This window comes from Methylocystis sp. MJC1 (genome assembly GCF_026427715.1).
In the GTDB taxonomy this organism is placed as follows: domain Bacteria; phylum Pseudomonadota; class Alphaproteobacteria; order Rhizobiales; family Beijerinckiaceae; genus Methylocystis.
Genome location: NZ_CP107558.1, coordinates 1,581,911 through 1,693,431 on the forward strand (window position 1 = coordinate 1,581,911; position 111,521 = coordinate 1,693,431).

Genomic DNA, 111,521 nt, shown 5'->3' on the forward strand with positions numbered 1-111,521 from the left:
CGCCCGGCGGATGGTAATAGGCGATGCGGCCCGGCGAGGGGCGGAAGGTGGTCGGGTGCTCGGCGTTCACGCGGCACTCGATCGCATGGCCGTAGAACTGCACGTCTTCTTGTTTCATCGAGAGCGGCGAGCCCGCCGCGACCCTGATCTGCTCGCAGACAAGATCGACGCCCGTGATCGATTCGGTCACAGGATGCTCGACCTGAATGCGCGTGTTCATTTCGATGAAATAGAACTCGCCGTTCTCGTAGAGGAACTCGACCGTGCCCGCGCCGGCATATTGCAATTCGCGCATGGCCTTGGCGCAAACCTCGCCGATCTCGCGACGCTGCGTGTCGTTGAGCGCGGGGGAGGGGCTTTCCTCGAACACTTTCTGATGGCGGCGCTGCAGAGAGCAGTCGCGCTCGCCCAGATGAAGGGCTTCGCCCTTGCCGTCGCCGAACACCTGGATTTCGATATGGCGCGGCTTTTCGAGATATTTCTCGATGTAGACCGTGTCGTCGCCGAAAGCGGCCTTGGCCTCCGTGCGCGCCGTCGCCATGGCGACGCCGAGATCATGCGCGTCGCGCGCGACCTTCATGCCGCGTCCGCCGCCGCCCGAGGCCGCTTTCACCAGCACGGGGAAGCCGATCTTCTGCGCGACCTTCAGCGCCTCCTTCTCGGAGAGCACGGGACCGTCGGAGCCCGGCACACAGGGAATGCCGAGGCGCCTGGCGGTGGCCTTCGCCTCGATCTTGTCGCCCATCAGCCGGATATGCTCGGACTTCGGACCGATGAAGGTGATGTTGTGCTCTTCGAGGATTTCCGCGAAGCGGGCGTTCTCAGAGAGGAAGCCATAGCCCGGATGCACCGCGTCGGCGCCGGTGATCTCGCAGGCCGAGAGCAGCGCAGGGATGTTGAGATAGGAATCGCGCGCGGCCGGCGGGCCGATGCAGACGGACTCGTCGGCGAGCTTCACATGCATGGCGTCGGCGTCGGCGGTCGAATGCACCGCCACGGTGGCGACGCCGAGCTCCTTTGCGGCGCGTAAGACGCGCAGCGCGATTTCGCCGCGATTGGCGATGAGGATTTTGTCGAACATCCCGCGCGCCTTATTCGATCACGAGGAGAGGTTCGCCATATTCGACCGGCTGGCCGTCCTCGACGATGATGGCGGTGACGACGCCGGATTTCGGGGCGACGATGTCGTTGAAGGTCTTCATCGCTTCGATCAGAAGCAGCTTGTCGCCGGCCGAAACGCGCGCGCCGATCTCGACGAAGGGCTTGGCGTCGGGATTGGGGCGCAGGTAGGCGGTGCCGACCATCGGCGACTTTACCGCGCCCGGATGTTCGGCGAGCGATTCCTCTGTCGGCGGCGCGGCGGGCGCTGGCGCGGCGGCAGGGGCGAGCGCAGCGAAAGGCGCCGGCGCGTAAGCCGCCTGGGCCGGCGCGGCGATGGTGACGGTCGCGGGCGCGGCGAGCGGGGCCGGCGTGCGGGCGGCGCGAATGCGCAGATCGCCCTTCTCGACCTCGAATTCGGTGAGGTCGCTCTGCGCGACGAGCTCTGCGACGGTGCGCAGCAGCGCGGGGTCGATCAAAGGGGCGGGCGCGACGACGGCGCGGGGTGTGGCCGCACGGGTCGCGGCGGGAGCGGGGGCGGCGGCCGAAGAGCGGCGGCCGCGCGTGGTCTTGGTCGGTTGTGCTTTGCGCGCCATGGTTTTTCCCAGGTCTATCTCAGATGTTTTGGAGAATGGCCTCGAGGGCCAGCAAATATGAAAGCGGGCCGAAGCCCGCGATGACTCCCCGCGCCGCCGGGGAAATATACGAGTGATGGCGGAAGCTCTCCCGCGCATGCACGTTGGAAAGATGCACTTCGATGACGGACGCCTGCGCGCCTTTGATCGCGTCGTAAAGCGCGATCGAGGTATGGGTCAGCGCGCCGGCGTTGAGGATGACCGGCGCGCCCGCGGCGCCCGCCTCCTGAATCCAGGTGACGAGATCGCCCTCAAAATTCGATTGCTTGAAGACGAGCGAGACGCCCTTCGCGCTACAGCGTTCGTCGAGCTGGGCGCGGATGTCGTCCAGGGTCGCGGATCCGTAGATCCCGGGTTCGCGCTTGCCGAGAAGGTTGAGATTTGGACCGTTGAGCACGTGTACGGCTGACATTGCCTTCCCGAACGATCGATTTCTTCAAAGGGCGAAGCGCGTCTCTCTTAGCCGCATTGGCCCCGCAAAGGAAGCCCGGCGGCAGGGGGCAGGGCGCCTGGCAGGAAAGGGCCCGCCGGACCGCGCGCCTTCAGGCGCGCTTTTTAAGGCGAGCCTGAAAGCTTGCGGTCCCGGCGCCTCAGCAGGTGGCCTTGCCGCATTTGTGCATATTGTCGATCTTCGCCTTGAGCTGCGCAAAGGGCAGGCCGCCCACGACGGCTTCCTTGCCGATGACCCACGACGGCGTGCCGTCGAATTTGAGCTGTTCGGCGAGAGCGGCGACTTCCTTCAGCGCGGCCTGCGTTTCGGCGCCGTCGGCGTCCTTCTCGAGCCGGGCAATATCGGCGCCGACCTCCTTCGCCGCCGCGATGGCCTGCTGCTTGCCGATGTGGCCGCGCGTGGAAAGCAGCTTCTTGTGGAACTCCCAGAATTTCGCGGGCGAAAGCTGCATGCGGGCGGCGGTCGCGACATGCGCCGCATCGACCGAATCGGCGCCCAGAATCGGGAAATCCTTGAGAACGACGCGCAGCTTGGGGTCGGTTTCGATGAGCTTCGCGACGGAGGCGAGCGATTGCTTGCAGTAGCCGCAGTTGTAGTCGAAGAATTCGACCAGCGTGACGTCGCCGTCCGGGTTGCCGACGACCGCCTGGTTTGCCGAATGGACGATCTTTTCGCCCTGTTCCACAACGGCTTTCTCACGCGACGCCAGCTCGGCCGCTTCCTCGCGCTTCTTGAGCGCCTCGATCGCCTCGCGGATCACTTCTGGATTCGAAACGAGATAGTCGTGGACGATTTTCTGAATGCCGGCCTTTTGCTGGTCCGAAAAGGCGTCGTCCGCCCGCGACGGCGCTACGCCGGCAAGAATGATCCCTGCGACAGCGCCGGCGGCGGCAAGAGCGCGCCAAGAGGCGGCGAGGGACGGGAAAAGGCGCATCGATTTCTCCTTCATGCGCGGGGCGATGAGCGCCTTCCGCAATTCGGGCGTGTTCTGGAGCGAGGCGCTTTTAACAGACGGCCTCGGTCCTGTCATTCAAGGTCCGAGGCCGTTGATCAACGCACGTAGCTTCCGCCGTAGCCGCTCGAATAGGAGCTGCCCGCAGTGGCGTTGTGCACGCCGTCGTTCACGAGCACGGAGCCGAGGCCGTAATTGAAGCGCGCCTCGCCCAGCGTGCGGAACTGCAGGGACACCATGACGGCCTGGTTGCGCGCCGGCAGGCCCGTGTTCGCCTGAGGCTGGTAGATCTGCGAGTAGTTGATCGACAGCGTCGTGCAATCGTCATGATAGCCGATGCCCGCGCCCAGCGCCGCGACCGAGAAGAGCGGCGCCGTGCCGTTGAGATTGGCGCCCGTATAGGCGGTGTAAAGATACGGGTTCTGAGTCAGATTATTGTAGAGATAACGGCTCATATCGAAAGTGACGGTGCCGTTCAGGAAGTAGTTCTTCGTGATGTCATAGCGGCCGGTCGCCGAAAGACCCTGCCGGCGGACGTCGAAGCCGATGGCGCGTTGGGCGGCGTAATTGGCGTATTGCAGCTGAATGGAGAGCGGATCGAAGTTGAAGGTCGCGAACAGATCGATGCGCTTCGCAACCAGGCTGTCCTTGTCGAAGCGGCCTTTCGCGACAAAGCTCATGAAGGAGGCTGGCGCAAAGGCGAAGCGGCCGACGATGTCGGAGGTGCGCCTGTTGAGGCCCGAGTTCAACCCGACATTGGCGGCGTCCGCCGTGGCGTAGCCATTGGCGCCGGCGAGCTGCGTCGACTGGCCGACCATGGCGTTGACGAAGCCGCCATTGCCGAGCGTGAGAGTGGCCTGCCCGCCGTAGTTCAGGCGCGTGCCGGTCTCGAAGCGGTCGTAGCCCGAGAATTTGCTCCATTCGAACAAGGTCGAGTCGTCGAAGACGAGGCTCTGCGCGTCCATGTTGACGAGCGAGGGAATCGACGTCTGGTTCGGGCGCGCGACAACCTGTGCGATAGGCTCGACGACAATATTGCCGATGGGGCTGCGCGCGAGGATGGGATAGCGCCATTCGGCGCCGAAGCCCGGCGTCGCCTGGCCGCGGAAACGCTGATCCTGGCCGCTAAGAAATAGCCCCTGATTGGCGTTGGGGATCGGTTGCCAGAAACTATTGTAGATCGGGTAGAGGCCCTGCTTGTCGTAATCGAGATAGCTGCCGGTGAAGCGCGCGAAGGCGAAGGCTGTCCAGACCCCGCCGACGGGATCGATCACCTTGCGCTTCCAATCGCCCATAATGGTGGCGTGCTCGTAGTTGCCGCCTATGCCGCGCAACAGGCACGTGCTGCGTTGCGGAACGATGTCGCGATTGTAGAACTGACAGACGTTGTAGAGGCCGTAGACGCTGTCGAGCGTGCGCGGGTTGATCGACTCGTAATTGGCGACGTCAGCCGAGGTGCTCGTGAAATTGGCGTCGATTTCGATCTGTCCGCCGACGCCGGCGGTCTTGGCCGGATCGACGTCGAAGACGCGATTATAGTCGATCACCGGATGCACGAGAGGCTGCTGCGCCTGCACGTCGCTGGGCGAGAGGCCCTGGAAGTAATAGCCGCGCATGTCGAAATAGCTGCGCGGCCCCTGGCCGGTCAGATAGATCGTCGAGGACGACTCGCGGAAATAGTAGTTCTGCAGGAGATAGTTGAACTGCTTGTAGTCCTGCAGGAAGTAGCGGTCGGAGAGCGCCGTTATATCCCAGCCGGCGCGCCAGCGGTCGTTGAGCCAGAAGTCGCCCTGAGTCTGGAGCGCGCCGCGCCATGCCCGGTCGCGGGCGCCGTAGGGGGCGATAGCGAAGGCGCTCGGATCGCCGACATGAGTGCCTTCGGCGCGGATCGAAAATCCGCCATTCTCGAAGCGCTTGCGGAATTCGCCCGTCAGGAAGGGTCCTTGGCGGGAGAAGATGGTGGGTGTGACGGTGAGGTCGGAGTCAGGCGAAATCGCCCAGAAATAGGGAACCCCGAATCCCGCGCCGAGCTGTGAGCGATAGGTGAAGACGGGTGTCAGGAAGCCCGACTTGCGCTTCACGGTCGGATCGGCCGAGGACCAGAAGGGCACATAGGCGATCGGCGTTCCGAGGAACTCGAATGTCGCGTCCTCGTAATAGATCGTCTTCTCCACGTTGTCGTGGATGATCCGCTTGGCCTTCAGCTGCCAGGTGCGCGGCTTGGACGGGTCGTCCTTGCAGGCCTCGCAGGCCGTATAGGCGCCCATGTCGAAGGTCGTGACGCCATCCGTGCGCTCGGCGCGCGGCGCGCTGAAATGGGTGTTGTCGGCGGTGTCGACCTGAAGGCTGTCGATAAAGCCGGCCTTGAAATCGTCGGTAAGGTCGAAGCGCTCCGCGCGGGCGATCGTGCCGTTCGCCTCGGTGAGCTTTGCGTGGCCTTCCGCATAGACCCGGGACGTGTTGCGGTCATAGACCACGCGGTCCGCCTCGAGCAGACGGCCCTTGTAGAGAAGCTGCACCTGGCCACGCGCGGTGACGGTGTTGGTCTTCTCGTTATAGATCATCTCCCTTGCCTCGACGACCATGCGCTCGCCTGCGCCCTGCGGCGCGGCGGAGGCGGACGAGGCAAAGACCATCGCGCCGCCCGACAGGGCGGCGACGCTGGAGAGGAGAGCCGAGAGGCGGCGGAGCCGGCGAGACATCAACCGTCCTCCGAATAGAGCAAAGTAAGCGTGCCCAACATGCTCCCGACAAGCGCAGGCGACCAGGCGGCGACGAGCGGAGAAATCATCCCTGCGCCGCCGAGGTCGGAGAGGACCTTAGTGGCGATGTAAAGCACGAAGCCTGCCACGACGCCACCGGAAAGCGTCTTGGCCACTCCGCCGAACCGGAAGAACCTTAACGAAAAGCTCGCGGCGACCAGGACCATAGCGACGAGAAGCAGCGGTCGCGCTAGAAGGGTTTGAAATTGCAGCTTATATTCTGTCGCGTCGAGGCCTGCCTCGGTAGTGCGGGCGGTCATCGCCGGCAGGTCCCAGAAGGGCGTGCCCTGCGCCGGCGTGGTGGCGGCGGCGGCCTGTTCGGGGGTGAGATCGGTTGCGAGCATGTAGGAATCGACTTGGCGCGCGGGTTCGCCGGGCGCGCTGACCGTCGCCCCTTCGAGGACCCAAACGCCCGGTTCGAGATGCGCTTTACCGGCCTCGACGCGCTCTACGAAGCCGCCGTCGGCGGAATAGATGTTGACGCTGACGCCCTGGAGGTCGACGCCGCTGTTGGCCGTCAGATTTGCGTGAATGACGGCAAGGCCGTCGACGCCATGCTGACGTAGCCAGACGCCGCGATCGATGCGGACGCTGCCCTCCCGCCCGAAGAGCTCGAGCTCCATCTGATCCGAGCGTTGCTTCATCTTGGCCGAGAGCGGGTTGTAGACGGTCACCGAAACGATCCCGATGAGGAGCGCGGCGAGCGCCGGCGCGGCGACGAATTGCCAAACCGACATGCCGGCGGCGCGCGCCACGATCAGCTCCAGCTTGCGCGTCAGGTCGACGAAGGTCGCCATGGACCCAAAGAGGACGGCGAAGGGGAGAATCATCTCGGCCGCGGCCGGCACCTTCATAACCGTCATCAGCGCGACCGCTCCCGCGCCGGCTGCCGGGTTGTCGCTCGCGCGGCGCAGCGTCTCGACGAAGACCACGACGAACATCAGGCAGAAAATCGCAAAGAAGATCGCCAGGATGGCGCGTGTGAAGCGCATGCCGAAATAGCGGGTGATCGTTACGCCGATCATGACGCCGCTCCCGGGCGGCGACCCAAAAAACAGGCCGGGGCGCGGCTCCGCATCATCGTCGCCATCGCCTCGGCTCGCTCCTTCTCCAGTGACTCAGAAACACGACGTTAAGCGCTCTTTAACGATGGCTAGACGCTCGCGCGCGTCCAGGCAAGCGGCGCTCGCGACAGGACCGCGGTTCATATTAATCTAATTCTCGAGCGTTGCCTTTCCGCAACGTCGCCATTTTCTGGCCCGATCGCGGCGTTTTGGGGGCGCGATTTGGCGGCACCATTTGACCGGGGCCCTTGGCCGGGATATTGCGCGCCCAATGTCCCTTCAGCGCGGCCAATACCGGCGCCGCGCGACCCTCCAGCGAGGCGGCGATGTTTCTCAATGCGAAATTCGAGGTCCTTTCCTTCGACGAGGCGGAGGCCGCCCTGCGCGCGCCCGAGGACGCCGCCCGCCCGCGAACCCTCGTCGTCTTCGCTGGAAACGAGCTTGCCATGTCCGACCGCGCCAAGGCGCTGTTGAAGGAGGCGCAGGCGCAGATCGAGCGCGCCGCGGGCGCAACGAAGTTCAAGGGCAAATCCGGCTCTGCGCTGGAGATCCTCGCGCCTGTTGGCGTGGCGGCCAGCCGCCTCCTTGTAATTGGCGTTGGCGCCGGCAATTCGGACGACTCCGACAAGCCCGCCAAATTCGAGGACTATCTTTCGCTTGGCGGCCAGACACTCGGAAAGCTGGGGGCGAGCGCCGCAGTCGTGGTCCTGTTCGATCTGCCGGAAGCACCGTCAGAACCTGCCGCGGCGGCGGCGCAGTTCACGCTCGGCGGCTGGCTGCGCGCCTATAAATTCGACCAATACAAGACGAAGAAAAAGGACGAGGACAAGGACGGCTCGATCGAGGTTCAGCTCGGCGTCGCCGATGCGGAGAGCGCGAAAGTTCTTGTCGCGGACGCGACCCACACCGCCGAGGCGGTGGTTCTGGCCCGCACGCTGGTCAACGAACCGGCGAATGTGCTGTCGCCGGACGAATTCGCGCGTCGCGCCTCCGAGCTGATGAAGCTCGGCGTCGAGGTCGAAATCCTCGACGAGAAGGCCATGGCCGAGCTCGGCATGCGGGCGCTGCTCGGCGTGGGGCAGGGCTCGGAGAATGAAAGCCGCCTTGTCGTGCTGCGCTGGAACGGCGGCGCGGCCGGCGCCGCGCCCGTCGCCTTCGTCGGAAAAGGCGTTGTCTTCGATACTGGCGGCATTTCGATCAAGCCCGCCGCCTCCATGGAGGATATGAAGGGCGACATGGCCGGCGCGGCGGCCGTCACCGGCGCGCTCTACGCCATCGCCGCGCGCAAGGCCAAGGCCAATGTCGTCGGCGTGCTGGGCCTCGTCGAGAACATGCCCGACGGCAAGGCGCAGCGGCCCGGCGATATCGTCAAATCCATGTCGGGGCAGACCATCGAGGTCATCAACACCGATGCGGAAGGCCGCCTGGTGCTCGCCGACGCGCTCACTTATGTGATCGAGAAGCACAAGCCCGCCGCGGTCGTCGATCTTGCGACGCTGACCGGCGCGATTCTCGTGGCGCTTGGCCAGGAATATGCCGGGCTCTTTTCCAATAATGACGAGCTGTCCGAGCGCCTCACGAAGGCGGGGACCGCGACCGGGGAAAAGCTGTGGCGCTTTCCGATGGGGCCGTCCTACGACAAGCTCATCGACTCCAAGTTCGCCGATATGAAGAACACCGGCGGGCGCCACGGCGGCTCCATCACCGCCGCACAATTCCTGCAGCGTTTCGTCGGCAAGACGCCCTGGGCGCATCTGGACATCGCCGGCACGGGCATGGGCTCGCCGGCGAGCGACGTCAATCAGAGCTGGGCCTCCGGCTTCGGCGTGCGGCTGCTCGATCGGCTGGTGAAGGATAATTACGAGGGGTAATTCGCGCCCGCCGTCATTGCGAGGAGCGTAAGCGACGAAGCAAATCAGGGCAGCCATCGCGGCCCTGGATTGCTTCGCTTCGCTCGCAATGACGATTTCCGGCTTTTGCGCAAGGCCGGCCGCCGAAGGGGCTGTAACGCCCAAGCATCTGATTTTTATTTGAAAACCTTTCGCTCCGACCCACCTATCGGGCCTGAGGGAATGCGCGCATTCCCGATCGATCGGCGCGTCCCTTGGATGCGGCAGAGCGAAAGGAACATAAAATGCAACGCAGCATTGCCGGCCAGAACGTGAACGCCGACACGCTGGCCAAGATCCTGGGCGGCATCTTCCTCGTCGTGGGCATCCTGGGATTCTTTCCCAATCCCCTCGTATCCTGGCGCGGCGTCTTCGACGTCAACACCGTCCACAATATCGTCCATCTGGTGAGCGGCGGCATTCTGCTGGCGGCGCCCAATTACAACTCCTCCGGAATGGCGCTACGCGTCATTGGCATCGTCTACGGCATCATCACGGTCATCGGCTTCATCTCCACCAGCGCGCTGAGCTGGCTGGCGATCAACGGGCCGGATAATTGGCTGCATCTCGCGCTCGCGGCGCTGATGATCTGGGGCGGCTACATGCTGCCTTCGGAGGGAACCGACCGCGTGACGACGGCGCATATGTGAGCCTTTTGGCGCCACTACTTCGCGTCGCGGCTCGGCCGCGGCGCGTTATTTGGTCCTGGAGAGCGAAATGACGGCTGCCCTGCCGGACGACGTGAAGACGGCGATATTGGAGGAGATGCGGGAGAGCGCGGTCGATATCTCGCGCATCCTCGTTGACGTTCACGGCGACGAGGTCGTGGTGAAAGGCGTCGTGAACACGCAAGGGGAAAAGGAGGCCGCCGAGGACGTGATCGAGCGCCTCTCGCGCCGCGCCAAGATGCGGTGCGAGCTCGAGGTCGCATTGATCTATGAGGGGGCGGAAGACGTCGTCTACGAGGCCGGCGTGGAGTCCTTCCCCGCGAGTGACCCGCCCTGCTGGACGCCCGGCTTCGGCCGGTAGCAGCCTCAGAGGCGTCTCAGGACGACAACCTCGCCCGCCACCGGGGCGTTGGCTTCGAGCCTGATCGTCGTCGCGACCCGGGCGAGCGTGTCGAAGTGGCGTGCAGCGGTTGCGGCGACATAGTCGGGGGCGTGCGTAAACCGGCCGCAGGGGCGCAGGCGGTAGTCCGCTCCTTCGCCAGTTTCGACGCTCAGAGCGAACAGCCCCCCAGGCGTCAGACGCCGCGCGGTTTGTTCGAACAGGTCCGAAAGATCGCCGAAATAGACGAGAACGTCGAGCGCCGTGACAAGGTCGAAACGCTCCTCGCCCGCGGCGAGAAAGGCGCCGGCCTCACTCTCGAGAAGCCGGTGATAGAGGCCCCGTTCCCGGGCCTTCTCCAACATGCCAGGCGAGATATCGACGCCCGTGAGTTCCTCGCCAAGCCGCGCCAGGAAGGGCGCCGCAAGCCCGGTTCCGCAGCCGAGGTCGAGGATTTTGTCGAAGCTGCGGCCGGTTTCTGAAAGAAGGTTTTCGCAGGTGGAGGGGACGCTATAGCCCAGCACGTCGATGAGCTGAGTCTCGAAATTCGGCGCGAATTTATCGAAGCAGGCGGTCAGATAGGCGTTGGGCGCGCGCCTATGGGCCGTCCCTTGGAGGGCGTCGAGATGATAGCGGACGACCGGATCATTCGGCGCGAGATCGAGCAGCGCTTTGGCGACCCGGATAGCGCCCGCCGCGTGCCCGAAGCCGCAGAGCGCTTGAAGGGCGTCGCGCAGGACCGTTTCAACGTCTTCCGCGTAGCAGCCGGCGGCCTTTTCATAGACCTGCAACGCCGCCTCGACCGGCTCCTCGATCGCTGCGTCGATGAGCCCGACTCTCGCGTATTTGCGCTGGATCGCGGCCTCGAGCGGGAATCCGGCGGCCGCTTTTTGGAATGCTTCGCGGGCCTGTGAGAACTGACCAAGCATGCGGCGCGCGTCGCCGAGACAGGCATAGATCGCGGGCCCTGCGGCGTGCTGGTCCGACACGACGATGGAGAGCAGGCGTTCGGCGCTCTCGAAGCGTCGCAATTCGAAATGGAGCAGACCCAGGCCCATCAAGGCGCCCGGCGCATTCGGCGCGATGTCGAGCGCGGCGAGAAAGGCCTGCTCTGCTATGTCCATATCGCCGAAAGTATGAGCGGCGTTGGCGAGCACCAGCCATGTCTGCGGATGGGAGGGGTCGATCTTCAAAGACTTGGAGAGGTAGTGGACGGCTTCCGCCGGCCGGCCGGTCGCGTAGAGAAGACTGCCAAGGTCGCTCATAATTCGCGGGTTGGCCGGCGCGAGTCGCTCCGCGCCCTGGAGGCATTCGGTCGCCTCGACGAGCGCGCCCGCCGCCCATAGGGACAGACCCTGCCGTCTGAGGCTCGCGGCCTCCCATGCGTCGAGATCGATCTGGGTTGCGGTCGAGAGACCAGCGTTCTGGCCGCTCGCTCCGGGCGCGGCGGGGCGTTCGAAAGTCATCTGGACCAATTCCCCTTCAAAGCAAAAGTCGCAAGAAAGATTGCGCGTCTGTCTGGCCCGGGGCTGGCCATCCGCTCCGTGACGCGCGCCGGCTCTTGCGCGCCGCCGCCGAATTGGCCATCAAAGGCCCCGCCGCCGGTCGCGAGGGGCCAATGGTCGATATCTCCTTCTACCACCACCAGACCCGCAAGATCGAAGACACGCTGTCCACTCTGCTGGAGCGCTCGCTGGCGCGCGGCTGGCGGGTCGTGGTGCAGGCGACGAGCGACGCGCGGATGAACGCGCTGGATCAGCGGCTTTGGTCCTATCGGCCCGAGAGTTTTCTGCCGCATGGGACCAAGCGGGACGTCTCGCCCGAGACGCAGCCGATCTACCTCACCTGCGGTGATGATAATCCCAACAACGCCGATGTGCGCTTCTTCGTCGAAGGCGCGCATATCGCGCCGATTCTCGCGGGCGACGCGGCGCCTGCCGAGCGCGCCGTGCTGCTCTTCGACGGCGAAAACCCCGAAGAGCTCGCCAATGCGCGCGCGCAATGGAAAGAGCTGCGCGACGCCGGGCAGACGCTCGTCTATCAGCAACAGGACGAGAGTGGCCGTTGGGTGGAGAAGGCGCGCGAACCAAAGGCAAAAGCATGAGAGACGCTGAATTCGGCGACAGGCGCGCGCGCGCCAGAGAGCGGCTCGACGCCATCGATCCCCACATGCGCGAAGGCGGCGCCGAGGCCGATCCGCAGCGCAAGGGTTGGTTCGAGGCGGTCTATGAGCTTGCCGATGACGATCCGGCGGGCGTGCCCTGGGCCAATCTCGTCCCGCATCCCTTGCTCGCGCAATGGCTGGAGGGGCGGTCGCTCAAGGGGCTGCGCGCGCTCGACGTCGGCTGCGGGCTCGGCGACAATGCCGAGGCGCTCGCGGCAGCGGGGGCGGACGTCACGGCCTTCGATCTTGTGCCGCGCGCGGTGGAATGGGCGCAGCGCCGCTTTCCGCAAAGCGCGGTTCACTATCGCGCCGCCGATCTCTTCCAGGCGCCGGCGGAATGGCGTGGCGCTTTCGATCTGGTCCACGAACTCTACACATTGCAAGCGCTGCCGGCGGCGTTGCTGCCGCAAGCCGCGCGGGCGTTGGCGTCCTTCGTCGCGCCGGGCGGCAAGTTGCTCGTGATCGCCCGGGCGCGCGACGAGGGGCAGCAGGCTGTGCGCCCGCCGTGGCCGCTGACGCAAGCGCAGATCGAGGCGCTGGCGGTCGACGGGCTGCGTCTCGTCTCGTTGGAGGATATTCCCGCCGATGACAGGCTCATGCGGCATTGGCGCGCGGAATTCGCCAAGGAGGAGCCCGCCAAGTGAGCGCGCGGCTTCTCTCGGTCGAGGGCGTGTCGAAGAGATACGGCGCCGTGGTCGCGCTCGACGAGATCACGCTCGACGTCGGCGCCGGCGAATTCTTCGCGCTGCTCGGCCCGTCGGGATGCGGCAAGACCACGTTGATGCGCAGCATCGCCGGCTTCGAGACGCCGGACGCCGGCCGTCTGACGCTAAGCGGCGAGGATCTCGCGGGCGTGCCGCCCTATCGGCGGCCCGTGAATATGATGTTCCAATCCTATGCGCTGTTTCCGCATCTCGACGTATTCGAGAACATCGCCTTCGGCCTGCGTCGGAAGGGCGAGCGCGAGGAGGCGATCCGCGCGCGGGTCGGCGAGCTTTTAGAAATGACGCAGCTCGCGCCCTTCGGCGCGCGGCGGATCAATGAACTTTCAGGTGGCCAACGTCAGCGCGTTGCGCTTGCCCGCGCGCTGGCGCCGCGGCCGGCGCTGCTGCTCCTCGACGAACCGCTCGGCGCGCTCGATCGCAAGCTGCGCGAGGAGACGCAGTTTCAGCTCAAGGAAATCCAGCGCAAGACGCAGACGAGCTTCGTCATTGTGACGCATGATCAGGACGAGGCGCTGGCGATCGCCGACCGCATCGCCGTGATGCGCGCCGGCAGGCTGGAGCAGATCGCGTCGCCGATCGACATCTATGAAAAACCGGCGACGCGTTTCGTCGCGGGCTTTGTCGGCGAGACCAATTTCATCGAGGGCGTGGTGGCGCGGGACAGCGGCGCAACCTTCGTGACGTCCTTCGCGCGGCTGCCGCGCGCCGAATGCGCGCTTCCCGAAGGCGCGCGCGCGACGCTCTCCATCAGGCCAGAGCGCATCGAGATCTCGCGGGAAGGGCAGGGCATAGCGGGCCGCGTGGAAGATTACGTCTTTCGCGGCGAATATACGCTCTTGCGCGTGCGGGTGGCGCCCGACGCCGTGCTGCGCGTCGGCGCCTATGACGGGCGCTTCACTATTGGCGACGAGGTGAGACTGACGATCGTGCCGGAAGCGGGCGTTCTGTTCGCGGAGGCGGCATGAGCGCTTTCATTCGACGCGCGTGTCATTCCCGGCGGGCTGAAAGCCCGACCGGGAATCCAGGGCAGCTCTCTCGAATGCTGCTCTGGATTCCCGATCGCGCTTCGCGCGTCGGGAATGACAGCCGTGACCCGCCTCCAAAGTGGCACCATCATTGCGTGGAGCGTAAGCGACGAAGCAATCCAGAGCCACATCATGGCTCTGGATTGCTTCGCTTCGCTCGCAATGACGGCGAGACATACGGGCGGAGTTCATGAAATCGCGCCGCCTCTCCCTCGGCCAGCGGCTCACGCTCGCGATTCCCTATCTCTGGATCGCCGCCTTCTTCCTCGCGCCGATGCTGCTCATTGCGAAAATCTCGCTCTCGAACTCGGTGCTGGCGCGCCCGCCCTATGAGCCGCGCTTTCTGCCGTCCGATACGCTCGGCGACATCTGGGCAAAAATCCAGACGCTCACCTTCGCCAATTATCGCGCGCTCGTCGGCGACAGCCTTTATTTCGACGCCTATGTCTCGTCGCTTTTCATCGCGGGCGTCTCGACGCTTGCGACGCTGCTCGTCGCTTATCCTTTCGCGCTCGCCATGGCGCGCAGCCCGCGCAAGTGGCGGCCGTTCCTCATCGGCATGGCGGCGGCGCCGTTCTGGACGAGCTTTCTGATCCGGGTCTACGCCTGGATCGCGCTCTTGCGCGACGAGGGCCTCATCAACAATGCGCTGATGGCGCTTGGCCTCATTCGCGCGCCGCTCGAAATGTTCGCGACGACAGGCGCGGTCGTGGTCGGCATCGTCTATTCCTATCTGCCTTTCATGCTGCTGCCCATCTACGCCGCGCTCGAAGGGCAGGACGCGAGCCTGCGCGAGGCGGCGGAAGATCTCGGCGCCTCGCCTTGGCAGGTTTTCCTGCGCATCACTTTGCCGCTCTCGCGCGACGGCGTGATCGCCGGCGCTTTGCTGGTCTTCATCCCGGCGGTCGGCGAATTCGTGATCCCCGAGCTGCTCGGCGGCTCCGATACGCTGATGATCGGCCGCACGCTCTGGAACGACTTCTTCGCCAATCATGATTGGCCCGCAGCCTCCGCGGCGGCAATCGCGCTGGTGAGCATTCTCCTCGCGCCCTTGCTTTTATGGGAGCGTGCGCGGTTGCGCGAAGAGGAGCGGCGCGGATGAGCAACATCTTCCGCATCGGCGTTCTGATTGCCGGCTTCGTCTTTCTCTACGCGCCCATCGCCATTCTCGCAGCGATGAGCTTCAACGCGTCGCGCCTCGTCTCCGTTTGGGGCGGCTTCTCGACCAAATGGTATGCGGCGCTCCTTGAAAACGAGCCGCTCATCGAATCGACGAAGATCAGCCTCGCCGCCGCGGTTCTCTCCGCGGTTATAGCGACGTTCCTCGGCCTGCTGGCGGCGGTGGCGCTGGCGCGTTTCGGCGCCTTCCGCTCGCGCATGCTGTTCTTCGGCGCGGTGCATGCGCCGCTCGTTCTGCCCGAGGTGGTGCTGGGGCTTGCCTTGCTGTCGTGCTTCGTGGCGCTCGGAATCGGACGCGGCTTCGCGACGCTCGTCATCGGCCATGTCACGCTGACCATGTGCTTCACCACCGTGGCGCTGCTCTCGGCGCTGCGCAGCTGCGACCTCGCCTTGGAGGAGGCGGCGATGGACCTCGGCGCGACGCCGCTTCAGGCCTTCGCGCTCGTTGCGCTCCCGCAAATCGCGCCGGCCATGGCGAGCGCCTTTCTGCTCGCCTTCACCTTGTCGCTGGATGACCTCGTCATCGCGAGCTTCGCGACAGGGCCCGGCGCGACGACGCTGCCGATGCGCATTTTCTCGCAGGTCAGGCTCGGCGTCTCGCCGCAGATCAACGCCATCTCGACCTTGCTTCTCGGCTTGGTCGCGCTTGCGCTGGGCGGCTCCGCGCTCGTCATGCAGGCGGGCAAGCGCCGGGGATTGTGAAAGCCCTATCACGCGCCACATAGGGCCCATGGCCTCCCGTTGGTTTGCATCCCTGCCCAATCTCATCACTATTGGCAGGCTGGTCCTCACGCCGGCCATCATCGGCTTGGTCATCGACGAAAAATGGGGCGCGGCCTTTGCGGTCTTCGTGGTCGCGGGCATATCCGACGCGCTCGACGGCTGGCTGGCGAAGACCTACCATCTCCAGTCCGATCTCGGCGCGGTGCTCGATCCGCTGGCCGACAAGACGCTCATCATTTCGATCTATGTATCGCTCGCCGCCGGCGGCAATCTGCCGGTCTGGCTCGCCATTCTCATCGTCTCGCGCGACGCGCTTATTCTGGGCGGCGTGCTCGTCGCCTGGTTCCTCGCCCGCCCGCTCAAGATCAGGCCGCATTTTTCCTCGAAAATCACAACTGCGGTCCAAATCGTGCTTGCTGCGGTCATACTCGCCGGGCAAGCCTTTGGCCTCAGGATAGAGGCGCTGGAGGGGGCGCTCGTGGCAAGCGTCGCTGCATTGACCATTGCTTCCGCGAGCGTCTATCTGTGGCTCTGGGTCCAGCATATGAGGCCTTGAGAATGGCGAAGCAGACGCGGCCGGCCGGCCCGCGCGCGCAAGGGGCGCGCGCCCCCAGGAACTTGTCTTCGGCGGCGGCGGTCAGCGCCCCGGAGCCGGAGCCCGTCCAGCTTGTTGCCGTCAAATGGGCGGGCTTGAGCCTGGAGCGCCAGCTCGGCCTGTGGGCGGCGACGCTTCTCGTCCTGGCGGGCGTTCTCTATGTGCTCAGTCCCGTGCTCGCGCCCTTCATGGCGGGCACGGCGCTCGGCTACCTGCTCGATCCGATCGCCGACCGCCTGCAGCGGCTCGGGTGCTCGCGCCTGGGCGCCGCGCTGTTGCTGCTCGCCATTTTCATCGCCCTCGTCGTGACGGCGCTCATTGTGGTGCTGCCGGTTTTCACCCATCAGTTGACGGGCTTGATTGCGGCGCTGCCGGGCTATCTGCAAACGCTGCACGGCCTCGCCACCGATTGGAGCGGGCGTTTCTCCAACGAGCATCTGAAGGATTTTCTGGAGAAATACGGATTCGCGGGCGCAAGCGCCAATCTCGACGTCGAGAAGTATTTCAACGATCTCGCGGGCCAGGGCGCCGCCTACGCCGCAGAATTTCTCAAATCATTGCTCTGGCGCGGCTATGCGCTGATCAATGTGATTTCGCTCGTGGTCATCACGCCGGTCGTCGCCTTCTATATGCTGCTCGACTGGGACAATATGGTGAAGATCATCGACGATCTCGTCCCGCCGCGGCATCGCGAGGATGTGCGGATGCTCGCGGGCGATATCGACCGCGCGCTGGCAGGCTTTGTGCGCGGGCAATCGCTCGTCTGCCTGTTTCTGGGCCTGTGGTATGCGCTGGGCCTCTCCCTCATCGGGTTGAACTTCGGCTTCCTGATCGGTGTCATCGCGGGCTTTTTGAGCTTCATTCCCTATGTCGGCACGCTGACGGCGCTCGTTTTCTCCATCATCATCGGCGTCGTGCAGGCTTGGCCGCAGGTTGATCTGCCCTTGGAGGCCGTCATCATCGTTTCGATTGGCCTGGTTCTCGACGGCTATGTGCTGTCGCCGCGACTTGTCGGCGCCTCGGTGGGGCTGCATCCGGTGTGGATCATGTTCGCGCTGCTGGCTTTCGGCGCGCTCTTTGGTTTTACGGGCCTCATCGTCGCGGTGCCGGCGGCGGCGGCGATCGGCGCGCTGATGCGCTTCCTCGCGCGCCGCTATCGCGCCAGCGCGCTCTATCGCGATTCCGCCTACGCGCAGGACCGGGCGTAAGGGCCGGTGGGCGATGGAAAACCGGAGCAGCTCCCATTGGAGCTGCCGCTCGAGCCGAGTCTGCGGCGCGAAGACTTCCTTGCGGCGCCGTCGAATGAGGCGGCGCTCGCCATGATCGAGCGCTGGCCCGATTGGCCCGACCGCATTTTGACGCTCATCGGCCCGCCCGGCAGCGGCAAGAGCCACCTGCTTGCGATTTGGGCCGAGCGGGCGTCGGCGCTGCGCGCGCAAGGGGCGGCCCTACCCACTCTGGAGGCGCTGGTCGCCGCCGCGCCGCAGGCGATCGCCGTCGACGAGGTCGATTGCATAACCGATGAGACAGCCCTCTTTCACCTGCTGAACTTCGCCGTCGAGCACCGCGTCTTCGTGCTGATGGCCGCGCGGCGCGCGCCGACGGCCGCAGAGGTGCGGCTGCCCGATCTCTTGTCGCGGCTGCGCCGCGCGCCCACGGTGGAGATCGGCGCGCCCGACGACGATCTGATGCGCGCGGTGCTCGAAAAGCTGTTTCGGGATCGACAGCTTCTCGTCGAGCCGCCGGCGCTGGCCTACGCCGCGCTTCGTCTCGAACGCTCGCTCGATTCGGCGCGCGCCTTCGTCGCCGCGCTCGATCGCGAGGCGCTGGCCCAGCGCCGGCCTGTCACACGCGCGCTTACTGCACAGGTTATGGAGGCTTTCGCTGCGTCCGCGGCCGATGGGGATAATTGAGTAGACAGGCTCTTTGGTAGCGAGCCTTTAGGCTCGCTCGGAGGCGTTCCCGCGGCTTCAGCGCGCAGCCACCCGGCGATGCGGCGCTTTCGCCCTGCCGCCGGCGGCGCGATTGTGGCATAAGAATAGAAACGATCAGGAAAGCGGCATGACAGCCAATATGCGAGAGACGAGCGAGCGGGCCGCCACGGCCATCGAGGCCGCGACGATCGAGGTGATGGACAGGGCCGACGAGATTCTGGAACGCCCGGAAGAACTCGTCCTCTCGCCGCGACGCTTTATCAATCGCGAGCTTTCATGGCTCGAATTCAACCGCCGCGTTCTGGAGGAGGCCTCCAACAAGAGCCATCCTCTGCTCGAGCAAGTGCGCTTCCTCTCCATCTCCGCGAATAACCTCGACGAATTCTTCATGGTCCGCGTCGCTGGCCTGCGCAGCCAGATTCGCTCGGGTCTCACCGCCGTCTCGCAGGACGGGCTGAGCCCTTCCGAGCAGCTCGCCAAGATCAACGAGCGCGTGGTGCTGCTGACCAACGAGCAGTTGCGCCGCTGGCGCGAGCTGCGCCGCGAGATCGAGGAAGTCGGCATCGCCATCGTCGAGCCCGGCGACGTCTCCAAGGCCGATCGCGAATGGCTGGAGGAGTATTTCCTCAGTCGCATCTTTCCCGTGCTGACGCCGCTCGCCGTCGATCCGGCGCATCCTTTCCCCTTCATCCCGAATCTCGGCTTCACTCTGGCGCTGGAGCTGGTGCGGCCCGGCGACCGCAAGACGCTGCAGGCGCTGGTGCGACTGCCGCCCAAGATCGAGCGATTCGTGCGCCTGCCCAATCACGGCGGCGCGCGCGAGCGCTTCATGCAGCTCGAAGCGCTGATCGGGATGAACGCCCAGCGGCTCTTTCCAGGTTATCTGCCGCGCGGGCAGGGGCTCTTTCGCGTCATTCGCGACAGTGATCTCGAAGTCGAGGAAGAGGCGGAAGATTTGGTCCTCTTCTTCGAGACGGCGCTGAAGCGCCGGCGCCGCGGCTCGGTCATTCGTCTCGAAGTCGCGACCGACATGCCGGAATCGCTGCGCGCCCTCGTCGCCGACGAGCTCGATGTGCAGCAGAGCGAGATTTTCGAGATCGACGGCATGCTCGCCTTGAACGATCTCTCCGAGCTTGTCGCGCTCGATCGGCCCGATCTCAAATTCAAGCCCTATAATCCGCGCTTTCCGGAGCGGGTGCGCGACAATGGCGGGGATTGTTTCCTTGCCATCAAGCAGAAGGACCTTGCGGTCCATCACCCTTACGAGTCCTTCGACGTCGTCATCCAATTCCTGCAGCAGGCGGCGCGCGATCCCAACGTCATCGCCATCAAGCAGACGCTCTACCGCACCTCCAACAATAGCCCGATCGTGCGTGCGCTCGCCGAGGCGGCCGAGGCTGGAAAATCCGTCACTGCGCTCGTGGAATTAAAGGCGCGCTTCGACGAGGAAGCCAATATTCGCTGGGCGCGCGACTTGGAGCGCGCCGGCGCGCAAGTGGTCTTCGGCTTCATCGAGCTCAAGACCCACGGCAAGCTTTCGATGGTCGTGCGCCGCGAAGGTTCGGGGCTTACCACCTACTGCCATATCGGCACGGGCAATTATCATCCGGTCACGGCGCGCATTTATACGGACATCTCGGTGTTCACCGCCGATCCAGTGATCGGCCGCGACGTCTCGCGCATCTTCAACTACATCACCGGCTATGCGGAGCCTGCAGGGCTCGAGCGCATGGCCGTCTCGCCGATCTCGCTTAAAAAGCGCCTGCTCGAACATATCGAGCAGGAAATCGAGTTCGTGAAAGCGGGCAAGTCGGGGGCGATCTGGGTGAAATGCAACGCCCTCGTCGATCCTGAAATCATCGACGCCTTCTATATGGCGTCCAAGGCCGGCGTCTCGATCGATTGCGTGGTGCGCGGCATCTGCTGCCTGCGGCCGGGCGTTCCGGGGCTCTCCGAGAACATCCGCGTGAAATCAATCGTCGGGCGCTTTCTCGAACATGCGCGCGTTTATGCTTTCGGCGGCGGCAATCCGCTGCCGCATCCGCGCGCGCATGTCTATATCTCCTCGGCCGATCTCATGCCGCGCAATCTCGACCGCCGCGTCGAGGTTCTCCTGCCCATCACCAATCCCACGGTGCATCAGCAATTGCTCGATCAGATCATGCTCGCCAATCTTATGGACAATGAGCAAAGCTACCGCGTGCTCCCCGATGGCTCGTCGCAGCGCATCTGCCCGGGGGCAGGCGAGGAGCACTTCAACGCGCATCAATATTTCATGACCCATCCGAGCCTGTCGGGGCGCGGCAAATCGCTCAAAGATTGGCGCCCGCGTTCGCTTCTGAAGCGCAAGCAAGATGTTTAAAGGCCTTCTTCGGCCGCAGCGCGTCGCGCAGCCGGCCCCGAGCTCGACGCGGCCTGTCGCCATCGTCGACATCGGCTCCAATTCGGTGCGTCTCGTCGCCTATCAGGGCCTCGCGCGCGCGCCGACGCCGATCTTCAACGAAAAGGCCATGTGCGGCCTGGGCAAGGGCGTCGTCACCACCGGACGGCTGCCGGAGGAGGGCGTCGAGAAGGCGCTGAAGGCGCTGCGCCGCTATCGCGCCCTCTGCGAGACCATGGGCGTGCTCGACATCGAGGTCATCGCCACGGCGGCAGCCCGCGACGCCGAGAACGGACCGGCCTTCATCGCCGCGGCGCGCGACGTTATCGGCCGCGAGATTTCGCTGCTGTCGGGCAAGCGCGAAGCCGAGCTTTCGGCGCTCGGCGTCGTGTCTTCGGTGCACGAGCCGGACGGCGTCGTCGGTGATCTCGGCGGCGGCTCGCTGGAGCTGATCGACGTGACGGGCGACCAGCTCGGCAAGGGCGTCACCTTGCCGCTCGGCGGCCTCGCCTTGATGGACGCTTCCCGTCGTAACCCCCGCGAAGCAACGCGGATCGCCCGCAAGGCGATCACAGAGGCGAAGCCTCTGGAACATCTCAAGGGCCGCGCCTTCTATGCGGTCGGCGGCACGTGGCGCTCGCTCGCCAAGCTCCATATGCGCCAGCGCAATTATCCGCTGGGCGTCATGCACAATTATCGCATCCAGACCAGCGAGGCCTCGGATTTCGCGGCGCTGGTCGAGCATATCGACAGCACGGCGATCGAGGACATCAATATCGTCTCGGCCGCGCGCCGGCCGCTTCTCGCCTATGGCGCAATCGTGCTCGATGAGATCATTCGCCGCGCCAAGCCGCGCGAGATCATCATCTCTGCGGCGGGCGTGCGCGAGGGCATGCTGTTCGAGCGGCTCTCCGAGGCCGAGCGCAAGATCGATCCGCTGATTTCCGCCTCGCGCGAGCTGGAGGAGCTATTCGCGCGCGCGCCTGGCTATGGCGACGAGCTGATCTCCTGGACAGACGCGCTGATGGCGTCGAGCGACATAGACGAAACGCCGGAGGAGAAGCGCCTGCGCCACGCCGCCTGCCTTCTCTCCGACATCGCCTGGCGCGCCCATCCCGAGTATCGCGCGCAGCGCGCCATGAACATCGTCACGCACGGCCCCTTCGTGTCGGTCGACCATCCGGGCCGCGCCTATCTCTCGCTCGCCATTGTGATGCGTCACGAGGGAACGGAGGCGGGGGAGGGCATCGGCGCCGTGCGCAGCCTGCTGACGACCCGCCTCTTCGTGCGCGCCCGCGTGCTCGGCGCGGCGATGCGGGCCGCCTATCTGCTCTCGGCTTCGATGCCGGGCGTCCTGCCGCGCACCAAGCTTCTCATTCGCAAGGATGCGCTCGTTCTGATGCTTCCGCGCGACTTCGCAGATCTCGCAAGCGACCGCGTGCTCAGCCGGCTGAAAACGCTTGGCCGGCTCGCGGGAGTCGATGCGCAGATCGAGATAGAGGCTTAGACGCCACACCTCCGAGGCGGCCTCGTCCTTCGAGACGCGAGCTTCGCTCGCTCCTCAGGATGAGGCCTCAGTGTTTAGCATAAAATGCAGAAGCCCCTCTTGCTGAGGAGGCTGCGCAGCAGCCGTCTCGAAGCGCGAGGGGCGACGACGCTACCTTGTCAGCTACGCTTCGTTACGCGCCGCGCATCGCTCTCGGCGGAACCAACGCTCGCCCCAGCCGTTCCGGAAGCTGTGTACGCCCGCACCAGGCTGCGCCGCTGAAATGGGGAGAGCGCCATATGAGAGCCCTCGTTTGGCACGGCAAGGAAGACATTCGCTGCGACAGCGTTTCCGACCCCGAGATCGAGGACCCGCGCGACGCGATCGTGAAGGTCACGAGTTGCGCCATATGCGGCTCGGATCTTCACCTCTTTCACAATTTCATCCCGGCGATGCTCCCAGGCGACATCATGGGGCACGAGATGATGGGCGAGGTGGTCGAGGTTGGCTCGGGCGTGAACGGCAGCCTCAAGAAAGGCGACCGCATCGTCGTGCCTTTCACCATCATTTGCGGCGAATGCGAGCAGTGCAAGCGGGGCAACTACTCGGTCTGCGAGACGACGAACCGCAACAAGCAGCTCGCCGATAAGGTCTACGGACACGCCACGGCGGGCCTGTTCGGCTACACGCATCTTACGGGCGGCTATCCGGGCGGACAGGCGGAATATGTGCGTGTGCCCTATGCCGATAAGACGCACATCAAAGTGCCGGAAGGGCTCACCGACGAGCAGGTCCTCTTCCTCGGCGACATTCTCCCCACCGGCTGGCAGGCCGTGGTTCAATGCGACATCGAGCCGACCGATACGGTCGCGATCTGGGGCTGCGGTCCGGTCGGGCAGATGGCGATCCGCAGCGCGATACTACTGGGCGCGAAGCAGGTCATCGCCATCGACTATCTGCCGGAGCGTCTGGAGATGGCGGAGGCCGGCGGCGCAATTACCATCAACTTCGAGGATGAAAGCGTCATCGAGCGCTTGCAGGAGCTTACCGACGGCAAGGGCCCTGAAAAATGCATCGACGCCGTCGGGCTCGAAAGCCATGTCGGCTGGTCGCAGCCCGACACGCTGCTTGATCGCGCCAAGCAGATGGTCGGGCTCGAAAACGATCGCCCGCATGTGCTCCGCGAGATGATCTATGTCTGCCGCCCCGCCGGCGTGATCTCCATTCCCGGAGTCTATAGCGGGCTGATCGACAAGATTCCGATGGGCCTCGCGATGAACAAGGGCCTCACCATCCGCACCGGCCAGACCCATGTGAACCGCTGGACCGACGATCTCTTGCGCCGCATCGAGGAAGGTCAGATCGATCCGTCCTTCGTCGTCACCCACACCGCCTCGCTCGACGAGGGGCCCGATATGTACAAGCTGTTCCGCAACAAGCAGGACAGCTGCATCAAAGTCGTTTTGACGCCCTGAGCGGGGAGGCGGTCATGACCTTAGTCGCAAATCTCTCGAACATCGTGCGATCCAAGGGCGATCCCAGGGTTCTCAGCACCGGCCCAAGTTCCTTCTGGGGGTCGGACCGTCTTGCGCGCGCGCTCGGTTGGTTCAGCATCGGTCTCGGACTGACAGAGCTTTTCGCGCCCCGAATCTTGACGCGGATGATGGGCGTTCGGGGGAAGGAGACGCTGTTGCGCGCCTACGGCCTTCGCGAGATCGGCGCGGGGATGATGTCCTTGTCCGCAGACAAGGGCGCCGGCCTGCAGAGCCGGGTCGCGGGAGACGCGCTCGACATTGCGACCTTGATGGCGCTCAAGCCGCGGAGCACGAAGCAGGATAATCTGGGTCTCGCCATGGCCGCGGTTCTGGGCGTGACTTTCTTGGATATTGTTGGGGCAATGTGGGTGAAGCGCAACGAGAGCCGAAGCGGCGGCGCACGGCGCTCATACAGCGACCGCAGCGGCTACCCGCAAGGCGTCGCGAAATCCCGGGGCGCCGCGCGTGACTTCCTGAAACCGCCGGAGGCGCGCGCCGCGCAGACCGCCAACGCAGCGCCTCGCGCGAGCGCTCGCCCGTGGTGAGGGCGTCTAACCCGCTGGCGTGAAGGCGTCCGACCGTATCGCTTTCATGCTCGCCCCCGCCATAAACAGGTCTCGCTTGAGCCGCTTCACGAGGTTCTCGCCGCCGCATAAGAAGAAAGCCGTGTGCGCCGCGCGCGGGGCTTCGGCCGCGAGCGCCAGCGCCGCCACGTCGCCGCCTGTGTCCAAGGTCGCGGGGAGGTAAGTGAAATCACGGGCGTGCGCGAGCGCCTGGAGCTCGTCCGTCAGATAGAGCCCTTTGCTGTCTCGAGCGCCGTGGTAAAGCCGGATCGGCCCGCGATGGCCTTGGCGCAACGCGTCGCGAAGCACGCCATAAAGCGGCGCGAGACCGGTGCCCGCGCCAATGAGCGTCAGCGGCTGATCCGCGGCGACGCCCTCGTAAAAGCACGTCCCGCGCGGGCCGGCGATGTGGAGCTTATCGCCCGAGCGAAGATCCGCCATCAGACGCCGGCTCATGCGGCCGTTCGGATGCAGGCGGATATGCATTTCGAGAAAGGCGTCTTCCTCTGGGCAACTCGCCAGCGAATAATGCCGGCTGAGGCCAGGTTCGGCGATCAACTCCAGAAACTGGCCGGGCCGGTAGGAAAAATTTTCGGTTTCGATGCGCAGCCGCACGACATCCTCGGAAAGCGGCTCGATCGCGCGGATCGTCGCCTCCTGCGGCGCCCCGGCGTCGTCTGGCGCGACGACCTTTAAAGGAGCGGTGGGGTGGCAGATGCAGGGCAGGAAGAAGCCCAGCGCCTTCTGCGCATCTGTAAGGCCCCGCTGCGATTCTTCCGGCGGCGCGCCGTCGATCGCGCGCAGCATGCAGCACTGGCATTGGCCGGCGCGGCAAGAATGCGGCGTCTCGACGCCGGCCCGCAGCAGCGCCTCGAGGACAGTCTCGCCCGGCGACAAAGTCACCGGGCGATCCTGGAATGAAAGGGTTGGGGCGCCCGTCACCGGCCGAGCACGTCGTCGCGCACGGAGTTGGCGAGGGTGGCGACCTCTCTAACTTCCTTTTCGGGAACGCCGAGCGTGCGCAGCGTGCTGTCCAAATTCTCGATCACGGCGTCGACATGGGAGTCGTTGAGGCCCTTTGCGACGAGGCGCTTGTGGGCGTTGCGCATGTCGAGGCCGGTGTAGCTATTGGGGCCGCCAAAGGCCATTGTCAGAAAGGACTTCTGCTTGGCGATCTGATCTTCCATATCCACGCCGTCGAAAAAGCGCGCGATGCGCCCATCGGCGAGAACCTTGCGATAGAAGAGTTCGACAGCGGCGTTGACGGCTTTCTCGCCGCCGAGACGTTCATAGAGGCTGGACATCGGCTTTCCTCCCTAAAGAAGTATTTTTGATACTTCTTTTGTAGCCGGGATCCTCGAACCTTGCAATGGGACCACAGATGCGGCTGACCACACATAGTGATCTTTCATTCAAGACCCTGATTTTCCTAGCTGTTGCGGGAGATGATGGCGCCACGATCGCGCAAATAGCATCCGCTTTCAGCGCCTCCGAACATCATCTTCGCAAGGTGGCGCTGGAACTCGTTCGCTTAAATCTCGTGTCGGCGAGTCGCGGCCGAAGCGGTGGGCTGCGCCTCGCAGTTGCGCCGGCGCAAGTCACGATCGGAGGGCTGTTGCGCCAGTTCGAGACAGAGTTCGCCGAGTCGGAATGTCTCGGCGCGGCGCAGAATGGGTGCGTGATCTTCGGTCTTTGCGGCCTGCAGCGCGTCTTCAATGAATCTTTGGACGCGCTCTTTTCCGTTCTCGACCGCTATACTCTGGAGGATGTCGTGAAATCCTCCCCGGGCGTCGCGGCCAAGCTCGGAATCGAGGCCGCGCCGCCGCCAGTGTGAGTGTGGCGGATCAGCGCTCAGGCGAGAGCGCGACCCGATCGACACGGATGACGTTCATCGCTTCCGCGCCATAGAGGCAGGTGAAGCGCGAGGATTTGCCGTCGGCGTCGTCCACATAGGCCGCGCGACCCGGCTCCACGGTGAGCTGCACGCGGGTCGGCGCGCCGCCCTTCGTCTCCATATCCCTGTCTGCGATCATCATGGTCAAACGGCAGGCCCCATTGGCCGGCTGGAAATAGCTCACGACATGAGCGCCGCCGGCGTCCAGACTGGCCGCCATCAGCGGCTTCATCTTGGTCTCCGACCAGGCGTCCGCCGCCGACACGGCCGTCGCAGCCGCCAGGGCCAAAACGCCGCCGAGCGTCAATGCGATATTCCGTGTTTTCATGATCTATTCCTTTCTTCTATCGATCAGTGCAGCGAAGGGATGGGCTCGACCTCTCCAAAACGCGGACAACAATGTGTCAGACCTGGGTGTCCTTCGCTGAGGCAAAGGTATCACTGCGCCGCAGCATTTCAATACCGCAATGCAATAAAAATCGCATATTGCTTTGATCTATAATGTGATCGTAAAGTGGCGACAATGGTGCAGCTGGCAGGTTTGGCGCCTTCGACAGAGGCAGCCGAGCCTTATGCTCAAAAAATGCAAAAGCCCCGTAGAGACAAGGGTGTGTGGGCTTTTATGATAGAAATATTCTATTGATCTGCCTAAAGATCGCCCAGCCAAGATCGTCTCGCTTCACCTGCTCGGTCCCAGAATGGCCCTCATTTTTCGACAGGCGCACGCGCTGCGCCCCATTGTCGCAGGAAAGGAAAAAGGGGAGTTGCGGACCGGCGTCGCGCCGTGACGCCCTCGCGGCCGTCGCCGCCCTCAGCTTGGAAGCTTTCTGGGCCATGGATTCCCGCATAGGCCCTCCATTACTGGCGACAGAGCAAATGGCCCAGGCGCGATCATACGCGGCGCGCGCCCTTGGAGCGCGCGGCCGAATTCGTTCAGGCGCCGAGGGGTTTTGCCCCCGGCGCGCAATGGTCAGTTAGGGCGAGAGGCGGGGATGTCAGCCCGAGGCGGAAGCTTCTTCCCGAGATTCGACCGGCGCTTCCGATTGCGCAGGGGCTTGGGCGCCTTCGGCGTCCTGCCAGTCGAAAGTGACGACCCGGCCGTTCTCGATGGCCAGGGCGAGGCGGCCGCTTTTCAGCTCCAGAGCCTTCTCGCCGAAAATGGCCCGCCGCCAGCCCTTCAGCGCCGGCACGTCGGCGCGGTCATCAGCGGCGATCGCCTCCAAATCCTCGACCGTGGCGATCATTTTGGCGGCGACGCCAGTCTGCTCGGTCACCTGACGCAACAGAACCTTCAGCAGCTCGACCGTCGCGCCGTTCGAGCCGCGCCGCTCGCGCTCGATGCGCGGCACACTCGCAGGATCGCGGGCAAGGCCGCGTTCGACGGCGGCGACGATGTCCGCGCCGGAGCGCGAGCGCTCCATGCCCTTGGGGAAGGAGCGCAGATTGGCGAGCGCTTCGGGACTACGCGGGGCCGATTGGGCGATCTCGATCAGCATATCGTCCTTGAGGACGCGCGAGCGCGGCACGTCGCGGCTCTGCGCCTCGGCCTCGCGCCAGGCGGCGAGCTCCATCAGCACGGCGAGATCGCGCGGCTTGCGGGCGCGGTGACGCAGACGCTCCCAGGCGTTCTCGGGATGCTGCTCATAGGTCGCGGGCGAGGTGAGCGTCTGCATCTCGTCGGCGAGCCAATCGAGCCTGTTCGAGCGTTCGAGCCGGGCCTGCAGCGAGATGTAGATGTCCCGCAGATGGGTGACGTCGGCAATGGCGTATTCGATCTGCGCCGCGGAGAGCGGACGGCGCGACCAGTCGGTGAACCGCGAGGATTTGTCGAGGCTGGCGCGGGTGATCGCCTTGACGAGCTCAAGGTAGGACGCCTGCTCGCCGAAGCCGCAAACCATGGCGGCCACCTGGGTGTCGAAGAGCGGCGCCGGAATGAGACGGGCGAGCCGCCAGATGATCTCGAGGTCCTGCCGCGCGGCATGGAAGACTTTGACGACCTCGGGGTTCGCCATCAATTCGAAGAAGGGCGAGAGGTCGATGCTGTCGGCAAGCGTGTCGATCGCTACGGCCTCCTCGGGCGAAGCGATCTGGATAACGCAGACTTTCGGCCAGAAGGTCGTCTCCCGCAAAAACTCCGTGTCGACGGTCACGAAGGGGTGACGCGAAAAGCGGGTGCAGACGGCTGCGAGTTCGTCGGTTGTGGTCAGAAGGCTCATCGAGCGCCAGTTTACTCAGTTTCTCTCGAAGGAAGAAGCATTTTCGCCGTTTATGCGCGTTCGACGATCACTGCCGTGCCATAGGCGAGGACCTCGGTCACGCCGTCCATGATTTCATTGGCGTCATAGCGCATTCCGACGATGGCGTTGGCGCCCGCGTCGGCCGCGTGCGCGCACATGTGGTCGAAAGCTTCCTGCCGGGTCGCTTCCGCCAGATTCACATAGACGGAAAGCTTACCGCCGAAAATGGTCTGGATGCCCCCGAAGAAATTGCCGACCACCGAGCGCGAGCGGACCGTGATGCCGCGCACCAGCCCCAGATGTCGGACGATCCGGTAGCCCGCGACGTCATTGGTGGTCGAAACGATCATCACTTCCCCCAAAAAGGCAATCCGATTCGTAATCCGTCTCTAGCCTAGCCGCCTGCGCGGTTCGCGCAAACAGGAGAGATTTGCAGCAGAGATTTGCGACTTGCAGAAGGCGACTAGTCGGGTAGGATTAAGCGCCACTCGAGAACGACGGAGCCAATCCGGGACATGATTTTTCATTCTTTCAACGCCGCGCGGGCCGCGGCGGCATTCGCGTTTGCCGCCGGCTTCCTGACAGGCTCCCATGCGCTCGCGGCTCCGGCCGCGTTAAATCCAGGCTGGAAACAGTGCAAATCGGCGAATCCCGACGAGCGCATCGCAGGCTGCACGCAGGTTATCGGCCAGATCGCCAAAGAGCCAAAGAAGAATCAGCTGGCGGCCTATGTGAACCGCGCCGGCGCCTATCAGGCCAAGGGCGACTACCTCCACGCGATCGAAGATTACAGCAAGGCGCTGGAGGTTGAGGGCTCCTCGGTCGTCCTGCTCGCGCGCGGCGCGGCGGAGCACGCCAAGGGCGACCTCGACGCGGCGATCGCGGACTATGGCAAAGCCATCGAGAACGACAGGAAAAACGCCGCCGCCTTCATGGCCCGCGCGTCCGCTTGGCGCGTGAAAGGGGAGGCGGAAAAGGCGCTTGCCGATATCGAGGAAGCCTTCAAGCTCGACAAGAAATCGCCCGCGCCGCTGGCGGCTCGCGCCAATTACTATCACGCCAAGGGCGACCACGACCGCGCGATTGCGGACTACTCGGAGGCGCTGAAGCGCGACCCCAAGCTGGTCGCCGCCCTCATCGGGCGCGGCGGCTGCTATTACGCAAAAGCCGATTTCGATAAGGCGCTGGCCGACTTCGACGCGGCCGTGAAAGCCGACGCCAAGAACGCCGTCGCGCTCCTCGACCGCGCCAACGCATGGCGCGCCAAGAAGGATTTCGAACGCGCCAAGGCGGATTACGAGGCGGCGCTGGCGATAAAGCCCGATCTCGCCGCGGCTAAGAAGGGCGCGGACGACATGGCCAAAATCATCGCCAAGAAAGCGGCGAGCGGGTCCGCCCCGGCCGACGCGGCGCCGCCGAGCGCGGAGCATGAGCATAACTGACGATCGCATTTGTGCGTCATTCAGGGAGGGGGCCCTTAGAGCAGGGCCCGAACGATGTAAGTCGCTTTGGGATTCCCGAATCGGCTGACTCGGATACATCCTTTCCGCCGCGGAAGGGAGGCGGCGGGCATGGGGCTTTCCGACGATCTTCGCAAACGCGTGGTAGAAACTGTCGTCGCTGGAGGGCTGTCGCGTAACGCGGCCGCGAAGAGCCCTTCACGCGCGAACTACGTCGCTGCGTGCGGATATGAGCCACCTTGATCGGAGCCTTCTCTAGAGCTAGCGAGCAGCTTGGCGAGCAGACGATCGAGTGTCTTCTGTTCGTCTTCGGTCAGCGCCGCCAGTATCGCCCGCTCGGTCTGGACATGAATCGGTAGGGCTTTGTCGATCAGCGACTTCCCTTGGTCGGTCAGCGCCACCAGCGTGCCGCGCCGGTCGGTCGGGTGTTTGACGCGCCGGACATGGCCGGCTTTTTCCAGCCGGTCGATGCGCGCGGTCATGCCGCCCGACGAAATCATCGTCGCTTCATAGAGCGCTGTGGGGGTCAAAGCGTAAGGCCGGCCCGATCGGCACAGCGTCGCCAGAACATCGAACTCGCCAGTCTGCAGTCCGAAACGGGCGAAGACAGGGTTGAGCCGGTCGCGCGCAATGAGCTGCGCCAGCTCGAGCAGCCGGCCCAGTGCCTCCATCGGAAATGAATCCAGATCCGGCCGTTCGCGCCGCCATTGGCGGGCGGCAATGGCGGCGCGGTCCTCTGGCGCATCGGGGTTCGACATGATATATCTCGACGTTAAGATACTCTCTGGGAAGATAGTAGCGACCGGGCGATTGAAGGGCAACCGCCTTCGACCTCGGGCTTTCGAGGGTGAAATATCATGACCGCACAAAACGATAGAGCGAGAGACGCATCGGCTTGGCCGTGCCCTAAGGCACGCGCGGCCGGCAATGGCCTGATCCTGACCGCGATCATATTGCTCGCCCTCAATCTCCGCCCGGTCATGGCGGGGCTGGGGCCACTGCTCGATCTCATCGAGAGCTCCACCGGACTGAGCTCCGCCGAAGCGGGGCTTCTCACCACGCTGCCGGTTTTTCTCCTGGGGCTCGGCGCCTTCGCCGGAGGGCGCCTACGGCGGCGCTTCGGAACGAAACGCGTCATTGCTCTGGGAATAGCGACGATCGCGCTGGCCTGCGCGAGCCGAGCGGTTTGGAACGACGCATTTGGAATGTTGGCGACGGCCGCCGGCGCAGGATTGGGCATCGCCGTCATCCAGGCGCTGCTGCCGGGAGTCATCAAGGAGCGCTTCGGCGCCGGCGTCGGGCGCGCCATGGGACTCTACACCACCGCCATAATGGGCGGCGCCGCATTCGCCGCCGCGACGGCCTCCGGACTTGCCCGCGCGCTCGATTGGCCCGGCGCTCTTGCGGTGTGGGCGCTGCCGGCCGCTGTCGCGACGATCGGCTGGTTGGCGCTGCCGCTTGCGTCACAAACGACCGCGGCGACGCTGAACGCAATGAGCGATCCGCTCTTGCGCAAGGGTCGCGCCTGGACATTGATGCTGTTCTTCGGGATCGGCACCGGCGCTTACACGCTGGTTCTCGCCTGGCTGCCGCCCTATTACATGAGCCTCGGCCAGAGCCGCGACATGAGCGGCTATCTGCTCGCCGGCCTGACCGTCGCGGAGGTATTGGCGGGGCTCGGCGTTTCCGCCGTCATCGGCCGCTTTCCCGATCGCCGCGGGCCGCTCGTCGCCGTGCTGCTCTGCATATTCGCAGGCCTCGTCTGTCTCGTCGCCTCGCCGCTATCCCTGGCCCTGCCAGCCGTGCTGTTGCTCGGGCTCGGCATTGGCGCGTTATTTCCGCTGTCGTTGATCGTCACCCTGGATCATGTCGACGATCCGGTCCGCGCCGGCGAGTTGGCGGCCTTTGTTCAAGGCGGCGGCTATATTGTCGCGAGCCTCGCGCCGTTTTTCGCCGGCGCCGTACGCGATCGCTTCGCCGATCTCTCCGGAGCCTGGGAGGCGATGGCGGTCGCAATCCTTCTCTCCATCGCAATCGCCAGCAGACTTTCTTCGAGCAGCTACCGACTTCTGTCCCGAGATTAGAGCGCGCGTTCCTCTCGAACGGAATCGTTCGCTCTAGACAAAAGCGAGACCAGTTTCCGATCCCAAAAGGATCAGAAACTGGTCTAGGTCATCCCCGTCAGGCCGGAGGCCTGACAGGAAAAATCCAAGGTAACGTTCGCGCCCGTGCGGGGCTACAGCCCCTCCGCCGCCATCAGCACTTCGTCGGCGTGACCCGGCACTTTCACCTTGCGCCAGATCCTCGCGATCTTGCCGTTGGCGTCGATAAGGAAGGTCGAGCGTTCGACGCCCATATATTTGCGGCCATACATGCTCTTCTCGACCCAGACGCCATAGGCCGAAAGCGTCTCCTTGGTTTCGTCCGCGGCGAGCGGGAAGGCGAGCTCGTATTTGGTGCGGAACTTGTCGTGGCTTTTGGCCGAATCTGGCGACATGCCGACAATTGTCGCGCCAGCTTTGGCGAATTTGTCGCGCAGCGCGTTGAACTCGATCGCTTCCTTGGTGCAGCCGGAGGTGTCGTCCTTGGGATAGAAGTAGAGAACGACCTTCTTGCCCGAGAGCGCCGCAATCGACAGCGTCTCGCCGCCTGCGCCGGGCAAAGTGAAGGCCGGCGCCGAATCGCCTTCTTTCAGTTGGATAATAGAAGTTGTCGGCGCAGGCGCCTCCGTGGCGGGCTTTGCGGCCGTGGCTTTGGCGGTTGCAGCCTTCTCCGCGGGCTTTTTCTCTGTGGATTTGGCCGCCGCGGGTTTCTTAGTCGACGCTTTCGTCGCCATTGCGCCTTCCTTTCGTCGTAACCGCATTTAGGATCTGGCTGGACAATGCAGAGACGGCGCCGGGCGGGCAAGTGCGCAACTCCAGGGGATGCGCCTTTTTTCGGCGCGCCGGAATGACAGGGCGAAGCGAGGGTATTTGAGCGACCAGGTAGGGCGCGAGCATTGCGGCGATCGGCTGGCAGTCCCACGACGGCCGCCGAAACGGCGCCGACGCGTCCGCGTCCCGAGGGCGGTCCGGGCTGGCGCCTCCTTTGGGCTGGCCGGATTGGCGCTCGTCTGTCTTGCGATCGGCGCCTTCTTCCTGGCTCTCTCGCGCGGGCCGATCGACTTCAGCTGGCTCGCGCCGCCGATCGTCGCCGCGCTGGACGAACGGTTCGACGGGCAATTCGCCTTCCAGCTCGCTGGCGTTTCCGTGGCCAATTCGGACCATGGTCCGACGCTGACGATCGACGGCCTCGTCGTAAAATCCGGCAACAAGGCGATTCTCGCTGCGCCGCGCGCTGAGCTCTCGCTCGATTGGCCGTCGATCTTTCTTGGCCGCCTCCGACCGCGCCGGCTGGAGGCGCTCGACCTCGAGGTGCGTCTTCTCGTCCAGGCCGACGGCACCATCGCGATCTCGGCGGGCGGGGACCCGCTCGCCACCGCCAAGGTCCCTCAATCGCCACCCGCTCAACCAACCCCGAGCGCGCCGTCCGCTCCGAGCCCGCCAATCGAGCGCGTCGCCCTGCTGAAGACGGCGGCCGGCGCCCTGCGCTCGCTGATGGATCTGGCGGTCAGTCCAAACAGCCCCGTGGGCGGTTTAGATAAGCTCGGCCTGCAGCATGGCCGGCTGACCATCGACGACCGCACCGTCGACCGCACCATTCAATATAAGGACGTTTCGCTGAGCCTGGCGAAGGCCCAGGGCAGCATGCGGTTCAGCCTGGCCGCGACGGGACCGTCACGGCGCTGGAGCATGACGGCCGCGGCGAAGGGCGCGCCGGGCGAAAACCGCGCCCTCTCGGCAAAGCTGCGGAATGTGACGATCGACGAAATCTCGCTTGTCGCGGGCGCCCGCAATCTTCACTTCGACACGGACGCGCCGCTCGGCGTCGATCTGAGCTTCTCGCTCTCGCCAGACGGGATCGTGCTCGGGGCGTCCGGCGGCCTGGAGATCGGCAAGGGCTTTTTCCGACTCGAGGAGCCCGACTATGAACCGGTCATGGTCCAGCGCATCGCGGCCCAGGCCCGCTGGAGCCGGCGTGAGCGCAAGCTTGTCGTCGCGCCCGTCGAATTCAAGGCGGGCGGGTTCGATTTGGCGCTTGCGGGATCGGCCCAGGCGCCGGCGGAGCTTCCTCCCGGCGCCGATCCGGGGGCCGACGCCTGGTTGATCAGCGCCAGACTTGTGAAGCCAACCCAAATCGCGCCGGATCACGCCGGGGAGAAGAGCGTCGCCATAGAGGAGGCCACGCTCGAGGCGCGGCTGATGCATGGTCAGGGTCGCCTGCTGCTCGACCGCTTCGCCGTCTCCGGACCTGACCTGCGCGCGTCCGGAAGCGTTGCGGCAAGCTATCGCGGAGCGCCGCGCGTGGCCTATACGCTCGACGTCGACGATGTCCAGGCGCGCGCGCTCATGCGGCTTTGGCCCACGCATGTCGCGGCGCCCGTGCGCGCATGGTTTCTCGATCACATTCCCGTCGGCGTCGTGAAGCATGCGCATGCTGCTGGCGACTTCGACGGTGACGCGCTCACCGCCATGCGCTATGAGCGCCCGCCGCCGGACAAGTCCCTCGAGATCGTGGGGGAGGTCGCGAATTGCACACTGGTCGACGTCTTGCCGGGCCTGGCGCCGATGACGGGCGTCTCAGGGAGGCTCCGCGTCACCGGCCGCACCTCCGTCTTTGACGCGACCTCCGGCATGATAGAGACCGGCCCGGGACGTCGCCTCACCCTCTCCGAAGGGCGTTTCTCCGTCGCCGATAATGCGTTGATCCCGACCCCCGCCGCGCTCGATCTCAAGGTCGCGGGCAACATCGAGGCGGCCGCCGATATTCTCTCGATGCCCGTCGTTGCGGCGCATGCGACCGTTCCCGTCGACGGCGCAACGCTCAAAGGTCAGATCGACGGCCGCGTCAGGGTCGATTTCGAGCTGGGCGACAACGCGAGGGGCGATCACACAACCTTCGCAGTCGACGCGAACACGACGAATCTTGTCGTCGAGAGACTCATCGGCAAAGAGCGGCTCGAGGGCGCGGCTTTACATGTGCTCTCCGACCGCAGTGGCCTGCGCGTCAATGGGACCGGGCGACTCTATGGCGCGCCGGCGACGCTCGACCTCCGGCGCGGCTTTGGCGAAAAGGGGCCGGCGCAGGCGCAGTTGACCCTGACGTTCGACGAAGCGGCGCGGCAGCGGGCGGGCTATGCCGTCGCGGGCGTGAGCGGGCCGGTTTCGGCGATCGTGAAAACGCAGCTCCCCGTCGCCGACGACCTCAACGCCCGTGTCGAGCTCGACTTGACGCGCGCCGGTTTCGACAACCCAATTCCGGGCGTCGCGAAGCCGGTCGGCAAAGCCGCCAAAGCGTCCTTCGTCGCGGTGAAGCGCGGCGAAGCGATCGCGCTCGATCAGTTCAACTTCGACGCCAGCCCCATCCAGGCGCAGGGCGTGATCGAACTCGCCAAAGAGGGGGGCTTCCGCAGCGCCCGGCTCGCGCCGGTGCGGCTTTCGACGGGCGATGACATGAAAGTCGAAGTCTCGCGCGGCGGCGACGCGACGAAGATTGTCGTGCGGGGGGCCAATTTCGACGCGCGGCCGATGCTCGCTTCGCTCATCCGCTCGGGGAGCGGCGGCGCCGACAAGCCTTCAGGGGCTCAGAAGAGCGCCGGCGACGACGTCAGCGTGGATTTCAAGCTGCCGATCGTCACCGGTCACGGGAAACAAATTCTCTCCAATGTCGTCTTCGAATATGAAGCGCGCGGCGGGCGACCGCGCACCGTGGCGCTCACCGGCAATTTCGGCCGAGAGGACCTCGCCGTCGCGATGACGCGCGGTCAAAACGGCGCGCAGCAGCTCGACATATCGACGAATGACGCCGGCTCTTTCCTGGCCTTCCTCGATCTCTACCGGAAGATGGAGAACGGCGTCCTGAACGCCAATGTCGCGCTCGGCCAGAACCGCGCCGACGGCGCCATTCGTATCCGCGATTTCTTCGTCAAAGGCGAACCGACGATGCGTCAGCTCATGGCGCAGGGCGGAGCGTCACGCGCCGACGATCGCGGCAATGTCCGTTTCGACCCCGATGTCGTGCGCGTCGGCCGGCTGCAATCCAATTTCACGTGGAGCGGCGGGCGCCTGTCGGTGCGCGAGGGGGTGATGTCCGGCCCCGAAATCGGACTCACCTTCGACGGCTTTATCGACTTCCCGCGTGACCGGCTCGACCTCTCCGGCTCTTATGTGCCGGCCTATGCGCTGAACAGCCTTCTCTCCAATATTCCGGTGCTCAATCTCGTCATCACCGGCGGCCAGAACGAGGGTATTTTTGCGCTGAACTACCGCGTGGCGGGGGCGCTATCCGCGCCTGTCGTCAGCGTCAATCCGCTGTCGGCGATCGCGCCCGGCCTGATGCGCAAGATCATGGGCGTGCTGGACGGGACGGCGCGGATGCCGGAGACGCGGTAGGGAATTTACCGCACTTCCAGCAGCACGTGCTTCTTCTTGCCAAGCGAAAGTTTGGCGACGCCGCCAGTCTCGAAGTCTTTGTCCGAGAGCGTCCCGCGCTCGTCCGTCACAATGACGTCGTTGACGCGCAGGCCGCCGCCCTTGATCTGCCGGCGCGCTTCGCCAGTCGAGGCGACGAGGCCGGCCTTCACGAAGGCGGAGAGCACGCCGAGCCCGGCGGCGATCTCGTCGGCGGAGACGGGAACCTTCGGGAGCGACAAAGCCAGCGCGCCCTCTTCAAAGGTCGCGCGCGCGGTCTCGGCCGCCTGTTCGGCGGCTTCGCGCCCATGAACCAGCGCGGTCGCCTCCGTCGCGAGGGTTTTCTTGGCCTCGTTGATCTCAGCGCCCCCGAGCGCCGCTAGCCGGGCGACCTCGTCCATCGGCAGGAAGGTGAAGAGCTTCAGAAAGCGGGCGACGTCGGCGTCCTCGGTATTGCGCCAGAATTGCCAGTAATCGTAGGGCGACAGCATGTCGGCGTTGAGCCACACGGCGCCCGCCGCCGTCTTGCCCATTTTGGCGCCGGAGGCCGTCGTCAGCAGCGGCGAGGTCAGCGCGTAAAGCTGCGGCGTTCCCATGCGGCGGCCGAGATCGAGGCCCGTGACGATATTGCCCCATTGGTCCGAGCCGCCCATCTGCAGCAGCGCGCCATAGCGGCGGTTGATCTCGACGAAATCATAGGCCTGCAAACACATGTAGTTGAATTCTATGAAGGAGAGCTCGTGCTCGCGCTCGAGCCGCAGCTTCACCGAATCCATCGTGAGCATGCGATTGACGGAGAAATGCCGGCCGACGTCGCGCAGGAAGTCGATGTAATTGAGCCCGGCGAGCCAGTCGGCGTTATCGAGCATCGAGGCGTCGGTCGGTCCATCGCCAAAGGTCAGGAAGCGCTCGAAAACGCGTCTGATCGAGGCCTTGTTGGCGTCGATCTGCTCAACCGTCAAAAGCTTGCGGCTTTCATCCTTGCCCGAAGGATCGCCGACGCGGGTCGTGCCGCCGCCCATGAGCGGCAAGGGCTTGCCGCCGGTGCGCTGGAGCCAGGCCAGCAGCATGATCGGCAGAAGAGAGCCGACATGGAGTGAAGAGGCCGTGCAGTCGAAGCCGATATAGGCAACAAGTCCTCCGGCAGTCGCCTTTTCGTCCAGCCCCTCGAAATCGGAGCACTGATGCACGAACCCGCGCTCCAAAAGAACGCGCAGAAATTCGGATTTGGGGGAGAATGCGTCGGCCATAGGGCAGGGTGATAGGGGCTGGGGCGCATACGCGCAAGACGGGTCCTGTGGGTGGGCGGCAAATAGGCTCAAGCAGAGACTTCCGCCTCGGTCGGCGAGTGTGTAAAAATGGAAGAAGAGCTTAGCCTTAAGAGGAGAAAAATTATTTGAGACTCGAGCCCCGACTTTCAAACTTTCTTGATGGCGGCCGCTGGCTATTCGCCTTTATCGTCTTGATCGGGCATGAAACGCCGCTCTTCAATCGCTTTGGCGGCATGATGATTACCCCTCAGAGCACGACTAATTACATTTGGTGGTTTTTTAGCCACTTCCAGTTCGCCCATTTTGCGGTGATTGGTTTTTTTGTCATTTCGGGTTTTCTTGTCGGCGGCAATGCTCTGACCGCTATCTTGCAAGATAAAGCCTTTTTGAAAAGCTATCTCATCAATCGAGTGACACGTATTTACGTCGTCTTGATTCCTGCTCTACTGGTAACGTTCACGTTCGACACGCTCGGTCGCGCGCTTTTTCGTAAGTCCTTCTACGAACACAGCCTCTTCGACGGACATTTCGGCCTGAATCTAATCCCTCCTAATCTATTGAACTTGCAGGAGATCTATTCGCCCTTTTATGGCACGAGCGCCCCTCTGTGGTCGCTGGCCTGCGAATTCTGGAGCTATATCGTTTTCCCGCTGCTGCTTTTGCCCCTGCATCGCGGGCTGAGCTGGCGGGCGAAAGCTGCGGCTTTCACGGCGGGAGTCGCCTTATTTGCGGCGCTTTGCGCGCCTCAGACGCTCTTCGCTTTTTATTTCCTCATCTGGGTCATGGGCGCTATCGCCCGCATTGTGACGCGCCCGCTTCTCAAGAGCCCCAACTTGGCGCTGGCGCTTCTGATTGTGTCGGTCGTGGTCACGCGTCTGACCGTGAGGGGGCCGGCGCTGGCGGCGGTGCCGCAGCTGCAGCAGTTCGCCGATGTGCTCAACGCCTTCCTCTTCGCCAATGTGATCGTCGCTCTGCGTTTCAACTCGTCTCCGTTCCGAGACGGCGGCGTAGCGGAGATCAACCGCAAGCTCGCGGATTTTTCCTATTCTCTCTATGCAGTTCACAATGCGGTCGTCTTTTTCGGCGCATGCGCGATCCGTTATTTCGCTGGCGAGGAATGGATGCCCGATGACAGCGCCGGGCCGCTGCATATCTTCGCCTTTGCCTGCCTGACCGGGCTCGTCATGGCCTTTGCATATGGTTTTTCGCGGCTCACGGAGGCGCGGACGGAGGATGCGCGTCGAGCCTTGCGTTCGCTGGTCGACAGGGTGACTGCGACGCACGGGAGAAGGATCGCGGACAAGATGGCGGCTCGGGAAACCGTGCTCTAGGCTTTGGAAATCTAGGCGTTGAGCGGCGCGTCCCAATAGCCTTCTTCGCGGGCGATGCGGGCATATTGGGCGCGCACCAGCGCCGGATTATAAATACGCTCCAGTCGGCGGACCGCGAAATGGCCGCGCGCCAGCGTCTGGAAATGCTCGGTGAAGGCGAGATTGATCGCCGCGCCACTGACCGCGCCGATAATCGGCACCGCTTGCGCCGCAACTTTCTGTGAGACGACGACCCCGAAGCGCGCAGAGAATTGGCTGACCAGTCGCACAAGCGCGGGCGCAGCCTCCTGCGAGACGCCGCGCGTCGCAACATATCGAGCTGCGTCGCTCACGGATTTGGCGAGGAGGCCCCTGGCCGCCAGATAGCCGCCTTCGAGCACATTGTCATCCGTATGGCCGCCGAGCGCGAAAACCTCGAGGCAGGCAAGCGCCGTCTCCGGATTGCGTAGGTTCTCACCCTGGTTGCGCGCAATGTCGGCGATCGACCGCAGCATGATGGTCGTCGAGACCGGCAGTTCCACGGGGAGGCTCGCAAGGCCGACGGCGCCGCCGACGCCGCCCGTGAGCGCGGCGAGGCGGCGGTGAAAGCGCGTGGTGTCGCGTTGCGGCGCGCCTTCGAGGCTCGAAAGCGCCACCTTCAGCGCCGTTGTGAGCGCCTTGCGCGCCGCGATTCCCGCCATTTCCTGAAGCTGAGGGGGCAGGGGGCGGCTGATGAGCCCCATGCGCCGGCCGGCAAGGCGCGCGACGCGACCGGCAAAGCTCTGGCGCTCCAACGCAGCGACGGCCGCACGCAAGGCCTCGAGGTCGGAGCCCGAAAGCTGGGACTCATATAAAACAGGAAGTTGCGCGCTCATCGCTCCGTCTCCGCCGCCGCGTCCAAGCGTCGAATTAAGGCCGCGTTAGCTTACCTCAAGATCGCCCGACTGCTCGCCCTTTGCAAGGGTCTGCAGTTAAAGGGAATCGGTTTGCGATCCTTGCCGCGTGCGGCGCCGCACGCGTCGAATGGCGCCGTTCCCGTTGCTACTGTGGCGATCTCGCCAGTTGTCCTATAGTCGTCTTATGCGTAGCATTCTGGGGAAGTTTGCGATCGCGGTAAGAGCTGCAACGGCTCGAAAGAAAAAAAAGAGGAGGAGTTTCTATGTCTTTCCGTTTCAAACTCAGCCACGCTCTCGGCGGCGCCGCCATTTTGGCGCTTCTGGCTCCGGCCGCGGCTCTCGCGGACGGCCGCATTGGCACGCTTCAATGCAGACTGCTCGGCAACGATCTGAGCGTCATCGTCGAGAACCAGCAGATCGACTGCGCCTATAGCGATGACGAGGAAGGCGCCGCCCCGGTCCATTACGTCGGCACGCTGACCAAGGTCGGCCCGAATATCACCGTGAACGGCCAGGGCGAGCTTGCCTGGGGCGTGATCGCGGCCACCGGCAAGGTGGGCCCCGGCGCGCTCGCCGGCAACTACGTCGGCCCAGGCGTTTCGGCCAAGATCGGCGTCGGCGGCGGCGGCGCGGTCCTCGTCGGCGGCTCGGACAACACCTTCTCGCTGCAGCCCTTCCAGATCGAAGCGGGCGCGGGCCTTGGCTGGAACGCGGGCGTCGAGAGCCTCACGCTCGCCTATGCCCCGGAGCCGGCTCCGGTGTTTCATAGGCGCCACCATGACCATCACCATCACCACCACCACCATCATCACCATCACTGATGGCGAAGCGCGGGGGTGACCCCGCGCTTTTCACGCCGGCGGGCGGAAGTCCATCAGCCGGTCCGTGGGAAAGTCATAGAGCCTCCCGGTCTCGCGCCACTCGGGCGCTAGCAGCGGGAGGCATTTTTTTGCAAAATCCTCCGGCGCCGGCAGCGTCATCGGGTCTTCGCCCGGCATGGCCTGGGCGCGCATGCGGGTGCGTAACGGCCCGGGATTGGCGATCATAACCGTGACGCCATTGTCCTTGACCTCGGCCGCATAGGTGCGCGCCATCGCGTCCAGCGCAGCTTTGGAGATGGCATAGGGCCCCCAGAAGGGCTTCGCCTTATGCGCCGCGCCCGAGGTGACGAAAAGGACACGCCCGGCGCCAGACGCCCGCAGCAGTGGGTCGAGCGAGCGGATGAGCCGCCAATTGGCGGTGACATTCACCGCCAACACCCGGTTCCAGTCCTTGACGTCGACATGGGCGAGCGGCGACAGCGGGCCGAGCACGCCGGCGTTGCCGACGAAAATGTCGAGCCTGCCCCAGCGCTCGAAAAGCGCCCCGCCGAGACGATCGAGCGCGTCGAAATCGGTGACGTCGCAGGGAACGAGCGTCGTTTGCCCGCCCAGCGCGCGGATGTCGTCGTCGAGCTCTTCGAGCGCGCCCTGGGTGCGGGCGAGCGCTACGATATGCGCGCCCTTACGCGCGAGTTCGAGAGCAAAGGCGCGGCCGACTCCGCGCGAGGCGCCGGTGACGAGAGCGATGGGGGGAGTGGAGGCCATTGTGGGATTGTCCTAACGCCAATCGATGTTGGCGACATCGACGCTCGATCTATTCGCGCGACGATGGATGACCAGATGGATGCGAAGTTCAGCTTCGTCGAAGTCATAAAGGAGAACGAAAGGCGTGCCCGAGACCGCGTGGAAATGGATGCCATGCGACTCGTCGAAGCCGCCGATCGTCGGATAGACCGCTAAGACGTTGCGGATCACATCGGATATGCGCTTGCGCTTTTCGTCGACGACAGCACGGCCAAAGCGCGTATGGCCGAACGCCAGAAGATCATGGAGAGCCGCAAGATAGGTTCGTGAAACCCGTATCGACCTCATGCGCCGGGACGAAGGCCGCGCAGGAATCCGTCTGTCTCCATTTCGGCTTCATCGAAAGAGATAGCCCGTCCGGCAGAGAAATCCTCTTTCGACCGGGCGAGCGCGGCGGCTTCTTCTCGCGTCAGATACAGGCTGTCTCGCAAAGCCGCTGCTTCGACGATGTCTATCAGAGCTACGCGCTGCTTCTCGGTCAGGGACGGCCATAACTCGACAATTCGCGCAGGACCCGTCATCAGCTCGCCTCCGCCAGCAGCGAAAGCTGCGCGCGGTTCTCCTCCACGAGGTCCGTCAGACACGTCGGATAGTCGCCCGTGAAGCAGTGGTCCGTAAATTGGGGATGCGCATTGTCGCGGCCGTCATAGCCCATTGCGCGATAGATGCCGTCGACCGAAAGGAAGGAAAGCGAATCGCAGCCGATATAGGCGCGCATCTCGTCGAGCGAATGGGTCGCGGCGAGGAGCTTTTCCTTCTGCGGCGTGTCGATGCCGTAATAGTCCGGATGGGTGATCGGCGGCGAGGAGATGAGGAAATGCACCTCGGTCGCGCCGGCGTCGCGCATCATCTGCACGATTTTGACCGAGGTCGTCCCGCGCACGATGGAGTCGTCGATCAGGATGACGCGCTTGCCCTCGACCACGCAGCGATTGGCGCTGTGCTTCATGCGCACGCCGACCTCGCGCACCGATTGCGTCGGCTGAATGAAGGTGCGGCCGACGTAATGGTTGCGGATGATGCCGAGCTCGAAGGGAATCCCCGACTCGCGCGAATAACCGATCGCCGCCGGGACGCCCGAATCCGGCACCGGCACCACGACATCGGCCGCGATCGTCTGCTCGCGCGCCAGCTCGCGGCCCATCGCCTTGCGGACCTCATACACAGGACGACCCTGAACGAGAGAGTCAGGCCGCGCGAAATAAATGAACTCAAAAATGCAGGGCCGCGCCACCCGAGAGGGGAAGGGTTCGATGCTCTCGATCCCTGATTCCGAGATGATGACAATCTCGCCGTTCTTGACGTCGCGCACGAAGCGGGCGCCGATGATGTCGAGCGCACAGGTTTCGGACGCCAGGATATATTTGCCGTCCAGCTCGCCGATGACGAGCGGGCGAATGCCGAGCGGATCGCGCGCGCCGATGAGCTTTTTATTTGTGAGCACAACGAGCGAATAGGCGCCTTCAATGGCGCGCAGCGCCTCGATGAAGCGGTCGACAAGCTGCGGCTTGCGACTGCGCGCGACAAGGTGAAGGATGACCTCGGTGTCTGAGGTCGACTGAAAGATCGCGCCTTCCTTGATGAGGTCGCGCCGCAGCGCCTGCGCGTTTGTGAGATTGCCGTTATGCGCGACGGCGAAGCCGCCCGTGTTGAGCTCGGCGAAAAGCGGCTGCACGTTGCGCAGCATCGTTTCACCGGTCGTCGCGTAGCGGACATGGCCGATCGCCGCGGAGCCGGGCAGGCGCTTGATGGTGCTTTCCTTGGAGAAATGATCGCCGACAAGCCCAAGCCGGCGCTCGCCGTGGAAACGGCCGCCTGCGTCATAGGTGACGATGCCGGCGGCCTCCTGGCCGCGATGCTGCAGGGCGTGAAGACCCAGCGCCGTAATGGCGGCCGCATCCTGGAAATCAAAGACCCCGAAGACGCCGCAATATTCGCGCAGACGATCGCCGTCGAGATCGTCCGTCATTTCGATCGGGCCGGCAATGGATTGGTTATCGGTCATTGCGCAGTCTCCCATATCGAAAGCGCGTCGCTGCGCTGTAGCATCAACTTTGCCAACCGGCGCGGACGCCGGCGAGTTTTCTCGGCCTTGTCGCACGTCATTCGCCCTTAAGGCTTCTCCTCCGGAGCCACGGTCTTCTCGGGCTCAGATTCGGCAGGCGGGGTCTCTTCGACGGGCGCGCCGGACTTCTTGGCCTTGATCTTGGCGACGATGCTGTCCAGATCGTCAGGGAGCCATTCGCGCAGCTTGTCGCCGCCCGCCTGGAGCAGAGGCTTGGCGCGGGCGCTGCGAATCCATTCCGGCTGATTGGCGTCGGGCACAAGCCAGCCGTAGAAAACGAAGGCGACGACGGCCAGCAGCATGCCCCGAACCGCTCCGAAGACGAACCCCAGCGAACGGTCGAGCGCCCCGATCTTGGAGTCCAGAATCACGTCGGAAAGCTTCACGGTGACGATCGACACCAGAATCAGCGCGACGAAGAAGACCACCGCGACCGCCGCCGCGAGCGCGAGCTCGTCCTTGGAGATGTAGGGCTTTACGTAGGGCAGCGCCATGGGATGCAGATAGTAAGCGGCGAAGGCGGCCGCCACCCATGAGAGGATCGCCAGCACTTCGCGGGTGAATCCGCGCAGCAGAGCGAGCATGCCAGAGACCAGAACGATGATAATAACTGCCAGATCAAGGTACGACGGCATCGAAGTCCTCTTCGTTTCGCCCTGACGCTCGGAAATCCCAACGCTTCGCCGGCGCGCGCCTTGCGCGCCAATCACGTCATTCGCTTTCGCAAGCGCGCTCTGCTGATCGAAGGCGGCTGGGTCGACGGCCGCGGGAACGTACGACCGCTTGCTTCTAGCGCAACTCAACCGCCGGCGGGAAGTAGAAAGGCTAAATTTCAGCCCGTCGCGCCCGCGGCGCAGTCTGCGCAATCGCCGCAACGAGCTGGGCGACGTCGGCGCAGGGCCGCAAGGTCAGGCCGGCGCGACGGTCGTCGTCGTTGATCTGCTGGCCTTGCGCGAGAACCGCCTGGTGAAAGCCGAGCTTGGCGGCCTCGCGCAGCCGCATCCCGGCGTGGATGACGGGTCGGATCGCGCCGGAAAGGCCGATCTCTCCGAAAAACGCCTGATCGGCGGGGAGCACGGCCCCCGTGAGCGAGGAGACGAGCGCCGCTGCGGCGGCGAGATCGCCCGCTGGCTCGTCGGCGCGCAAGCCGCCCGCGACGTTGAGATAGACGTCGTGCATCCCAAGTTTCAATCCGGCATGCGCCTCCAGTACGGCCAGGATCATCGACAGGCGATTCTGGTCGAAGCCGACGACGGCGCGTCGGGGCGTGCCGAGCGAGGTCGGCGCGACCAGCGCCTGAATCTCGATCAGCATGGGGCGCTGGCCCTCCATGCCGGCGAAGACCGCCGCGCCCGGCGCCGAGGCGTCGCGCCCGGCCAGAAAGATCGCCGAGGGGTTGGCGACTTCGGCCAGTCCGAGCCCTGTCATTTCGAAGACGCCGATCTCGCCGGTCGCGCCGAAACGGTTTTTCGAGGCGCGCAGCATGCGGAAGTGATGCGCCGCGTCGCCCTCGAAGGACAGCACCGCGTCGACCATATGCTCGACGACGCGCGGGCCCGCGACCTGCCCGTCCTTTGTGACATGCCCCACGAGAATGATGGTCGAGCCGCTGGTCTTCGCGTGGCGCAGCAGCGCCTGGGCGCTCGCCCGCACCTGTGTGACCGTGCCCGGCGCCGATGGCGCGACCTCCGTGTGCATGGTCTGGATCGAGTCGATGATGATCAGCGCGGCGCGCTTGCCGGTCGCGCAGGTCGCGAGAATATCCTCGACCTGCGTGGCGGAGGCGAGTTCGACCGACGCGTCGGCGAGGTCGAGGCGGGTGGCGCGCAGCCGCACCTGCGCCACGGCCTCCTCGCCGGAAATGTAGATGACCCGCGCGCCGCGCCGTGCGAGCGCCGCGCAGGCTTGTATCAGCAGGGTCGATTTGCCGATGCCTGGCTCGCCCCCGAGCAGCAGAACGGAGCCCGGCACGAATCCGCCGCCGGTGACGCGGTCGAATTCGTCGATCCCCGTGACAATGCGCTCCGCGGCGCGATCCGATCCGGCGAGCCCCTCCAACTCGAAGGCGCGCCCGCGTGTTGCGCGCGCCGCCGTCGGGCCGGAGTCGCTCTCTTCTACGATCGCATTCCATTCGCCGCAGGACTCGCAGCGCCCCTGCCAGCGGGCAGCGACGGCGCCGCAGTTTTGACAGACGAAGAAAGAACGGGATTTGGCCATGAGCGCTTGGCGCATGCGCCGGGAAGCCTTGTCAAGAGGCGCTCGCGCATGCGGGTCCGCGAGGCGTCAACTCGCCTTCCCGTTCGGGCGCCTTTTCCCGTCCGGCTTTGGGCCTCCGTCGCCGTCTGGCAACGTCCCCGTCACCGGATCGAAACCACCGTTCACGCGCGCGCGCAACACGTTGGAGGGCTTGAAGGTCACGACTAGCCGCGCGGTGATTTTCGCAGACTCTCCGGTCTTCGGATTTCGTCCGTCTCGCGCCCGCTTGGCGCGGACGAGAAAGGCGCCGAAGGACGACAGTTTGACGTCTTCCCGCGACACGATGCTTTCGAAAATCTCGTCGAGCACCAATTCGACATATTTAGAGGCTTCAGTGCGGCCGAGGCCAGTTCGCTGGTGAACCGCCTCTGCCAGATCCGCGCGTGTGGTCGTCTTTAGCGCATGGTCGCCGTAGGTAAGAGCGCCATCGCCATCGGGCGAGAGGATTTGCTCCTGGGACATTTGGAACCTTGTAAATTTGATCGAAGAAAAGTTGGAGGCGAAGATAGTTTGTGCGGATAGCTGCTTTTACTGCAATCGGTCCGAGCGCAATCAGCAATTACCGCCAAAGAACCACTAGCCGTCGCCGAAGCCCGGCTCGCTCATCCGTTGTTGGAATTATTCAGAATCGCAGCGAAAAATCAAGCGGAAGTTGCAACGCTTAAGCGATGGCCGGCGCATATTGGGTTGAATACAATTGCCTATTCATTTCGCCCACTTACCAGCGGATCAAAGCCGATCCCCAGGTGAATCCGCCGCCCACAGCCTCCAACATCACCAGATCGCCTTGCTTGATGCGACCATCAGTCGCCGCAACGGACAGGGCGAGCGGGATGCTGGCGGCCGAGGTGTTGCCATGCAGATGGACGGTCGCCACGATCTTTTCCGGCGCGATGCCGAGCTTTTGCGCCGACATGTCGATGATCCGCCGATTGGCCTGATGCGGCACGAACCAGTCGATCTGCGCCGGCGTGACGCCCGTCGCCGCGAAAGCGTCGATGACGACGTCCGTCACCTTGCCAACCGCGAATTTGAAGACTTCCTGACCGGACATGCGGAGATGGCCGACCGTCTGCGTGGCGGAGGGACCGCCGTCGACATGGAGCTTTGCCCGATGCCGGCCGTCCGAGCGCAAATGCGTCGTCAAAACCCCGCGCTCGCTCATGGCGCCGCTGGAGGGCTGCGCCTCCAGCACCATCGCGCCGGCGCCATCGCCAAAGAGCACGCAGGTCGTGCGGTCTTCCCAGTCGATGATGCGGGAGAAGGTTTCCGCGCCGATGACGAGGGCGCGCTTGTGCGAGCCGGAGCGCAGGAATTTATCGGCGGTCGTGAGCGCGAAAACGAAGCCCGAGCAGACCGCCTGAAGATCGAAGGCGACGCCATGGGCGATGCCAAGCGCCGCCTGGATCTGCGTGGCGGTCGAGGGGAAGGTCCAGTCGGGCGTCGACGTGCCGACGATGATCAGGTCGATGTCGTCAGGGGTGAGGCCGGCGTTTGCGAGGGCCGCGCGCGCCGCCTTCTCGCCGAGCATCGAGGTTGTTTCGCCCTCGGCGGCGATGTGGCGCTCCTTGATGCCCGTGCGCTGGAAAATCCATTCGTCGCTGGTGTCGACGACCTTCGCAAGGTCGTCGTTGGTCAGCGTCTTGGCGGGCAGATAGGAGCCCACGCCGAGAACGACGGAGCGAAGCAGGGGATTTGGCGTCACTGAGCGGTTTCCTGCGGCGGACTGGCCGGGTCGGCGGCGCCGCTTTCGAATTGATGGGCGAGCGCGACCGTGTCGCGAATGCGGTTCATGAGATCGTTCTTGGCCATTTCGTAGCCGATCTCGACTGCGCGGGCGAAGCCCACTGAGTCCGTTCCGCCATGGCTCTTGATGACGATGCCTTCCAGGCCCAGAAACACCCCGCCGTTGACGGCGCGCGTATCCATCTTGCCTTTGAGTTCGGCGAAGGCGCCGCGCGCGAAGAGATAGCCAATTTTGGCGAAGAGCGAGCCGCTCATGGCGGCCTTCAGATAGGCGGCGATCTGCTTCGCCGTGCCTTCCGCCGTCTTGAGCGTGATATTGCCAGTGAAGCCTTCCGTCACGACGACGTCCACGGCGCCCATGCCGATCCCGTCGCCCTCGACAAAGCCCGCATATTCGAGGCCGGGAAGGTCGGTTTCGCGCAAGATGGCGGCGGCAGCCTTGACCTCCTCGACGCCCTTGATTTCCTCGGTGCCCACATTGAGCAGGCCGACAGTCGGCCGCTCCAGCCCGAGAATGATGCGCGCCATGGCTGAGCCCATGATGGCGAGATCGACAAGGTGGCTGGCGTTGGCGCCGATCGAGGCGCCGACGTCGAGGACGATGGACTGGCCGCGCAGCGTCGGCCACAGGCAGGCGAGCGCCGGCCGGTCGACGCGGGCCATGGTGCGCAGACAGATTTTCGACATGGCCATCAGCGCGCCGGTGTTGCCGGCGGAGATCGCGGCGTCGGCCTCGCCTTTCTTTACCGCCTCGACAGCCATCCACATGGAGGAGACGCGCCGTCCGTAGCGCAAAGCTTGGCTCGGCTTGTCGTCCATGCGGACGGTGACGCTGGAATGGCGGATTTCGGCGCGCTCGGCGAGGCGCGGATGGTTTGCAAGTTCGGCGCGGATCGCCGTCTCGTCGCCAAAGAGCAGAAACTGGCTCTCGGGCATGCGTTCGAGGGCGAGGGCGCAGCCGGGGACCGTCACCGACGGGCCGAAATCGCCGCCCATCGCGTCGACCGCGATCCGAACTTTCTCCGCCATTGCTTCCTGTTTCCCTCGAATGCCGGGGCGCGCCTGCTGTCGGCAGGCGTATGATCATCTCGCGGGCGCGAGGCTTCCCACTTGCGACGCTGTGCCGAACCAACGATGGCTCAGCGTTCTGCGCGGGTGATTGCCATTTGCGGCGCGGCTGCGCAAGTGCCACGTCGCGTAGCCTGCTTGACCGGAGCCGAGACATGGACGGCCCCGGTCACTCGGGTGTGATGCGCGCCTGGAGCCGCGCGGGGCCTTCAGGCCCACATATGGCCAGATGCTACTTTCCCGAGGGCTCGGCCGGGCGCAATTTGGTGAAAGGCGAGACCACGCCGTTCTCCTCTTTCTCCTCGGGCGCGAGCTCCACGAATTCCGCGCCGGGTTTGCGTGGATAGGGATCGAGCGCCAAAGTGAGGAACTCCGAGACCACCGCCCCGAGATCGACCGCGCCATTGATCAGCGGGTCGGGCGGATCGTCCTCGAGCATGTTTGGCTCGATCATCTCCGGCTCGGGCTCGTGACGGCGCGAGCGGGGTTTGGGGGCTTGCTTCGGAGGCGCGAAGCGCAGCTCGATCGGCTCGGCGACGTCCGAGTCGAACGCGTCGAGCGTGACCACGCAGGTCTGGCGCACGCGGGCGCGCAGCTCGCCGGTCACCTCCAGCCCGTCGCCGCGCCAACGCCGCGCGCGCAGCGCCGCTTCGAGCGAGAGAACGGCAGGGAGGTCGTTCATCTGCGCGAGCGCGGCGCGCTCGGCTTCCGAGGCGACGATCTTTATCTCGAGACCTTCCGGAGGAACCTCGATCACGGAGAGCGGGCGCGAGAGCGCCGGCTTCTCGTCGAGGGCCATATTGTTTTCGTCAACCATTTTGCCCTCTCTTCTCTACTTCAGACGCATCCATGGCTTTTAGATACGTTGGCCGCCTCATTGGCGCCAGTTCTCTGATCTATCCGGCCATGACCGGCTTGCTTTCGCGCCAATCGAAGGCTAGGCAAGCCGCATTGCGATATGGAATACCGGCGCGCGCTGCGCCGCCGGCGGGATGGAGATCGATATGGCGGGGCAGGGCTTGGGTTTTTCGAGGGACTGTCTCGGTTCGTCGGCCGCGAGAATCATGGCGGCCTTCGGCGTCGCAGCCTCGCTCTCGGGTTGCCTGGGCTATGAAGGCGTCATCAATCGCGGCGCGGTGGTCGACACGCGCAAGGTCATGCAGGTGAAGCCCGGCATGGCGGCGCCTCAGGTCATGCAGTTGCTCGGCACACCCTCGACGACGTCCACCATCGGCGGCGACGCCTGGTATTACGTCAGCCAGCGAGTCGAGCGCTCTTTGGCGTTTATGCCGCAAAGCATCACCGACCAACATGTGCTGGCGGTCTATTTCGACAAATCGAGGAAAGTGACCCGCGTCGCTGATTATGGGATGGAAGACGGCAAGCCGGTCGATTTCCTGAGCCGCACAACCCCGGTCGCCGGGCCGGAATATCACCTGATCCAGGCGTTGCTCTCCAAGGTGCCCTTCTGACCAAGAAGCGCTTGCTGGGTTGATGGCGCAAATAAGGCCCGATGCGCCGCCATCTCAGCTAAATCCTCCAGAATGCACAGGTTTTTTTGAGTTTTCCCGTAGCTCCCTCCTGCGCCGAATATGGCGAGGGGGTGGCGCGGGTCGTCGCTCTTTCGCCGTTCCCGCCGCTTAACTTCCTGTTAGGGTCCGCCGTTGCGGTGCAGGGAGTCGACGAAAAAGAATGACGGATTATCCACAGCCCACGTTGGAGTCCGCGCCTGGCATGAGTTTGGGCGACCGCTGGGCGTTGATCCGCGAAGGCCGCTCTTTTCCCATCGTTCTCCGCACCCTTTGCGTCGGCGCGCTCCTCTCGACGCTTGCGGCGCTGAGCTTTTCCGTCAAGCGTGTGGAGGCCCCCCGCTATGAGCGGCTCGCCCGCGCCGGCAAACCTCATGCGCCGGCGACGCCTTTCATGCAGTTGACGCGGGGCGATGACGAAATCGCGCTCGACAGCGACTTCTCGCTCGAGCAGGCGGCGCTCACCTGGGCGCATCGCCTCGGTAAGGACGGCGAGGCCGCACCCGACGCGCCGGGCGTCCTGCGCTTCGGTTCGGTGAAGGTGCACAAATCGATCGTTGAGCGCGTCGTGCAGGCCGCGAACCAGACGGAAATGGACCCGGCGCTGCTCATGGCGATCGCCGACAAGGAATCCAACTTCTCGACCACTGCCAAGGCGCGCACCTCTTCGGCCAGCGGGCTCTTCCAATTCGTCGAGAAAACCTGGCTCAAGGCGGTGAAGGATTTCGGTCATCTGTATGGCCGCGAGGAAGAGGCGAACGCCATCGCCGACGGCGCGGACGCCATCGGGCGCGTCGCGCCGCAGCAGCGCGCCAAAATCCTCAGCCTGCGCAACGACCCCTATCTGTCGGCGGCCCTCGCAGCTGAGATGCTGAAGAAGGACGGCTCGAAGATCGCCGAGAAGATCGGCCGGCCACTCACGCCGGGCGAGACCTATCTCATTCACTTCCTCGGGCCGGACGACACCGAGCGCTTTATGAGGGCGCTGGGCGAGAAGCCGAACATGTCGGCAGCCGCCCTGCTGCCCAAGCCCGCCCGCGCCAATAGGCCGATCTTCTTTGCCCAGCAGGGCCGCAAGCTCAAAGCCAAATCATTGAGCGAGGTGCATGAGGCCTTCGAGTCCATGATGGGCACGCGCACGAGCCGCTATGAGGATGTGGCGCAGAAGCTGCCGGCGGGCGTGACGGCCTATACGGAATGAGCCCCATGCGGCGCGCGACGCGCGGTCCGGACCGCGGGCCTTCAGGCCCGCTTGCCGTCGCCGATCATCAGATCGAGATTCTGAACGGCTGAACCCGACGCGCCCTTGCCGAGATTGTCGAGACGCGCGACCAGCACGGCGTGACGCCGCGCCTCATTGGCGAAGACAAAAACCTCCATGTCATCCGTGCCGTTGAGCGCGAGCGCGTCGAGGCGTCCAGCGACCGGCGCCGGCATGACGCGCACATGCGGCGCGCCCTCGTAATGGCGCCGATAGGCGGCCTCGAATTCCGCCGCCTTGGGCTTGCCGGGCAAAGCGTCCAGTGCGAGCGGAATCGACACCAGCATGCCCTGGCGGAAATTGCCGACCGACGGCACGAAGAGCGGGCGCGCCGAGAGTTTCGCATAGGCCATGATCTCGGGCAGGTGCTTGTGCTCGAGGGAGAGCCCATAAAGTTCGAAGGCCGGCGCCTCGCCCCTCTCGTAAGAACCGATCATTTGCCGCCCGCCGCCCGAATAGCCGGAGACCGCGTTGATCGTCAGCGGCAGGTCAGGCTGAATAAGGCCGGCGTCGACGAGCGGGCGCAGCAGCGCGATGGAGCCGGTCGCGTAGCAGCCGACATTGGCGACGCGCGCCGCTTTGGCGATCGCCTCCGGCTGGCCGGCGCAGAGCTCGGGAAAGCCATAGACCCAGCTCGGCGCGACGCGATGCGCCGTCGAGGCGTCGAGCAGGCGCGGGGCCTCATCGCCCAGCGTATCGCAAAGCGCGACCGTCTCCTTGGCGGCATCGTCGGGTAGGCAGAGAATGGCGATGTCGACAGCGGCGAGAATCGCGCCCTTGGTCTCGACATCCTTGCGCTTCTCAGTGGAAATCGCGACGATTTCGATGTCAGCGCGGTCGGCGAGGCGCTCGCGGATTTCGAGGCCCGTCGTGCCGGCGTCGCCGTCGATGAAGATCTTGGTGGTCATTGGCCGTGTCATCCCGCGGAAAGCGCGCGTTTATGAGCGGGTTGGATGATGGCTGCGTGACGCCTTGTCAACATATTCAGGCGGGCTGCCTTCAGGAGTGTGTTCAGGTGAGGAAGCAGCTCCTTCTCATTGCGCATGCCCCTTCCGCAAATCTGCAACGGATGCGCGACGCGCTTGTCGAGGGCGCGCGAGCGCCCGAGATCGAGGACGTCGCGACGCGCGTATCAAGCCCCTTCGAGGCGCAGCCCGAAGACGTGCTGGCGGCCCAGGCCGTCGTTCTTCTGACGCCTGAAAATCTGGGATATATGAGCGGCGCGCTGAAGGATTTTTTCGACCGCTGCTACTATCCCTGCCTCGAACACTCACAGGGGCTTCCCTACGCCTTGTGCATCCGCGCCGGCAGCGACGGGACCGGCGCGCGGCGGGGCGTCGAGACGATCGTCACGGGGCTGAGATGGCGGGCGATTCAGCCGCCTCTGATCTGCCGTGGCGACTGGCGCGAGGACTTTGTCCAGCAATGTCGAGAGCTGGGGACGCTGGCCGCAGCGGGATTGGACGCCGGGGTGTTTTGAGCCCCCGAAGAAGCGGATCGGCGCCCCCAAGACGGCAAAACCCCCGGCTTCCGCTTGCGCGAAACGCCGAGGGCTGCGTTCAAAGAGAACCCGGCCGGGAGGCCGGGTTCCTGTCGGCCGGAAAGCCGTATCAGTATTTCGCGAGGACGGGAGCCGCCCCGCCGCCGAAAAAGTTGAAGTGGTAGTTCACGCCCGCGCGAACCGTGTGGAAGCGGGTGTGATTGTTGACGTTGTTCAGCCCGAAGCCCGGGTTGAAGAAGAAGTTCTGTCGGCTTCCGCTGATATCCGTGTAGAGATATTCGGCCTTGGCCGACCAGTTCGGCAGGAACATCCACTCGACGCCGCCGCCGGCGGTCCAGCCGGTCTGCACGACGCTGTTCTGGTTCCACCAGGAGTTGCGCTGCACGTCGCCATAAGCGAAACCGCCCGTGCCGTAAACGAGCAGGGTGGGCGTGAAGAGCCAGCCCAGACGGCCGCGAACCGTGCCGAACCAGTTGACGCGAGCCGTGGCGTTGAGGCCGCCCCAGCCGCCCCAGGGACCGAAGCCGCCCCAAAGCCAGGGGTTGTTGTTGTTGCCGCCCGAGCCGATGCTCGTGCCCTGGAAGTCGGTCTCGATGCCGACGAGGAAGCTCTGGCCGAATTGATAATTATATCCAATCTGGCCGCCGCCGACGACGCCGCCGGTGTTGTTGCCGCCATTATTCCAGCCCCAACCCACGACATTGGAGGAGGAGCGATCCATCCAGCCGCCGCCAAGGTTCAAACCGGCGTAGAAACCGGTCCACAACGGCGGCGGGGGCGGCGGAGGGGCAAAGACGGGAGCTTCTTTGCGCGAAGGAAGATCGGCAGCGAACGCCGAGCCGAGCGCGGCAAGCGACGCCGCCGTGATCAGAAATATTCTTTTCATTTTACTGCCCTTTCGCTGAATCAAGGAGGCGTCCGCTTGGGGATCGAACTCTCTGCATCGGTTTTTTAGCTCGAAATCCGCCTAAAAGGTGTTTCGAACCGTGAGACTCGATCAGTTATTGTATAGATGTGGCATATTTGGCACATATAGCCTGTGGCTTTGCAGTTAATTTTAGAACATTGCTAAGTAATAATCCCTAGCAACATCTTTGGCTTAAGTTTAGACAACCGGAAGCGTTGCTGGAACGAGCCGTTTGAAATGCGCAGAATCACGCCGCATCGTGATGCCTCTCGGAGAATATGCCAAGCTCACGCTATCCTCTGCCATCCGCGCGGGCTCGCTTACCTTTTCGCGTCGGAAATGTGGGAGCGATTCTCCTATTACGGGATGCGCGCGCTCCTCGTCCTTTACATGGTCGATTATCTCCTTGCGCCAGAGCGCGCCAGAGAGGCTCTCGGCCTTGCGGAGCTGCGGCGCGGACTCGAGCTGCTTTCCGGGCCGCTGGCGCCACAGCCTTTCGCCTCGCAGGTCTACGGGCTCTACACCGGGCTTGTCTATTTGACGCCGATCCTCGGCGGGCTGATCGCCGACCGGCTGCTGGGGCGCACGAGAACCATCGCGCTCGGCGCCGGCATGATGCTCATGGGCCATTTCATGATGGCCTATGAGCCTTTCTTTCTCATCGCGCTTTTGCTCATCGCTTTCGGCTGCGGCGCTTTCAAGCCAAATATTTCAACGCAGGTGGGAGAGCTCTATGCTGAAAACGACTTGCGCCGCGACCGCACCTATTCGGTCTTCTATGTCGGGATCAATATTGGGGCTTTCTTCGCGCCGCTCGTGTGCGGAACGCTGGGGGAAAAAATCGGTTGGCATTATGGCTTTGCTTGCGCGGGCGTCGGCATGGGCGTCGGTCTTGCGACCTATCTGCTCGGACTTTCCCATTTGCCGCCTGATCCGCCGCTGGGGAGTTGGCGCGCCGTAGCGGAAGATCGCGAAAATCTCCGGCTTCGCCAAGCGCTTCTACTGGTTCTGCTTTTCTTTATTCCGTCGTCTCTGTTCTGGGCGGCCTTCGAACAGCAGGGCAACACGATCGCGCTCTGGGTCGAGCGCTCCACCGACCGCCACATCGATCTCCTGGTCTGGCGCGGGGATATTCCGGTGACCTGGTTTCAGGCGCTCAATCCGTTGATGATCTTTCTCTTCACCCCGCCGCTCGTCGCCTTGTGGGGACGCCTCGCGCGTCGCGGGCGTGAGCCCTCGACGCTGCGGAAATTATCGATCGGCTGTCTCGGCGTCGCGGTCAGCTATGGGGTGATGGCGCTCGCGGCCTGGAGCGGAGGCGGTGAAAAGACGAGCTGGCTTTGGCTGCTCGCTTATTTCGCCATCATCACGATCTTCGAGCTGCATTTCTCGCCGATTACCCTGTCGCTCGCGTCGCGTCTCGCGCCCGTTGGCGTGCGCTCGGCGCTGATGGGCCTTTGGCTCGCGTCGATGTTTCTCGGCAATCTCCTGGCCGGGTGGCTGGGAGGGTTTTGATCGAGCTTCTCGAGCGTCGAATTCTTCGTGATGATGGCTGGTCTCGGCGTCGTCGGCGCAGTCTTCATCCAAGCAGTGCGACGGCCGCTCGCGTCTTTTATTCCGACTGCAAGCTGAAGTCCGAAGCCCCGATTGGAGCGCAGCGAACAGAAAGGCGCCCGGTGTTTTTTGCTCTATTTTTTCGGCAGGAGAATCACATGCTCCTGCTCCTCGCCGTCGTTGCGCGCCACGATGGCGATGGCGGGTTCGGTCTTGCTCAGATTGGTCGGCTGATGCGGCACGTCGCCCGGGATATAAATGAAATCGCCCGCGACATTGACGACGCTCTTTTCGAGATGCTCACCATATTTGGTTTCGACCGTGCCTTGCAGCAGATAGATCGCCGACTCATAGCCCTTGTGAACATGCGCCTGCGCCGAGGCGCCCGGCGGAATGACTACCTTGAGCAAAGACAGCCCCTTGGCGCCGGCGTTTTTGCCCGAGATCCCCGGAAAGAAGGGCAGGGCCTGTTTCGACGTCGAGGCCTCGCCCACGCGGACGGTGACGACATCCTTGCCGTCCTTGGCGCCGATGATTTGAGGATCGCCAGCGAGGGCGGATGCTCCGAAGAGCGAAAAGGCGATCAACAAGGCTAGCTTACGCATCGGGTCTTCCTTTGTCCCGGCGACCGAAGTGAGCGGGGCTCTCGACTCACCGGCCGCGTGCATTGTCGCACGGCGGCGCGAACCTCGTCCTTCCAATTTGGCCGTCCGGGTGAAATGCCGCGACAACCGCGCTGTTGCCGCAAATTGCGAAGGGAGTATTCTGATTGCGCACCCACGCCGAGAAGCGGCCCGCGATTGGTTGGGAGGGGCGAGATGTCCGAGGGAAGGCCCGGCGCAGTCGCACTTGCAATACGCCCGTCGGTGGCGCGAATAGCGTGCTTGCGCGCGTATGTCGCCGGACTCGTCGTGGTCGGAGGCGCGAGCGCCGTTTCCGCCCAGGCGCTCCCGCCCGCCGCTCTCGTGCAGGCTTATCCCGAACAGCTACTTGGCGAGGACGGCGCCTTGCTAGTCTGGCGAGACGGAACCAGGCAGCCGCTTTCGGATGGCGCGCCCGACAAGAGCTTCGATGAAAAGCTGAAGAACGCCTCGCTGCTCGATCAACTCAGCCTGCCCTATCCAAAGGGGCCGCTTTCAAGGCCGCCGCAGGCGCAAGATGATCCCGGACGGTTTCGCAACGCGTCATTTTTCGACAAGATGTACGGAGACTGCGACAAGGGCGAGACGCAAAAGCGTCTCGTCGCCGTCACATGGGTCGGTGGACAAAAGATAAAGGCTACCACCGTCAATGGCGTCGCGCAGAAGATGCGCGCCATCGCCGAAGAGCTGGAGCGGCTGCCCGCGACGCTGAGGGGCTTCGCCTATCCGAGCGCCGGCGCGTTCAGTTGTCGCGCCGTGAAGGATACGGGAAAGCGCAGCATGCACGCTTATGGCGCGGCGATCGACATCAATGTGAAAAACTCGGACTACTGGCTGTGGCGCAAAGGCTCCTACCGCAGCCGGATCCCTTATGAGATCGTCGCCATCTTCGAGCGCCACGGATTTATCTGGGGCGGAAAATGGGGGCATTTCGACACGATGCATTTTGAATACCGCCCGGAGTTCTTTCAAGCGGCGGCAAAGGAGACGTTGGATAAAGCGACACATTAACGGAAAACGGCCGACTTCTCTTTCTTTCGCCTGCATCGCCGCGGTCGCGGCGGTCTTCACTATCTTCGGGACGTTCGTCGCGCCGTCGCCGGCGCGCGCGCACAACCCGGCTCACATGTCGTGCTACGATTTATGGTATGCCCGAAACGCGATTTATGCGCGCAACGGATATTGCTTCAAGACGGCGCGCGCCCGCGCCGAATTCGGCCACGGCTGCTTTCCGCCCTATGGAGAATTGCGCGGCTGGGAACGTCGGCGGGTGAATGAACTTCAGATGTGGGAAGCCCAGAAGGGCTGCTCGTTCTAGGCGCGACAGCCGGGCGCAGCGGCAAGCCATACGGAACCAAGCGGAAACGGTATCGTCTGCGCGCCGGCATAACGAAAAAACGCCGCGTTGCAGGTTGCAGCGCGGCGCTTCGATAACTGAGAGAGAGGAGGCGCGCCGTTGCGCGCCCCTGTTAGCGCTTCGAGAACTGGAAGCTGCGGCGAGCCTTGCGCTTGCCGTATTTCTTGCGCTCGACCACGCGGGAGTCGCGGGTGAGGAAGCCTTCCTTCTTGAGCGACGAACGCAGCTCGGGCTCGTAATGGGTCAGCGCCTTGGCGAGGCCGTGGCGCACCGCGCCGGCCTGGCCGGAGAGGCCGCCGCCGGCGACCGACACCATGACGTCGTACTGGTCGACGCGCTTGGCGACGCCGAGCGGCTGCTGCAGGATCATGCGCAGCACCGGGCGGGCGAAATAGACCTCGATGTCGCGGCCATTGACCGTGATCTTGCCGGAGCCCGGCTTGATCCAGACGCGGGCGACGGCGTTCTTGCGCTTGCCGGTGGCGTAGGCGCGGCCATATTTGTCGAGCTTCTGCTCGTATTTCGGCGCTTCGATCGCGGCGGCGACGGCCGCCTGATTGAGGTCGGCGAGCGAGGAAAGGGTGGTCTCGGCCATAATCAGGCGCTCCGGCTATTCTTGGCGTTCAGGGCGGCGACGTCGAGCGTCACGGGCGTCTGCGCCTCGTGCGGATGCGTGGCGCCCTTGTAGACGCGCAGGTTTCCGAGCTGCTGGCGGCCGAGCGGCCCGCGCGGCAGCATGCGCTGCACGGCCTTCTCCAGGACGCGCTCCGGGAAGCGGCCTTCGAGAAGGAACTTGGCCGAGCGCTCCTTGATGCCGCCCGGGAAGCCCGTGTGATAGTGATAGACCTTCTGGTCGCGCTTGCGGCCGGTCAGCACCACCTTGTCGGCGTTGATGACGATGATGTTGTCGCCATCGTCCATATGGGGGGTGAAGGTGGCCTTGTGCTTGCCGCGCAGGCGCAGCGCGATGAGCGAAGCGAGGCGGCCGACGACGAGCCCGGAGGCGTCGATCAGCACCCATTTCTTTTCGATGTCGGCGGGCTTCGCCGAATAGGTCTTGCCAAACATGGGATGCGAGTTCCGTCTGAACGAACTGTTCGGATGCGGGTGGATAGGGGATGCGGGGGCGGGGGTCAAGCAAATTATGCGGGTTGTTCGATCTGTATGGCCCGGAAAACAAGGCGCGGCCCGATGGTGGTATTATATTACCGAGCAATTGAATCCGACCGAAGTCAATCCGCCTGAACGGGCGCCCGCATCAGGAAACCCCGCATCCCATCGCCCGCACCCTCGATTTCTTTCATATCGAGAAGCCCGTCTTCGGCCAGCGCTAGGTAGCGTGACCAAATGAAGCTGTCGCTGACGAGGCGATGGCTTGCACAAAACCGGGCGAGGGCGGCGCCGACGATCCTGACGGCTCGCTCCCAGTCCTGTGGCGCCTCCTCGAGGAGCTCTGCGTCAAAGAAGGAAATAGGCTTGGAAACTAGCCGATCGTTTTCGGTGACGCGCAGCGGGGCGTTTTCCGATCTGAGGCGGTGCCAGATCTCGCGCCCTTCGGCGATTTCGGCTCGGGACATCTCCGTCCGGCGGCGGAGAAGGCCAGCGGAGATCAGTTCTGCTTTGCTTATGACTCCAAGCGCATCGACGCGCCAAAGGCCCGCTCGCCCCTGAATCATCGCGTCTGTCGCATCGATGAGCCCAAATGCGCGTTCGCCGACGCGCGAAAGGAACTCCAGAAACGCCGCATGATCTCCAGCGTCCGAACGGCAGGTCCAGATGATTGGATAGGCCTCCGGCGCCAAAGCTTCCCGCCATGCAAGCTCTGCCATGTCTACGCGCTCGCCATAATGTTCGCCCAGATTGTCTTCGAGCCACTGGCGTCTGGCGTCCCGGCCGCCGTTGATCGGTCCATAGCCGAGGTGATCGCCGATCACGACGAGCTTCTCGTTTACGCCTAGTTCTTCGAGCGCTTGTTTGGCTGTTCCCGCTGCTGAGAGGCTGGGGAGGATATGAACAATCGTTTCGGCCATCCGATCAATAAAATCCCTTTAACCGAGCGCGTTTCTTTAAATATCATGGCCGAAGAATGAAGGCCCTCCCTCCGGCTTCCCGAAGAGAGGGCCATTCCAACTTGCGCCAGCTTCTTTACTGGTGATGCAGCGCCTCGCCATGCAGGGCGATGTCCAGCCCCTCGCGCTCGTCGTCGCCGCTCACGCGCAGGCTGGTGAAGAGCGACACGATCTTCAGCGAGATCAGCGTCCCGATCACGCACCAGCCGATCGTCACGCCGACGCCGATGGCCTGCACCACGAATTGATGCGTATCGCCTTCCAGCAGCCCGGCGACGCCCGGATCGCTGTCGGAGGCCGTGATCGCGCGGGTCGCGAAGACGCCGGCCATCAGCGTGCCCATGATGCCGCCGACGCCATGGACGCCGAAGACGTCGAGCGTGTCGTCATAGTTGAATTTGTGCTTGGCGACCGTGCAGAACCAATAGCAGACGCCGCCGGCGATCAGCCCGATGACGACGCCATGCCAGGGCAGCACATAGCCCGAGGCCGGGGTAATGGTGCCGAGCCCCGCGACCGCGCCGGAGATAACGCCGAGCACGGAGGGCTTGCCGCGTTCGAGCCATTCGAGCCCGCTCCAGACCAGCGCGCCCGAGCAGGCGGCAAGATGCGTGGCGACGATGGCGAAGACCGCGCGCGAATTGGCGCCGAGCGCCGAGCCGCCGTTGAAGCCGAACCAGCCGACCCAAAGAAGCCCGGTGCCGACCACGGCGAGCGAGACGTCGAAGGGCGAGAGATTCTCGCGCCCAAAGCCGACGCGATTGCCCATCACCAGCGCGCAGACGAGGCCCGCGACGCCGGCGTTGATATGCACCACCGTGCCGCCGGCGAAATCCAGGAGGCCCATCTTCTGCAGGAAGCCGCCGCCCCACACCCAATGCGCCGACGGCACATAGACGATGAAGAGCCAGACGACGCTGAAGACGATGAAGGCGGAAAATTTCATGCGCTCGGCCACAGAGCCGCCGACCAGCGCGCATGTGATGACCGCGAAGGTCATTTGAAAGGCCATGAAGAGGATTTCGGGGATGGTCTTGGCGAGCGGGCTCACCGTGTCGATCCCCACGCCCGAGAGCAGGACGCGCGCCGCATCGCCGATCAAGGGGCCGTCGCCGGAGAAGACGAGGCTGTAGGCGATCGCGATCCACAGCAGCGAGACGACCGCTGTGGCGATGAGGCTCTGCGCCATTGTCGCAAGCACGTTCTTCTTGCGCACCATGCCGCTGTAGAAAAGCGCCAGTCCGGGTAGCGTCATCATCAGCACGAGCGCGGTCGCGACGATCATGAAGGACGTGTCTGCGCCGTCGATCTTGGGGGCGTCCTGCGCAAGGGCAGGGGTGGCGAGGAGGGCGCCCGCAAGCGCCAGGAGCGGTTTTTTCATGGAGGAGCTTTCAGCTTTCTTGGTTGATTGGCGTTCTTTGGCAGTCTTTCCGGGCGCCGCCGTCATTGCGAGGAGCGAAGCGACGAAGCAATCCAGCCACGGGCGCCGTGGCTCTGGATTGCTTCGCTTCGCTCGCAATGACGGCCTGCTGTGACAGGTGACCCCCTACAGCGCCTCTTTGTCCTTCTCGCCGGTGCGAATCCGGATGGCGCTTTCGAGGGGGGTGATGAAAATCTTGCCGTCGCCGATATGGCCGGTGCAGGCGGCCTTGCGGATCGCGGCGACGACGCCCTCGACGCGGTCGTCCGTCGTTGCGATGTCGATTTTCAGTTTCGGGAGGAAGGACACCATATATTCGGCGCCGCGGTAGATCTCGGCGTGGCCCTTCTGGCGCCCATAGCCCTTGACCTCGGTCGTCGTCATGCCATGGACGTCGACGGCCAGAAGAGCGTCGCGCACTTCATCGAGCTTGAAGGGTTTGATGATGGCGGTGATGATCTTCATTCGAGCATTTTGCTTTCATTGCCAGCATGATGGGTGTTTTATCAGCAATGCTCGTGCCAGCCTGCGCAATATCTATACGAGGCGACGCCTATCAAGGCGTCAGCCTGCTTACTTGATTGTCACGCGGGCGCCTGGCGCTTAAAAATTCCACAAATTGTTCAATAAAATGGCTGCGGCTCACCGCTCTGCCGCCCTTTGCGTCCCCGTATCGTTCAGCACAGGTTCAGCGGAAGGCGCTGAATAACAAGAAGATGCTAGGGTTGGCGACTCCAGGGGAGATTGTGCATGCTTCGAATTCGAGCGCTCTTGGCTGCGGCGGCCGCGCTATTGGCGCTTGCCGCCGGATCGGGCGCCTTGGCCGCCGAACGGCGGCTTGCGCTTGTCATCGGCGAGTCGGCCTATCCGGCGAAGCCGCTGCCCACGGCCGCGAATGACGCCGGCCTCGTCGCGCAGACCTTGCAGGCGGCGGGCTTCGACGTCACCGGCGCGCGCGATCTCGACGAGGCGGCGCTGAAACAGGCGTTCCGCGATTTTCTTGACAAGACCGCGGTCGCCGGGCCGGAAGCGGTCGCCTTCGTCTATTTCTCGGGCTACGGCCTGCAACTCGAAGGCGAGAATTACCTCGTGCCGGTCGACGCCGCCTTGGCGCGCGACGTCGACATCCCGATGCGAACCCTGCGCGTCTCCGATTATTTGAAGCCACTTGCGTCGGGGGCCAAGCTCAGCGTCGTCGTGCTCGACGCGGCGCGGGCCAATCCTTTCCAGCTTTCCGGCCAGCCGCTCGCCGGCGGCCTTGCGCTTTATGAGCCGGGGGGCAGGTCGCTGCTCGCCTATAACGCCGCGCCGGGGACGATCGCGCCGGAGCAGACCGGCGACTATGGCGCCTACGCCCATGCGCTCGCGGAAATGATCCGCGACGGCGGACGGCCGCTGATGGACGTCTTCGAAAATACCCGCCTGCGCGTTTCGGACGTCACCAAGGGCGCGCAAATCCCATGGAACTCCCAGCGCGTCGACACGGATTTCCTGTTCTTCCAGCGCGAGGCCAATGCGCCTTTGCGCAGCCAGGATGTGGCGCGGCTGGCGAAGCCCATCAGCGCGCTCGGACCGGAAGAGGGTTTCTCGGCCGCGATCCGCCGCGACACGCTGCAGGGTTACCAGGATTACGTGGCGACCTATCCCGCGGCGCCCTACGCCAAGCGGGCGCGGGCCATTCTCGCCGCCCGGCGTGAGGCGCTGACCTGGCGCCGTTCGCGGGTCGTCGATACGCCCAACGCCTATTGGAGCTATCTGCGCCGCTACCCCAAGGGTCCGCACGCCTGGGACGCGCGCCGCCGCCTTGGGGAGTTGCGTTACGAACTCGAGCCGCCGCAGCGCTTCGCGATGATCGATTACGATTATCCGCCGCCGCCGCCCGACGAGATCGTTTACGTCGAGCAGCCGGTCGTGGTCTTCGACGATCCGATCTGGGGCTTTGCGCCGCCGCCGCCGCCGCCGGTCTATCTCCTGCCGCCGCCGCCGCCGGATTTCGTGGTCCTGCCGCCGCCCGTCGTCATCGCGGAGCCCTATGCGCTGCCGGCGCCGCAATATGTGCCGATACCCGTTTGGCAGCGGGTGCCGGATTATATCGCGCCGCCTCCGGATAACTTCATCTACTCCAATGTCCACAACTCCGTGGTCGTCGACCCGCAGGCGAATAACGTCGTGGTGCGTAACCCTGCGGGCAGCCTTGTCTCCTCCGAGGCTCTGACGGCCGCAGGGGTCGGGGCGGCCGCGGTCGCCGTCGGCGCAGCGCTGCCGAACTTCATCGCCAAGCGCAACGTCGTTCAACCTGCCGCCGCGCCTCAACCGCCCATGGGACCGGCTGTGGGCGTTCCCGCGACGCCTGCGCCGGTTGGTCCTGCCCAACTCGGGCCCGCCCCCCAGGGGCCGGGCGGTATTATGGGCGCTCCTGCGGGCTCTGCGCCTCCGGCTCCGGCCGGCGCGGCGCCGCTGGCGCCAGCCGCTGTCGGGCCCAATGCGCCGCCGTCTGCCGGGCTCGGAATCCCCCACGCGAACGCGCCCAGCGGGCCCGCGACCTCGCCGGCAGGTCCTGCCGGCGCGTCGCCTTCGGGCGCCCTGGCGCCGAAGGACCATGCTTTGCCCCAGGCGCCGGCAGGGAGCGCGACCACCAATCCGGCAGGTGCGCCGCAAGGAGTTGGCGCGCCCGGGATGTTGCCGGCCGGCCCTGCCGGAGCGTCGTCTCCGGGCGCCCAGACGCTGAAGGGTCACGCCTTGCCCCCGCCGCCGGCGGGAGGCGCGCCGCCGGCCGACAAGCCCGGCGCCCCGCTGACGCCGGCGACGACCGATAGCGCGCTCAAAGGTCATGCGCTTCCGACGCCGGCCGGCGCTCCAGCCCTCGGTGGCGCGGCCGGTCCCGGCGCATTGGAAAAGGCGGCGCCTCTGCCGGCTCCCGGCAGGCATGCGCCCGCCGCAGGGGGGGCTCCCGATCAAGCCTTGCCCTTGCGTCACGAGGTTCCGCCTGCCACCGCTCAACAGCCGGAGACCCATTCTTTGGGCCGCGAGCCGATGGGTGGCGTAGGCAGAGATCATATGATCCCCACGCCAGGGGGACCGGGCGGGGCTCCCTCCAACGGGACGCCGCGATCGGCGCCGCCGACAGCTGTCGATAGGCCAGTGCGGGGTATTCCGGGGCCCGCCGGCGGCCTCGATCCCTCTGGATCGATGGGGCCGGGTCATGGGATGGGACCGAAAAACGTCGCGCCCGCCCAGTCGCATCCACCCGCGCCGCAAAATCTCCTCGGCGGTGCTGGGACGGCGCCGCATCGGGCCATCGAGCCTGCGCGCGAACCAATGATGCGCGGCCCGGAAGGCGGACAGCCCCATATGCCGCCCGCGCCAATGCGGGAGCCTTCGGGAGGTCTACGCGAGATGGCGCCGCACAGCATGGCTCCGCCCATGCGCGCCGTTCCCCGTGAGGCCATGCCCGCGCGGCCGGAGGCCGCTGCGCCAGCGCATGTGCGCGCCGCGCCGCCGCCCGGCTACGGCATGCCCCCGCAAATGCATCAAATTGCGCCGCCTGCGATGCATCCGCCGCCGCCCGCACCTCCACCGGCTCCGCCCGCCGCCTTTATGCGGCAACCGCCTGCGCCGCCGCCGCAAGTCGCGCCGCCGGCGATGCGCCCGGCCTCGGCCCCGCCGCATCCCCAGCCAATTAGAGAGGGCTCGGGTCAGCACGGGGCTGGGGGAGGCTCGGGAGGACCGCCGCCCGGATTTGGCGGAATGCAGTAGCCGACAAGAAAGCGCCGCTAAATCAAAGCCCGGCCGGAAGGTCGGGCTTTTTCAGTGATGCGCAGGCATTTGCGAGATTGATGTCGATTTACGTTGTTTACATTTGGGTGACACGGTAAAGTTACCGCCAATTTTACTCTTTTCCCATTTTCAACCATGCATACCGACGATTTTTTCGACCTCATCGACCGCTTGGCTCAGGCCGACCGGATCGAAACCGCCTCGAACATCATGGAGCGCTTTCTTCGCGAGCGGGGGCTCCAGAACGGCGCTTATGCGGCCTTGAACATGCCGACGCCGGGCGGCGCGCGGCCGCTTTTGGCGGTGACCTATTCCGGCGAATGGCAAAAGCATTACGCTCAGAGCGGTTACGTCGACCTCGATCCGATTGTTCGCGCCGGCCTTGGGGGCATTCTGCCGATCGACTGGGCGGAGATCGACCGCAGCGACCCGGTTGTCAGAAAATTTTTCGGCGAGGCGCAGGAGATGGACGTCGGCCTCAATGGCTTGTCGATTCCTATTCGTGGCCGCCTGGGAGAATTTGCGCTCTTTACCGTCACAACCAATGAGAGCAGCGCCGCCTGGCTGGCGCTGAAGCAGGAATTGCTTCGCGATCTCATGGTGCTCGCATTTAATTTCCACGCGGCGGCGCTGCGTTCATGCGCGCCCGAGCAAGCGACTGCGGTTCACCTGCCGCAGCGTGAAGCCGCCTGTCTTCGATGGAAGGCGCTTGGCAAGACAGATGACGAGATCGCCCGCATTCTCGGCATCAGCTCGCATACCGTCCGCTTCCATCACGAATCCGCGCGCGCCCGGCTCAATACCGCCAACACTACTCATACGGTCGCGAAGGCGCTGGCGCTCGGCCTGATCAACATGTCTTACGAGCCGAGCCACCTCCTCCCCAAAAAGCGGAACTGACTCGGAAGGGGCGCGGACCTCCCATTTTTGGGAGGTGATCAAACAGCAAAGTTTAAGTCAGTTTTTCCCCGCTGAAACAAAAAGCGGGGTTTGGACATGATCAAAATCATACCGGGAGAATGGCGCGGACGTTTCCCGCGCCTCATCGACGAAATGCACCGGCTTCGGCGCAGCGTCTTCTACGAGCGCCTCAAATGGCAGGTGACGCTCATCAACCGTTGGGAGATTGACGGCTATGACGCGCTCGATCCGCTCTATGTCCTGGCCCTGGATGAAAATGAGCGCGTCATCGGCGGGCTAAGGCTCTTGCCCACCACCGGCTTCAACATGCTGAACGACACATTCCCTCAGCTGTTGCCGGATGGCGCACGCATTCAAAGCCCGCTCATCTGGGAATCGAGCCGCTTCACCGTGCGGATGACCGGAGACTGCCGGATCGACTCGCCGATCATCGGCCGGGCGACGGCCGAGCTTGGCATGGCGCTCAATGAAATCGGCAAGGCGGCGGCTCTCACGCATATTGTCACCGTCTACGATCGCGCCATGCATCGTTTGCTGACGCGCGTCGGCTGCGCCGGCGAACCGCTCGGACCGCCGCAGATCATCGGCGGCGTCGAGACTTATGCTGTGCTCTATGAGGTCGGGCCCGGATGGGACCCGCATGTGGGCCATTTGGCGGGCGGCAGCATCACGCTCGCGCCTCAGGACATGGCGGCCGTGCTGGCGCGGCAGGGCGCCAGCACATTTTAACAGGGAAAAGAAATTTTCAGGCGGCCAAGGAGGCAAAGCATGTTTCGTCTCATGACGTACAAAGGAATTGCGCTACTCAATACAGAGGTCGATACGGCCTATCGGCGTCGGCGCAGCACGAACGCGCCCGACCACTATCCTTGCGTCCTGCTCGATGTTTTGGATGAACGCGCGCTTCTCATCGCGCTTCTCGATCGGCGGCGACGTTATGAAAATGGCCGGAACTGGCTGAGAAATTTGCGCAGGGACGTCGACGCTTTGGCGCGAAGCTCGAGAGAGCCCAGAGAGCCAAGCGGTCGGCGGAGAGCCCCTTCGCTCCGAGCGAGCCGCGCGCAGCCGAAGGCGCCGAGGGAACGTCCGCGGCGTAGGGAGCCTTGACATCATCGACGCGCGTCCGCCGGACGCGCGTCTTCCCCTCGTTAATTCACATATGCGGTAATCGCGAAGGTAACGGCCGCGGCGGCGGCGAGGATCGAGACGATGGCGGCGAACGAGTTCATGGCGCTTCCTCTGCCTTTTGCTTTCCGTTGGCGCAACGGCGCGACAAAATAACGCGCCCACTTCCGAAAAGGCGCAAGCGGGAAAAGTTGCTGCATTGCACGCCAAAATAGTATCGGAGCGCCTGTTCGAGCGACAGCGTCACCGGGCGATCACCAGATAAATGAACGTCGCGCGATGACCGCCGCGATGCAATGTCGATCCCTGCGCCGTCCTCGCGAGTAGCTGACGCAGATCAAGCGGCCGTCGGAATCTTTGTTTTGCATAGGGCAGAAAACAGGTTAGGCGCGGCTGCCTAAGAAGTGATCTGATGGAGTTTACGGCTCAAATCTGCCTAAACATTGTTCATTTTGCCGAAGGCTCCCCCCGGGAGATTCGTGAACTTAAAGGCCTTTTTTAAGCTGGCTTCAAAATTGCGTGGTAGCCTTCGTGAAGGCGCTCGGAGGCTTGTCTCAACGACGTGAACTGCGCTGCAACATTGAATCCTTAGGCGAATTATGGATCCGATTTGGCTAATTCGCCTTCCTGACCTAGGATGGGCCAACCACATATCTAGGCAGGCGAGGGCCACGCCCTCTGTCGCAGTGCTGTTAACCGGGAGAGGCGCCCCAAATTCAGCGGGTCTCGTCCCAGGAGGTGAAAATGAAGGCGAATTGGAAGAAATATTTGCCTTGGGTCGTCTTCGTCGCAGTCGCGGGCATTCTGTTTGCCATGTTCCAGCAGCAGCAGACTCGCACCCCGGCGCGCGAGATTACCTTCAGCGAGCTGCTTGTGCAGATCGATGAAGGCCGCGTCCATGACGTCGTGATCGCGGGCAATGAAATCTCCGGCCATTTCAGCGACAATCGCAGCTTCGCGACCTATGCGCCGAATGACCCGTCTCTGGTGCAGAAGCTCGAAGCCAAGAAGGTGCAGATCAGCGCCAAGCCAGCGGGCGACAATCCGAGCTGGCTCTCGACGCTCATCGTGAACGGTCTGCCGCTGCTGCTCTTCATCGGCGTGTGGATCTATATGGCGCGTCAGATGCAGGGCGGGGCGGGCGGCCGGGCCATGGGCTTTGGCAAGTCGAAGGCCAAGCTCCTCACCGAGTCTCAGGGCCGCGTCACCTTCGAGGACGTCGCCGGCGTCGACGAGGCCAAGGAAGACCTGCAGGAAATCGTCGAATTCCTGCGCGATCCGGGCAAGTTCCAGCGGCTCGGCGGGCGCATTCCGCGCGGCGTGCTGCTCGTCGGCCCGCCCGGCACGGGTAAGACGTTGCTCGCCCGCGCCATCGCCGGCGAAGCGGGCGTGCCCTTCTTCTCGATCTCCGGCTCCGACTTCGTCGAAATGTTCGTCGGCGTCGGCGCCAGCCGCGTGCGCGACATGTTCGAGCAGGCCAAGAAGAACGCGCCTTGCATCATCTTCGTCGACGAAATCGACGCGGTCGGCCGCCATCGCGGCGCCGGCCTCGGCGGCGGCAACGACGAGCGCGAGCAGACGCTGAACCAGCTGCTCGTCGAGATGGACGGCTTCGAGGCGAACGAGGGCATCATCCTCATCGCCGCGACCAACCGTCCGGACGTTCTCGACCCGGCGCTGATGCGTCCCGGCCGCTTCGACCGCCAGATCCAGGTGCCGAACCCGGATTTCATCGGCCGCGAGAAGATCCTCAAGGTCCACGCCCGCAAGGTGCCGCTGGCGCCGGATGTCGACCTCAAGGTCGTGGCGCGCGGCACGCCGGGCTTCTCGGGCGCCGATCTCATGAACCTCGTCAACGAGGCGGCGCTGCTTGCGGCGCGGCGCTCGAAGCGCATCGTCACGAACCAGGAGTTCGAGGACGCGCGCGACAAGATCATGATGGGCGCGGAACGCCGCACGCTCTCCATGACCGAGGAGGAGAAGAAGCTCACGGCCTATCACGAGGGCGGCCACGCGCTGGTGCAGCTGACGGTCCCCGGCGCGATGCCGATCCACAAGGCCACGATCATCCCGCGCGGCCGTGCGCTGGGCATGGTGCAGGGCTTGCCCGAACGCGACCAGGTCTCGCAGTCCTTCGAGCAACTCACGGCGATGCTGGCCATCGCCATGGGCGGCCGCGTGGCGGAGGAGTTGGTGTTCGGCCACGACAAGGTGACCTCGGGCGCGGCCTCGGACATTCAGCAGTGCACGCGGGTGGCTCGCGCCATGATCACGCAGCTGGGCTTCTCCGATAAGCTCGGCACGGTGGCTTACGCCGAGCCGCAGCAGGAGCAGTTCCTGGGCTACTCGCTCGGGCGCCAGCAGAGCCTGTCGGAGCAGACGCAGCAGACGATCGACGCGGAAGTGCGGCGTCTGGTGCAGGAGGCCTATGACAAGGCGAAGCACATCATGACCGAGAAGCGCGCGCAGCTCGACATGCTGGCCAATGGCCTCTTGGAGTTCGAGACGCTGACCGGCGAGGAGATGAAGGGTCTGCTCACCGGCAAGCGCCCGGTGCGCGAGGACACGAGCGCCCCGACGCCGCAGCCACCGCGCGGCTCCGCCGTGCCGACGACCGGGCAGAAGCCTGAGCCCGATGTCGATGGCGGAGTTGCTCCGCAGCCGGTCTGATGAGCGTCGGCTGAACAATAAAGGCCCGGCCACGCGCCGGGCCTTTTTCTTTGGGCTCAGCTAGCCGTTTTTTCCCTGGCGTCGGCGACAAAGTCGCTGTCGAACCGACGTATGACGCGCAAGCTGCGTCAGCTTCGGGGGCAAGCCCCTCGAGAGCGATTCAAGGGAGAAATCTTATGACCTCCACCACGAGCACGGCTGCCGGCGCAGCTGCTGAAGTAGAGTCCGTAGTCGATCTGCGCGGCATGTGGATCGGCCTTGCGGTTCTGAATGTTTTCTATCTGATCGTCCGCATTTACGAGCAGGTTTTCGGCTGGCGCGCCGGCCTGGATTCGTTCGCTCCGGAATTCCAGACCTACTGGATGTCGATCCTTTGGACCGAAATCCCGCTGGAGCTCGTCTCCGGTCTGGCGCTCGCCGGCTTCCTGTGGAAGACCCGCGACCGTAACGTCGACGCCGTCTCGCCGCGCGAAGAGATGCGCCGCCTGGTGGTTCTCGTTCAGTGGCTGGTCGTTTACGGCATCGCCATCTACTGGGGCGCCTCGTTCTTCACCGAACAGGACGGCACCTGGCACATGACGGTTATCCGTGACACGGACTTCACGCCGTCGCACATCATCGAGTTCTACATGAGCTACCCGATCTATTCGGTGATCGCGGTTGGCGCGTTCTTCTATGCGAAGACCCGCATTCCGTATTTTGCTCATGGCTACTCGCTGGCGTTCCTGATCGTCGCCATCGGCCCGTTCATGATCATCCCGAACGTCGGCCTGAATGAGTGGGGCCACACCTTCTGGTTCATGGAAGAGCTGTTCGTTGCTCCGCTGCACTGGGGCTTCGTGTTCTTCGGCTGGATGGCGCTCGGCGTGTTCGGCGTCGTGCTGCAGATCCTCGGCCGCATCCATGCGCTGGTCGGCAAGGAAGGCGTCGCCCTCCTCACCGAGTAAGATGTGACGACCCGCTCGCGCCCCTAAGGGCGCGAGCGGACAAACCACGGAGGCAAGCGTGATGATGATCAACCTGCTTATGGTGGCGTCCCTGCTTTCGCCTTTGGCGTTTTGGCTCGCTGCGCCGGGCCGAATCCCCGCTCCCGCCAAGCGCTGCGGGGCGAAGGATGGAAATTTGGGAAGTCGTCCCATCTGAAAGGGCGGCTCGTTATCGAGCCTATTGCTCCGCTATGGCTTTGTTTACCCCAAGCCTCAGCCTGCATTGTAATTTAATTCTGCTCGACTAGATCCGGAACGGGCGCGCCGCCGAAGGCCGCGCGGCCCTATCGGGAGAGCTCTCATGAATGATCTGCTCGTCATTGCTTTCTCCTCGGAGCAGAAGGCCGAGGAAGTGAGACAGAAGCTATTTCAAATGCAGAAGGAATATTTGATCGAGATGGGCGACGCGGTCGTCGCCGTTAAGGACGCGGAAGGCCACATCAAACTCAATCAGCTCTTCAACACGACGGCGATCGGCGGCGTTTCCGGCATGTTCTGGGGCGCGCTGATAGGCTTGATCTTCATGATGCCCTTGGCCGGCGCCGCGCTCGGGGCGGCCTCCGGCGCAGTTTCCGGCGCGCTCACCGATTTCGGAATCGACGATAAATTCATGAAGGACGTCGCGGAGGCGATCCCGCCGGGCGGCGCGGCGCTGTTCGTCCTGGTGCGAAAGATGACCTCGGACAAGGTGCTGGAGGGCCTCAAGGGCGTCGGCGGCACAGTCCTGCGCACTTCTTTCGAGAAGTCCATGGACGAGGCCATTCGCGCCACGCTCGCGGCCCAGACCCCGAAAATCTGAAAAAGGTTCTAGGTCATTCCAGGCGGGCCAAAGGCCCGCCTGGAATCCAGAGCCACCACCGTCCATTGCGAGCGGAGCGAAGCAATCCAGAGCAGCTACAGCGGCTCTGGATTTGCTTCGTCGCTGCGCTCCTCGCAATGACGGGCGGGCTTTTGCGCCGCCGGGCCTTTGCAAGCTACGCGGCTTCCTTTGCTGCGCGCCGATGCGCGTGCATGGTGAGCCACAGGCTGGCGCCAACGAAGATGACGCCGACCAGAGCCACCATGATGAAAAGCGAGTCGCGCTGGATGAGCGCCATCCCCGGCACGAAAAGCGCCAGGATCAGGCCGACGACGCAAATCTGCCAAGCCTCGGCGTGAACGCCGGCGACAAAGGTCGCGAGCGCCAGGATCACCATCAGATTGAGGCCCGTGGCGTTGACGTCGACCAGCGCCCGCATGGCCGGCGAATAAATCAGCGCCATCGCCGCAAGGAAGGCGGCCCAGTGCAGTATTTGCGTCCAGACCAGCTTGACGCGCTCGTTTTTCGTCTCGGCGTGTCGCCAGCCGACGTAGATGCAGATCACGCAATAGACTGGCGTGAGCAGCTCCCAATACCAGGCGATGGATTGGCCGGTGAAGGTCACGAGACCGACGCCGATGACCGCCATCGTGAGCATTACGATATAGGGCAGGTCGATCTTCAGCACGTCGACGAAAAGCACTTCCGCCGATTGAGTCTTGATCTCCTCGATCCCTTCTTCGAGCGCCTCCACCCAACTATGCTCTTGCGCGTTCTCGTCCGGCTTTTCCGGATGAGGCCCGGCTGCGTGGCCGCCTGCCGATTCTGGGCTCTTGGACATCTGAAGTTCCTTATGGAGAAGCGCTATCCGTAAATGCGCGGGGCGCGGGGAGGATAGTGCGGGCGCATAATCTCGGCAACAGCCGCGCGCCCCGTCTCTCGCGCCGCATTCAGCCGAGCGCCCCCCGCATCCGTTAAAAACGCGCGTCGCTTGCGCTTTGGGTCGATATCGCTGTAACCCGCCTTTATCGAAAAATGGAGTTTCCCGGTGCAACGCAATCTTATCGAACGGCTGCAGACGCTCGCCGGAGCGCTCGACGAAGCCGTCGACCATATCGAAATGCTCGAGGCGGTCTTGGACATGCTTCAGGAAACCCACCCCGAGGCGGTCGACAAGGCGCGCGCCGCTGTCGCCGCGGCGCAGAAAGATCAGCGTTTCTGAGGCGCGCCTTCACTTTCTAGCCGGTTTTCTGATCCTATGATCGCCCGCGAGTCGACAGCCAGAGAAGGCGCAATGAAGAAATATTTTCTTGCCGGCATTTTTGCAGCGACGATGATCGCCCCGGCCGCCGCTAAAGGCGGGATGCAAACCTGGATTCTGGTCTGTCTGAAAGGCCTTCCGCAAAGCGAATGCAATCTGACGACGGCCAGCCGTTGGTATCACCTTGCGTCCCCGCAGCCTGCGGGAGTCAGCCCCGCGATCAAGGCCGCGCGGGCCAAGGTCGCCCAGGGCCTCGAGGCGGGCTTCTATGTGGCGCAGGAGCAGTTCCCGGCCGGCGTGTCGATGGGCGACCGGGGCAGGGTGTTCAAGGCCTGCGATTCCGCGCCCGCCGCGCCGGCTGACGCTCAGGAGGCGGAATGGGCGCGGCGCGGCGAATGCCTGCGCTAGTCCTCGAAGCCTAGCGCAAATCTACTCGCTTTGAGAGAGCAGGAAGAAACAGCCCCCGGCGAACCCGCGCGTGATTCCGACGTTGCTGGGCGCGGCCTTCTGTATGGGAGGCGCGCGAAGACGCGCCTCTTGCTCTTGCCCCAAATGATCGACGATCTAGCTAGGCGGCACGGGCTCGCGAACGCCGGCGCAAAGACTTCAGCACAGTCTCGCGCGTCGCGGCCCGAAGGAGGCCGTTATGCGTGGCTTAGCCAAAACATGCACCCTCGCGGCAGCTTGCATCGTTGCCGGAGTCGCAGGACCCGCGCCCCAGGCTCGCGCGGGCGTCATGAGCATTCCAAGAGCGGAGATCGTCGGCGCGACGTCATCGGTGGAGCAGGTCCATTACCGCTATTGGCGTCACCATTATTATCATCGTCATTGGCGGTACGGTTACTGGCGGCCTTACCGCCATTACCGCTACTACGGCTATTATCCCGCGTACAATCCGGCTGGCGCTCTCGCCGGGGCGGCGGTGGGACTGGCGACGGCGCCGCTCTGGGCATTGGGCGGCTGGGGGTCTCCCTACTATTGGTAAGAACGTTGTCGCAGCACAACGCGACAATAGAACAGAGAACCCAGGGCCGGCTCCTTATGCCGGCCCTGGGCAGATGTTCGGAGTGATTCGAGGGAAGTGGTTGCGCGCTTCGCATAATGAATTGCAGCATCGCACATGCTTCAACTCGCAAACGCGGCGCAGCTGAAACGCGGCTCTGCTAAGCGTTTGCTCGAGCTTTCATCGCTCCGGGTCGCCGCCAGCCGCATGAGCGCGTCAGAGTGACTTAGGTGCCTGCCTTCCACGATCTCGGCGAATGCCCCGCCTGCGTTGTCCATCCGCCGCTCGGTTGTGGGCGCCTAGCGTATTTATGCGCTTCGTGCCGGCCATAGAGACATCCGGCGACGGCTCCGAGAACGCCATGGTGGCCTGCGTAGTGGCCGACGACGCCGCCCACCAGGGCGCCCTTGATGCAGCCCTTGGCATAGGCTGGTTGCTGTGGCAGCCAAGCAAATAAAGATAGGGAAAGGAGAATGGCGGCTTTCTTCATGGCGAACGCTCTTCGTGCAAGCAGGGAACAGTTGCCGGAACCGTTGTCCCGGCGGCGGAGCCGCATGGCTGGCGCGGACACGCAAGATGTCACATGCCAAACTGCGCCGCGATCGGCTTGGCTTCTCAGCCTCGTGTGAGAGGGAATGTAACGGCTCGCACCATGAGTGTAGCGGTGACGGATATCGCCAAAACCGCCATATAGGACGCCGCGAGCGTGTATTCCGTCATTTCGGTTGTGAGGGCTTCGACCATTTGACTACCCAGCTGAAAGCGCTTCGGGAGGCCGGGCATGTAACCAGGTCATGCCCGGCTTTCAGGGCGCTAACGTCGATCGGCTGGGCGGTGTTCCCTGCTGCGCTAACCCACTCGTCTTGCTGCGCCGGCGGGGCGATGTCAGGCAAGATCAGGCGAAGTTTCGACGGAGCCGAGCGCCCCGTTTGGCGGCTGTCAGCGCGCCTCCATTCGGAGGGCGTATCAAGTCGCAGCTTGGCCGTAGTCGTGCGCAATTTTTCGCTAAGTGATGGTCAATTCGCCAGAATTTGGCGCTAATTCAGTCTGACGCGTGGAGAGGGTCTAGAGAGCCGATGCTTCGTAAATTCTTCCGGTCGTTCCAGATGGAAACGATTCCGGATCGTCCCGAGCCGTCGATCGAGCAACAAGACGCGCAGAAAGCGGCGCCCGCCGAGAGGGAAGCCGAGATGAGCGCGCACGCCATGATGACGGCCTGCGTCGAGGCCATGCCTGGGGCCATTGCCTCCTTCCGTTTCACCCCGGACGGAATAGGGTCCTTTCCATATGGGTCGGCGAATTTCGAGGAGATCTTCGGCTTTCCTCCTGAAGAAAGCGCAGCGGATTTGCCGACGATGCGCTCCCGGATCCATCCCGACGACATCGAGCGCATCGACGCAGCGATTGCGACATCAGCGGCCCAGCTGACCAAATATCACGAGGAATATCGTTTCCTGCACCCTACCAAGGGCGCGATTTGGATCGAAGTGCACTCCATGCCGACCCGCGAGCGGGACGGCTCGATCATATGGCACGGCTACGTCTGCGACGTTACCGCGAGAAAGCGCGCCGAAGAGGAGCTTCGCCTGAGCGAAGCGCGGCACCGCGCCTTCTTCGACGCAAATCTGATCGGCGTCTGCTACGCGAGCGCCACAGACGCGACGATCACCGAGGCCAACGACAAATATCTCGAGATGCTCGGTTACACGCGCGAGGATCTGAAAGCCAAGCGGATCAACTGGAGAGAACTCACGCCGCCAGAATATGCCGTTATGAATGAGGCGGCGATGGCCGAGGTGATCGCGACGGGCAAGAACGCGCGGCCGACCGAAAAGGAATATTTTCGCAAGGACGGGAGCCGCCTGCCGGTTCTCGTGGCCAGGGCCATTCTCGATCGGGACACAATGAATGGCGTCGCCTTCATACTGGACATATCCGAGCTGAAGGAAAAGGAGGCCAGACTGCGGGAAGCGCACAGGGGCCAGCTTGCCATGATGCGCTCCATGGCCTTGGGCATTGCCCATGAAATCAATCAACCGCTCGCGGCAACGGCGACCTATCTGCGCGTGCTGCCCCGCTTGCTCGAAATCGATCCTGCACAACGGCCCGCGAGCGTGTTGGAAACGGTGAAGAAGGCAGTCGCTCAAGTGATGCGGGCAGGGGAGATCGTCTCGCGACTGCGGTCTTTCATCGCGCATGGAGAGCCCGACAAGCTGCGGGTGAATATGCACGAACTCATCCTCGAGGCGATGGAGCCGGTCGTCGCCGTCGCGCATGAGAAACAGATCGCCATCTCGCTCGACCTTGGCGCCTCCTCGAGCGAAGTTCTCGCCGACAGGGTGCAGATTATGCAGGTGCTGATCAATCTCATAAGAAACGCCAAGGAGGCGATGGAGCACGTCGTCGAACGCGGGCTCGTGATTACGACGCGCTCAAACGAGGCGGACGTCAGGGTCGATATTGCCGATACGGGCGTCGGGCTGAGCGAGAAAAGGCGCAACGCCTTGTTCGTGCCATTCGCCACCACCAAGCCCAGCGGCATGGGCGTAGGTCTCTCGATTTCTCGCGAGATCATCGAGGCGCATCACGGTCGGATTTGGGCCGAGGAAAATCCCGAAGGCCACGGCGCCATGTTCAGTTTCACTCTTCCGCTGGTTGGGCGCGAAGCGGAAAAGTCGAACGACGAGATTGACTCTCGTGAAGATTGCCGCCGAGTTGACGCTCGTGCTTAGCACGCGTTCTGTACTTCGCCAGCCATTTGAAGTTAGGCTTCAGCTTTTCAAAAAAACGCAAATGCCTTAGCGATCTTTCCTTGCGAATGGGCGCCGGGAGCGGTCGGTTGAACCAAGATGCGGAGAAGCGTGCAACGACGCGCGCTTTGGACTATGCTGTTGCAGTTTTAACGGTAGCGGTTGCGGCGGCGGTACGATTTCGGCTGGGCCATAGCTTCGACGCGCAGCCACTCTCGCCCTTCTTTCTTGCCGTCTTATTCACCGCCGGCGTTTCTGGATCAGGGCCTGCGTTGCTCGCGACCGGCTTGTCCATGGCTGTCGCCGCATTCTTTTTTATGGAGCCGCTCGGCTCCTTCGGAGTCGCACTCCCGAGCGACCATCTTCGCCTGGCGGTTTTCGCTGTGATGGGGATTGGCATAGCCGCTTTGACAGAAGCTAAGGCGAGGGCGCGCAAAGGAGAGATCGAGGCTCAAATCCAACTCACGCGCGCGCAGGCCAACGAATTGGCCCAGGCGGCGCGGCGGGAAAGCGCTACGCTGCTCGGCGGAATTCTCAACTCTGTGCCGCATCAGATCGCGGTGATCGACCAGGCCGGCGTGATATTGGCTGTCAACGAACCCTGGAACCGCTTTGCAGGGGAAAACGGCTTCGCTCCAAGCGGAACGTTTTCGGGCGCAAATTACCTCGACGCCATTCGCGGCGCCGCGGCGGCGGGGGATTTTTACGCCAGCAAGGCTCTCGACGGGCTTCAGGCGCTGCTCGCCGGCGAGCGGCGCGCATTTGCAATGGAGTATCCCTGCCAGACGCCGGGCGGGGAGTTATGGTTTGTCATGAACGCGGCGCGCGCCGATAGCGGAGACGCCGCCGTGGTCGTCAGCCACACGGACATCACCGAGCGCAAACGCGCCGAGGAGGGGTTGCGCGAAAGCGAAGAACGGTTTGCGAGCTTCATGCATCACCTGCCCGGGCTTGCATGGATCAAAGACGTGGAGGGGCGCTATATCTACGCCAATGACGCGGCCCTACGCGTCTTTCGGGTCCCGCCCGAGAAGCTTTACGGCAAGAGGGACGCGGAATTTTTCGACACGGACACAGCGCTGCAATTCCACTTCCACGACAATGAAGCGCTCAAAAGCAAAACCGGCATCGTCGCAATCGAGACGTTGAAAGAGGCCGACGGCGTCATTCATCACTTTCTCGTGAGCAAATTTGCAATTCAGGATTCGGAAGGCGTCATCAAAGGCACAGGCGGCGTCGCGATCAACGTGACGGAACGCGAGGAGGCCGAGAAGCGTCTTCGTGAGGCGACTGAAAAACTGCGCGCGGCGGACGCCCATAAGGACGAGTTCTTGGCGACGCTCGCCCATGAATTGCGAAATCCGCTCGCGCCAATTGGCAACGCCGTGCATGTTCTACGGCACGATGCGCTTGCCCATTCAACCAAGAGAGATCGAGACGCGTCTCTGTTGTCGATGGTCGAGCGCCAAGTGGCGCATCTCGTGCGCCTCGTCGACGATTTGCTGGAAGTCTCGCGAGTCACCAGTGGCAAAATCGAGTTGAAGAAACAGCGTGTCGATTTGGCCGACATCATGCGACAGGCCATCGACATGTCGAGGCCGGTGATCGAACGCGGCGGCCATGTGTTCAGCGCCAGCTTTCCGGAGCTTCCCCTCTTTGTCGAAGGCGATCCCGTTCGCCTCACGCAGGTCTTCGCCAACCTTCTCAACAACGCGGCCAAATACACCGAGCACGGCGGGCGGATCACCCTTACGGCCGAGCCGTTGGGCTCCGAGGCGCGCATCGTCGTCCAAGATAATGGCGTCGGCATTCCGTCCGAAATGCTGCCGCGCGTTTTTGATCTTTTCACGCAGATCGACCGGACGTTGGGGCGCGCGCAAGGCGGCCTCGGCATTGGTCTCGCGCTCGTGAAGCATCTCATCCTGCTTCATGGCGGCTCGATCGAGGCGCGGAGCGATGGGCTCGGGCAGGGCAGCGCCTTCGTCGTGCGCCTGCCGGCGCTCCAGACGCTCGACGTCCGAGAGCGCGAGCAGGGGCCGTCTTTGACCACGATGCGCACGAGCCTGCGCATTCTGGTCATCGATGACGACCATGACGTGGCGGACAGCCAGCAGGCGTTGCTGGAAGCGTCCGGCGCGACAGTGCGGGTCGCCTACAGCGGAGCCGCCGGAGTCGAGGCCATGCCAATATTCAAGCCCGATTTGATCCTGCTGGATCTCGGCATGCCAGAGATGGACGGCTACGAGACGGCGCAGCGCATCCGGGCGCTGCCAGAGGGGCGCCGCGTCAAGCTCGTCGCGCTGACGGGATGGGGACGCGAGCAGGTTTTCCAACGCGCGCGCGATGCGGGCTTCGATCTGCAGATTACCAAGCCGGCCAGTCTGGAAGCGCTCAAGGAGGCGATCGAAGGCGTTGAGTGTCTCGCTCAGCGCGGGTAGCGTGCCAACTCGCGTTTGTTGTTGGCAGGAGAGCGCAGCGGCGCGCTTCGACGCGCTGGAAAAATCGCGCTGGAACGAGGCTTCCCCATCGGCCGTTAAAATGGCGCCGGGCCGCCAGGATCGGCGTCGCCTTCCGGCGCAAGGAGAGGCCAATGCCGGATATGAAGGCCATCTCGCTCGATCGCGAAAGCGTGCGCAACGCGATAACAAGGGCGCTGACCGGCGAGAGCGAGCCTCTCCCGGCGCCAGAGCGCGTCGAAGAGTTCGGCCGCTGCTTTGCGCGTTTCGCCGATGCGCAAGTGGTCCTTCTCGGTGAAGCCACGCATGGCACGTCGGAGTTCTACCTGGCGCGCGCCGCCATCACCCGTGAGCTCGTCGCGCGTCACGGCTTCTCGTTTGTCGCGGTCGAGGCGGACTGGCCAGATGCGGCGCGGATCGACCGCTATGTCCGGGGTCTCGCCGCGAAAGCGGATGCTGCAGAAGCCTTCACGCGTTTCCCCACATGGATGTGGCGCAACCGCGAAGTGATGGATTTCCTCGATTGGCTGAGAAGCCACAATGCGCGACTGGCTCCCGAGAGGCGGGTTTCTTTTCACGGTCTCGATGTTTACAGCCTCAGCGCCTCGATCGACGAGGTCGTCCGCTACCTCGATCGGGTCGACCCGGAGGCGGCCAAGCGCGCTCGTGGTCTCTATGCTTGTCTGACGCCATGGCAAGACGAACCAGCCGATTATGGGCGCGCCGTTCTGCGCGGCTATCAGAAGCCCTGCGAGGACGAGGCGGCCGCGCAACTGACGGCGCTGCTGTCGAAGCGGCTCGCTATATCAAAGAAGATGGCGAAGCTTTCTTCGATGCCGCTCAGAACGCGCGGATGTTCGAGCCGCCGAGCAATATTATCGGGCGATGTATCGGGGCGCGCGCGAATCCTGGAATTTGCGCGACCGGCATATGTTCGCCACCCTGCAGGCGCTGCTCGCTCACCGCGGGCGCGGGACGAAGGGGGTCGTCTGGGCGCATAATTCGCACATCGGCAATGCCGGCGCGACCGCCATGGGATGGGCGGGAGAGTTCAATATCGGCGAACTTTGTCGCTCTTCGCTGGGAAGCGACGCAGTGCTGATCGGCTTCGGCACGGACCGGGGCACGGTCGCGGCAGCAAGCGACTGGGACCAGCCGATGGAGATCAAAGCTGTCCGGCCCGCTCGCGAGGACAGCTACGAATACGCCTTCCGCAAGAGCGGCTTCGCAAGATCGTTGACCGACTGGCGCGCGCCGCGTCGGCGCGCCCTCGCCGAGGTCTTGAGGGAGCCCATGCTGGAGCGCGCCATCGGCGTCGTCTATCGGCCGGAGACCGAATTCCTGAGCCACTATTTCGAGGCGGTGATGGCGGAGCAGTTCGACGCCTATGTCTGGTTCGAGGAGAGCCGCGCGGTGACGCCGCTTGCCGCCGCCAGACCTGAAGGCGCCCCCGAAACCTATCCTTTCGGGCTCTGAAAGACGCGCTCGCTTCGTCGTGAGAGAATTTCCTGCAACGCCTCGAGCGAGGCCGGCTTGGTCAGATGCGCGTCGAAGCCGGCCTCAGCCGTTTTGGCGCGATCGCTTTGTTGCCCCCAACCCGTAAGAGCGACGAGTTGCAGATTTTGCCCGTCGCGTGTCTGGCGGATGAGCCGCGCCGTCTCGTAACCGTCGACACCAGGCATTCCGAGATCCAAAAGCACAGCGTCCGGCGCGAACGCCTCCACGACAGCCGCGGCGGCGCGCCCGTCGTAAACCGCGCGGACTGTCGCCCCAAGGGACTCTAACAACGCGCAAAGCATATCGGCGGCGTCCCTGTTGTCGTCGACGATCAACACGCGGTTGAAGGGGAGTGTGGTGGTGAGTGGACTCTGAGGCGCAGCCGCCGCCGGCTCCGGCTCGGATTCGCAAAGTGGAAGCCTGACAATGAATGCGCTCCCCTGATCCGGTCCGGCGCTTTGCGCCGAGACGGTTCCCCCGTGCAGCTCGACAAGATTTCGCACGAGCGCCAGTCCAATGCCGAGGCCGCCGGGGACCGGGTGGCCGACTTGAATGAAAGGCTCGAATATGTGCGGAAGCGCCTCGGGCGAAATGCCTCGGCCATTGTCTCTGACGGTCACGACCGCTTCATCGCCTTGCCGCTTGCATGAAATCTCGATCGAACCGCCTCCGGGGGAAAATTTAGCGGCGTTATTGAGGAGGTTGGCAAAGACCTGCGCCAGCCTCGTCAGATCCGCAAAGACCGTCAGAGTCTCCGGCGACGTTTTCACATTTATCTGATGGGAGCCCTCTTTGATCAGCGGCCGGCTCGTCTCCAAGGCCAGATGGATTGCGGCCGCAATATCGATGCTTTGGCTGCGAAGCTCGATCTTGCCTCGGGTGATCCGGGAGATTTCCACGAGGTCGTCGACGAGCCGGACGAGATTTCCAACCTGACGCTCCATGATCCCGATCATCACGCGGCGACGTTCGGGGGCCACCTCTGCGCCTTTCAAAAACTCCAAGCCGGTTCGGATCGGCGCCAGAGGATTGCGCAGCTCATGAGCGAGCGTGGCGAGAAATTCGTCCTTTCGGCGGTCGGCGTCTCGGAGCGCCTCCTCGGCCTGCTTCAAAGCCGTAATATCAAGAAACGCGCCGATTGCGCCGCGCGGGCGCTGCATATCGTCGTAGAGAGGCGTCGCCTTCGACAGGACCGTGACCGTGTGCGCCGCCGATTTGATGGTGATAATCTGCTCGTCGACAGTCTCGCCTCTGACCGCGCGTTGCATAGGCAGTTGTTCGAGAGGGAGCTGCTTGCCACCCTGGAACACGGTGATCGGCGGCCGCTCGGGATTCGCCATGGAAAGCTGAGCGCCGGGCGGGAGCCCGAGGAGCGCCTCGCTCGCCCTGTTTCCTCTTATGTCCCGGCCTTCCGGGTCCAACGCAATCGACACGCCGATTGGCGCCAGGTCCAAGAGAGTCTGAAGCTCCTGGGCGCGAAGCCGCTCCCGCGCCTCGCTCTCGCGCAACGCCGCCTCGGCCTGCTTGCGCGCCTGCAGCTCATAATGCTGGGAAATAATAATCGAGGCCGTGCGGGTCAGAAGGGAGCAAAGCTCCTGATCGCCGTCTGTCGCTTCGCGCGGGCCTCCCGAATAGATTGCCAAGGTGCCGACGAACTTTCCAGCCGAAGTTCGAATAGGAAAGCTCCAGCAGCCTCGATAATTGAAGCGCTCGGCGAGCCATAGCCATGGCTGCCATTGCGCATCCTTCCTAACGTCGGCGGTGATGACCGGCTGTCCGGTATGCGCCGCCAAACCGCAGGCCAAAGATTCTGGCCCAATCTTGAAGCCGTCGACCGCCGCGGCATAGTCGGCGGACATGCCGACCACATGGTGCAGCGAGACCCCCTCGCCATCTCCGAGATAGAAGGCCGCGCGCGTGTCGCGCCCCAGCCCGTCGGTCGCGGTCCGTACCAGAGCATCAAGTGAAACTTGCAGCGGCGCGCCATTCAGCGCCGACTCCAGGGCCTCGCGCTGGCCGCGCAACCAGGCTACGCGCTCAGGCAACGCCTATCTCCACCTGCATCCGCTCCGTGATGTCCCCAAAGCGCCATGCTTTCGCGGAGGCGCCCGAGCCGTGATAAGCCCGGACAATATCGGCGCTTTGCTATCGACGCTAGCGCCACGCTCGTCGGCGGTCGCGAGGAGAGCATCGATGCGCCGGACCGCCCAGACTCGTCGGATCGCGTCGCGGCAGGGGAGGCGTCTTGCACGCTCGAGCGGCAGCTTTTTGCCTGTCGCTTTCTCAACGGCCCAGGCGAAACCTCAATCTAGAGGCTGATCGGGATCGGCAAGCCAATAGATAGCGGAAAAACCCGCCGTAATCAGCCCGACGCCGAACAAGGACGCACTCAGGCCTTCATGTGGCGTAAAGAAGCTCATGATCGCAGAAAGGAGGCCTGCGATCGCCACGATCAAGGGCTTCGGGCTGCGCTCGTCCATGATGCAAATCCGCTTCGTGCAAAGAGCTGATCTGCCAGGATGACGAGCAAAAATCTTCCTAGCAACCTGTGAGAAATACTTAGAGCCTGCCCTGCGGTCGCTCGTCCGGCGACGGCTTGTCGCGGTATCGGATTCTACCGCTCGAACAACATTCCGAGGAGGGCGCCGACGATTATGCCGCAGAGGGCGCCGACAGGGGCTCCCGTAAAACCGGAACCGGCTCCTGCAATGAGAGCGCCCAACGACGCTCCAACCGCAGCGCCAATGCTGGAAAGCGCCAAGAGACCGGACGCCTCGACGTCGCGGTTGTTTTTGTCGGCCATGTGAGGATGCCTTGGTGGCGGGTCCAGCGATGCGCCAGATTGCCCTACCCACATAGATAGCGCGCTCGGCTATACGGCTATCCCGCCCCCCGACGCGTATGGGATTGACTGTTCCCGTTCCCCTTGCGCTTGCGCAAGGCTGAGAGCGCCATAAATCCCGACCTCACACGCCAAACCCTCGCCACCGAGCAGGGAGGCCGGCTCATGACCTACAAGCTTTACTATTGGAGCGGTATTCAGGGCCGCGGAGAATTTGTGCGGCTTGCGCTGGAAGATGCGGGCGCGGACTATATCGACATCGCCGCTGCGCCGGACGGCGATGAAAAACTAATGGCCTTCATGGAAAGGCGCGATCTCCTGCGGCCGCCATTCGCGCCGCCGTTCTTGCGCGAGGGAGACCTCGTTATCGCTCAAACCGCGGCCATATTACTCTATCTCGGCGACCGCCTTGGGCTGTCCTCCCGAGACGAAGCGGAGCGGCTCTGGGCGCACCAGATTCAACTGACGATCGCCGACGTCGTTGGAGAGGCCCATGACACCCACCATCCCATCGGCGCGCATCTCTATTACGAGGATCAGAAATCCGAAGCGCTACGCCGCGCCGAGCACTTTCGGGAGCTTCGAATTCCAAAATATCTGGAATGGTTCGAGCGTATTCTGGCGCGCAACTCAAAGGGCGACGCTTATCTTGTCGGCGGCGCCGCGACCTACGCCGACCTTTCGCTGTTCCAGCTCGTCGAAGGTCTGCTGTACGCTTTTCCGAAAACGACGCAAAGCGTGCTTGTGAAGGCGCCTCGCGTGGCTGCGCTTCGCGAGCGGATTGCGGCGCGAGGCCGGATTCGCGCTTATCTCGAAAGCGGTCGCCGGACTGAGTTCGACGAACAAGGGATATTTCGTCATTACGCTGAGCTCGATCCTTGAAGCAGCCCGTCGGCGCTTGCAATCAGTTCTGAGCCAAGAACTCCTCCGAGGCCTTGAACTCCTCGAGCGTCCAGCCTCGCTCGGCCATGATCGACTTGACCCATTGCGGCGGGTGGGGGCCCCTTCCTGACCAGGCGTCGCCGCTTGCGTGATTCCTAAATTTTGCGCGGCTCTTCGGAGCCGCAACTGGCGCCCCTGCCGCCTGGCCGTCCGCCTCGAACTCCGGAAAGATGTCGGACAGGTCTAAACCAGCGTTTTTGAGCTCTTCTTCGATCTTGGCGCGAAGGCGCTCTTTAGTTGCCTCCTTGCGGCGCGCTACCTCTTGCTCGGCGCGGTGGATCAGAGACAAAAGCTGCAGATCGGACAAGTTGGCGAACTCGTCGCGCATTCGATGGTCTCCCCAAACGTAATTCGAAGGCGTCTCTCCTAACGGAAGCGCATTCGAAAACAAGATCCTGACCGCGTGCCGCGCTTATCGAGGGTCAGGGATAGTCGACCGCTGGGTCGGTGGGCTGGACATTTCGGACAATTTGCCCAGCTATAGCGGGCATGCCGTCCGTAAAGGGCCACTTTGCTGCTTATCCCTACGCGCGCGACCAGAAGCCGATCGGAGACGTCGTGCGCCGTGGCGCGTCTGGCGAATACACGGCCGCGAGGTCCGGCAAATCCGAGGCCCGGAAGAGCGGCGAATCCGTGACTGTGACCGGGGCAGCCATGCAGGCCGGCGCACGGTCAACCGCGAACGCCGGCGAGCAAGTCCTCGACGAGAAGGCCAAGCGCGCCGCGCGCAACAAGCGGATCGACCAGCTTATGACGGTCATCGAGGCCTTGCACGGCGACACGCTGGCCGAGCTCGCCAAGTGACCGCCGAGCCGATCTGGCTCGACCGAGAGACGTCCTCCGCATCCACGCCAGAGAGATCGACCGCTATGGCGGCGCGCATGGGGTCTTGAACGACGGCGCGGTCGACGCCAGCCTAGCCCGGCCGCAGAACCTGTTAGCCTACGAGGAGGTGCGCGACGTCTTCAAGCTCGCTGCATGCTATGCCTACGGCTTCGCCAAGAACCATTGCTTCGTCGACGGAAACAAGCGCATTGCCTTCGCTTCAGCGGCGGCCTTCCTGCTCGATAACCGCTTCCTGCTGCTCCCGGCGCCAGCGGTCGGGCCGGACCTATTTGTGCGGCTCGCGGCGGGCCAGGTGACTGAGGCCGAATTGGCGACGATCCTGTGCGGCAATTGTGTCCGCCTGCCGGAATAGGTTCCACAGAAACAAATTGGTAAAAGCTGGTGACCGCGGCTGATTTTGCGCGCGGGGTGGTGGCTACGTTGGATTTTCTGGTGCCGGTTGAGGGATTCGAACCCCCGACCTACTGATTACAAATCAGTTGCTCTACCAGCTGAGCTAAACCGGCGTTTCCAGGCACGCATTTAATCGTCCAAGGTCGCTCTAAGGTCAATCCCGCGCCGCGTCCCGCAGGCGCAAATGCGCGACGCTAAGAGCCGCTGCGCAGGCGTTGGAGACGTTGAGGCTCTTGATCGGGCCGGGAAGATCGAGCCTGGCGATGAGGTCGCATCGCTCGCGCGTGAGGCGGCGCAGGCCCTTGCCCTCGGCGCCGAGTACAAGCGCCAAAGGTTTCGCCAGTGGGATCGTCTCGATGGGTGCTGCGCCTTCCGAATCTAGGCCGACGACGCTGTAGCCTCGGTCCCGCAGCTCGTCCAAAGCGCGGGCGAGATTGACCACGGACACAATCGTCACATGCTCCAGCGCGCCGGAGGCGGCCTTCGCCAGCACGCCGGTGAATTCCGGACTGTGACGCTCCGTGACGATCAGCGCGTCGACGCCGAAGGCGCAAGCCGTGCGCAGAATCGCGCCGACATTGTGCGGATCCGTGATCTGGTCGAGGGCCAGCACCAGGCCGCTCTTCGACTCGATATCGGCGATATCTGCCTCCGGCAATGGCCGGGCTTCCAGCAGCAGTCCCTGATGCACGGCCTCTTCGCCAAGATGGCGGGAGAGATCGCGCGCGTCGACGATGTGTGGTTCGAGGCCCGCAGCCTTGGCGGCGTCGGCGATCCGGGGCAGGGCGGTCTCGGTCGCGTAAAGAGCGAGCAGCTTGCGGCGCCCGCCCTTGAGCGCCTCGCGCACGGCATGGGCGCCATAGAGCGTGACCAACTCAGGCGACGGCGCGCGAAACGGGCCGCGTTGGGCTTCGGGCTTCGCGCGCTGGATTGGCCGTTCGCCTCTCGGACGCTGATCGTTCGGCCGCTCTCCTCTGGCGCGCTCCTTTGGCGGCGGGCGGCGGCTCATCGTAGCGCCGCCGTCTTTACCCACCATTCGGGATGCTGCATCCGAATGGCGCGGGCGGCTTTGGCGGCCGCGTGAGGCGTTGAAAAGATCGCGAAGCAAGTCGCGCCCGACCCCGACATGCGCGCGAGCTTGCAGCCGCGGGCGGCGCGCAACACGGCGATTGCGTCGACGATAATCGGCGCCTGCAGGCAGGCAGGGTCTTCGAGATCGTTGCGACCTCTCGACAGGAGGGAGAGAAGCTCCAAAGCGGACCCGCCGTCGCCGATGATCGGGTGAGCGGCCGCCTCGACGCGTTCGCCGGGCTGGAGGCCGAGGCGCGCGAAGACGGGGCGCGTTTCAACCGGCACGCCCGGGTTGACCAGCACGGCCGGCAGCAGCGGCAGGCGCAGCATCGGGCCGAGCGTTTCGCCGGCGCCGCGCATCATCCGGGCCCGGGCGGCAAGGCAGACGGGCACGTCCGAACCCGTGACGCGCGCGGCCTCGTAAAGGCGCGGATCGTCGGCTTTCAGGCCATTGGCGTGAGCCAGAAGCCGCAGCGCCGCCGCGGCGTCGGAGGAGCCGCCGCCGATTCCCGCAGCGACAGGGAGGCGCTTCTCCAAACGGAAGGCGCCGAGGGTGAGCCCTTCGATTCGCTCGGCCAGATTGCGCGCGGCGCGCAGCACGAGATTGTCGTCGCCGGCTCCGGCGGCCGGCGCCGTGGGGCCGGAAATGTCGAGCGAGAGGGGGCCGCCAGGAGAAAACGACAGCGTGTCGCCCGCGCCGCTGAACACGACGAGGCTTTCGAGCTCGTGATAGCCGTCGTCCCTGCGGCCAAGAATATGAAGTGTGAGATTGATCTTCGCGGGGGCGCGCGTCACCAGCATCTTACCCCGACCTCCGCTTTAGGGTTATCGCGGAGCTTCTTTGGAGCGGGCGAAGGGATTCGAACCCTCGACCCCAACCTTGGCAAGGTTGTGCTCTACCCCTGAGCTACACCCGCATCCGTCGCTTCGGTTTCGCGCGTCGCGTCGCCGTCGCTGAGGTCTTATGCAACAAACGATCTGGCTTTGCAACAGGCGACGTCATGAAAATTACAAGCCTGTGGAAGGCTGAATAAACGTTTTTAATTTCAGTGTGATACACGTTTGTCGCCGCCTAGGGCGCGCGCTCTTAGAGCCACCAGGCGCCGAAGATAATCGTTGCGACAGTCAGAGGCGCGCCGATCTTGAAATAGGTCCAAAAGCCAATCTCGACGCCTTGAGTCCGGGCCCTTTGCGCGACGATCAGATTGGCGACAGAGCCGAGCAAGGTGAAATTGCCGGCAAGGGTCGAGGCCATGGCGACAACCAGCCAGGACCTTTCCGGATCGCCTGCGCCGGCGATGAACGGTTTCAGGACAAGAACCGCCGGGACATTGCTCACAATATTCGAGAGACCGGCGGTAATCGCCGAAAGGACAAATGGCGCGCCGAGGTCGAAACGCCCGACAGCGGCCACCACATCTGGCGTCACCACGGTCTTCTCGAGGCCTGAAACGACAATGAAGAGCCCGACGAACATCAGCAGCAATGGCCAGTCGATCTCCTGGTAGACCTTATCGGCCTTGACCTTGCGCGTGAGCAGCAGGATCGCGCCGCCGACGATCGCGACCTTGGCGACCGGCTGCCCGTTAAAGAACAGGGCCATCATCACGAGCGTCACCGCGACAGACTTGGCGATCAAGGCTCCGTGGTAACGCCTCGGAGCAGAATCAAAGCTCGGCAGGCGTTCGCGTGTCAGAAATTCGCGCCGATAGGCCAGCGTGAGGAACAGCACGCACAGCAACAATCCGAAGAGAGCCACTGGCCACAAGGCGCCGGCGAAAGTCCCGTAGGGAATGTGCGAGAACGCCCCGATCATCATGTTCTGCGGATTGCCGGTGATTGTCGCCGCGCTGCCGATGTTGGAGGCGAGGGGGATCGCCAGGACATACGGAATAGGATCGCGCTTCAGCCGCTTCACCAATTCCACGACGAGCGGCGTCATGACGAGGCAGATCGTATCATTGACCAGGAAGGCCGAGAGCGAGCCCGAGACCAGGACAATCGCGATCAGGAGCGCAAGCGGATGGCTGGCGCGCGCCACCACCCAGTCGCTGACCAGCCGGAAGAAGCCCGAGAGGCAGAGATTGGCGACGACGATCATCATGCCGAGGAGAAGCGTGATCGTGTCGAAATCAACGGCGCGATAGGCCTCCTCCAGCGGCAGGACGCCCAGACCAACCATGAGGCTGGCCCCCACCAAAGCCGCGCCGGCGCGGTCGAGCCGCAGGCCGGGAAATCTGCCGATGGCGACGACGAGATAAGTGCCCAGAAAGACGAGAATCGCGAGAAGGGTCTTGCCATTGGCCCAGGTTACGAGCGCGCCGGCGCCCGCGTACTTGTCTCCCGCCAATGACCGCAGCGACCATTGCGCGATCTCGCCGATTATCCAGATCGACACGGCGTAAAGCAGCGCCCCGAGGGTGACGAGCGCCACGGCCAGAAGCGCGGTCGCGAGCCCGCTTTTTTGGCTCGCAGAGGGTCGATCCATTTCCTCGGCTTGCGGGGGCCGCGTCTTCGCCTTCCGTATCAATCCCAACACCGATCTAAATCTCGAATTCGCAGATTTGCCGTCTGGCTGCATGCAACGCTGCATCGCGGCCACCATAACGGCAAGACGCTAAGTTCTCGCCTTACGCCGCAAACCGGGTGGGACGAAGACCTTAGTCGCTCTGGCTCGATGCCTGGCCGATAGCGCTCAGCCGAGGCCGAGCATATTTGCTAGGTTGAGAAAAATCAGGTCGGGCTGGCGGCGGGACGGGTAGGGGGCGTCGCGGCGCTAATGGTCGGAGTGGCGGGATTCGAACCCACGACCCCTTGTCCCCCAGACAAGTGCGCTAACCGGGCTGCGCTACACTCCGACTGGCCGCCCTTATAGAGAGGCGGCGGCCCGGTTGCAACGGGATATGACATTTTGGCCCCGGCGAGTTCGATCGACCGCGTTTCCCCATATTTTCCGGGCTGCTCAGCGCCGGGTCAGATTGAGCAGCCGCTTGCATTCCTCGATCTCCGCCAGCGCTTTGCGCAAAATTTGCGCCTGTCCCTGATCCAGTCGCCGGATGACCACGACAGGCGCATGGAAGATCGGTTGCGGCGCGGGTGCGGGGAAAGCGCGGGAAAATGGGGAGGGTGGGGGAAGGATTTCCACAGTCGCCTCCGAATCATACGCGCCAGCAGGCGCCGACTCGGGCGCCGGCGCCTGGGGCGCCGTTTCTGGCGGCTCGGGTTCCGGGAAATCGAGCGTCTCTTGGAGCGCGACCGGCGGCGGGGCTGGCGCAACTTCCGGCGGCGGAGGTTCGATGCGGGCGCCGGCGGGCTCGGCGGGTGCAACAGGCGGCGATGAAGAAGGCATTGGCGATTCGCCGGTCTGGCGCCGGCGCGCGTCGGCGAGAACGCCCTCGACGCCTTGCTCGGAGAGAATGCGCTGAACGCCCTTGATCGTATAGCCTTCGCGATACAGCAAATGCCGGATCGCTTCGACGAGCTCGATATCGCGCGGGCGGTAGAAGCGGCGTCCGCCGGCGCGCTTCACCGGATCAATCTCCTTGAAGCGCGTTTCCCAGAAGCGCAGCACATGTTGGGGCAGGTCGAGATATTCCGCCACCTCGCCGATCGTGCGCAGAGAGGCCATCTCTTCCCGTGTCAACGCGCCTCTGCCGGCCACCTTTGCTCCCCCGATCGAAAGAGCGTTCATTCTTACACTCGATGCGCGTCCTATCAGCCTAAAATCCGGCGCTTCGCAGGCGCCGCGCGCTGCTAGGTGTGGACAAGCGTCTTCAGCATCCCTTAAGTGCCGAGGTAGAGAAACCCTTGAGGCGAGCGACATGGAAGACTGGCTTCTCTTTCCGCATCCTGTGCCCGAGGTGAGGCATCGCGCGACAGAGGAAAACGCTGTCGCGGTGCGCAACTGGCTCTGGATCGTCGCAGGCCTCGTCTTTCTGATGGTCATCGTCGGCGGCGCGACGCGCTTGACCGAATCGGGCCTCTCAATCGTCGAATGGAAGCCGGTGACCGGCGCCATCCCGCCTCTTACGCAGCAGGAATGGATCGCGGCTTTCGAGGATTACAAGAAGATCCCGCAATACAAAGAACTCTTTCCGGACATGGACCTCGCCGGATTCCAGTACATCTACGCCTGGGAATGGGCGCACCGGTTGCTCGGGCGCCTCATCGGCGTGGTCTTCGTGGTCCCGCTGATCTGGTTCTGGGTGAACGGAGCGCTTCCATCCTCGGTGAAGCCGAAGCTCGTCGGCATTCTGACCCTGGGCGCGCTGCAGGGCGGCGTCGGCTGGTGGATGGTCTCGTCCGGCCTCGTGCATCGCACGGAAGTGGCGCAGGAGCGGCTCGCCATTCATCTCGTCATCGCGGCTTTCATTTTCTCCGCCTGTCTTTGGGTCGCCGGGGGGCTCGGCTGGCGCAGACCATCGAGCGCGCATGACCATCCGGGGCGGCTGCGCGCGCTGGCTTTCGTTATTTTAACGCTGGTCTTCGTGCAGCTCTTCATGGGCGGCATTGTCGCGGGGCTGCGCGCGGGGCTCGTGGAAAACACATGGCCGCTCATCGCCGGTGCCTTCATTCCGCCGGCCGATGTTCTCTTCCCCAAAGACCCCTGGTGGGCGAATATTCTGGAGACGCCGCTCACGGCGCAATTCTTCCACCGTATGATCGCTTATCTGATCTTCATCCTCGCGGCGCTGCATCTCGGCGACGCGCTGATGAACGCCGGCGGCAGGGCGCGCAGCGGCGCTGTCATCGTCTTCGGCCATGTCGTGGGACAGATCGCGCTCGGCGTTGCGACGCTGCTGCTTGTCGAGCCGTCTTATGCGGGCACGCCGCATCTCCTTGTTGCGCTCGCGCATCAGGCGGTGGGCCTGGGCGTGCTTGCCGTGGCGACATTGCAGGCGCGCCGATTGGCGAATGATCTGGAGATCGTCTGACGGAGCGAAGCGCCTTGAAGAACGTCCTCACTCTTCCCGGCCCCGATTTTCTCAACGTCTACGGCGTCGTGGTCATTCTGACGCTTGCCGCCGCATGGCTTGTCATCCGCCTTGCCGATCGGACGGGCGATCATCCGCCGCCAGTGCCGCAGAGCCCCGACGCTGTGGAAGTGGCCTTTCTGCAGGGCGGGGTGAATCAGGTCATCCGCACCCTCTGCTATGATCTCGTGCAGCATGGCTATGCGTCGCTGGCGAAAGACGACCGCGTCGTTCCTACCGGCAAGAAGCCGGAGCCCGGCGCGCTCAATCCTATGGAGGAGCGCGTTTGGCAAATGATCCAGGTGAGCCCCAAAGCACATGAGCTGTTCAGCAACCGCGCGGCGCGCAAGGAGCTGCTCCAATTGCTGGAGCCTGTGCACGCTAGGCTTGCGGCGCAAGGCCTCGTGAAGCCCGAGTCCGTGAAGGCGTGGCGCACGCGCGTGCAGCTCTTCGGCACGCTCACGCTTCTCGGTTTCGCCGGAGCCAAAATCTATGTCGCGCTGAGCACGGGGCACACGAATGTCTCCTATCTCATCTTTCTCAGCATCGCTTCGGTCGCCGCGCTTTTCGCTTTGGCTTACGTGACGACGCGCAGCCATGCGAGCCGACGCGGTCGCGCCTATCTCGAGGCGATGGAGCTTGCTTATCGACCGCGGCTCGATGCGGCGCTGCTCGCTGTCGGCGCGTCGACAGAGCGAAAAGCTTTCGAGGGTGCGTCGCTCTTTCTCCTCGGGCTCTACGGCTTCTCGGCGCTGAAGGGCACGGCGGACGCCACCTTCGCGCGGCATTTCAAGCGCGCCTCCAGCGAAAGCGGCGGCAGTTGCGGTTCGAGCTGCAGCGGCTCTTGCGGAAATGGCGATGGCGGCAGTGGGTGTGGCGGCTGTGGCGGCGGCGGGGACTGAGGCGCCGGCGCTCGGCTCGGGGCTCGGCTATCGCCCGCCGTTTCGCGCCGATCTCTTCGCCAATCGCTCGCGCGTCGATTTTCTGGAAATAATCGCCGATCATTATTTCGACGCGCCGAATGAGAAGCTCGCGGAGCTTGATCTTCTGCACGCGCATTTCCCCATTGTCGCGCATGGGCTCGATCTTTCGATCGGCAGCGCGGAAGGGATCGACCGCGCCTATCTCGAAAAATTCGCGCGCCTGATCGAGCGCATCGATCCGCCCTGGTGGAGCGAGCATCTGTGCTTCACCCGCGCCGGCGGCGTCGACATCGGCCATCTCGCCGCCTTGCCCTATACGCAAGAGGCGATCGACGTCGTCGCGCGCAATGTAGACATTGTGCGCAAGCGCATCCGCGCGCCGCTCTTGCTCGAAAACATCACGACGGTCGTGCGCGTGCCCGGCGGCGAGATGGAGGAGCCGGAGTTTCTCACCCGCACGCTCGACGCGACCGGCTGCGGCTGGCTCTGCGATGTCGCCAATCTCTATACGAACGCCGTCAACCAGCAGGTCGACATCGACGCGACATTCGAGCGCTGGCCCTGGGACCGGCTCGTGCAGATCCACTACGCTGGCGGGCGCTGGCGGGAGGGAGTCTTGATCGACAGCCACGATTCGGCGACGAGCGAAGCCGTTTGGGCGCTTTACGACCGCATCGTCGCGCATGCGCCGGTGAAGGGCGTCATTTTGGAACGCGACGAGCGTCTGCCGGCTTTCAACGAGCTTCTCGACGAGGTTGCGCGGGCTCGCGCCACGTTGCAGGAATGCGGAAGATGGCCTTGAGGGAGACGCAAGCGCTGCTTGCCTGCATCTTCACCGACGCCAAGGCGCGCCGCGAATTTTTAGAGGATCCCCAGCGCGTAGCCCGCGCCCGCGGCCTCAGCGAAATCGAAGCCGCGACCATGGCGGCGCTCGACAGGCGCGAGGTCGAGGATTTCGCGCGCAGCCTCCTCGGCAAGCGCGCGCTCGATGCGCGCAAAACCTTGCCGCTGACGGCGAAGGCTCTTGGGAAAAAATTCGACGCGCTGCTTTACGAGGCAATCGAAGCGGCGCCGCAGCCGCAGCGCCGCCGCGCCGACGCCGCTGCGCTGGCTAGGCTTCTCGCGTCGCGGCCGATGGACCCGCCATGGATCAGCGATCTCGCGCGCTATGAGATGGGCTTTGTCGCCGCCGCACGGGCAGGCGGCTTTTTCCTCATGCGGCGCTTCGCTTGGCCCATGGACGACATCGCGCGCCAGCTTCTCGCGGGCGCGCGTGTCGATGTTTCTCCTCGCCAGCGCGTCGGGCTCTGGTTGCGGGCGCCGCGCGGGAGATTATTCTTTCGGCTGTTTTAAACGCCGCGCCGGAAGGCGTGCTCGGCGTGACGACGCTCGGCGACGACCTCGATCATGCGCTCGGCGCCGCGGTCGCGCGCTTCCTGGGTCTGCGCCTTGGCGAGCTCCTCATTCGCCTCTTTGAGCTGGGCTTCAGCATCCTCGAGCTGGCCGCGCAATTCATTGAGGGACGCCACGATATTGTCGCGGCGGGTGCGCGCGGCGCGCGCATAGGTCGGGTAGGCGAAGTGGTTCGGATCGGAGATGTTTGCGCGCTGCTCTTCGTGCGAAATCTCGCGGTCGAGTTCGTTCGATATGCGCATGAACTCGGCGATCATCGTATTGAGCTGAACGACGCGCCGGCGTTTCTCGTCAGCTTGAAAGCGCTTCAGGCGCACTAATGTATCCCGCGACTTCATTCCTCGAACTCCATTGACGCTACACTCATGCAAAACAAATCGTTAACTCCGCGAGACAATTTAAATATGCACGCTGTAGGTTGCTCCTTGGTTACCGGGTTCGAAGAATTCCAGGGGTATCCAGCGCGGATGTCGAGAGCCGCCCTATTTTCCGCCCCGGGGGGCGATAAGGGAGGCGGAGCCTATGCGGTCCGTTGTTCTTTCTTTCGGCGCGTTTTGCGCTTTCGGGGTCTGTAGCGCGCTCGCGCAGACGAGCGGGTTGCGTTTCGCCGACGAACTCGATTGGAAGCCGGCGCCCGCCGACCTACCCCGGGGCGCGGACATCGCGGTCCTCTTCGGCGACCCGACGGCGTCAGGGCCCTTCGTTGTCCGGGTGCGGGCGCCGGCCGGCTATCTCGTGCCCGCGCATAAGCATCCTGATGCCGAGACCGTGACGATCATCTCGGGCGCGCTGCGCTTCGGCGAGGGCCAGCGTCTCGATCCGTCCGTGGAAAAATTCCTGCATGCGGGCGACTTCGTGGCCGCGACGCCAGGCATGGGGCATTGGTTTACGGTCAACGAGGACGCTGTCGTGCAGGTGTCAGGCGCGGGGCCGTGGAAGATCGAGTATCTCGATCCGCGCGATGACCCCCGCCACAAGGGCGCTATGCGCGACTGAGCCAAGGCTTTGCGCGTGCCGGTCTTTCCCGGCGGCTGAAGGCCGACCGGGAATTCAGAGGTAATAAACTGAGAGTCACCCTTGCTGCTCTGGATCCCCGATCGCTCGCTTACGCGAGCGTCGGGGATGACAGGGGGCGTTGTCTCATTCGGCTGATTACGCGCCTTGCGGCGCGCCGCCAACGCGCCGGTAGATGAAGTCCGGCGGCGGCGCGTGCGACTCCGTTTCGGCATAGGCCGCAAAACGGGCATGTTCCGGCGAGAGGTGGCAGGCCGGGTCGGTCGCCGTCGGATCGCCCGTGACGGCGAAAGCTTGGCACCGGCAGCCGCCGAGGTCGATCTCGCGGCGATCGCAGGATGTGCACGGCTCCTTCATCCAGTCCGTGCCGCGATAGGCGTTGAAGGCGGCGCCATTCTGCCAGATATCGGCGAGCTTTCGCTCGCGCACATTATCGAAAGCGAGGCCTGGGAGGGTCTGCGCGGCGTGGCAGGGCAGGGCCTTGCCGGAAGGGGTCACCGCCAGGATCGAACGGCCCCAACCGCCCGTGCATTGCTTCGGCCGCGTCGCATAATGGTCGTGGATGACGAAGTCGAAGTTGAGCACGCCCTGCAGGCGCTTCTTCGCTTCCTCGACGACGCCGACCGTCTCCATGAAGGTCTCGCGCGTCGGGATCAAAGCCGCGCGGTTGAGCTGCGCCCAGGCGTAATATTGGATATGCGCGATCTCGATGCGCTGCGCGTCGACCTCGACGGCGAAGTCGATGATCTGCGGCAGATGCGCGATGTTCTGTCGGTGCATCGGCGCATTGATCGTGAGCCCCATGCCAAGCTCGCGCACCCAGCGCGCGACGTCGCGCTTCTTCGGCACGCCGCCTTCAAAGGCGGAAATGCGATCGGCGCTTTCGGGCACGATGTCCTGGATCGAGACCTGCACATGGTCGAGGCCGATCTCGGCCAAACGCTCCAGCCGCTCGCGCGTGAGCAGCACGGCGGAGGTGACGAGATTGGTGTAGAGGCCGGCCTCCACCGCATAGGCCAATATCTCTTCGAGATCGCGCCGCGCCGTGGGTTCGCCGCCGGAGAGATGCAGTTGCAGCGCGCCGATCGACGCCGCCTGACGGAAGGTCTCGCCCCATTGTTCTGCCGTCATCTCGACATTCGAGCGCTCGAGCTCCAGGGGATTGGAGCAATAGGGGCATTGCAGCGGGCAGCGATGCGTCAGCTCGGCGAGAAGGCCGGCCGGTCCGCCTGCGAAGGGCGCGATGGAGGTAGCGAAATCGGAAAGCTTCGGCGGCGCGAAAGGATCGACGCCGTCGCACAGCAGGCGCTTGTCGGCGAGGCCCTGCAGCAGATTCGTTACGTCGCGCGTGATGACGTCGAGCGGCGCTGCGTATTGCTGCGCGAGGCTGGCGCAGAGATCGGCGAGGCGTGTTTTGCCGTCGATGGCTTTGAGCACGATGAGGCCGATGGGGTCGAGCTCATAGGCGCGCTCGGGCGCGAGGATGGCCGTGCGTGCGCGCGGGCGGTCCTCGTGTAGGCGCGAATAGCGCGTGAAGCCGGGGCGGGAGTCCGGGCCGATGATGTAGCGTGTGGTCATTTGTTACCCGGTTACGTCGGGGCTCCCATGTCCCCCAGTCTCTCTCGAGGGACATTTACCATGGTCTCCGCCGTCATTGCGAGCGGAGCGAAGCAATCCAGGGGCAGCCACTACTGCTCTGGATTGCTTCGTCGCTGCGCTCCTCGCAATGACGGTGGGAGGCTTTTTACTCCTCCGGCCGCCACGCGCCCGGCGGGATCAGCGCCGGCGTCACATAGGCGTGATGCAGCGCGTCGAGCTGCGCCCACAGCACATTGCATTTGAACCGCACGGCGCCGACGCAGGCTTCCTGCTCGGCACGGGTTTTCGCATTGTCGAGCACATAGCCCAATGCAAATTCCGAGTCGCGCGGCGCCTGCGACAGACGGCGCTTGAAATAGGCCATCACATGGTCGTCGACGAAGTCGTAATTCTCCAGCATCCCCACGATGCGTTCGCGATGGATGGAGGGCGCGAAAAGCTCGGTCAGCGACGACGCCACCGCCACGACGAGCGGCTGCTCCACGACGAAGCGCACATAGGCCTCCACCGCGAATTTCGTCGCGGGCAGGGCGCCGCGGCGCGAGGTGACATATTCGCGCGTAAAGCCCAGCGCGTCTGTCAACACCAGCCAGCGCTCGATGCCGCCGGCTTCTTCGCCGAGCCCGTCGTGGTCGTGGATGCGGTGAATCCATTCGCGGCGCAATTCGCGGTCGTGGACGCGGCTCATGAAGGCGGCGTCCTTGCGCGGCACGGCTTCCTGATAGCAATAGCGGTTCAGCGCCCAGGCGGCGACTTGGTGCTTCTGCAGCTTGCCGCCATGCAGAAGCTTATGGAACGCGTGCTTGTCGTGGTAGCGCTCGACGCCGACATTGCGGATCGCGGCCTCGAAATCTGTCCTGGACAGCGGCGCGGCGTCGCGCCAATCGGTAGCGATCTCGTTCAAAGCGTCACCTCCATGCCGTCCGCGCCGACCTCCCAGCCTGCCGCCTGCACGGCGGCGCGCTGCGTCGAGTTTGCGTCGAGGACCGGATTCGAATTGTTGATATGCACGTAGATTTTGCGCGCGACGTCGAGCGGCGCCAAGCCGGCTATCGAGCCGTCCTCGCCGCTCATATTGACATGGCCCATGCGCGAGCCGGTCTTGCCCATGAGACCCTGCTCGATCATCTCGTTTTCATGGAACAGCGTGCCGTCGAAGAAGACGAGCGCGGCGCCGCGCAGACGGTTGGCGAGCGGCGCATCGATTTTGGCGCAGCCAGGGATGTAGAAGAAGGATTTGCCCGTCTTCGTCTCGATGACTTCGAGGCCGAGCGTGTCGCCTGCCGAGGTGCCGAAATTCGGCGCGTTCTGGTCTTCGAGATAGAGTGCGATCTTGCCCGGCACGGGGAAAGCGCGGATGGAAAGGCCGAGATCGACGCCGGCCCCCGTCAGCGGGGTCGCCTCGTCCATATGCAATTCGTTGCGCGGCACGAGCTGCTTCTGCAGAATCGTGAAGATCGGATTGGCGGCAAGCGCCTGCAGAACGCGGTCGGCGGCGTAGACGCTGAAGGGCTGCGCTTCGCGCAAGTTCAACAAGCCGGCGACGTGATCGACGTCGCCATTGGTGAGCGCCACAGCTTTGATCGGGCTCGCGCGCACGGGATCGCCTTCGGCCGGCGCGAGCGCCGGGGCGGCGGCGATCTGCTCGCGCAGATCGGGCGACGCGTTGAGCAACACCCAATTGGCGCCATCGGCGCTCACGGCGAGCGATGATTGCGTGCGCGGCGTAAAGCCAGGGGCGCGAGCGCGCACCGCGCGGCAATTGGCGCAATTGCAGTTCCACTGCGGGAAGCCGCCGCCGGCGCCCGAGCCAAGGATTCTGATCCGCATCGCGTCTACAGCGCTTGTTGACAAGCGCCGTTCTCCCTTGTGCGGCAACGGGCGAACGCGACCTCTCCGCTAAAGGGGAGGGAAGGGATCGCGCCCGGCGTTCACCCAATTGCCCAGTCTTCTTTTGGGCGCGCACTATGCACCCTCGGCGCGGCCGCGCAAGTGCGGCATATGTTCGCCTTTGTTTAACCTATCTTCGCGACTTTGCCTTAGAACCGAGGGCCGGCTCGCCCCGCTTTCGTCGCTTTCTCGGGTAAGAAGGGAAGCGCTGGGCCAGGGCGCCTTCGCATCGCATCACTCTCTCGCGGGAAACTTTCCCGGCTGCGCCGGATCGAACCACTTTGCGCATCACGCTTCCGCTTTCGACCCTCCTCGCCGCGACGCTGCTCTCAGGCTGCGTCTCCGATGGCATGCGCGCTGTCGACGGACACTGGACCAACGCCGTCTCGCTTGTCTCGGGCCCGCAGGGCGAGCCCAATCGCGTGCCGCTCTTCGTCGCGTCGACACGGCGCGGGGAGGGCGCGACAGACGACGGGCGTGCGCATTTTTCTCTCACCGCGATCGGCGTGCCGCAGAACCATCGTCCCGGCGCCATGGAGCGGCCGAGCTTCGGCGGCGCGGACAAGAACCGCCATTTCACCGTGCTCTCCAAGCGCAACATGGACGAGGAGGAGTTCTACGGGGAACTCGCCGCCCATGTGTCAGGCCGCATCGGCGTCTCGCGCGACATCCTGCTGTATGTGCACGGCTTCAACACCAGCCATGACGAGGCGCGGTTCCGCCTCGCGCAGGTCGTGGCCGACGGCGGCTTTTCCGGCGTTCCGACGCTTTTCTCGTGGAATTCGCGCGGCGGCCTTTTCAACTACGAGTCCGACAAGGAAGCCGCGACCGTCTCGCGCGACGCGCTCGAGAAAGTGATGCTCTCGCTCGCCAAGACGCCGGGAGTAGGGCGCGTGCATATACTCGCGCATTCCATGGGCTCGTGGCTCACTATGGAGACGCTGCGCGGCATCGCTCTTTCGGGCCATCCCGATCTTGACGGCAAGCTCGGCGAGGTGATGCTCGCCAATCCGGACATCGACCTCAACGTCTTCCGCCAACAGGTCGCGCGGCTCGACCCGCATCGCGTCTCGATCTTCGTCGCCAACAACGATCGCGCCTTGTCGCTCTCCTCGCGCATCGCCGGCGACCGGCCGAGGCTCGGCGCCATGGACCCGTCGAAACCGCAGGACAAGGCGGAGATCGACCGGCTCGGCGTCTCCGTGCACGACATCTCGTCCTTTTCGACGGACTTCATCGGCCACGGCGCCTTCGCCGAGGCGCCCGATGTGGTGCGAAAGATCGGCGCGCATATAGCCGCGCCCCGCGCTCAGGACTCCGACAAGCAGGCGATCCCGGATTTCAGGGGCGAGGATACGGGAACGACCGCCGTTCCGCAGACCCCGCCGCCTCCGGGGGCCGTCCAGAAAGTCGAGACATCGCCGCTGCCGCCGGTTGCGGGGCGCTGACGGCTGGAAAGGTTGCCTAACGCGCCCCCGCGGCCTATTGGGAAATTAAACTTCTCGCCGCGAAACGCCAAGGCGCCGGAAAAGCCATGTCCAATGTCACGCTGATCGACAATTACGACAGCTTCACCTTCAATCTGGTCCATTACTTCGGCCAGCTCGGGGCGAATGTCACGGTGCATCGCAACGACGCGGTTTCGGTCGCCGAAGTGCTGGCCGGCGCGCCCGACGCCATCGTGCTCTCGCCCGGCCCCTGCACGCCGCATGAGGCGGGCATCTGCATGGACCTGATCAGAGCCGCCGCCGAGACCGTGCCGATCTTTGGCGTGTGCCTCGGCCATCAATCGATCGGCGAGGTTTTCGGCGGCGAGGTGATCCGCGCCCCGCTGCCGATCCATGGCAAGATGGCGACGATCCTGCACGACGGCGACGCGGTGTTTCGTGGCATCGACGGGCCGTTTCAGGCGACGCGCTATCATTCGCTGGTCGTCAAGCGCGAAACCCTGCCTTCCTGCCTGCGCGTCACCGCCGAGACGCCTGATGGGCTGATCATGGCGCTCTCACACAACACGCTGCCGACCCATGGCGTGCAGTTCCACCCTGAGAGCATCACCTCGCAGCACGGTCACAAGATTTTGCGGAATTTTCTGGACCTCGCGGCCGAGTGGAACGCGGCGCAGCGGGGCAGGGCGAAGGTGGCGTAGGGCCCCCTCCCCAACCCTCCCCCGCTTCGCGGGAGAGGGGGAACACCGTAGCCTTCATCGACAATGCCGATCGCGAGCGTCCCCTCTCCCGCTTGCGGGGGAGGGACAGGGAGGGGGAAAGCCCCTCAAGCAAACCCTCGATGCAAGACTTCAAACCCTATATCGCCGCCATCGCCGAAGGCGAGCCGCTCGCCCGCGAAGAGGCGCGCGCCGCCTTCTCGCTGATTTTCGAAGGCGCCGCGACCCCGGCGCAACTCGGGGCCTTCCTCATGGGCCTGCGCATGCGCGGCGAAACCGTGGAGGAAATCATCGGCGCGGCGCAGGCCATGCGCGCCGCGATGACGCCCGTCGAGGCGCCGCCCGGCGCGATCGACATTGTCGGCACCGGCGGCGACGGGGCCGGCACGTTCAACATCTCGACGCTCGCCGCCATTATCGCCGCCGCCTGCGGCGCGGTGGTCGCCAAGCATGGCGGCAAGGCGTCCTCCTCGCGGTCCGGCGCGTCCGATGTGCTGGGCGAGCTTTCGGTGAAGGTGGGCATTCCACCCGCCGCCGCGGCCGCCTGCCTGCGGAATGCCGGCATCTGTTTTATGGCCGCGCCGACGCACCATCCGGCGCTGCGCCATGCGGCTCCGGTGCGGGCGGAGCTTGGCGTGCGCACCGTTTTCAATCTGCTCGGGCCCCTATGCAACCCGGCCCGCGTCGAGCGTCAGGCGCTCGGCGTCTATTCGCGCGATTGGCTCGAGCCGCTGGCGCGCGTGCTGCGGGAGATGGGCTCGCGACGGGTCTGGCTGCTCCATGGCAGCGACGGCCTCGACGAGGCGACGACCACCGGCGTGACCCACGTGGTGGCGCTTGAAGACGGCGCCATCCGCGCCTTCGACATCACGCCGGAGGATGCAGGCCTGCCGCGCGCCACGACGCAGGAGCTCGTCGGCGGCGATCCCGCCCATAACGCCAAGGCGCTGCGCGCGGTGCTGGCCGGCGCGAAGAACGCCTATCGCGACATCGCCGTGCTGAACGCGGCCGTCGCCCTGGTGGTGGCCGAGCGCGCCGCCGACCTTCGCGAAGGCGCGGCGCTGGCGGCGAAAGCGCTCGATACGGGCGCTGCGGCGGAAAAGCTCGAAGCGCTGGTCAAGCACTCCAACGCGTAACCGTGCGCCTTATCCGGGCAAGCGCCAAATCCGGCAGGGGGCGCCGGCCGGCAAAGGGGCGTCGCCCGGCTCGCGGATGAGCAGCGCCTGCGACTGCGCCAGTTCCGTCAGCAGAGAGGAATCCTGCATCGGTTGCGGCGTCGCGACGGGGTGCCCCTCGGCGTCGCGGGAGAGCCTCGCGCGCATATAATCGCGTCGCCCCTTGTTGGCGGGCAGGTTCGCGCCGGCGATGGCGGTTTCCGTCTGATCGGCGCCAGCCTTCGGATCGCCCTGCAGCGCGCGGATCAACGGCGCCAGAAACACCAAAGCGCAGACGATCGAGGCCACCGGATTGCCCGGCAGGCCAAGAATATGCGCATCGCCCAGGCGGCCGGAGATGAGCGGCTTCCCTGGGCGCATGGCAATCTTCCAGAAATCCAGCGTCATGCCCTGGCGGGCCAGCGCGGGGCGCAAAAGATCGTGATCGCCAACCGAGGCGCCTCCCAGCGTCACGAGAATATCCGCCTTGGCCGCGCGGGCGAGGCCGATGCCGCGTTCCAGATCGGCGAGATCGTCGCGGAACAGCCCCAGATCGATCACCTCCGCTCCCGTGCCTTCGGCGATGGCGCCCACGGCGAAACTGTTGCAGGCGATGATCTGCGCGGGACCGGGCTCGGCGCCGGGCGGCACGAGCTCGTCGCCGGACGCCAGCAGCGCCACGCGCGGCCGACGCGCGACGGGCAGAATCGCATGGTTCATGGCGGCGGCGAGCGCCAGTTCCGCAGGGCCGAGACGGGTTCCCACAAAAAGCCCGGCGGCGCCCGCGCGGAAGTCGAGGCCGGCCACGCGGATGTGATTGCCCGGCGCAGCGCCCGATTTGGCGCGGATGCCGCCCTCAGCGACCTCAGCGTCTTCCTGCAAAAGGATGGCGTCGGACCCCGCGGGGACGGGGGCGCCGGTGAAAATGCGGACGGTTTCGCCGGGGTTCAAGGCAGCGGCATAGCCATGGCCGGCGGCGCTTTCGCCGACGAGCTTCAACGGCCCTGCGGCGAGGTCGGCGCTGCGCAGCGCATAGCCGTCCATGGCCGAGACATCGACCGGCGGCTGGGTGCGCTTGGCGACGAGGTCGCGCGCGAGCGTGCGGCCGCGCGCGGCGGCGAGCGGCGTCTCTTCCTCACCGAGAAGGGCGGCGCCAGAGAGAATGCGCGCGAGAGCGTCGTCGACGGAGAGGAGCTTGTTATCGGCCATTGCGGGTTACTCTTTTGCTCGACGAAGCGCGGCTGCCGCTTTTGCGAACCGCAACGCCGCTGTCCGCCGTCATTGCGAGGAGCGAAGCGACGAAGCAATCCAGAGCCCCATCGCGGCCCTGGATTGCTTCGCTTCGCTCGCAATGACGGCCGGAAAAAGGGGAGGTTCACGACGCAGACAGGTTCTGCGTCGAGAATAACAGGCGATTATTCCCGCCGCCAATCGCCGCTTTTGCCGCCCTCTTTCGAAACAAGCTCCACGCCCTCGATGCGCATGGCGCGATCGACGGCCTTCAGCATGTCGTAGATGGTGAGACAGGCGACCGAGACCGCGGTCAGCGCCTCCATTTCGACGCCCGTCTTGCCGGTGACGCCCGCCTCGACGTCGACGCGCAGACCCGGAAGGGACTCGTCGGGCGTGATGTCCACGGAGACGCTCGACAGGGGCAGGGGGTGGCAGAGCGGAATAAGCTCGCTCGTCTTCTTCGCCGCCATAATGCCGGCGATGCGCGCGACGCCGAAGACGTCGCCCTTCTTGGCTTGCCCCGCGACGGCGAGGGCCAATGTCTCGGGCCCCATGACCACGCGCCCGCGCGCTCGCGCGAGGCGTTTCGTATCCGCCTTGGCGGAGACGTCGACCATATGGGCGTCGCCAGTCGCTGAGAGATGGGTGAGCTTGGTCATGCGTCCGAGAAGGTAGGCTTAGCCGTTCAGCAACTTCCGCGCCGCCGCCTCCACATCGTCCTGCCGCATTAGGCTTTCGCCGACGAGGAAGGTGAAGATGCGCGAGGTTTCGAGACGCAGGCAGTCGTCGTGCGTCTCGATGCCGCTTTCGGCGACGATAATCTTGTCGTGGGGGATTTTCTCCGCAAGCCGCTCGCTGGTTTCGAGCGACACCGAGAAATCGTGGAGATTGCGGTTGTTGATGCCGATCAACCGGGTCTCCAGGGCGAGCGCGCGATCGAGCTCGCGCTCATCATGCACCTCCACCAAAACATCCATGCGCAGATCATGTGCGGCGGTGTTGAGCGCCTTCGCCTCTTCGTCGCTTACGGCGGCCATGATGATAAGGACGCAGTCGGCGCCATAGGCGCGGGCCTCGAACACCTGATAGGGATCATAAAGGAAATCCTTGCGGATCGCCGGCAGATGCGACGCCTTGCGCGCGGCCTCCAGATCCTCGAGCTTGCCCTGGAAAGACGGCCCGTCGGTGAGGACGGACATGCAAGCGGCGCCGGCCTTCTCATAGGCCCTGGCGAGTTTCGGAGGATCGAAGTCGGCGCGGATGAGGCCCCTCGAGGGGGACGCCTTTTTGATTTCGGCGATAAGCGCGATGCGGCGTTCATCCAGCTTCGTCTCGATCGCATGCACGAAGCCGCGCGGCGGATCGTGGTCGCGCACATTGCGCTCCAGCGTCGCGAGCGGCATGCGCACCTTGGCCTCGGAGATTTCGGTGCGCTTATAGGCTTCAATGCGGTCGAGAATATCGGTCATGTCTTTTGCCCAAAGCGGGAGGCGCCGCGCCCCGCCGTTGATTCAATAACTGAATAGCGGATCGGAACGCGCAAGCCTATCCCACAAGAGGTCGCGTGGGAGGGCCGAGGACGAATTATGGTAATCAAGGGCCAACGCGGAGCCCGGAGTTAAACGCTCGCCCGTGACTTTGGCGGCGCAACATGGCAAAGAGGCCCCGTCGCGTCTCTGCTCAGGAATCGCGCAGCGGGAGCCCTAAATGTCCGTCATCGACTCCGTTCGCAAGGTCCTCGTCCCCATCCATCCAGAGGGCTATGTCTTCATCGCGGGCTTTGCCGTCGCGGCTTTCGTGCTCGACTGGATTTCCCCGACGCTCGGCTGGATCGGCTTCATCGCCACCGCCTGGTGCGTCTATTTCTTTCGCGATCCGCCGCGGGTCACGCCGCTGCGCGAGGGGCTCGTCGTTTCGCCGGCCGACGGCGTCGTCTGCTCCATCGGCTTCTTCCTGCCGCCGCCGGAGCTCGGCATGGGCGCCGAGCCGCTGCAGCGCATCTCGGTGTTCATGAGCGTCTTCGATTGCCATGTGAACCGCATGCCGGTCACCGGCCGCATCGCCAAAATCGCTTACAAACCCGGCATCTTCGTCAACGCCGATCTCGACAAGGCGAGCGAGGACAATGAGCGCAACGGCCTCATCATCGAGACGCCGCGCGGCCGCTTCGGCGTCGTGCAGATCGCCGGCCTAGTGGCGCGCCGCATCGTCTGCTTCATCAAGGAAGGCGAAAATCTTGGCGTCGGCGACCGTTTCGGCTTGATCCGCTTCGGCTCGCGCGTCGATGTCTATATGCCGTCATCGGCCCGCGCCATGGTGGCGGTCGGCACGCGGACTGTAGCCGGCGAGACCGTGCTCGCGGATATGACGGCGCCGGCGCCGGCGCTGACCTTCAAGACCGGCTGAGGCAGGAAAATATGAGCGACGATCCTCAGAACCTCGAGCTTTCGCCAGTCGAGCTGCGCCGCCTGCGTTTTCGCAATATCCCGATCCGGGTGGTGCTGCCCAATCTCGTGACGCTGCTCGCGCTCTGCATGGGCCTCACCGCGATCCGCTATGCGATCGAGGAGGATTTCGTGAAGGCCGTGACGGCCATCATGGCGGCGGCGGTGCTCGACGGTCTCGACGGCCGGCTGGCGCGGGCCCTCAAGGGCACGTCACGCTTCGGCGCGGAGCTCGATTCGCTCGCGGACTTCGTGGATTTCGGCGTCGCGCCGGGGCTGCTGCTCTATCTGTGGAGCCTGCATGAAATCAAAGGCCTCGGATGGTTTGCGGTTCTCGCTTTCGCCATTGCCGGGGCGCTGCGCCTCGCGCGTTTCAACGTGATGATCGACGATCCGGCCAAGCCGGCCTGGCACGCGGAGTTCTTCGTCGGCATGCCGGCCCCCGCCGGCGCGGTCACCGTGCTGCTGCCGCTCTATCTGCATTTCTCGGCGTTGGAACTGCCGGCGTCCAAGGCGCTCGTTCCGTTCTATATCCTCTATGTGCTGGCCATCGCCTTCCTGATGGCGAGCCGCATTCCGCATTTTTCCGGCAAGCGCATGGGCCGCATTCCCCGCGACCTCGTCATTCCGGTGCTCTTCGGCGTCGGCGTGACGGCGCTGCTTCTGGCGATCTATCCTATGGAGCTGCTCGCCGTGGTCAGCGTCGCCTTTCTGGCCGCCATCCCGCTTAGCGTGAAGCGCTATAATGCGCTGGCGAAAGCGGAGGCCGAGAAGGCGGAGGGGCAGGCGTAAGCGCTGAGAGGGGTTGGCGCCCCTCGCGCTCCCGAGACGCCTGCTGCGCAGGCTTCCTTCAGCATAAGGGGGCTTTCTGCAAACTACGTCAACACTCGGTCTCATCCTGAGGAGCTCGCGCATCGAAGGACGAGGTCCGCCTCGGAGGCTTTAATCGCTTACTGAGGCTGCAGCCCGCGCCGTCCGAAGCGCCAGTCGGGCCGTGCGTCCCGGATCATCATAATTTCTGCAATGGACTGGCGGGTGAGGAGGCCGAGCAGCCTTCCCTCGGGGTCGATGACGCCCACCGGGTCGCCGGCGTTGAGCTTGGGGATGGCCGCGTCGACCATCTGGTCTGATCCGATCGTCTCCACTTCCTTCCGGGCGAAAGGCGCGACCGGCGCGCCGGGATCAGAGGCCCGAAGGGCTTCGACGATCTCGCCGCGCGACAGCAGGCCGACGAGCCGCCCGGCCTGATCCACCATTGGAAAATCATCCTGGGAGGTGGCGAGGAGAACCTCGATCGCTTCGCTCACCGTCGTCCCGCGGCCGATGGCGGCGATCCTTGTCTCCATGGCGTCGACGGCCGGCAATCCCCGCGCCGCTTCCGTGAGGGACATCATCTGAGCCTCGCCCGCCGCCGCCATATAGACGAAGATCGCGATGAAGATCAGCATCGGATGGCCGAAAAGCCCGGCGAAACCCAGGAAGAAAGCGAAGCCCTGGCCGATCTGAGCGGCGATGCGGGTCGCCTGCGACTGGCCGAGCCACATGGCGAGGGCCGCGCGCAGCACCCGCCCGCCGTCCATGGGAAAGGCCGGGATCAAATTGAAGATCGCGAGAAAGATATTGGTCGCCGCCAACCGCTCCACAATGCCGATATTCGGGTCGCTGATATGGGCCGCGTGCCCGAGATTGAAGGCGCCGGAAACCGCAAAGAGAACGGCGGCGATGACGATATTGACGAAAGGCCCCGCGACGGCGACGAGCAGCTCCTGATACGGCCGTTTGGGCATGGACTCCATGTCCGCGACGCCGCCGATGGGGAGCAGCGTCACCTCATGCGAGACGACGCCGAATTTCCGGGCGGTCAGAATATGCCCGAACTCGTGCAGCACCACGCAAAGAAAGATGGCGGAGATGAACAGCACGCTTTCGCCGGCGACCTGCCCGCCACCGCGTTGATAGGCGGCAATCCCGATCCAGGCCAGGAAGAGCAGCAGGGTAATATGAACGCGCACGGCCGTTCCCTTGAACGTGCCGAGCGTAATAGACCAGCGCATATCGACGCCCCGAAGCATAAACGACCCGTTCAAACATAGGGCGCGCGGGGGCTCTGCGCCAGTTCGGCCGGAGCTTTGCCTCAGCCAAAAGCGCCGGCGAAGCCCAAATGGGCCGCGCCGGCGAAGTCGACGATGGACGGATCGGGAAAAATCAGAGCCGATAGCGGATCTGGTCGGTCCAGAAGCGCTCCAGCCGGGTCAGCGACTGGTTGAGGTTGTGGAACTCGTCGACGGAGACGCCGCCGATGTGCTCGATGGTCGTGGCGTGCTTGTCGTAGAGCTGCGCGACGATGTCGTGAACTTCCTTGCCCTTGGGCGTGAGGCTGATGCGCACCGAGCGACGGTCGAGGCGCGAGCGGGCGTGATGCAGATAGCCCATCTCCACGAGCTTCTTGACGTTGTAGGAGACGTTGGAGCCGAGATAATAGCCGCGCGTGCGCAGCTCGCTGGCGGTCAGCTCCTTGTCGCCGATATTGTAGAGCAGCAGGGCCTGAACGGAATTGACGTCGCCGCGATCGCGGCGGTCGAACTCGTCCTTGATGACGTCGAGAAGGCGACGGTGAAGACGCTCGACGAGCGTAAGCGCCTCGAGATAAACCGGGCGGACCTCGCCGATGCGTTCCGCACGGCTCTGCTGGGCTGTCTTCGTTGCGACGTTCATCTTCTTCTCCATCGTTCGAATAGGCGGCGCGTTGATCGCTTGATGGGTTCAAATTAGACCGATGCGAATGAACTTGAGTTTAAATAACAGACTGAATCCCTTGTTTACCGACTAAAGGCCGTTTTCGGTGAACAGGCGCTAAATTCTAACAGTCGATTTACGCTGAATCTGTCTTAAACATTTCGCGGTTTGTATAAAGTTTTACGGAGAGTCTTAACGGAGAGCGCCCGGCGTTTAACAAAAACCCCTCGCACGTTTGATAAAGTGCTCCGGCGGGATTAACTTTCCTTTATGGCGGACTGCCATGCGGCCGGGAGGACCGGCCGCTTCCATGCCATGAGGGAGCCTCATGATGCGCTATGACCTCGCGGTCTTCATCGGCCGTTTCGAGCCTTTTCACCTCGGACATCTTGCCATTCTGCAGCGCGCGCTCGCGCTCTCCGCGCGCGTCGTCGTGCTTGTCGGCTCTGCGGAAGCGCCGCGCACGGCAAAGAACCCCTGGAGCTTTGCCGAGCGCGAGGTGATGATTCAAGCGGCGCTCGGCGGGGACGCGCCTCGTGTTACGGCTTTGCCTTTGCGCGACCATCTCTACAATGAAAACGCTTGGCTCGCCGAAGCGCAGGCGCAGGTGGCGAGCGTCGCAGGCGAGGCGAAATCGATCGCGCTTTTCGGTTTCAGCAAGGACGCCTCGAGCTCTTATATGAAGGCGTTTCCGCAGTGGGAGCTGGTCGACGCCGCTTCGGTCCCGCTCTTGTCAGCGACGGAGTTGCGGCGCCAGCTTTTCTCGGAAGAACAGGGCGCATTGCAGCTCATCAAAGCCAATGTGCCGGCGCAGGTCTTTGAAATCATCGACGCCTTTCGCAAGACCGACGCTTATCGGCAAACGCTCGACGAATTCCGCCATATCGAAAGCTACCGCGCCGCCTGGGCCAATGCGCCTTATCCGCCCATCTACGTGACGGTGGACTCGATCGTCGCACATTCCGGCCATGTGCTGCTGGTCAAGCGCAAGGCGCAGCCAGGTCGGGGATTATGGGCCTTGCCGGGCGGCTTCGTGAATCAGGAAGAAACGCTGCGCGACGCGGCCATTCGCGAGCTGCGCGAGGAGACGCGATTGAAGATTCCGGCGCCCGTGCTGCGCGGCAGCCTGCGCGGGCAGAGGGTTTTCGATCATCCAGACCGCTCGCTGCGCGGGCGGACGATCACGCACGCCTTCTATTTCGATTTTCCTGCCGGGGAGCTGCCGAGCGTGCGCGGCGCCGACGATGCGGCGCGGGCGCGCTGGGTTCCCGTCTCGGAGATTCAGGGCATGCGCGCATGCCTTTTCGAGGATCATTTCTTCATCCTCGAACATTTTCTCGGAGCAGCTTGGTAGTACGCGTCATTGCGAGGAGCGAAGCGACGAGGCAATCCAGCACGCGGCTCTGGATTGCTTCGCCTTCGGCTCGCAATGACGCTCACGCCCCAAGGGGAGAGACCCCAAAGCGGGCTTTCGCGCGAAGGAGCTTCGCCATGACCGTCGCAAATCCGATCCTGAACACGGACAGCTACAAGACCAGCCACTATCTGCAATATCCGCCAGGAACGACACGCGTCTTCTCTTATGCCGAGAGCCGCGGCGGAGTCTGGGACCGCACGCTGTTCTTCGGCCTTCAGGCGATTTTGAAACAAGAGTTTTTGCAGCCGGTCACGCGCGCGCATATCGACGAGGCGCGTGGGCTGCTCGGCGCTCATGGCGTGCCGTTCAATGAAAAAGGCTGGCGGCGCCTTGTCGAAAAGCATGGCGGGCGCTTTCCGCTCGAAATCCGCGCGGCGCCGGAGGGAAGCGTCATTCCCGTCCATAATGCGCTGATGAGCGTGGTCAACACGGACCGGGAATTCTTCTGGCTCACCTCTTACGTCGAAACCGCGCTTCTGCGCATGTGGTATCCAACCACGGTTGCGACGATCAGCTGGCATGTGCGCCAGACGATCAAGGAGGCTTTGGAAAAGACCGCCGATCATCCGCAAGCCGAGCTTCCTTTCAAGCTGCACGATTTCGGCTCGCGCGGCGTATCGAGCTATCAAAGCGCCGCGCTCGGCGGACTTGCTCACCTCGTCAGCTTCAAGGGCACGGATACGCTAGCGGCGCTCCTCGCGGCGCGCGATTTCTATCATGAGCCCATGGCGGGCTACTCGATCCCCGCCGCCGAGCACAGCACCATCACTGCTTGGGGTCGGGAAGGGGAGGTCGACGCCTACGCCAATATGGTCGCGCAATTCGGCAAGCCGGGCCAAATCTTTGCCTGTGTTTCCGACAGCTACGACATTTTCGCAGCGGTCAATCATCTGTGGGGCAAGACGCTGCGTCAGCGGGTCATCGATAGCGGCGCGACCTTGGTGGTGCGGCCCGACAGCGGCGATCCGGAGACGATCGTGGCGAAGACTTTGGAGCTGCTTGCCGGGCGTTTCGGATTCGACGTGAATTCGAAGGGCTACAAGGTGCTCCGCAATGTTCGCGTTATTCAGGGCGACGGAGTCAATCCCGAGAGCATCAAAGCCATGGTCGCGCGCGTTATTCGCGACGGTTTCAGCGCGGAGAATGTCGCCTTCGGCATGGGCGGCGCGCTGCTGCAGCGGCTCGATCGCGACACGCAGAAATTCGCATACAAGGCCAGCGCGGCGGAGATCGGCGGCGTATGGCGCGATGTTTATAAGGACCCCGTGACGGATCACGGCAAGCGCTCCAAACGCGGCTTGCTGGGGCTGGCGAACGACGGCGGCTATCGGACCGTCGCCGTCGATGCGGCGCGCTTCGAGCCGGTGGGAGGCGGCGTCAATTTGTTGCGCCCGGTCTATCGCGACGGCGCGCTGCTTGTGGACGAGCCATTATCGGTTATCCGCGAACGCGCGGCGCATGCTTAGAGCGCATTCCACAAAAGTTGATAGACTTTTGCGGAAAGAATGCGCTCCAGCTTTTTTGAATATTCGCGCTTTCTCATCGCTCGCATGATTCCATGCGAGCGGAAAGCGCGCTAGCCCTCTCGGGCCGGCGTCTCCTGGGCGGCGCGCGCTTGCGCCTTGCGCCGGCGCCGCTCGCGCAGGCGCTGCGCTTCGACGTCACGGCCCGCCTCGAAGGTCAGCGCGAAATACATGAGAATGAGAATGGCGTTGACGCCGATCAGCCAATAGCCGCCGATAAAGAAGCCGGGCATACTGAGCGTCATGAAAATTTGCGCGCTGGCGATAAGGAGCCACAGCACGCCGCCCCAAGGCGTCGCAAGCCACAGGCCGACGCCCGCGACGAGGTCAAGCACGGCGAAGAAAACGATCGAGAGGGCGGCGTTCAGCGGCATGGAATCGAAGATCGATTGCTGGGCGGTCAGCACGATGCGCCAATGCATCAGCCCCTGCAGCAGCCAGAAGAGCGCGACGATGCGCATGAAGCGCGACAGCAGCATGCCCCATTTCGCCGCTTCGCCCGCAGGGCCGGGATCGCCGACGCGGATCGGCCGGTAAGGATCGTCGCCGTCGTCGTAAATGGTGGGATCGGCCATCAACGGTCCTTAACGGCTGAGCGGGTCTTGCGAAAGGCCCGCTCGCTTATCTTTCTATTGGCCGCGGCGCGCGCGGGAGGCGAAGCGCACAGCTTCCTCCGCGGCGCGAAACAGCGCCTTGGCCTTGTTCACGCATTCGCGGTTTTCATATTCCGGCTCGCTGTCATAGACGACGCCCGCGCCGGCCTGCACATGCATCTTGCCGTCCTTGACGATTGCGGTGCGCAGCACGATGCAGGTGTCCATCTGCCCGCCCGAGCCGAAATAGCCAATGCAGCCGCCGTAGATGCCGCGCTTGTCGGTCTCCAGCTCGTCAATGATCTCCATAGCGCGCACCT

Annotated in this window: 110 protein-coding genes and 3 tRNA genes (2 of these 113 running past the window's edge); 55 read left to right on the forward strand and 58 right to left on the reverse strand. The window is 64.1% G+C overall.

Annotation, left to right across the window (positions count from 1 at the left end; genetic code table 11):
* The 6 genes from accC to lptG all read right to left on the reverse strand — a co-directional run.
* Positions 1-1,081 carry the 5' portion of an acetyl-CoA carboxylase biotin carboxylase subunit gene (accC, locus tag OGR47_RS07570; RefSeq protein ID WP_165055438.1) on the reverse strand. The gene continues 278 nt to the left of window position 1, outside the view, so 1,081 of the gene's 1,359 nt are visible here — the first part of the coding sequence; the start codon lies at positions 1,079-1,081; its stop codon lies off the left edge, out of view.
* Positions 1,082-1,091: 10 nt separating this feature from the next.
* Positions 1,092-1,694, reverse strand: coding sequence for an acetyl-CoA carboxylase biotin carboxyl carrier protein (gene accB / locus OGR47_RS07575; RefSeq protein WP_165055436.1), 603 nt, complete (start codon positions 1,692-1,694; stop codon positions 1,092-1,094).
* Positions 1,695-1,713: 19 nt separating this feature from the next.
* Positions 1,714-2,145 carry a type II 3-dehydroquinate dehydratase gene (gene aroQ / locus OGR47_RS07580; protein WP_165055434.1) on the reverse strand — a complete coding sequence of 144 codons (432 nt, stop codon included), beginning with the start codon at positions 2,143-2,145 and terminating at the stop codon, positions 1,714-1,716.
* A gap of 178 nt (positions 2,146-2,323) precedes the next feature.
* Positions 2,324-3,118 (reverse strand): DsbA family protein, encoded by a 795-nt coding sequence (locus OGR47_RS07585; RefSeq protein WP_246729835.1) that lies wholly within the window; start codon positions 3,116-3,118, stop codon positions 2,324-2,326.
* Positions 3,119-3,234: 116 nt separating this feature from the next.
* Complete coding sequence (locus OGR47_RS07590; RefSeq protein ID WP_165055433.1) at positions 3,235-5,838, reverse strand: LPS-assembly protein LptD; 2,604 nt, start codon at positions 5,836-5,838, stop codon at positions 3,235-3,237.
* Positions 5,838-6,923, reverse strand: a complete 1,086-nt coding sequence (lptG, locus tag OGR47_RS07595; RefSeq protein ID WP_165055431.1) for an LPS export ABC transporter permease LptG — start codon at positions 6,921-6,923, stop codon at positions 5,838-5,840. The genes OGR47_RS07590 and lptG overlap by 1 nt, the downstream gene beginning before the upstream one ends.
* Positions 6,924-7,288: 365 nt before the next feature.
* On the opposite strand from lptG, the gene OGR47_RS07600 reads away from it, so the two are divergent.
* The 3 genes from OGR47_RS07600 to OGR47_RS07610 all read left to right on the forward strand — a co-directional run bounded on the left by OGR47_RS07600 (position 7,289) and on the right by OGR47_RS07610 (position 9,880).
* On the forward strand, positions 7,289-8,833 hold the full coding sequence (locus OGR47_RS07600; protein ID WP_165055430.1) for a leucyl aminopeptidase: 1,545 nt from the start codon (positions 7,289-7,291) through the stop codon (positions 8,831-8,833).
* Between the two features lie 263 nt (positions 8,834-9,096).
* Positions 9,097-9,501 carry a DUF4383 domain-containing protein gene (locus tag OGR47_RS07605; protein ID WP_165055428.1) on the forward strand — a complete coding sequence of 135 codons (405 nt, stop codon included), beginning with the start codon at positions 9,097-9,099 and terminating at the stop codon, positions 9,499-9,501.
* A 67-nt stretch (positions 9,502-9,568) separates the two neighbouring features.
* Complete coding sequence (locus OGR47_RS07610) at positions 9,569-9,880, forward strand: BON domain-containing protein (RefSeq protein ID WP_165055427.1); 312 nt, start codon at positions 9,569-9,571, stop codon at positions 9,878-9,880.
* A 5-nt stretch (positions 9,881-9,885) separates the two neighbouring features.
* On the opposite strand, the gene OGR47_RS07615 is transcribed toward OGR47_RS07610, so the two are convergent.
* Entirely contained in the window at positions 9,886-11,364 is a 1,479-nt protein-coding gene (locus OGR47_RS07615) for a methyltransferase domain-containing protein (RefSeq protein ID WP_165055425.1), read from the reverse strand.
* A gap of 152 nt (positions 11,365-11,516) precedes the next feature.
* Here OGR47_RS07615 and OGR47_RS07620 point away from each other — a divergent pair, with 152 nt between their 5' ends.
* The 12 genes from OGR47_RS07620 (at position 11,517) to OGR47_RS07675 (ending at position 24,189) form a co-directional block, all read left to right on the forward strand.
* Positions 11,517-12,002, forward strand: a complete 486-nt coding sequence (locus OGR47_RS07620) for a DNA polymerase III subunit chi (RefSeq protein WP_165055424.1) — start codon at positions 11,517-11,519, stop codon at positions 12,000-12,002.
* Positions 11,999-12,706 (forward strand): class I SAM-dependent methyltransferase, encoded by a 708-nt coding sequence (locus OGR47_RS07625; protein WP_165055422.1) that lies wholly within the window; start codon positions 11,999-12,001, stop codon positions 12,704-12,706. The genes OGR47_RS07620 and OGR47_RS07625 overlap by 4 nt, the downstream gene beginning before the upstream one ends.
* Positions 12,703-13,752, forward strand: a complete 1,050-nt coding sequence (locus OGR47_RS07630; protein ID WP_165055421.1) for an ABC transporter ATP-binding protein — start codon at positions 12,703-12,705, stop codon at positions 13,750-13,752. Before OGR47_RS07625 ends, OGR47_RS07630 begins: the two co-directional genes overlap by 4 nt.
* Positions 13,753-14,002: 250 nt before the next feature.
* On the forward strand, positions 14,003-14,914 hold the full coding sequence (locus OGR47_RS07635) for an ABC transporter permease (protein WP_165055420.1): 912 nt from the start codon (positions 14,003-14,005) through the stop codon (positions 14,912-14,914).
* Positions 14,911-15,693 carry an ABC transporter permease gene (locus OGR47_RS07640; RefSeq protein ID WP_165055418.1) on the forward strand — a complete coding sequence of 261 codons (783 nt, stop codon included), beginning with the start codon at positions 14,911-14,913 and terminating at the stop codon, positions 15,691-15,693. Before OGR47_RS07635 ends, OGR47_RS07640 begins: the two co-directional genes overlap by 4 nt.
* Positions 15,694-15,721: 28 nt before the next feature.
* Positions 15,722-16,270, forward strand: a complete 549-nt coding sequence (locus tag OGR47_RS07645) for a CDP-alcohol phosphatidyltransferase family protein (RefSeq protein WP_165055417.1) — start codon at positions 15,722-15,724, stop codon at positions 16,268-16,270.
* 2 nt (positions 16,271-16,272) lie between these two features.
* The gene (locus tag OGR47_RS07650; protein ID WP_165055416.1) at positions 16,273-17,517 is read left to right on the forward strand and encodes an AI-2E family transporter; all 1,245 of its coding nucleotides are present in this window, start codon (positions 16,273-16,275) and stop codon (positions 17,515-17,517) included.
* A 6-nt stretch (positions 17,518-17,523) separates the two neighbouring features.
* Positions 17,524-18,222 (forward strand): DnaA/Hda family protein, encoded by a 699-nt coding sequence (locus OGR47_RS07655; RefSeq protein ID WP_165055414.1) that lies wholly within the window; start codon positions 17,524-17,526, stop codon positions 18,220-18,222.
* A gap of 148 nt (positions 18,223-18,370) precedes the next feature.
* Positions 18,371-20,605, forward strand: a complete 2,235-nt coding sequence (locus OGR47_RS07660; protein WP_165055413.1) for an RNA degradosome polyphosphate kinase — start codon at positions 18,371-18,373, stop codon at positions 20,603-20,605.
* Entirely contained in the window at positions 20,598-22,130 is a 1,533-nt protein-coding gene (gene ppx, locus OGR47_RS07665) for an exopolyphosphatase (RefSeq protein ID WP_165055411.1), read from the forward strand. Before OGR47_RS07660 ends, ppx begins: the two co-directional genes overlap by 8 nt.
* A 278-nt stretch (positions 22,131-22,408) precedes the next feature.
* Complete coding sequence (locus OGR47_RS07670) at positions 22,409-23,584, forward strand: zinc-dependent alcohol dehydrogenase (protein WP_165055410.1); 1,176 nt, start codon at positions 22,409-22,411, stop codon at positions 23,582-23,584.
* Positions 23,585-23,598: 14 nt separating this feature from the next.
* The gene (locus OGR47_RS07675) at positions 23,599-24,189 is read left to right on the forward strand and encodes a hypothetical protein (RefSeq protein WP_165055409.1); all 591 of its coding nucleotides are present in this window, start codon (positions 23,599-23,601) and stop codon (positions 24,187-24,189) included.
* A 6-nt stretch (positions 24,190-24,195) separates the two neighbouring features.
* Here the strand turns inward: OGR47_RS07675 and OGR47_RS07680 are convergent, their stop codons facing one another.
* Together OGR47_RS07680 and OGR47_RS07685 are read right to left on the reverse strand one after the other, a co-directional pair.
* Positions 24,196-25,110, reverse strand: a complete 915-nt coding sequence (locus OGR47_RS07680; protein WP_246729834.1) for a 2Fe-2S iron-sulfur cluster-binding protein — start codon at positions 25,108-25,110, stop codon at positions 24,196-24,198.
* Positions 25,111-25,145: 35 nt separating this feature from the next.
* On the reverse strand, positions 25,146-25,511 hold the full coding sequence (locus OGR47_RS07685; RefSeq protein WP_165055405.1) for a group I truncated hemoglobin: 366 nt from the start codon (positions 25,509-25,511) through the stop codon (positions 25,146-25,148).
* Between the two features lie 65 nt (positions 25,512-25,576).
* On the opposite strand from OGR47_RS07685, the gene OGR47_RS07690 reads away from it, so the two are divergent.
* Entirely contained in the window at positions 25,577-26,041 is a 465-nt protein-coding gene (locus OGR47_RS07690) for an RrF2 family transcriptional regulator (RefSeq protein ID WP_165055403.1), read from the forward strand.
* Between the two features lie 10 nt (positions 26,042-26,051).
* Here the strand turns inward: OGR47_RS07690 and OGR47_RS07695 are convergent, their stop codons facing one another.
* From OGR47_RS07695 to OGR47_RS07705, 3 genes are all read right to left on the reverse strand, one after another.
* Positions 26,052-26,429: a hypothetical protein gene (locus OGR47_RS07695; protein ID WP_246729833.1), complete on the reverse strand. Its 378-nt coding sequence runs from the start codon at positions 26,427-26,429 to the stop codon at positions 26,052-26,054.
* A gap of 667 nt (positions 26,430-27,096) precedes the next feature.
* Positions 27,097-28,317, reverse strand: a complete 1,221-nt coding sequence (gene rnd / locus OGR47_RS07700) for a ribonuclease D (RefSeq protein ID WP_165055401.1) — start codon at positions 28,315-28,317, stop codon at positions 27,097-27,099.
* A 50-nt stretch (positions 28,318-28,367) separates the two neighbouring features.
* A complete protein-coding gene (locus OGR47_RS07705; RefSeq protein ID WP_165055399.1) occupies positions 28,368-28,688 on the reverse strand; it encodes a YbjQ family protein in 321 nt (106 codons plus the stop codon).
* A gap of 165 nt (positions 28,689-28,853) precedes the next feature.
* Here OGR47_RS07705 and OGR47_RS07710 point away from each other — a divergent pair, with 165 nt between their 5' ends.
* Entirely contained in the window at positions 28,854-29,780 is a 927-nt protein-coding gene (locus OGR47_RS07710) for a tetratricopeptide repeat protein (protein ID WP_165055398.1), read from the forward strand.
* Positions 29,781-30,007: 227 nt separating this feature from the next.
* Here OGR47_RS07710 and OGR47_RS07715 read toward each other — a convergent pair whose 3' ends face one another.
* Positions 30,008-30,556, reverse strand: coding sequence for a MarR family winged helix-turn-helix transcriptional regulator (locus OGR47_RS07715; RefSeq protein WP_165055396.1), 549 nt, complete (start codon positions 30,554-30,556; stop codon positions 30,008-30,010).
* A gap of 99 nt (positions 30,557-30,655) precedes the next feature.
* Between OGR47_RS07715 and OGR47_RS07720 the strand changes: the two genes are divergently transcribed.
* Entirely contained in the window at positions 30,656-31,882 is a 1,227-nt protein-coding gene (locus OGR47_RS07720; protein ID WP_206527495.1) for an MFS transporter, read from the forward strand.
* Between the two features lie 152 nt (positions 31,883-32,034).
* Here OGR47_RS07720 and OGR47_RS07725 read toward each other — a convergent pair whose 3' ends face one another.
* Entirely contained in the window at positions 32,035-32,499 is a 465-nt protein-coding gene (locus OGR47_RS07725) for a peroxiredoxin (RefSeq protein WP_165055461.1), read from the reverse strand.
* Between the two features lie 400 nt (positions 32,500-32,899).
* Here OGR47_RS07725 and OGR47_RS07730 point away from each other — a divergent pair, with 400 nt between their 5' ends.
* Positions 32,900-36,289 carry a DUF3971 domain-containing protein gene (locus tag OGR47_RS07730; RefSeq protein ID WP_246729832.1) on the forward strand — a complete coding sequence of 1,130 codons (3,390 nt, stop codon included), beginning with the start codon at positions 32,900-32,902 and terminating at the stop codon, positions 36,287-36,289.
* 5 nt (positions 36,290-36,294) lie between these two features.
* On the opposite strand, the gene tyrS is transcribed toward OGR47_RS07730, so the two are convergent.
* Positions 36,295-37,557 carry a tyrosine--tRNA ligase gene (gene tyrS, locus OGR47_RS07735; protein ID WP_165055392.1) on the reverse strand — a complete coding sequence of 421 codons (1,263 nt, stop codon included), beginning with the start codon at positions 37,555-37,557 and terminating at the stop codon, positions 36,295-36,297.
* 212 nt (positions 37,558-37,769) lie between these two features.
* Here tyrS and OGR47_RS07740 point away from each other — a divergent pair, with 212 nt between their 5' ends.
* Positions 37,770-38,909: an acyltransferase family protein gene (locus OGR47_RS07740; protein WP_246729841.1), complete on the forward strand. Its 1,140-nt coding sequence runs from the start codon at positions 37,770-37,772 to the stop codon at positions 38,907-38,909.
* 11 nt (positions 38,910-38,920) lie between these two features.
* On the opposite strand, the gene OGR47_RS07745 is transcribed toward OGR47_RS07740, so the two are convergent.
* Positions 38,921-39,763: an EcsC family protein gene (locus tag OGR47_RS07745; protein WP_165055389.1), complete on the reverse strand. Its 843-nt coding sequence runs from the start codon at positions 39,761-39,763 to the stop codon at positions 38,921-38,923.
* Positions 39,764-40,047: 284 nt separating this feature from the next.
* On the opposite strand from OGR47_RS07745, the gene OGR47_RS07750 reads away from it, so the two are divergent.
* Positions 40,048-40,605 carry a DUF992 domain-containing protein gene (locus OGR47_RS07750; protein WP_165055387.1) on the forward strand — a complete coding sequence of 186 codons (558 nt, stop codon included), beginning with the start codon at positions 40,048-40,050 and terminating at the stop codon, positions 40,603-40,605.
* A 30-nt stretch (positions 40,606-40,635) separates the two neighbouring features.
* Here the strand turns inward: OGR47_RS07750 and OGR47_RS07755 are convergent, their stop codons facing one another.
* The 10 genes from OGR47_RS07755 to OGR47_RS07800 form a co-directional block, all read right to left on the reverse strand.
* On the reverse strand, positions 40,636-41,370 hold the full coding sequence (locus tag OGR47_RS07755) for an SDR family NAD(P)-dependent oxidoreductase (protein WP_165055385.1): 735 nt from the start codon (positions 41,368-41,370) through the stop codon (positions 40,636-40,638).
* 12 nt (positions 41,371-41,382) lie between these two features.
* Positions 41,383-41,697 (reverse strand): hypothetical protein, encoded by a 315-nt coding sequence (locus OGR47_RS07760; RefSeq protein ID WP_165055383.1) that lies wholly within the window; start codon positions 41,695-41,697, stop codon positions 41,383-41,385.
* Entirely contained in the window at positions 41,694-41,930 is a 237-nt protein-coding gene (locus OGR47_RS07765; protein ID WP_165055381.1) for a hypothetical protein, read from the reverse strand. Before OGR47_RS07765 ends, OGR47_RS07760 begins: the two co-directional genes overlap by 4 nt.
* On the reverse strand, positions 41,930-43,414 hold the full coding sequence (gene purF, locus OGR47_RS07770; RefSeq protein ID WP_206527494.1) for an amidophosphoribosyltransferase: 1,485 nt from the start codon (positions 43,412-43,414) through the stop codon (positions 41,930-41,932). Before purF ends, OGR47_RS07765 begins: the two co-directional genes overlap by 1 nt.
* 107 nt (positions 43,415-43,521) lie before the next feature.
* Positions 43,522-44,109 (reverse strand): CvpA family protein, encoded by a 588-nt coding sequence (locus OGR47_RS07775; RefSeq protein ID WP_165055377.1) that lies wholly within the window; start codon positions 44,107-44,109, stop codon positions 43,522-43,524.
* Positions 44,110-44,299: 190 nt separating this feature from the next.
* A complete protein-coding gene (radA, locus tag OGR47_RS07780) occupies positions 44,300-45,691 on the reverse strand; it encodes a DNA repair protein RadA (RefSeq protein ID WP_165055460.1) in 1,392 nt (463 codons plus the stop codon).
* 66 nt (positions 45,692-45,757) lie between these two features.
* Entirely contained in the window at positions 45,758-46,192 is a 435-nt protein-coding gene (locus OGR47_RS07785) for an integration host factor subunit alpha (protein ID WP_165055375.1), read from the reverse strand.
* Between the two features lie 256 nt (positions 46,193-46,448).
* Positions 46,449-47,435: a beta-ketoacyl-ACP synthase III gene (locus OGR47_RS07790; protein ID WP_246729831.1), complete on the reverse strand. Its 987-nt coding sequence runs from the start codon at positions 47,433-47,435 to the stop codon at positions 46,449-46,451.
* On the reverse strand, positions 47,432-48,505 hold the full coding sequence (gene plsX, locus OGR47_RS07795; protein WP_165055373.1) for a phosphate acyltransferase PlsX: 1,074 nt from the start codon (positions 48,503-48,505) through the stop codon (positions 47,432-47,434). Before plsX ends, OGR47_RS07790 begins: the two co-directional genes overlap by 4 nt.
* Before the next feature lie 271 nt (positions 48,506-48,776).
* Positions 48,777-49,361: a YceD family protein gene (locus OGR47_RS07800; protein WP_165055371.1), complete on the reverse strand. Its 585-nt coding sequence runs from the start codon at positions 49,359-49,361 to the stop codon at positions 48,777-48,779.
* A 187-nt stretch (positions 49,362-49,548) separates the two neighbouring features.
* Between OGR47_RS07800 and OGR47_RS07805 the strand changes: the two genes are divergently transcribed.
* A complete protein-coding gene (locus OGR47_RS07805; RefSeq protein ID WP_253948098.1) occupies positions 49,549-50,016 on the forward strand; it encodes an outer membrane protein assembly factor BamE in 468 nt (155 codons plus the stop codon).
* A gap of 220 nt (positions 50,017-50,236) precedes the next feature.
* Positions 50,237-51,274, forward strand: coding sequence for a transglycosylase SLT domain-containing protein (locus OGR47_RS07810; protein WP_165055367.1), 1,038 nt, complete (start codon positions 50,237-50,239; stop codon positions 51,272-51,274).
* A 41-nt stretch (positions 51,275-51,315) separates the two neighbouring features.
* Here the strand turns inward: OGR47_RS07810 and argC are convergent, their stop codons facing one another.
* Positions 51,316-52,242, reverse strand: a complete 927-nt coding sequence (gene argC / locus OGR47_RS07815; RefSeq protein WP_165055364.1) for an N-acetyl-gamma-glutamyl-phosphate reductase — start codon at positions 52,240-52,242, stop codon at positions 51,316-51,318.
* A 107-nt stretch (positions 52,243-52,349) separates the two neighbouring features.
* Between argC and OGR47_RS07820 the strand changes: the two genes are divergently transcribed.
* Positions 52,350-52,814 carry a flavodoxin family protein gene (locus OGR47_RS07820; protein ID WP_246729829.1) on the forward strand — a complete coding sequence of 155 codons (465 nt, stop codon included), beginning with the start codon at positions 52,350-52,352 and terminating at the stop codon, positions 52,812-52,814.
* A gap of 130 nt (positions 52,815-52,944) precedes the next feature.
* Here the strand turns inward: OGR47_RS07820 and OGR47_RS07825 are convergent, their stop codons facing one another.
* The gene (locus OGR47_RS07825) at positions 52,945-53,721 is read right to left on the reverse strand and encodes an outer membrane protein (protein WP_165055361.1); all 777 of its coding nucleotides are present in this window, start codon (positions 53,719-53,721) and stop codon (positions 52,945-52,947) included.
* Between the two features lie 360 nt (positions 53,722-54,081).
* Between OGR47_RS07825 and OGR47_RS07830 the strand changes: the two genes are divergently transcribed.
* Positions 54,082-55,257, forward strand: a complete 1,176-nt coding sequence (locus tag OGR47_RS07830; RefSeq protein WP_246729828.1) for a peptide MFS transporter — start codon at positions 54,082-54,084, stop codon at positions 55,255-55,257.
* Between the two features lie 173 nt (positions 55,258-55,430).
* On the opposite strand, the gene OGR47_RS07835 is transcribed toward OGR47_RS07830, so the two are convergent.
* Positions 55,431-55,901 carry a cupin domain-containing protein gene (locus OGR47_RS07835; protein WP_246729827.1) on the reverse strand — a complete coding sequence of 157 codons (471 nt, stop codon included), beginning with the start codon at positions 55,899-55,901 and terminating at the stop codon, positions 55,431-55,433.
* Positions 55,902-56,180: 279 nt separating this feature from the next.
* On the opposite strand from OGR47_RS07835, the gene OGR47_RS07840 reads away from it, so the two are divergent.
* Both OGR47_RS07840 and OGR47_RS07845 read left to right on the forward strand, forming a co-directional pair.
* Positions 56,181-56,948, forward strand: coding sequence for a M15 family metallopeptidase (locus OGR47_RS07840; protein WP_246729826.1), 768 nt, complete (start codon positions 56,181-56,183; stop codon positions 56,946-56,948).
* A 115-nt stretch (positions 56,949-57,063) separates the two neighbouring features.
* Positions 57,064-57,255: a YARHG domain-containing protein gene (locus OGR47_RS07845; protein ID WP_165055357.1), complete on the forward strand. Its 192-nt coding sequence runs from the start codon at positions 57,064-57,066 to the stop codon at positions 57,253-57,255.
* 151 nt (positions 57,256-57,406) lie between these two features.
* Here OGR47_RS07845 and rpsI read toward each other — a convergent pair whose 3' ends face one another.
* The 5 genes from rpsI to OGR47_RS07870 all read right to left on the reverse strand — a co-directional run bounded on the left by rpsI (position 57,407) and on the right by OGR47_RS07870 (position 61,248).
* A complete protein-coding gene (rpsI, locus tag OGR47_RS07850; RefSeq protein ID WP_165055355.1) occupies positions 57,407-57,889 on the reverse strand; it encodes a 30S ribosomal protein S9 in 483 nt (160 codons plus the stop codon).
* A 2-nt stretch (positions 57,890-57,891) separates the two neighbouring features.
* Positions 57,892-58,362, reverse strand: coding sequence for a 50S ribosomal protein L13 (gene rplM / locus OGR47_RS07855; protein WP_165055353.1), 471 nt, complete (start codon positions 58,360-58,362; stop codon positions 57,892-57,894).
* Positions 58,363-58,526: 164 nt separating this feature from the next.
* Positions 58,527-59,324, reverse strand: a complete 798-nt coding sequence (locus tag OGR47_RS07860; RefSeq protein ID WP_165055351.1) for a DUF3658 domain-containing protein — start codon at positions 59,322-59,324, stop codon at positions 58,527-58,529.
* Positions 59,325-59,439: 115 nt separating this feature from the next.
* A complete protein-coding gene (locus OGR47_RS07865; protein WP_165055349.1) occupies positions 59,440-60,744 on the reverse strand; it encodes an ammonium transporter in 1,305 nt (434 codons plus the stop codon).
* 165 nt (positions 60,745-60,909) lie between these two features.
* Positions 60,910-61,248, reverse strand: a complete 339-nt coding sequence (locus tag OGR47_RS07870; RefSeq protein WP_165055347.1) for a P-II family nitrogen regulator — start codon at positions 61,246-61,248, stop codon at positions 60,910-60,912.
* A gap of 285 nt (positions 61,249-61,533) precedes the next feature.
* Here OGR47_RS07870 and OGR47_RS07875 point away from each other — a divergent pair, with 285 nt between their 5' ends.
* The 6 genes from OGR47_RS07875 (at position 61,534) to OGR47_RS07900 (ending at position 71,061) form a co-directional block, all read left to right on the forward strand.
* On the forward strand, positions 61,534-64,539 hold the full coding sequence (locus OGR47_RS07875; protein ID WP_165055345.1) for a caspase family protein: 3,006 nt from the start codon (positions 61,534-61,536) through the stop codon (positions 64,537-64,539).
* Positions 64,540-64,695: 156 nt separating this feature from the next.
* Positions 64,696-65,460 (forward strand): helix-turn-helix transcriptional regulator, encoded by a 765-nt coding sequence (locus tag OGR47_RS07880; protein ID WP_165055343.1) that lies wholly within the window; start codon positions 64,696-64,698, stop codon positions 65,458-65,460.
* 96 nt (positions 65,461-65,556) lie between these two features.
* Positions 65,557-66,210, forward strand: coding sequence for an acyl-homoserine-lactone synthase (locus tag OGR47_RS07885; protein WP_165055341.1), 654 nt, complete (start codon positions 65,557-65,559; stop codon positions 66,208-66,210).
* Between the two features lie 1,140 nt (positions 66,211-67,350).
* Positions 67,351-69,276, forward strand: a complete 1,926-nt coding sequence (gene ftsH / locus OGR47_RS07890) for an ATP-dependent zinc metalloprotease FtsH (protein ID WP_216697895.1) — start codon at positions 67,351-67,353, stop codon at positions 69,274-69,276.
* Between the two features lie 176 nt (positions 69,277-69,452).
* The gene (amoC, locus tag OGR47_RS07895) at positions 69,453-70,223 is read left to right on the forward strand and encodes a bacterial ammonia monooxygenase, subunit AmoC (protein ID WP_216697896.1); all 771 of its coding nucleotides are present in this window, start codon (positions 69,453-69,455) and stop codon (positions 70,221-70,223) included.
* 340 nt (positions 70,224-70,563) lie between these two features.
* Positions 70,564-71,061: a DUF1269 domain-containing protein gene (locus tag OGR47_RS07900; RefSeq protein WP_165055576.1), complete on the forward strand. Its 498-nt coding sequence runs from the start codon at positions 70,564-70,566 to the stop codon at positions 71,059-71,061.
* 175 nt (positions 71,062-71,236) lie between these two features.
* Here the strand turns inward: OGR47_RS07900 and OGR47_RS07905 are convergent, their stop codons facing one another.
* Positions 71,237-71,902 carry a DUF3488 domain-containing protein gene (locus tag OGR47_RS07905; RefSeq protein WP_165055578.1) on the reverse strand — a complete coding sequence of 222 codons (666 nt, stop codon included), beginning with the start codon at positions 71,900-71,902 and terminating at the stop codon, positions 71,237-71,239.
* Between the two features lie 207 nt (positions 71,903-72,109).
* On the opposite strand from OGR47_RS07905, the gene OGR47_RS07910 reads away from it, so the two are divergent.
* The 3 genes from OGR47_RS07910 (at position 72,110) to OGR47_RS07920 (ending at position 73,307) form a co-directional block, all read left to right on the forward strand.
* Positions 72,110-72,283: a hypothetical protein gene (locus OGR47_RS07910; RefSeq protein WP_165055580.1), complete on the forward strand. Its 174-nt coding sequence runs from the start codon at positions 72,110-72,112 to the stop codon at positions 72,281-72,283.
* A gap of 72 nt (positions 72,284-72,355) precedes the next feature.
* Complete coding sequence (locus OGR47_RS07915) at positions 72,356-72,730, forward strand: hypothetical protein (protein ID WP_165055581.1); 375 nt, start codon at positions 72,356-72,358, stop codon at positions 72,728-72,730.
* 328 nt (positions 72,731-73,058) lie between these two features.
* Entirely contained in the window at positions 73,059-73,307 is a 249-nt protein-coding gene (locus tag OGR47_RS07920; protein ID WP_165055582.1) for a hypothetical protein, read from the forward strand.
* 244 nt (positions 73,308-73,551) lie between these two features.
* Here OGR47_RS07920 and OGR47_RS07925 read toward each other — a convergent pair whose 3' ends face one another.
* Positions 73,552-73,815, reverse strand: coding sequence for a hypothetical protein (locus OGR47_RS07925; protein ID WP_165055584.1), 264 nt, complete (start codon positions 73,813-73,815; stop codon positions 73,552-73,554).
* 586 nt (positions 73,816-74,401) lie between these two features.
* On the opposite strand from OGR47_RS07925, the gene OGR47_RS07930 reads away from it, so the two are divergent.
* The 4 genes from OGR47_RS07930 (at position 74,402) to OGR47_RS07945 (ending at position 80,007) form a co-directional block, all read left to right on the forward strand.
* A complete protein-coding gene (locus tag OGR47_RS07930; RefSeq protein ID WP_165055585.1) occupies positions 74,402-76,057 on the forward strand; it encodes a PAS domain-containing sensor histidine kinase in 1,656 nt (551 codons plus the stop codon).
* Between the two features lie 107 nt (positions 76,058-76,164).
* Entirely contained in the window at positions 76,165-78,513 is a 2,349-nt protein-coding gene (locus OGR47_RS07935; protein ID WP_165055586.1) for an ATP-binding protein, read from the forward strand.
* Between the two features lie 152 nt (positions 78,514-78,665).
* Positions 78,666-79,532 (forward strand): erythromycin esterase family protein, encoded by an 867-nt coding sequence (locus OGR47_RS07940; RefSeq protein WP_253948100.1) that lies wholly within the window; start codon positions 78,666-78,668, stop codon positions 79,530-79,532.
* The gene (locus OGR47_RS07945; protein WP_253948101.1) at positions 79,417-80,007 is read left to right on the forward strand and encodes an erythromycin esterase family protein; all 591 of its coding nucleotides are present in this window, start codon (positions 79,417-79,419) and stop codon (positions 80,005-80,007) included. The genes OGR47_RS07940 and OGR47_RS07945 overlap by 116 nt, the downstream gene beginning before the upstream one ends.
* Here the strand turns inward: OGR47_RS07945 and OGR47_RS07950 are convergent.
* The 3 genes from OGR47_RS07950 to OGR47_RS07960 form a co-directional block, all read right to left on the reverse strand.
* The gene (locus tag OGR47_RS07950; RefSeq protein ID WP_165055588.1) at positions 79,989-82,073 is read right to left on the reverse strand and encodes an ATP-binding protein; all 2,085 of its coding nucleotides are present in this window, start codon (positions 82,071-82,073) and stop codon (positions 79,989-79,991) included. The genes OGR47_RS07945 and OGR47_RS07950 overlap by 19 nt on opposite strands.
* Before the next feature lie 258 nt (positions 82,074-82,331).
* A complete protein-coding gene (locus tag OGR47_RS07955; RefSeq protein ID WP_165055589.1) occupies positions 82,332-82,508 on the reverse strand; it encodes a SoxR reducing system RseC family protein in 177 nt (58 codons plus the stop codon).
* 134 nt (positions 82,509-82,642) lie between these two features.
* A complete protein-coding gene (locus OGR47_RS07960) occupies positions 82,643-82,831 on the reverse strand; it encodes a hypothetical protein (RefSeq protein WP_165055590.1) in 189 nt (62 codons plus the stop codon).
* A 204-nt stretch (positions 82,832-83,035) separates the two neighbouring features.
* On the opposite strand from OGR47_RS07960, the gene OGR47_RS07965 reads away from it, so the two are divergent.
* A complete protein-coding gene (locus OGR47_RS07965) occupies positions 83,036-83,752 on the forward strand; it encodes a glutathione S-transferase (RefSeq protein WP_165055592.1) in 717 nt (238 codons plus the stop codon).
* A gap of 22 nt (positions 83,753-83,774) precedes the next feature.
* Here OGR47_RS07965 and OGR47_RS07970 read toward each other — a convergent pair whose 3' ends face one another.
* Positions 83,775-84,140, reverse strand: coding sequence for an H-NS family nucleoid-associated regulatory protein (locus OGR47_RS07970; protein ID WP_165055593.1), 366 nt, complete (start codon positions 84,138-84,140; stop codon positions 83,775-83,777).
* Positions 84,141-84,301: 161 nt separating this feature from the next.
* On the opposite strand from OGR47_RS07970, the gene OGR47_RS07975 reads away from it, so the two are divergent.
* Positions 84,302-84,616, forward strand: coding sequence for a hypothetical protein (locus tag OGR47_RS07975; protein WP_165055594.1), 315 nt, complete (start codon positions 84,302-84,304; stop codon positions 84,614-84,616).
* Between the two features lie 55 nt (positions 84,617-84,671).
* Positions 84,672-85,010, forward strand: coding sequence for a type II toxin-antitoxin system death-on-curing family toxin (locus tag OGR47_RS07980; RefSeq protein ID WP_246729857.1), 339 nt, complete (start codon positions 84,672-84,674; stop codon positions 85,008-85,010).
* 78 nt (positions 85,011-85,088) lie between these two features.
* Here the strand turns inward: OGR47_RS07980 and OGR47_RS07985 are convergent.
* The 7 genes from OGR47_RS07985 to OGR47_RS08015 form a co-directional block, all read right to left on the reverse strand.
* Positions 85,089-85,164: transfer RNA gene (locus tag OGR47_RS07985), tRNA-Thr, on the reverse strand.
* 41 nt (positions 85,165-85,205) lie between these two features.
* Positions 85,206-86,060, reverse strand: coding sequence for a 23S rRNA (guanosine(2251)-2'-O)-methyltransferase RlmB (gene rlmB, locus OGR47_RS07990; RefSeq protein WP_165055596.1), 855 nt, complete (start codon positions 86,058-86,060; stop codon positions 85,206-85,208).
* A complete protein-coding gene (locus tag OGR47_RS07995) occupies positions 86,057-86,923 on the reverse strand; it encodes a 4-(cytidine 5'-diphospho)-2-C-methyl-D-erythritol kinase (RefSeq protein WP_165055597.1) in 867 nt (288 codons plus the stop codon). Before OGR47_RS07995 ends, rlmB begins: the two co-directional genes overlap by 4 nt.
* A 41-nt stretch (positions 86,924-86,964) precedes the next feature.
* Positions 86,965-87,039, reverse strand: a tRNA-Gly gene (locus tag OGR47_RS08000).
* A gap of 170 nt (positions 87,040-87,209) precedes the next feature.
* Positions 87,210-88,610 (reverse strand): anion transporter, encoded by a 1,401-nt coding sequence (locus OGR47_RS08005; protein WP_165055598.1) that lies wholly within the window; start codon positions 88,608-88,610, stop codon positions 87,210-87,212.
* Between the two features lie 292 nt (positions 88,611-88,902).
* Positions 88,903-88,980: transfer RNA gene (locus OGR47_RS08010), tRNA-Pro, on the reverse strand.
* A 104-nt stretch (positions 88,981-89,084) separates the two neighbouring features.
* The gene (locus tag OGR47_RS08015) at positions 89,085-89,750 is read right to left on the reverse strand and encodes a MerR family transcriptional regulator (RefSeq protein ID WP_165055651.1); all 666 of its coding nucleotides are present in this window, start codon (positions 89,748-89,750) and stop codon (positions 89,085-89,087) included.
* Between the two features lie 193 nt (positions 89,751-89,943).
* Between OGR47_RS08015 and OGR47_RS08020 the strand changes: the two genes are divergently transcribed.
* From OGR47_RS08020 to OGR47_RS08035, 4 genes are read left to right on the forward strand one after another with little or no spacing between them, the layout of a single operon-like run.
* Positions 89,944-91,056: a COX15/CtaA family protein gene (locus OGR47_RS08020; RefSeq protein WP_165055600.1), complete on the forward strand. Its 1,113-nt coding sequence runs from the start codon at positions 89,944-89,946 to the stop codon at positions 91,054-91,056.
* A gap of 14 nt (positions 91,057-91,070) precedes the next feature.
* Entirely contained in the window at positions 91,071-91,997 is a 927-nt protein-coding gene (locus OGR47_RS08025; RefSeq protein WP_165055601.1) for a TIGR04222 domain-containing membrane protein, read from the forward strand.
* A complete protein-coding gene (locus OGR47_RS08030; protein ID WP_246729851.1) occupies positions 91,954-92,820 on the forward strand; it encodes a DUF692 domain-containing protein in 867 nt (288 codons plus the stop codon). Before OGR47_RS08025 ends, OGR47_RS08030 begins: the two co-directional genes overlap by 44 nt.
* Positions 92,811-93,371: a hypothetical protein gene (locus OGR47_RS08035; protein ID WP_165055602.1), complete on the forward strand. Its 561-nt coding sequence runs from the start codon at positions 92,811-92,813 to the stop codon at positions 93,369-93,371. The genes OGR47_RS08030 and OGR47_RS08035 overlap by 10 nt, the downstream gene beginning before the upstream one ends.
* On the opposite strand, the gene OGR47_RS08040 is transcribed toward OGR47_RS08035, so the two are convergent.
* On the reverse strand, positions 93,368-93,769 hold the full coding sequence (locus OGR47_RS08040; RefSeq protein WP_165055603.1) for a flagellar export protein FliJ: 402 nt from the start codon (positions 93,767-93,769) through the stop codon (positions 93,368-93,370). The genes OGR47_RS08035 and OGR47_RS08040 overlap by 4 nt on opposite strands.
* A gap of 184 nt (positions 93,770-93,953) precedes the next feature.
* Between OGR47_RS08040 and OGR47_RS08045 the strand changes: the two genes are divergently transcribed.
* Positions 93,954-94,427 (forward strand): cupin domain-containing protein, encoded by a 474-nt coding sequence (locus OGR47_RS08045; protein ID WP_165055604.1) that lies wholly within the window; start codon positions 93,954-93,956, stop codon positions 94,425-94,427.
* Positions 94,428-94,583: 156 nt separating this feature from the next.
* On the opposite strand, the gene pqqE is transcribed toward OGR47_RS08045, so the two are convergent.
* The 3 genes from pqqE to pqqB form a co-directional block, all read right to left on the reverse strand.
* Complete coding sequence (gene pqqE / locus OGR47_RS08050) at positions 94,584-96,023, reverse strand: pyrroloquinoline quinone biosynthesis protein PqqE (protein ID WP_165055605.1); 1,440 nt, start codon at positions 96,021-96,023, stop codon at positions 94,584-94,586.
* 166 nt (positions 96,024-96,189) lie between these two features.
* Positions 96,190-96,948, reverse strand: a complete 759-nt coding sequence (gene pqqC, locus OGR47_RS08055; protein WP_165055606.1) for a pyrroloquinoline-quinone synthase PqqC — start codon at positions 96,946-96,948, stop codon at positions 96,190-96,192.
* Positions 96,945-97,874: a pyrroloquinoline quinone biosynthesis protein PqqB gene (pqqB, locus tag OGR47_RS08060; protein WP_165055654.1), complete on the reverse strand. Its 930-nt coding sequence runs from the start codon at positions 97,872-97,874 to the stop codon at positions 96,945-96,947. Before pqqB ends, pqqC begins: the two co-directional genes overlap by 4 nt.
* Before the next feature lie 341 nt (positions 97,875-98,215).
* Between pqqB and OGR47_RS08065 the strand changes: the two genes are divergently transcribed.
* The 3 genes from OGR47_RS08065 to trpD all read left to right on the forward strand — a co-directional run bounded on the left by OGR47_RS08065 (position 98,216) and on the right by trpD (position 101,237).
* Positions 98,216-99,382 (forward strand): alpha/beta hydrolase, encoded by a 1,167-nt coding sequence (locus OGR47_RS08065; RefSeq protein ID WP_246729852.1) that lies wholly within the window; start codon positions 98,216-98,218, stop codon positions 99,380-99,382.
* 86 nt (positions 99,383-99,468) lie between these two features.
* Positions 99,469-100,083 carry an anthranilate synthase component II gene (locus tag OGR47_RS08070; protein ID WP_165055607.1) on the forward strand — a complete coding sequence of 205 codons (615 nt, stop codon included), beginning with the start codon at positions 99,469-99,471 and terminating at the stop codon, positions 100,081-100,083.
* Between the two features lie 140 nt (positions 100,084-100,223).
* On the forward strand, positions 100,224-101,237 hold the full coding sequence (gene trpD / locus OGR47_RS08075) for an anthranilate phosphoribosyltransferase (protein ID WP_165055608.1): 1,014 nt from the start codon (positions 100,224-100,226) through the stop codon (positions 101,235-101,237).
* A 9-nt stretch (positions 101,238-101,246) separates the two neighbouring features.
* Here the strand turns inward: trpD and glp are convergent, their stop codons facing one another.
* From glp to trpC, 3 genes are all read right to left on the reverse strand, one after another.
* Positions 101,247-102,464 (reverse strand): gephyrin-like molybdotransferase Glp, encoded by a 1,218-nt coding sequence (glp, locus tag OGR47_RS08080; RefSeq protein WP_165055609.1) that lies wholly within the window; start codon positions 102,462-102,464, stop codon positions 101,247-101,249.
* Positions 102,465-102,670: 206 nt separating this feature from the next.
* Positions 102,671-103,147, reverse strand: coding sequence for a cyclic pyranopterin monophosphate synthase MoaC (gene moaC / locus OGR47_RS08085; protein ID WP_165055610.1), 477 nt, complete (start codon positions 103,145-103,147; stop codon positions 102,671-102,673).
* Between the two features lie 18 nt (positions 103,148-103,165).
* Positions 103,166-103,957 (reverse strand): indole-3-glycerol phosphate synthase TrpC, encoded by a 792-nt coding sequence (trpC, locus tag OGR47_RS08090; RefSeq protein ID WP_165055612.1) that lies wholly within the window; start codon positions 103,955-103,957, stop codon positions 103,166-103,168.
* Between the two features lie 238 nt (positions 103,958-104,195).
* Between trpC and OGR47_RS08095 the strand changes: the two genes are divergently transcribed.
* Both OGR47_RS08095 and pssA read left to right on the forward strand, forming a co-directional pair.
* Complete coding sequence (locus tag OGR47_RS08095) at positions 104,196-104,894, forward strand: phosphatidylserine decarboxylase (RefSeq protein WP_165055613.1); 699 nt, start codon at positions 104,196-104,198, stop codon at positions 104,892-104,894.
* 11 nt (positions 104,895-104,905) lie between these two features.
* On the forward strand, positions 104,906-105,724 hold the full coding sequence (gene pssA, locus OGR47_RS08100; protein WP_165055614.1) for a CDP-diacylglycerol--serine O-phosphatidyltransferase: 819 nt from the start codon (positions 104,906-104,908) through the stop codon (positions 105,722-105,724).
* A gap of 158 nt (positions 105,725-105,882) precedes the next feature.
* Here pssA and OGR47_RS08105 read toward each other — a convergent pair whose 3' ends face one another.
* Both OGR47_RS08105 and ldtR read right to left on the reverse strand, forming a co-directional pair.
* Positions 105,883-106,986: a site-2 protease family protein gene (locus OGR47_RS08105; RefSeq protein WP_165055616.1), complete on the reverse strand. Its 1,104-nt coding sequence runs from the start codon at positions 106,984-106,986 to the stop codon at positions 105,883-105,885.
* Positions 106,987-107,137: 151 nt separating this feature from the next.
* Positions 107,138-107,659 carry a transcriptional regulator LdtR gene (gene ldtR, locus OGR47_RS08110; RefSeq protein ID WP_371824420.1) on the reverse strand — a complete coding sequence of 174 codons (522 nt, stop codon included), beginning with the start codon at positions 107,657-107,659 and terminating at the stop codon, positions 107,138-107,140.
* A gap of 337 nt (positions 107,660-107,996) precedes the next feature.
* Here ldtR and OGR47_RS08115 point away from each other — a divergent pair, with 337 nt between their 5' ends.
* Both OGR47_RS08115 and OGR47_RS08120 read left to right on the forward strand, forming a co-directional pair.
* Positions 107,997-109,022, forward strand: a complete 1,026-nt coding sequence (locus tag OGR47_RS08115) for a bifunctional nicotinamide-nucleotide adenylyltransferase/Nudix hydroxylase (protein WP_206527500.1) — start codon at positions 107,997-107,999, stop codon at positions 109,020-109,022.
* 137 nt (positions 109,023-109,159) lie between these two features.
* Complete coding sequence (locus OGR47_RS08120; protein ID WP_165055618.1) at positions 109,160-110,551, forward strand: nicotinate phosphoribosyltransferase; 1,392 nt, start codon at positions 109,160-109,162, stop codon at positions 110,549-110,551.
* A gap of 110 nt (positions 110,552-110,661) precedes the next feature.
* Here OGR47_RS08120 and OGR47_RS08125 read toward each other — a convergent pair whose 3' ends face one another.
* Entirely contained in the window at positions 110,662-111,183 is a 522-nt protein-coding gene (locus OGR47_RS08125) for a DUF6163 family protein (protein ID WP_165055619.1), read from the reverse strand.
* 54 nt (positions 111,184-111,237) lie between these two features.
* Positions 111,238-111,521, reverse strand: the 3' portion of a protein-coding gene (gene trpE / locus OGR47_RS08130) for an anthranilate synthase component I (RefSeq protein ID WP_165055621.1). 1,249 nt of this gene lie beyond the right edge of the window; only the last 284 of its 1,533 coding nucleotides appear in the window; its start codon lies beyond the right edge, outside the window — the gene reads right to left on this strand; the stop codon is at positions 111,238-111,240.

Coding starts and splice junctions, on each gene's coding strand:
- OGR47_RS07835 (WP_246729827.1), bottom strand. CDS start 55,901: ATGCGTAAGCTAGCCTTGTTGATCGCCTTTTCGCTCTTCGGAGCATCC.
- OGR47_RS07805 (WP_253948098.1), top strand. CDS start 49,549: ATGGCGGGGCAGGGCTTGGGTTTTTCGAGGGACTGTCTCGGTTCGTCG.
- ftsH (WP_216697895.1), top strand. CDS start 67,351: ATGAAGGCGAATTGGAAGAAATATTTGCCTTGGGTCGTCTTCGTCGCA.
- OGR47_RS07660 (WP_165055413.1), top strand. CDS start 18,371: ATGACAGCCAATATGCGAGAGACGAGCGAGCGGGCCGCCACGGCCATC.
- OGR47_RS07585 (WP_246729835.1), bottom strand. CDS start 3,118: ATGCGCCTTTTCCCGTCCCTCGCCGCCTCTTGGCGCGCTCTTGCCGCC.
- OGR47_RS07965 (WP_165055592.1), top strand. CDS start 83,036: ATGACCTACAAGCTTTACTATTGGAGCGGTATTCAGGGCCGCGGAGAA.
- OGR47_RS07960 (WP_165055590.1), bottom strand. CDS start 82,831: ATGGCCGACAAAAACAACCGCGACGTCGAGGCGTCCGGTCTCTTGGCG.
- OGR47_RS08030 (WP_246729851.1), top strand. CDS start 91,954: ATGGCGGCAGTGGGTGTGGCGGCTGTGGCGGCGGCGGGGACTGAGGCG.
- OGR47_RS07860 (WP_165055351.1), bottom strand. CDS start 59,324: ATGGCCGAAACGATTGTTCATATCCTCCCCAGCCTCTCAGCAGCGGGA.
- rpsI (WP_165055355.1), bottom strand. CDS start 57,889: ATGGCCGAGACCACCCTTTCCTCGCTCGCCGACCTCAATCAGGCGGCC.
- OGR47_RS07605 (WP_165055428.1), top strand. CDS start 9,097: ATGCAACGCAGCATTGCCGGCCAGAACGTGAACGCCGACACGCTGGCC.
- OGR47_RS07745 (WP_165055389.1), bottom strand. CDS start 39,763: ATGAGCGCGCAACTTCCTGTTTTATATGAGTCCCAGCTTTCGGGCTCC.
- OGR47_RS08070 (WP_165055607.1), top strand. CDS start 99,469: ATGTCCAATGTCACGCTGATCGACAATTACGACAGCTTCACCTTCAAT.
- OGR47_RS07905 (WP_165055578.1), bottom strand. CDS start 71,902: ATGTCCAAGAGCCCAGAATCGGCAGGCGGCCACGCAGCCGGGCCTCAT.
- OGR47_RS07940 (WP_253948100.1), top strand. CDS start 78,666: ATGCCGGATATGAAGGCCATCTCGCTCGATCGCGAAAGCGTGCGCAAC.
- OGR47_RS07945 (WP_253948101.1), top strand. CDS start 79,417: ATGTATCGGGGCGCGCGCGAATCCTGGAATTTGCGCGACCGGCATATG.
- OGR47_RS08125 (WP_165055619.1), bottom strand. CDS start 111,183: ATGGCCGATCCCACCATTTACGACGACGGCGACGATCCTTACCGGCCG.
- rlmB (WP_165055596.1), bottom strand. CDS start 86,060: ATGAGCCGCCGCCCGCCGCCAAAGGAGCGCGCCAGAGGAGAGCGGCCG.
- OGR47_RS07715 (WP_165055396.1), bottom strand. CDS start 30,556: ATGTCGAACCCCGATGCGCCAGAGGACCGCGCCGCCATTGCCGCCCGC.
- aroQ (WP_165055434.1), bottom strand. CDS start 2,145: ATGTCAGCCGTACACGTGCTCAACGGTCCAAATCTCAACCTTCTCGGC.
- OGR47_RS07775 (WP_165055377.1), bottom strand. CDS start 44,109: ATGCCGTCGTACCTTGATCTGGCAGTTATTATCATCGTTCTGGTCTCT.
- OGR47_RS07760 (WP_165055383.1), bottom strand. CDS start 41,697: ATGAGGTCGATACGGGTTTCACGAACCTATCTTGCGGCTCTCCATGAT.
- argC (WP_165055364.1), bottom strand. CDS start 52,242: ATGACCACCAAGATCTTCATCGACGGCGACGCCGGCACGACGGGCCTC.
- OGR47_RS08015 (WP_165055651.1), bottom strand. CDS start 89,750: ATGGCCTCTCTGCGCACGATCGGCGAGGTGGCGGAATATCTCGACCTG.
- OGR47_RS07765 (WP_165055381.1), bottom strand. CDS start 41,930: ATGACGGGTCCTGCGCGAATTGTCGAGTTATGGCCGTCCCTGACCGAG.
- radA (WP_165055460.1), bottom strand. CDS start 45,691: ATGGCCAAATCCCGTTCTTTCTTCGTCTGTCAAAACTGCGGCGCCGTC.
- moaC (WP_165055610.1), bottom strand. CDS start 103,147: ATGACCAAGCTCACCCATCTCTCAGCGACTGGCGACGCCCATATGGTC.
- OGR47_RS07880 (WP_165055343.1), top strand. CDS start 64,696: ATGCATACCGACGATTTTTTCGACCTCATCGACCGCTTGGCTCAGGCC.
- trpC (WP_165055612.1), bottom strand. CDS start 103,957: ATGACCGATATTCTCGACCGCATTGAAGCCTATAAGCGCACCGAAATC.
- OGR47_RS07705 (WP_165055399.1), bottom strand. CDS start 28,688: ATGATCGTTTCGACCACCAATGACGTCGCGGGCTACCGGATCGTCCGA.
- OGR47_RS07635 (WP_165055420.1), top strand. CDS start 14,003: ATGAAATCGCGCCGCCTCTCCCTCGGCCAGCGGCTCACGCTCGCGATT.
- OGR47_RS07620 (WP_165055424.1), top strand. CDS start 11,517: ATGGTCGATATCTCCTTCTACCACCACCAGACCCGCAAGATCGAAGAC.
- OGR47_RS08095 (WP_165055613.1), top strand. CDS start 104,196: ATGTCCGTCATCGACTCCGTTCGCAAGGTCCTCGTCCCCATCCATCCA.
- OGR47_RS07825 (WP_165055361.1), bottom strand. CDS start 53,721: ATGAAAAGAATATTTCTGATCACGGCGGCGTCGCTTGCCGCGCTCGGC.
- OGR47_RS07600 (WP_165055430.1), top strand. CDS start 7,289: ATGTTTCTCAATGCGAAATTCGAGGTCCTTTCCTTCGACGAGGCGGAG.
- OGR47_RS07830 (WP_246729828.1), top strand. CDS start 54,082: ATGTGGGAGCGATTCTCCTATTACGGGATGCGCGCGCTCCTCGTCCTT.
- OGR47_RS07610 (WP_165055427.1), top strand. CDS start 9,569: ATGACGGCTGCCCTGCCGGACGACGTGAAGACGGCGATATTGGAGGAG.
- OGR47_RS08045 (WP_165055604.1), top strand. CDS start 93,954: ATGCGGTCCGTTGTTCTTTCTTTCGGCGCGTTTTGCGCTTTCGGGGTC.
- ldtR (WP_371824420.1), bottom strand. CDS start 107,659: ATGGAGAAGAAGATGAACGTCGCAACGAAGACAGCCCAGCAGAGCCGT.
- OGR47_RS07865 (WP_165055349.1), bottom strand. CDS start 60,744: ATGAAAAAACCGCTCCTGGCGCTTGCGGGCGCCCTCCTCGCCACCCCT.
- OGR47_RS07955 (WP_165055589.1), bottom strand. CDS start 82,508: ATGGACGAGCGCAGCCCGAAGCCCTTGATCGTGGCGATCGCAGGCCTC.
- OGR47_RS07875 (WP_165055345.1), top strand. CDS start 61,534: ATGCTTCGAATTCGAGCGCTCTTGGCTGCGGCGGCCGCGCTATTGGCG.
- OGR47_RS08115 (WP_206527500.1), top strand. CDS start 107,997: ATGATGCGCTATGACCTCGCGGTCTTCATCGGCCGTTTCGAGCCTTTT.
- OGR47_RS07645 (WP_165055417.1), top strand. CDS start 15,722: ATGGCCTCCCGTTGGTTTGCATCCCTGCCCAATCTCATCACTATTGGC.
- OGR47_RS07685 (WP_165055405.1), bottom strand. CDS start 25,511: ATGTCCAGCCTCTATGAACGTCTCGGCGGCGAGAAAGCCGTCAACGCC.
- OGR47_RS07930 (WP_165055585.1), top strand. CDS start 74,402: ATGCTTCGTAAATTCTTCCGGTCGTTCCAGATGGAAACGATTCCGGAT.
- OGR47_RS07845 (WP_165055357.1), top strand. CDS start 57,064: ATGTCGTGCTACGATTTATGGTATGCCCGAAACGCGATTTATGCGCGC.
- OGR47_RS07650 (WP_165055416.1), top strand. CDS start 16,273: ATGGCGAAGCAGACGCGGCCGGCCGGCCCGCGCGCGCAAGGGGCGCGC.
- plsX (WP_165055373.1), bottom strand. CDS start 48,505: ATGGCGGAGAAAGTTCGGATCGCGGTCGACGCGATGGGCGGCGATTTC.
- OGR47_RS07720 (WP_206527495.1), top strand. CDS start 30,656: ATGACCGCACAAAACGATAGAGCGAGAGACGCATCGGCTTGGCCGTGC.
- ppx (WP_165055411.1), top strand. CDS start 20,598: ATGTTTAAAGGCCTTCTTCGGCCGCAGCGCGTCGCGCAGCCGGCCCCG.
- OGR47_RS08020 (WP_165055600.1), top strand. CDS start 89,944: ATGGAAGACTGGCTTCTCTTTCCGCATCCTGTGCCCGAGGTGAGGCAT.
- purF (WP_206527494.1), bottom strand. CDS start 43,414: ATGACCGATAACCAATCCATTGCCGGCCCGATCGAAATGACGGACGAT.
- OGR47_RS07925 (WP_165055584.1), bottom strand. CDS start 73,815: ATGAAGAAAGCCGCCATTCTCCTTTCCCTATCTTTATTTGCTTGGCTG.
- OGR47_RS07640 (WP_165055418.1), top strand. CDS start 14,911: ATGAGCAACATCTTCCGCATCGGCGTTCTGATTGCCGGCTTCGTCTTT.
- trpD (WP_165055608.1), top strand. CDS start 100,224: ATGCAAGACTTCAAACCCTATATCGCCGCCATCGCCGAAGGCGAGCCG.
- OGR47_RS07800 (WP_165055371.1), bottom strand. CDS start 49,361: ATGGTTGACGAAAACAATATGGCCCTCGACGAGAAGCCGGCGCTCTCG.
- OGR47_RS07885 (WP_165055341.1), top strand. CDS start 65,557: ATGATCAAAATCATACCGGGAGAATGGCGCGGACGTTTCCCGCGCCTC.
- OGR47_RS07675 (WP_165055409.1), top strand. CDS start 23,599: ATGACCTTAGTCGCAAATCTCTCGAACATCGTGCGATCCAAGGGCGAT.
- pqqE (WP_165055605.1), bottom strand. CDS start 96,023: ATGACCACACGCTACATCATCGGCCCGGACTCCCGCCCCGGCTTCACG.
- OGR47_RS07975 (WP_165055594.1), top strand. CDS start 84,302: ATGCCGTCCGTAAAGGGCCACTTTGCTGCTTATCCCTACGCGCGCGAC.
- OGR47_RS07590 (WP_165055433.1), bottom strand. CDS start 5,838: ATGTCTCGCCGGCTCCGCCGCCTCTCGGCTCTCCTCTCCAGCGTCGCC.
- lptG (WP_165055431.1), bottom strand. CDS start 6,923: ATGATCGGCGTAACGATCACCCGCTATTTCGGCATGCGCTTCACACGC.
- pssA (WP_165055614.1), top strand. CDS start 104,906: ATGAGCGACGATCCTCAGAACCTCGAGCTTTCGCCAGTCGAGCTGCGC.
- rplM (WP_165055353.1), bottom strand. CDS start 58,362: ATGTTTGGCAAGACCTATTCGGCGAAGCCCGCCGACATCGAAAAGAAA.
- glp (WP_165055609.1), bottom strand. CDS start 102,464: ATGGCCGATAACAAGCTCCTCTCCGTCGACGACGCTCTCGCGCGCATT.
- pqqB (WP_165055654.1), bottom strand. CDS start 97,874: ATGCGGATCAGAATCCTTGGCTCGGGCGCCGGCGGCGGCTTCCCGCAG.
- OGR47_RS07670 (WP_165055410.1), top strand. CDS start 22,409: ATGAGAGCCCTCGTTTGGCACGGCAAGGAAGACATTCGCTGCGACAGC.
- OGR47_RS07625 (WP_165055422.1), top strand. CDS start 11,999: ATGAGAGACGCTGAATTCGGCGACAGGCGCGCGCGCGCCAGAGAGCGG.
- OGR47_RS07920 (WP_165055582.1), top strand. CDS start 73,059: ATGAGCATTCCAAGAGCGGAGATCGTCGGCGCGACGTCATCGGTGGAG.
- OGR47_RS07970 (WP_165055593.1), bottom strand. CDS start 84,140: ATGCGCGACGAGTTCGCCAACTTGTCCGATCTGCAGCTTTTGTCTCTG.
- OGR47_RS07915 (WP_165055581.1), top strand. CDS start 72,356: ATGAAGAAATATTTTCTTGCCGGCATTTTTGCAGCGACGATGATCGCC.
- OGR47_RS08105 (WP_165055616.1), bottom strand. CDS start 106,986: ATGCGCTGGTCTATTACGCTCGGCACGTTCAAGGGAACGGCCGTGCGC.
- tyrS (WP_165055392.1), bottom strand. CDS start 37,557: ATGGCCGACGCATTCTCCCCCAAATCCGAATTTCTGCGCGTTCTTTTG.
- OGR47_RS07695 (WP_246729833.1), bottom strand. CDS start 26,429: ATGAAAACACGGAATATCGCATTGACGCTCGGCGGCGTTTTGGCCCTG.
- OGR47_RS07785 (WP_165055375.1), bottom strand. CDS start 46,192: ATGTCCCAGGAGCAAATCCTCTCGCCCGATGGCGATGGCGCTCTTACC.
- OGR47_RS08040 (WP_165055603.1), bottom strand. CDS start 93,769: ATGAAGTCGCGGGATACATTAGTGCGCCTGAAGCGCTTTCAAGCTGAC.
- OGR47_RS07690 (WP_165055403.1), top strand. CDS start 25,577: ATGGGACCACAGATGCGGCTGACCACACATAGTGATCTTTCATTCAAG.
- amoC (WP_216697896.1), top strand. CDS start 69,453: ATGACCTCCACCACGAGCACGGCTGCCGGCGCAGCTGCTGAAGTAGAG.
- OGR47_RS07750 (WP_165055387.1), top strand. CDS start 40,048: ATGTCTTTCCGTTTCAAACTCAGCCACGCTCTCGGCGGCGCCGCCATT.
- accB (WP_165055436.1), bottom strand. CDS start 1,694: ATGGCGCGCAAAGCACAACCGACCAAGACCACGCGCGGCCGCCGCTCT.
- rnd (WP_165055401.1), bottom strand. CDS start 28,317: ATGAGCCTTCTGACCACAACCGACGAACTCGCAGCCGTCTGCACCCGC.
- OGR47_RS08035 (WP_165055602.1), top strand. CDS start 92,811: ATGGCCTTGAGGGAGACGCAAGCGCTGCTTGCCTGCATCTTCACCGAC.
- OGR47_RS07870 (WP_165055347.1), bottom strand. CDS start 61,248: ATGAAGATCATCACCGCCATCATCAAACCCTTCAAGCTCGATGAAGTG.
- OGR47_RS07710 (WP_165055398.1), top strand. CDS start 28,854: ATGATTTTTCATTCTTTCAACGCCGCGCGGGCCGCGGCGGCATTCGCG.
- OGR47_RS07810 (WP_165055367.1), top strand. CDS start 50,237: ATGACGGATTATCCACAGCCCACGTTGGAGTCCGCGCCTGGCATGAGT.
- OGR47_RS07755 (WP_165055385.1), bottom strand. CDS start 41,370: ATGGCCTCCACTCCCCCCATCGCTCTCGTCACCGGCGCCTCGCGCGGA.
- OGR47_RS08120 (WP_165055618.1), top strand. CDS start 109,160: ATGACCGTCGCAAATCCGATCCTGAACACGGACAGCTACAAGACCAGC.
- OGR47_RS07995 (WP_165055597.1), bottom strand. CDS start 86,923: ATGCTGGTGACGCGCGCCCCCGCGAAGATCAATCTCACACTTCATATT.
- OGR47_RS07900 (WP_165055576.1), top strand. CDS start 70,564: ATGAATGATCTGCTCGTCATTGCTTTCTCCTCGGAGCAGAAGGCCGAG.
- OGR47_RS08005 (WP_165055598.1), bottom strand. CDS start 88,610: ATGGATCGACCCTCTGCGAGCCAAAAAAGCGGGCTCGCGACCGCGCTT.
- OGR47_RS07615 (WP_165055425.1), bottom strand. CDS start 11,364: ATGACTTTCGAACGCCCCGCCGCGCCCGGAGCGAGCGGCCAGAACGCT.